Annotated in this window: 105 protein-coding genes and 1 riboswitch (1 of these 106 only partly in view); of the genes, 44 read left to right on the top strand and 61 right to left on the bottom strand. The window is 75.9% G+C overall.

Annotated elements, in window-relative coordinates; translation table 11 throughout:
* The 3 genes from LQU92_RS08430 to LQU92_RS08420 all read right to left on the bottom strand — a co-directional run.
* On the bottom strand, positions 1-441 hold the beginning of the coding sequence (locus tag LQU92_RS08430) for an amino acid transporter (protein WP_230779856.1). The gene continues 1,590 nt to the left of window position 1, outside the view; only the first 441 of its 2,031 coding nucleotides appear in the window; its start codon is at positions 439-441; its stop codon lies beyond the left edge, outside the window.
* Positions 438-1,640, bottom strand: a complete 1,203-nt coding sequence (locus LQU92_RS08425; RefSeq protein ID WP_230779853.1) for an AI-2E family transporter — start codon at positions 1,638-1,640, stop codon at positions 438-440. Before LQU92_RS08425 ends, LQU92_RS08430 begins: the two co-directional genes overlap by 4 nt.
* Positions 1,641-1,925: 285 nt before the next feature.
* Positions 1,926-2,678 (bottom strand): ZIP family metal transporter, encoded by a 753-nt coding sequence (locus tag LQU92_RS08420; protein ID WP_230779850.1) that lies wholly within the window; start codon positions 2,676-2,678, stop codon positions 1,926-1,928.
* Positions 2,679-2,762: 84 nt separating this feature from the next.
* Between LQU92_RS08420 and mgtA the strand changes: the two genes are divergently transcribed.
* Positions 2,763-5,552, top strand: coding sequence for a magnesium-translocating P-type ATPase (gene mgtA / locus LQU92_RS08415; protein WP_230779847.1), 2,790 nt, complete (start codon positions 2,763-2,765; stop codon positions 5,550-5,552).
* On the opposite strand, the gene LQU92_RS08410 is transcribed toward mgtA, so the two are convergent.
* The 4 genes from LQU92_RS08410 to LQU92_RS08395 form a co-directional block, all read right to left on the bottom strand.
* Complete coding sequence (locus LQU92_RS08410; protein ID WP_180814622.1) at positions 5,473-5,640, bottom strand: hypothetical protein; 168 nt, start codon at positions 5,638-5,640, stop codon at positions 5,473-5,475. The genes mgtA and LQU92_RS08410 overlap by 80 nt on opposite strands.
* 159 nt (positions 5,641-5,799) lie before the next feature.
* Positions 5,800-7,170, bottom strand: coding sequence for a sensor histidine kinase (locus LQU92_RS15305; RefSeq protein ID WP_230779844.1), 1,371 nt, complete (start codon positions 7,168-7,170; stop codon positions 5,800-5,802).
* Between the two features lie 14 nt (positions 7,171-7,184).
* Entirely contained in the window at positions 7,185-7,850 is a 666-nt protein-coding gene (locus tag LQU92_RS08400) for a response regulator transcription factor (RefSeq protein WP_180814621.1), read from the bottom strand.
* A 151-nt stretch (positions 7,851-8,001) separates the two neighbouring features.
* Positions 8,002-8,943: a BTAD domain-containing putative transcriptional regulator gene (locus LQU92_RS08395; protein ID WP_230779841.1), complete on the bottom strand. Its 942-nt coding sequence runs from the start codon at positions 8,941-8,943 to the stop codon at positions 8,002-8,004.
* A gap of 171 nt (positions 8,944-9,114) precedes the next feature.
* Between LQU92_RS08395 and LQU92_RS08390 the strand changes: the two genes are divergently transcribed.
* The 4 genes from LQU92_RS08390 to LQU92_RS08370 all read left to right on the top strand — a co-directional run bounded on the left by LQU92_RS08390 (position 9,115) and on the right by LQU92_RS08370 (position 13,665).
* Positions 9,115-9,639 (top strand): hypothetical protein, encoded by a 525-nt coding sequence (locus LQU92_RS08390; protein ID WP_230779838.1) that lies wholly within the window; start codon positions 9,115-9,117, stop codon positions 9,637-9,639.
* Positions 9,636-11,417, top strand: coding sequence for a multicopper oxidase family protein (locus tag LQU92_RS15140; protein WP_305067872.1), 1,782 nt, complete (start codon positions 9,636-9,638; stop codon positions 11,415-11,417). Before LQU92_RS08390 ends, LQU92_RS15140 begins: the two co-directional genes overlap by 4 nt.
* Positions 11,414-11,905, top strand: coding sequence for a signal peptidase I (gene lepB / locus LQU92_RS15135; protein ID WP_230780375.1), 492 nt, complete (start codon positions 11,414-11,416; stop codon positions 11,903-11,905). Before LQU92_RS15140 ends, lepB begins: the two co-directional genes overlap by 4 nt.
* A gap of 98 nt (positions 11,906-12,003) precedes the next feature.
* Positions 12,004-13,665, top strand: coding sequence for a heme peroxidase family protein (locus LQU92_RS08370; RefSeq protein WP_230779835.1), 1,662 nt, complete (start codon positions 12,004-12,006; stop codon positions 13,663-13,665).
* Between the two features lie 212 nt (positions 13,666-13,877).
* Here LQU92_RS08370 and LQU92_RS08365 read toward each other — a convergent pair whose 3' ends face one another.
* The 3 genes from LQU92_RS08365 to LQU92_RS08355 form a co-directional block, all read right to left on the bottom strand.
* Positions 13,878-15,848: a hypothetical protein gene (locus tag LQU92_RS08365; RefSeq protein ID WP_230779832.1), complete on the bottom strand. Its 1,971-nt coding sequence runs from the start codon at positions 15,846-15,848 to the stop codon at positions 13,878-13,880.
* 198 nt (positions 15,849-16,046) lie between these two features.
* On the bottom strand, positions 16,047-17,096 hold the full coding sequence (locus tag LQU92_RS08360) for an LLM class flavin-dependent oxidoreductase (RefSeq protein WP_230779829.1): 1,050 nt from the start codon (positions 17,094-17,096) through the stop codon (positions 16,047-16,049).
* A 65-nt stretch (positions 17,097-17,161) separates the two neighbouring features.
* Positions 17,162-17,815 (bottom strand): hypothetical protein, encoded by a 654-nt coding sequence (locus LQU92_RS08355; RefSeq protein ID WP_230779827.1) that lies wholly within the window; start codon positions 17,813-17,815, stop codon positions 17,162-17,164.
* Positions 17,816-17,955: 140 nt separating this feature from the next.
* On the opposite strand from LQU92_RS08355, the gene LQU92_RS08350 reads away from it, so the two are divergent.
* A complete protein-coding gene (locus LQU92_RS08350) occupies positions 17,956-18,633 on the top strand; it encodes a FadR/GntR family transcriptional regulator (protein WP_101851486.1) in 678 nt (225 codons plus the stop codon).
* 5 nt (positions 18,634-18,638) lie between these two features.
* On the opposite strand, the gene LQU92_RS08345 is transcribed toward LQU92_RS08350, so the two are convergent.
* From LQU92_RS08345 to LQU92_RS08330, 4 genes are read right to left on the bottom strand one after another with little or no spacing between them, the layout of a single operon-like run.
* Positions 18,639-19,043, bottom strand: coding sequence for a universal stress protein (locus LQU92_RS08345; protein ID WP_101851485.1), 405 nt, complete (start codon positions 19,041-19,043; stop codon positions 18,639-18,641).
* Positions 19,040-20,593, bottom strand: coding sequence for a tripartite tricarboxylate transporter permease (locus tag LQU92_RS08340; protein ID WP_230779825.1), 1,554 nt, complete (start codon positions 20,591-20,593; stop codon positions 19,040-19,042). Before LQU92_RS08340 ends, LQU92_RS08345 begins: the two co-directional genes overlap by 4 nt.
* A gap of 40 nt (positions 20,594-20,633) precedes the next feature.
* Complete coding sequence (locus LQU92_RS08335) at positions 20,634-21,305, bottom strand: tripartite tricarboxylate transporter TctB family protein (RefSeq protein WP_230779823.1); 672 nt, start codon at positions 21,303-21,305, stop codon at positions 20,634-20,636.
* Positions 21,306-21,310: 5 nt separating this feature from the next.
* Positions 21,311-22,306, bottom strand: coding sequence for a tripartite tricarboxylate transporter substrate binding protein (locus LQU92_RS08330; RefSeq protein ID WP_101851484.1), 996 nt, complete (start codon positions 22,304-22,306; stop codon positions 21,311-21,313).
* 150 nt (positions 22,307-22,456) lie between these two features.
* Here LQU92_RS08330 and LQU92_RS08325 point away from each other — a divergent pair, with 150 nt between their 5' ends.
* The 5 genes from LQU92_RS08325 (at position 22,457) to LQU92_RS08305 (ending at position 28,387) form a co-directional block, all read left to right on the top strand.
* Positions 22,457-23,341, top strand: a complete 885-nt coding sequence (locus tag LQU92_RS08325; RefSeq protein ID WP_101851483.1) for a LysR family transcriptional regulator — start codon at positions 22,457-22,459, stop codon at positions 23,339-23,341.
* Positions 23,342-23,481: 140 nt separating this feature from the next.
* Positions 23,482-24,408 carry a 5-dehydro-4-deoxyglucarate dehydratase gene (gene kdgD, locus LQU92_RS08320; protein ID WP_101851482.1) on the top strand — a complete coding sequence of 309 codons (927 nt, stop codon included), beginning with the start codon at positions 23,482-23,484 and terminating at the stop codon, positions 24,406-24,408.
* 61 nt (positions 24,409-24,469) lie between these two features.
* On the top strand, positions 24,470-26,089 hold the full coding sequence (locus LQU92_RS08315; protein WP_230779822.1) for an aldehyde dehydrogenase (NADP(+)): 1,620 nt from the start codon (positions 24,470-24,472) through the stop codon (positions 26,087-26,089).
* Positions 26,086-27,414 (top strand): enolase C-terminal domain-like protein, encoded by a 1,329-nt coding sequence (locus LQU92_RS08310; protein WP_230779821.1) that lies wholly within the window; start codon positions 26,086-26,088, stop codon positions 27,412-27,414. Before LQU92_RS08315 ends, LQU92_RS08310 begins: the two co-directional genes overlap by 4 nt.
* A gap of 19 nt (positions 27,415-27,433) precedes the next feature.
* Positions 27,434-28,387, top strand: coding sequence for an AEC family transporter (locus tag LQU92_RS08305; RefSeq protein WP_101851479.1), 954 nt, complete (start codon positions 27,434-27,436; stop codon positions 28,385-28,387).
* Positions 28,388-28,471: 84 nt separating this feature from the next.
* Here LQU92_RS08305 and LQU92_RS08300 read toward each other — a convergent pair whose 3' ends face one another.
* The 5 genes from LQU92_RS08300 to LQU92_RS08280 form a co-directional block, all read right to left on the bottom strand.
* Positions 28,472-29,605 carry a mandelate racemase/muconate lactonizing enzyme family protein gene (locus LQU92_RS08300; protein ID WP_101851478.1) on the bottom strand — a complete coding sequence of 378 codons (1,134 nt, stop codon included), beginning with the start codon at positions 29,603-29,605 and terminating at the stop codon, positions 28,472-28,474.
* A gap of 146 nt (positions 29,606-29,751) precedes the next feature.
* Positions 29,752-31,611: a gamma-glutamyltransferase gene (ggt, locus tag LQU92_RS08295; protein WP_230779820.1), complete on the bottom strand. Its 1,860-nt coding sequence runs from the start codon at positions 31,609-31,611 to the stop codon at positions 29,752-29,754.
* A gap of 45 nt (positions 31,612-31,656) precedes the next feature.
* On the bottom strand, positions 31,657-35,181 hold the full coding sequence (locus LQU92_RS08290) for a proline dehydrogenase family protein (RefSeq protein WP_230779818.1): 3,525 nt from the start codon (positions 35,179-35,181) through the stop codon (positions 31,657-31,659).
* A 165-nt stretch (positions 35,182-35,346) separates the two neighbouring features.
* Entirely contained in the window at positions 35,347-35,820 is a 474-nt protein-coding gene (locus LQU92_RS08285; RefSeq protein WP_230779816.1) for a DUF2867 domain-containing protein, read from the bottom strand.
* 71 nt (positions 35,821-35,891) lie between these two features.
* Positions 35,892-36,305, bottom strand: a complete 414-nt coding sequence (locus LQU92_RS08280) for an NUDIX hydrolase (protein ID WP_230779814.1) — start codon at positions 36,303-36,305, stop codon at positions 35,892-35,894.
* Positions 36,306-36,434: 129 nt separating this feature from the next.
* On the opposite strand from LQU92_RS08280, the gene LQU92_RS08275 reads away from it, so the two are divergent.
* Genes LQU92_RS08275 through LQU92_RS08260 form a run of 4 tightly spaced genes read left to right on the top strand, consistent with a single transcriptional unit; the run spans position 36,435 to position 39,943 of the window.
* The gene (locus tag LQU92_RS08275; RefSeq protein WP_230779812.1) at positions 36,435-37,598 is read left to right on the top strand and encodes an LLM class flavin-dependent oxidoreductase; all 1,164 of its coding nucleotides are present in this window, start codon (positions 36,435-36,437) and stop codon (positions 37,596-37,598) included.
* Positions 37,595-38,383: a CE1759 family FMN reductase gene (locus tag LQU92_RS08270; RefSeq protein WP_230779810.1), complete on the top strand. Its 789-nt coding sequence runs from the start codon at positions 37,595-37,597 to the stop codon at positions 38,381-38,383. Before LQU92_RS08275 ends, LQU92_RS08270 begins: the two co-directional genes overlap by 4 nt.
* Entirely contained in the window at positions 38,380-38,829 is a 450-nt protein-coding gene (locus LQU92_RS08265) for a MarR family winged helix-turn-helix transcriptional regulator (RefSeq protein ID WP_230779807.1), read from the top strand. The genes LQU92_RS08270 and LQU92_RS08265 overlap by 4 nt, the downstream gene beginning before the upstream one ends.
* A gap of 46 nt (positions 38,830-38,875) precedes the next feature.
* Positions 38,876-39,943 (top strand): low specificity L-threonine aldolase, encoded by a 1,068-nt coding sequence (locus LQU92_RS08260; protein ID WP_230779804.1) that lies wholly within the window; start codon positions 38,876-38,878, stop codon positions 39,941-39,943.
* A gap of 127 nt (positions 39,944-40,070) precedes the next feature.
* On the opposite strand, the gene LQU92_RS08255 is transcribed toward LQU92_RS08260, so the two are convergent.
* Positions 40,071-41,531, bottom strand: a complete 1,461-nt coding sequence (locus LQU92_RS08255; RefSeq protein ID WP_230779802.1) for an OFA family MFS transporter — start codon at positions 41,529-41,531, stop codon at positions 40,071-40,073.
* A gap of 267 nt (positions 41,532-41,798) precedes the next feature.
* Positions 41,799-44,114, bottom strand: a complete 2,316-nt coding sequence (locus tag LQU92_RS08250; RefSeq protein ID WP_230779799.1) for a glycosyltransferase family A protein — start codon at positions 44,112-44,114, stop codon at positions 41,799-41,801.
* A 397-nt stretch (positions 44,115-44,511) separates the two neighbouring features.
* On the opposite strand from LQU92_RS08250, the gene LQU92_RS08245 reads away from it, so the two are divergent.
* Positions 44,512-45,162 carry a response regulator transcription factor gene (locus tag LQU92_RS08245; RefSeq protein ID WP_180814620.1) on the top strand — a complete coding sequence of 217 codons (651 nt, stop codon included), beginning with the start codon at positions 44,512-44,514 and terminating at the stop codon, positions 45,160-45,162.
* Between the two features lie 177 nt (positions 45,163-45,339).
* A complete protein-coding gene (locus LQU92_RS08240) occupies positions 45,340-46,761 on the top strand; it encodes an FAD-binding oxidoreductase (RefSeq protein WP_230779797.1) in 1,422 nt (473 codons plus the stop codon).
* Between the two features lie 12 nt (positions 46,762-46,773).
* Here the strand turns inward: LQU92_RS08240 and LQU92_RS08235 are convergent, their stop codons facing one another.
* The 3 genes from LQU92_RS08235 to LQU92_RS08225 are packed head-to-tail and all read right to left on the bottom strand — an operon-like array spanning position 46,774 to position 49,876.
* The gene (locus tag LQU92_RS08235; RefSeq protein ID WP_101851469.1) at positions 46,774-47,085 is read right to left on the bottom strand and encodes an AzlD domain-containing protein; all 312 of its coding nucleotides are present in this window, start codon (positions 47,083-47,085) and stop codon (positions 46,774-46,776) included.
* A complete protein-coding gene (locus LQU92_RS08230) occupies positions 47,082-47,816 on the bottom strand; it encodes an AzlC family ABC transporter permease (RefSeq protein ID WP_230779796.1) in 735 nt (244 codons plus the stop codon). Before LQU92_RS08230 ends, LQU92_RS08235 begins: the two co-directional genes overlap by 4 nt.
* On the bottom strand, positions 47,813-49,876 hold the full coding sequence (locus tag LQU92_RS08225; RefSeq protein ID WP_230779794.1) for a glycoside hydrolase family 15 protein: 2,064 nt from the start codon (positions 49,874-49,876) through the stop codon (positions 47,813-47,815). Before LQU92_RS08225 ends, LQU92_RS08230 begins: the two co-directional genes overlap by 4 nt.
* A 90-nt stretch (positions 49,877-49,966) precedes the next feature.
* Here LQU92_RS08225 and LQU92_RS08220 point away from each other — a divergent pair, with 90 nt between their 5' ends.
* The 3 genes from LQU92_RS08220 to LQU92_RS08210 all read left to right on the top strand — a co-directional run bounded on the left by LQU92_RS08220 (position 49,967) and on the right by LQU92_RS08210 (position 52,870).
* Complete coding sequence (locus tag LQU92_RS08220; protein ID WP_230779792.1) at positions 49,967-50,281, top strand: metal-sensitive transcriptional regulator; 315 nt, start codon at positions 49,967-49,969, stop codon at positions 50,279-50,281.
* A gap of 53 nt (positions 50,282-50,334) precedes the next feature.
* Positions 50,335-50,544 (top strand): heavy-metal-associated domain-containing protein, encoded by a 210-nt coding sequence (locus LQU92_RS08215; RefSeq protein WP_230779790.1) that lies wholly within the window; start codon positions 50,335-50,337, stop codon positions 50,542-50,544.
* A 67-nt stretch (positions 50,545-50,611) separates the two neighbouring features.
* Positions 50,612-52,870, top strand: a complete 2,259-nt coding sequence (locus LQU92_RS08210; protein WP_230780372.1) for a cation-translocating P-type ATPase — start codon at positions 50,612-50,614, stop codon at positions 52,868-52,870.
* A 122-nt stretch (positions 52,871-52,992) separates the two neighbouring features.
* On the opposite strand, the gene LQU92_RS08205 is transcribed toward LQU92_RS08210, so the two are convergent.
* The 4 genes from LQU92_RS08205 to LQU92_RS08190 all read right to left on the bottom strand — a co-directional run bounded on the left by LQU92_RS08205 (position 52,993) and on the right by LQU92_RS08190 (position 56,142).
* Positions 52,993-53,184 (bottom strand): hypothetical protein, encoded by a 192-nt coding sequence (locus tag LQU92_RS08205; protein WP_058857394.1) that lies wholly within the window; start codon positions 53,182-53,184, stop codon positions 52,993-52,995.
* A 174-nt stretch (positions 53,185-53,358) separates the two neighbouring features.
* The gene (locus LQU92_RS08200; protein WP_101851465.1) at positions 53,359-53,781 is read right to left on the bottom strand and encodes a hypothetical protein; all 423 of its coding nucleotides are present in this window, start codon (positions 53,779-53,781) and stop codon (positions 53,359-53,361) included.
* Between the two features lie 100 nt (positions 53,782-53,881).
* The gene (locus LQU92_RS08195) at positions 53,882-54,472 is read right to left on the bottom strand and encodes a hypothetical protein (RefSeq protein WP_180814619.1); all 591 of its coding nucleotides are present in this window, start codon (positions 54,470-54,472) and stop codon (positions 53,882-53,884) included.
* Positions 54,473-54,627: 155 nt separating this feature from the next.
* Positions 54,628-56,142 (bottom strand): PLP-dependent aminotransferase family protein, encoded by a 1,515-nt coding sequence (locus tag LQU92_RS08190; RefSeq protein ID WP_230779788.1) that lies wholly within the window; start codon positions 56,140-56,142, stop codon positions 54,628-54,630.
* A 98-nt stretch (positions 56,143-56,240) separates the two neighbouring features.
* Here LQU92_RS08190 and pdxS point away from each other — a divergent pair, with 98 nt between their 5' ends.
* Both pdxS and pdxT read left to right on the top strand, forming a co-directional pair.
* Positions 56,241-57,161, top strand: coding sequence for a pyridoxal 5'-phosphate synthase lyase subunit PdxS (pdxS, locus tag LQU92_RS08185; protein ID WP_058857397.1), 921 nt, complete (start codon positions 56,241-56,243; stop codon positions 57,159-57,161).
* Positions 57,158-57,760: a pyridoxal 5'-phosphate synthase glutaminase subunit PdxT gene (gene pdxT, locus LQU92_RS08180; RefSeq protein ID WP_308071610.1), complete on the top strand. Its 603-nt coding sequence runs from the start codon at positions 57,158-57,160 to the stop codon at positions 57,758-57,760. Before pdxS ends, pdxT begins: the two co-directional genes overlap by 4 nt.
* 86 nt (positions 57,761-57,846) lie before the next feature.
* Here the strand turns inward: pdxT and LQU92_RS08175 are convergent, their stop codons facing one another.
* The 4 genes from LQU92_RS08175 to LQU92_RS08160 all read right to left on the bottom strand — a co-directional run bounded on the left by LQU92_RS08175 (position 57,847) and on the right by LQU92_RS08160 (position 61,674).
* Complete coding sequence (locus tag LQU92_RS08175; RefSeq protein WP_230779786.1) at positions 57,847-58,734, bottom strand: universal stress protein; 888 nt, start codon at positions 58,732-58,734, stop codon at positions 57,847-57,849.
* Positions 58,735-58,767: 33 nt separating this feature from the next.
* Positions 58,768-59,724: a universal stress protein gene (locus LQU92_RS08170; RefSeq protein WP_058857400.1), complete on the bottom strand. Its 957-nt coding sequence runs from the start codon at positions 59,722-59,724 to the stop codon at positions 58,768-58,770.
* Positions 59,725-59,787: 63 nt separating this feature from the next.
* Positions 59,788-61,140, bottom strand: coding sequence for an MATE family efflux transporter (locus tag LQU92_RS08165; protein WP_230779783.1), 1,353 nt, complete (start codon positions 61,138-61,140; stop codon positions 59,788-59,790).
* 156 nt (positions 61,141-61,296) lie between these two features.
* The gene (locus LQU92_RS08160; protein ID WP_230779781.1) at positions 61,297-61,674 is read right to left on the bottom strand and encodes an RNA-binding S4 domain-containing protein; all 378 of its coding nucleotides are present in this window, start codon (positions 61,672-61,674) and stop codon (positions 61,297-61,299) included.
* A 126-nt stretch (positions 61,675-61,800) separates the two neighbouring features.
* Between LQU92_RS08160 and LQU92_RS08155 the strand changes: the two genes are divergently transcribed.
* The gene (locus LQU92_RS08155; RefSeq protein ID WP_230779779.1) at positions 61,801-62,685 is read left to right on the top strand and encodes an ABC transporter substrate-binding protein; all 885 of its coding nucleotides are present in this window, start codon (positions 61,801-61,803) and stop codon (positions 62,683-62,685) included.
* 197 nt (positions 62,686-62,882) lie between these two features.
* On the opposite strand, the gene LQU92_RS08150 is transcribed toward LQU92_RS08155, so the two are convergent.
* From LQU92_RS08150 to LQU92_RS08140, 3 genes are read right to left on the bottom strand one after another with little or no spacing between them, the layout of a single operon-like run.
* Positions 62,883-64,415 carry an APC family permease gene (locus LQU92_RS08150; protein ID WP_230779777.1) on the bottom strand — a complete coding sequence of 511 codons (1,533 nt, stop codon included), beginning with the start codon at positions 64,413-64,415 and terminating at the stop codon, positions 62,883-62,885.
* Positions 64,412-65,302, bottom strand: a complete 891-nt coding sequence (locus LQU92_RS08145) for a universal stress protein (protein WP_230779775.1) — start codon at positions 65,300-65,302, stop codon at positions 64,412-64,414. The genes LQU92_RS08150 and LQU92_RS08145 overlap by 4 nt, the downstream gene beginning before the upstream one ends.
* On the bottom strand, positions 65,299-66,756 hold the full coding sequence (locus LQU92_RS08140; protein WP_230779773.1) for an NAD(P)/FAD-dependent oxidoreductase: 1,458 nt from the start codon (positions 66,754-66,756) through the stop codon (positions 65,299-65,301). The genes LQU92_RS08145 and LQU92_RS08140 overlap by 4 nt, the downstream gene beginning before the upstream one ends.
* Before the next feature lie 163 nt (positions 66,757-66,919).
* On the opposite strand from LQU92_RS08140, the gene LQU92_RS15300 reads away from it, so the two are divergent.
* Positions 66,920-67,585 (top strand): TetR/AcrR family transcriptional regulator, encoded by a 666-nt coding sequence (locus LQU92_RS15300; protein ID WP_230779771.1) that lies wholly within the window; start codon positions 66,920-66,922, stop codon positions 67,583-67,585.
* Positions 67,586-67,603: 18 nt separating this feature from the next.
* Here the strand turns inward: LQU92_RS15300 and LQU92_RS08130 are convergent, their stop codons facing one another.
* From LQU92_RS08130 to LQU92_RS08100, 7 genes are all read right to left on the bottom strand, one after another.
* A complete protein-coding gene (locus LQU92_RS08130; protein ID WP_230779767.1) occupies positions 67,604-69,037 on the bottom strand; it encodes an aminobutyraldehyde dehydrogenase in 1,434 nt (477 codons plus the stop codon).
* A 244-nt stretch (positions 69,038-69,281) separates the two neighbouring features.
* Entirely contained in the window at positions 69,282-69,509 is a 228-nt protein-coding gene (locus LQU92_RS08125; protein WP_058857407.1) for a sulfurtransferase TusA family protein, read from the bottom strand.
* 35 nt (positions 69,510-69,544) lie between these two features.
* The gene (locus tag LQU92_RS08120) at positions 69,545-70,600 is read right to left on the bottom strand and encodes a YeeE/YedE family protein (protein WP_230779763.1); all 1,056 of its coding nucleotides are present in this window, start codon (positions 70,598-70,600) and stop codon (positions 69,545-69,547) included.
* Positions 70,601-70,700: 100 nt separating this feature from the next.
* The gene (locus LQU92_RS08115) at positions 70,701-71,750 is read right to left on the bottom strand and encodes a hypothetical protein (protein ID WP_230779760.1); all 1,050 of its coding nucleotides are present in this window, start codon (positions 71,748-71,750) and stop codon (positions 70,701-70,703) included.
* An 80-nt stretch (positions 71,751-71,830) separates the two neighbouring features.
* On the bottom strand, positions 71,831-73,177 hold the full coding sequence (locus LQU92_RS08110; protein WP_230779758.1) for an MFS transporter: 1,347 nt from the start codon (positions 73,175-73,177) through the stop codon (positions 71,831-71,833).
* Positions 73,178-73,187: 10 nt separating this feature from the next.
* Positions 73,188-74,060, bottom strand: coding sequence for a PDR/VanB family oxidoreductase (locus LQU92_RS15130; RefSeq protein ID WP_308071609.1), 873 nt, complete (start codon positions 74,058-74,060; stop codon positions 73,188-73,190).
* A 144-nt stretch (positions 74,061-74,204) separates the two neighbouring features.
* Complete coding sequence (locus tag LQU92_RS08100; protein WP_230779755.1) at positions 74,205-75,329, bottom strand: aromatic ring-hydroxylating dioxygenase subunit alpha; 1,125 nt, start codon at positions 75,327-75,329, stop codon at positions 74,205-74,207.
* Between the two features lie 174 nt (positions 75,330-75,503).
* Between LQU92_RS08100 and LQU92_RS08095 the strand changes: the two genes are divergently transcribed.
* The 5 genes from LQU92_RS08095 (at position 75,504) to LQU92_RS08075 (ending at position 78,167) form a co-directional block, all read left to right on the top strand.
* Entirely contained in the window at positions 75,504-76,310 is an 807-nt protein-coding gene (locus LQU92_RS08095; protein WP_374229668.1) for a PadR family transcriptional regulator, read from the top strand.
* The gene (locus LQU92_RS08090) at positions 76,307-76,882 is read left to right on the top strand and encodes a hypothetical protein (RefSeq protein WP_230779752.1); all 576 of its coding nucleotides are present in this window, start codon (positions 76,307-76,309) and stop codon (positions 76,880-76,882) included. The genes LQU92_RS08095 and LQU92_RS08090 overlap by 4 nt, the downstream gene beginning before the upstream one ends.
* A 27-nt stretch (positions 76,883-76,909) precedes the next feature.
* Complete coding sequence (locus LQU92_RS08085; protein ID WP_230779751.1) at positions 76,910-77,266, top strand: hypothetical protein; 357 nt, start codon at positions 76,910-76,912, stop codon at positions 77,264-77,266.
* Between the two features lie 119 nt (positions 77,267-77,385).
* Positions 77,386-77,874, top strand: a complete 489-nt coding sequence (locus LQU92_RS08080) for a hypothetical protein (RefSeq protein ID WP_230779748.1) — start codon at positions 77,386-77,388, stop codon at positions 77,872-77,874.
* A 104-nt stretch (positions 77,875-77,978) separates the two neighbouring features.
* Entirely contained in the window at positions 77,979-78,167 is a 189-nt protein-coding gene (locus LQU92_RS08075; RefSeq protein ID WP_058857413.1) for a CsbD family protein, read from the top strand.
* A gap of 75 nt (positions 78,168-78,242) precedes the next feature.
* Here LQU92_RS08075 and LQU92_RS08070 read toward each other — a convergent pair whose 3' ends face one another.
* On the bottom strand, positions 78,243-79,256 hold the full coding sequence (locus LQU92_RS08070) for a DUF368 domain-containing protein (protein WP_230779746.1): 1,014 nt from the start codon (positions 79,254-79,256) through the stop codon (positions 78,243-78,245).
* A 98-nt stretch (positions 79,257-79,354) separates the two neighbouring features.
* Here LQU92_RS08070 and LQU92_RS08065 point away from each other — a divergent pair, with 98 nt between their 5' ends.
* Both LQU92_RS08065 and LQU92_RS08060 read left to right on the top strand, forming a co-directional pair.
* Entirely contained in the window at positions 79,355-80,302 is a 948-nt protein-coding gene (locus LQU92_RS08065) for a DMT family transporter (RefSeq protein WP_230779744.1), read from the top strand.
* Positions 80,299-81,396 (top strand): FAD-binding oxidoreductase, encoded by a 1,098-nt coding sequence (locus tag LQU92_RS08060; protein ID WP_230779742.1) that lies wholly within the window; start codon positions 80,299-80,301, stop codon positions 81,394-81,396. Before LQU92_RS08065 ends, LQU92_RS08060 begins: the two co-directional genes overlap by 4 nt.
* A gap of 6 nt (positions 81,397-81,402) precedes the next feature.
* On the opposite strand, the gene LQU92_RS08055 is transcribed toward LQU92_RS08060, so the two are convergent.
* Positions 81,403-81,585, bottom strand: a complete 183-nt coding sequence (locus LQU92_RS08055) for a PspC domain-containing protein (RefSeq protein ID WP_058857416.1) — start codon at positions 81,583-81,585, stop codon at positions 81,403-81,405.
* Between the two features lie 67 nt (positions 81,586-81,652).
* On the bottom strand, positions 81,653-83,038 hold the full coding sequence (locus LQU92_RS08050; RefSeq protein ID WP_230779739.1) for an MFS transporter: 1,386 nt from the start codon (positions 83,036-83,038) through the stop codon (positions 81,653-81,655).
* Between the two features lie 206 nt (positions 83,039-83,244).
* Here LQU92_RS08050 and LQU92_RS08045 point away from each other — a divergent pair, with 206 nt between their 5' ends.
* From LQU92_RS08045 to LQU92_RS08030, 4 genes are all read left to right on the top strand, one after another.
* Positions 83,245-84,006: an IclR family transcriptional regulator gene (locus LQU92_RS08045; protein WP_230779737.1), complete on the top strand. Its 762-nt coding sequence runs from the start codon at positions 83,245-83,247 to the stop codon at positions 84,004-84,006.
* Between the two features lie 97 nt (positions 84,007-84,103).
* Positions 84,104-84,994, top strand: a complete 891-nt coding sequence (locus tag LQU92_RS08040) for a shikimate dehydrogenase (RefSeq protein ID WP_230779736.1) — start codon at positions 84,104-84,106, stop codon at positions 84,992-84,994.
* Between the two features lie 56 nt (positions 84,995-85,050).
* Positions 85,051-86,949, top strand: coding sequence for a sugar phosphate isomerase/epimerase and 4-hydroxyphenylpyruvate domain-containing protein (locus tag LQU92_RS08035; RefSeq protein ID WP_101851445.1), 1,899 nt, complete (start codon positions 85,051-85,053; stop codon positions 86,947-86,949).
* 44 nt (positions 86,950-86,993) lie between these two features.
* Positions 86,994-87,200 (top strand): hypothetical protein, encoded by a 207-nt coding sequence (locus LQU92_RS08030; RefSeq protein WP_230779734.1) that lies wholly within the window; start codon positions 86,994-86,996, stop codon positions 87,198-87,200.
* Positions 87,201-87,276: 76 nt separating this feature from the next.
* Here LQU92_RS08030 and LQU92_RS08025 read toward each other — a convergent pair whose 3' ends face one another.
* Entirely contained in the window at positions 87,277-87,768 is a 492-nt protein-coding gene (locus tag LQU92_RS08025; protein ID WP_230779732.1) for a pyridoxamine 5'-phosphate oxidase family protein, read from the bottom strand.
* A 119-nt stretch (positions 87,769-87,887) separates the two neighbouring features.
* On the opposite strand from LQU92_RS08025, the gene LQU92_RS08020 reads away from it, so the two are divergent.
* Positions 87,888-88,979, top strand: a complete 1,092-nt coding sequence (locus LQU92_RS08020) for a hypothetical protein (protein ID WP_230779730.1) — start codon at positions 87,888-87,890, stop codon at positions 88,977-88,979.
* 216 nt (positions 88,980-89,195) lie between these two features.
* Complete coding sequence (locus LQU92_RS08015) at positions 89,196-91,676, top strand: PEP/pyruvate-binding domain-containing protein (RefSeq protein WP_230779727.1); 2,481 nt, start codon at positions 89,196-89,198, stop codon at positions 91,674-91,676.
* 41 nt (positions 91,677-91,717) lie between these two features.
* On the opposite strand, the gene LQU92_RS15295 is transcribed toward LQU92_RS08015, so the two are convergent.
* On the bottom strand, positions 91,718-92,827 hold the full coding sequence (locus LQU92_RS15295; RefSeq protein WP_230779725.1) for a helix-turn-helix domain-containing protein: 1,110 nt from the start codon (positions 92,825-92,827) through the stop codon (positions 91,718-91,720).
* Between the two features lie 159 nt (positions 92,828-92,986).
* Between LQU92_RS15295 and LQU92_RS08005 the strand changes: the two genes are divergently transcribed.
* Complete coding sequence (locus tag LQU92_RS08005) at positions 92,987-93,517, top strand: GNAT family N-acetyltransferase (protein ID WP_230779723.1); 531 nt, start codon at positions 92,987-92,989, stop codon at positions 93,515-93,517.
* A gap of 23 nt (positions 93,518-93,540) precedes the next feature.
* On the opposite strand, the gene LQU92_RS08000 is transcribed toward LQU92_RS08005, so the two are convergent.
* The 5 genes from LQU92_RS08000 to LQU92_RS07980 all read right to left on the bottom strand — a co-directional run bounded on the left by LQU92_RS08000 (position 93,541) and on the right by LQU92_RS07980 (position 98,015).
* Entirely contained in the window at positions 93,541-94,401 is an 861-nt protein-coding gene (locus LQU92_RS08000) for an ABC transporter permease (RefSeq protein WP_230779720.1), read from the bottom strand.
* A complete protein-coding gene (locus LQU92_RS07995; protein WP_230779717.1) occupies positions 94,398-95,588 on the bottom strand; it encodes an ABC transporter substrate-binding protein in 1,191 nt (396 codons plus the stop codon). The genes LQU92_RS08000 and LQU92_RS07995 overlap by 4 nt, the downstream gene beginning before the upstream one ends.
* Positions 95,585-96,337: an ABC transporter ATP-binding protein gene (locus LQU92_RS07990; protein WP_230779713.1), complete on the bottom strand. Its 753-nt coding sequence runs from the start codon at positions 96,335-96,337 to the stop codon at positions 95,585-95,587. Before LQU92_RS07990 ends, LQU92_RS07995 begins: the two co-directional genes overlap by 4 nt.
* Positions 96,313-97,386 (bottom strand): acyl-CoA dehydrogenase family protein, encoded by a 1,074-nt coding sequence (locus tag LQU92_RS07985; RefSeq protein WP_230779710.1) that lies wholly within the window; start codon positions 97,384-97,386, stop codon positions 96,313-96,315. The genes LQU92_RS07990 and LQU92_RS07985 overlap by 25 nt, the downstream gene beginning before the upstream one ends.
* Before the next feature lie 95 nt (positions 97,387-97,481).
* Complete coding sequence (locus LQU92_RS07980) at positions 97,482-98,015, bottom strand: DUF4242 domain-containing protein (protein ID WP_230779707.1); 534 nt, start codon at positions 98,013-98,015, stop codon at positions 97,482-97,484.
* 443 nt (positions 98,016-98,458) lie between these two features.
* Here LQU92_RS07980 and LQU92_RS07975 point away from each other — a divergent pair, with 443 nt between their 5' ends.
* Entirely contained in the window at positions 98,459-99,370 is a 912-nt protein-coding gene (locus tag LQU92_RS07975; RefSeq protein ID WP_230779704.1) for a VOC family protein, read from the top strand.
* Between the two features lie 120 nt (positions 99,371-99,490).
* Here the strand turns inward: LQU92_RS07975 and LQU92_RS07970 are convergent, their stop codons facing one another.
* The 3 genes from LQU92_RS07970 to LQU92_RS07960 are packed head-to-tail and all read right to left on the bottom strand — an operon-like array spanning position 99,491 to position 103,100.
* Entirely contained in the window at positions 99,491-100,447 is a 957-nt protein-coding gene (locus tag LQU92_RS07970) for an enoyl-CoA hydratase/isomerase family protein (protein ID WP_230779702.1), read from the bottom strand.
* Positions 100,444-101,664, bottom strand: coding sequence for a CaiB/BaiF CoA-transferase family protein (locus tag LQU92_RS07965; RefSeq protein ID WP_230779699.1), 1,221 nt, complete (start codon positions 101,662-101,664; stop codon positions 100,444-100,446). Before LQU92_RS07965 ends, LQU92_RS07970 begins: the two co-directional genes overlap by 4 nt.
* Positions 101,665-101,717: 53 nt before the next feature.
* Positions 101,718-103,100 carry an SLC13 family permease gene (locus LQU92_RS07960; protein ID WP_230779696.1) on the bottom strand — a complete coding sequence of 461 codons (1,383 nt, stop codon included), beginning with the start codon at positions 103,098-103,100 and terminating at the stop codon, positions 101,718-101,720.
* Positions 103,101-103,301: 201 nt separating this feature from the next.
* On the opposite strand from LQU92_RS07960, the gene LQU92_RS07955 reads away from it, so the two are divergent.
* Positions 103,302-104,000 (top strand): FadR/GntR family transcriptional regulator, encoded by a 699-nt coding sequence (locus LQU92_RS07955; protein ID WP_230779693.1) that lies wholly within the window; start codon positions 103,302-103,304, stop codon positions 103,998-104,000.
* 111 nt (positions 104,001-104,111) lie between these two features.
* Here the strand turns inward: LQU92_RS07955 and LQU92_RS07950 are convergent, their stop codons facing one another.
* From LQU92_RS07950 to thiO, 5 genes are all read right to left on the bottom strand, one after another.
* Positions 104,112-104,489 (bottom strand): TIR domain-containing protein, encoded by a 378-nt coding sequence (locus tag LQU92_RS07950; protein ID WP_230779690.1) that lies wholly within the window; start codon positions 104,487-104,489, stop codon positions 104,112-104,114.
* 284 nt (positions 104,490-104,773) lie between these two features.
* Positions 104,774-105,961, bottom strand: coding sequence for a molybdopterin-synthase adenylyltransferase MoeB (gene moeB / locus LQU92_RS07945; protein WP_230779688.1), 1,188 nt, complete (start codon positions 105,959-105,961; stop codon positions 104,774-104,776).
* Positions 105,958-106,755, bottom strand: coding sequence for a thiazole synthase (locus LQU92_RS07940; protein ID WP_230780366.1), 798 nt, complete (start codon positions 106,753-106,755; stop codon positions 105,958-105,960). The genes moeB and LQU92_RS07940 overlap by 4 nt, the downstream gene beginning before the upstream one ends.
* Positions 106,756-106,819: 64 nt before the next feature.
* Entirely contained in the window at positions 106,820-107,059 is a 240-nt protein-coding gene (gene thiS, locus LQU92_RS07935; protein ID WP_058857432.1) for a sulfur carrier protein ThiS, read from the bottom strand.
* Positions 107,056-108,330, bottom strand: a complete 1,275-nt coding sequence (gene thiO / locus LQU92_RS07930; protein WP_230779686.1) for a glycine oxidase ThiO — start codon at positions 108,328-108,330, stop codon at positions 107,056-107,058. The genes thiS and thiO overlap by 4 nt, the downstream gene beginning before the upstream one ends.
* Positions 108,324-108,426: riboswitch (TPP riboswitch) on the bottom strand. (Overlaps the previous gene by 7 nt.)
* Before the next feature lie 95 nt (positions 108,427-108,521).
* On the opposite strand from thiO, the gene thiE reads away from it, so the two are divergent.
* Complete coding sequence (thiE, locus tag LQU92_RS07925; RefSeq protein WP_230780363.1) at positions 108,522-109,187, top strand: thiamine phosphate synthase; 666 nt, start codon at positions 108,522-108,524, stop codon at positions 109,185-109,187.
* A 185-nt stretch (positions 109,188-109,372) separates the two neighbouring features.
* Here thiE and LQU92_RS07920 read toward each other — a convergent pair whose 3' ends face one another.
* On the bottom strand, positions 109,373-110,194 hold the full coding sequence (locus tag LQU92_RS07920) for a gamma-glutamyl-gamma-aminobutyrate hydrolase family protein (RefSeq protein WP_230779684.1): 822 nt from the start codon (positions 110,192-110,194) through the stop codon (positions 109,373-109,375).
* Positions 110,195-110,653: 459 nt separating this feature from the next.
* On the opposite strand from LQU92_RS07920, the gene LQU92_RS07915 reads away from it, so the two are divergent.
* The 3 genes from LQU92_RS07915 to LQU92_RS07905 all read left to right on the top strand — a co-directional run bounded on the left by LQU92_RS07915 (position 110,654) and on the right by LQU92_RS07905 (position 112,648).
* Complete coding sequence (locus LQU92_RS07915) at positions 110,654-111,430, top strand: hypothetical protein (RefSeq protein WP_230779682.1); 777 nt, start codon at positions 110,654-110,656, stop codon at positions 111,428-111,430.
* 61 nt (positions 111,431-111,491) lie between these two features.
* On the top strand, positions 111,492-111,875 hold the full coding sequence (locus LQU92_RS07910) for a PadR family transcriptional regulator (RefSeq protein ID WP_101851414.1): 384 nt from the start codon (positions 111,492-111,494) through the stop codon (positions 111,873-111,875).
* Positions 111,872-112,648: a hypothetical protein gene (locus tag LQU92_RS07905; protein ID WP_230779680.1), complete on the top strand. Its 777-nt coding sequence runs from the start codon at positions 111,872-111,874 to the stop codon at positions 112,646-112,648. Before LQU92_RS07910 ends, LQU92_RS07905 begins: the two co-directional genes overlap by 4 nt.
* Positions 112,649-112,869: the final 221 nt, after the last annotated feature.

Raw genomic sequence — 112,869 nt, 5'->3', positions numbered from 1 at the left:
GACGAGCACCTTCCCGCGCCAGAACGGCAGGAGCCGTTCGAGGATCGCCACGGACCCCTGCCCGTGCGGGCTCTCCGCCGCGATCCTCCGGTACATCGGGAGCATCCCCGCGAGGGTGAGCACCACGATGAGAGCGGTCGCCGGCGGCGAGAGCACCCCGGCGGCCACGACCGCGATGGCCGGCAGGTAGGACAGGGTGGAGAAGTAGTCGACCCCGGTCAGGCACATCACCTTCCACCAGGGCTGGACCCGCTCCTCGTGCTCCCCTGCCGCCGGGCCGACCGGGCTCACCCGGTGGGCGGCCAGCCACCGCGCGGCCGGGCTCCGGGGCGCCGGCGGGGCCGCGCGGACGACGACGGCGGGCACCGTGGCGGGCCGCGACCGGCGGCCGGCGGGCACCTGCCGCCGCGGGCCGCCGGAGCGGCGCCCGGTCGCGGTCACCGGGGGCTCCGGGGCGGCGGCACGGCCCACGGCGCGGGACGGTCCTGCCGCCGCATGCCCTGGTACTTCCAGCGGTGGCGCCGGCTGGCCCGGTCGGCGGCCCCCTCGGCGGAGGAGACGGGGTCCGGGCCCAGCAGCGGGTCGTCGCCGCCCTGGTACCGGGTGGTCCACACCTGCAGCACGGCCCACGCCACGGCGGTCAGCGGAACGGCCAGCACCGCTCCGGCGACCCCGCCGAGCACGCTGCCGGCGGACAGTGCCAGCAGCACCACGAGCCCGTGCAGGCGCAGGGTGCGGCCCATGACCACCGGCTGGAGGAAGTAGCCCTCGAGGTGGTTGACGACCACCACGACCAGCACCACGGCCAGCGCCGTGACGGGCCCCTCGGCGACCAGCGCCACGAGGGCGGCCACCGTTCCCGCGACCAGCGCCCCGATCACCGGGACGAAGGCGGTGAGGAACACGATCACCGTCAGCGGGACGACCAGCGGGACCCCGAGGGCCCACAGGCCCAGGCCGATGAAGGTCGCGTCGATGGTGGCGATCAGCACGATCCCGCGCACGTAGGAGCCGAGGATGCCCACGGCGCGGTCCCCGGACTCCGCCAGCCGCGCACGGGTCTCCCCGGTGGTCCAGCGCAGCACGAAGCTCCAGATCCGCGGCCCGTCCTTCAGGAAGAAGAACAGGACGATGGCCATCAGCACGGTGCCCGTGAGGACCTCCGAGGCCACCCCCAGCCCGCTGAGGGCACTCTGCCGCGCGCTGTCGCTGACGAGGTAGTCGCCCAGCCGGGACAGGGCGTCGTTGACGGTCCCGGCGTCCACCGGCACGGGCAGCGGGCCCGCGGCGACGAGCTCCTGGAGGTGCTGCCAGCCGGTGACGGCGGCCCGGACGAGCTCCTCGAGCTCCCCGCGGACGCCCAGCACCACGCCGGTGACGACCCCGCCCAGCACGCCGAGCAGGGACACGAAGACCGCGACGGTGGCGGCGGTGGCGCCCCACCCGCGCTCCTCCAGCCGCCGCACCAGCGGGTGGACCGCCGAGGCCAGGATCAGGGCGACCACGGTGGCCAGCACCACCATCTCGACCGCGGCCAGGACCCGGAGCACCAGCGCGGCGACGGCGGTCACGGCCAGCAGCTGGATCGCCCGGGACCCGGTCCGGCCCAGCCCGTCCGCCCACGGGGAGAGGGACGGCACGGAGCCGGCCTCCCCGGGGTGCAGCGAGCCGGCTCCCCCGGGATGCGGTGGGCCGCCCGGCGGCGCCCCCGGCCGGGGCGCTCCGGGGCCCGGAGGAGTCGGCGCGGGCGCGGGGCGGGCCCGACCGGGGCCCTGCGCGGGGACCCGGGAGGAGAAGAAGGGGAAGGTGCGCACCGCGACCACTTCCTCCGGTCAAGAGGCGCTGACGCGGCTCATGGTACGCCCGCGCAGGGGCGGGAGCGCCGCGATGTCGGGAAGAAACGGCGGCCGCCCGGTGCCCAGTCGTCAGCCGGCGGCGTGCAGGCTGAAGGCGGCCAGGAAGCCGAGGGTCGCGATCAGCCCCGAGTACAGGGCGGCCTTCTCGAACGCCTCGGGGATCATCGTGTCGGTGACCATCGCCAGGATCGCCCCGGCCGCCAGGGCGTTGACGAAGGCCAGGGTGGTCGGGGCGGCCCCGTCCAGCAGCAGGTAGCCGGCCAGCGCGGCGAGCCCGGAGGCGACCGCGATGGCACCCCAGATGCCGAACACGTATCCGGGGCCGCGCCCGGCCTTCTTCCACCCCGCGGTGCTGGAGAGCCCCTCCGGGACGTTCGAGAGGAACACGGCGGCGAACATGGGCAGGCTCAGCCCCGGACCGGTCAGGAAGCTCAGCCCCAGGACCATGGACTCCGGCACGCCGTCCAGCAGGGCGCCGACGGCGATCGCCCCGCCGCTGCCGCTGTGCTCCTGCTGGGAGGGCTGCTGCGTCCCGGAGCGCTTGCGGTGCTGGGCCCCGTGCCGGGCCAGCAGCACGTTGAGCCCCACGTAGGCCACCGCGCCGGCCAGGAACCCGCCGGCGGTGGCCGCGAGGCCACCCCGCTCCACGGCCTCCTGGACGAGCTCGAAGGCGAGCGCCGAGATGAGCACGCCGGCCCCGAAGGCCATGACCACCGCGACCACGCGCGCCGGGACGGCGACGAACCACGCCACCGCGCTGCCGACGAGCAGCGCGGCCCCCGCGAGCAGACCGGCGGCGCCGGCCAGGAGCCACTCGGGCACGGGCACCCCTCCTCCCTGCGTCCACGGGCGCAATGCGCCCACCCCGGGGTGGGCGCCGCCCGTTCGGGAGCCTACATTGACCGCATGGACCCGGTGACTCCCCGGGGCGGCTCCGCCCCGGGACGCCCCCCGTCCCTCGAGGAGGCGGCCGCCCTGCCCGCGGACCGGGTGCTCGAGGCCCTGGGCGTGACGGCCGCGGGCTGGGACGAGGAGGAGGCCGCGCGGCGGCTGGCCGCGGACGGCCCCAACGAGCTGCCCGGGCACGGGGCCGGGGTCTGGCGGGTGCTCGCCCGTCAGTTCGCCAACCCGGTGCTCGTGCTGCTGGTGCTGGCGGCCGCCCTCTCCGCCGCCACGGGGGACCGGGCCAACGCCCTGATCATCGGGGTCATCATGGTCGCGAGCACCGGCCTCGGCTTCGTCAACGAGTACCGGGCCGAGCGCACGGCCCAGGACCTGCACCGGCGGGTCAGCCACACCGTGGCGGTGGTGCGGGGCGGGCGCGACCGCGCGGTGGACGTCAAGGAGCTGGTGGTCGGCGACGTCGTGCGGGTGGGCCTGGGCTCGATCGTGCCGGCGGACCTGCGCGTGCTGGGCGCCCAGGAGCTCGAGGCGGACGAGTCGGTGCTGACCGGCGAGTCCGTGCCCGTGGCCAAGGCGGCCGCGCCGGTGCCCGCGGGAACGCCCCTCGCGGAACTGGCCTCCTGCTTGCTCATGGGAACGGTGGTGCGCCACGGGGACGCGACGGCCGTGGTCGTCGCCACCGGCACCGACGCCCGGTTCGGACGGATCGCCCAGGGGCTCGGCGAGCGCGCCCCGCGCACGGGGTTCCAGGTGGGGCTGACCCGGTTCTCGCTGCTGCTGGTGTGGATCGGGCTGGCCCTGATGGCGGGGATCCTGGTGATCAACCTGCTGCTGCAGCGGCCCTTCGTGGACGCCCTGCTGTTCTCCCTGGCGATCGCGGTGGGCATCACCCCGCAGCTGCTGCCGGCGGTGGTCAGCACGTCCCTGGCCGCCGGCTCCCGGGCGCTGGCCCGGGAGAAGGTGCTGGTCAAGCGGCTGACGAGCATCGAGGACCTCGGCAACATGGACGTGCTGGTCACCGACAAGACCGGCACGCTCACGGAGGGCGCCGTCGCGTTCCTCGAGGAGGTCCCGGCCGGGGACGGGGGCCGCCCGGCCCGGTGGGGCCTGCTGTGCTGCGAGGCCGACCCGGCGGCCGGCGGCACCGGGGCGGGCCAGAACGCCCTGGACGCCGCGCTGTGGCAGGCCGTGGGCCCCGGCGGCGAGCACCCGGCGCCGGTCGCGGGCGTCCGGCGGGTGGACCTGCGTCCCTTCGACCACCTCTCCCGCACCTCCTCGGTGCTGGTGGACGGCCCGGACGGGACGCGCACGGAGGTGCTCAAGGGCGCCCCGGAGGCCGTGGCGGCCGTGTGCGCCGAGGCGGCCCCGGGGGACGGGGCCGCCCTGCAGGAGCTGTTCCGCAGGGGGCTGCGGGTGATCGCGGTGGCGGTGCGCCCGGCAGGGCAGGAGACGGAGCTCGCGCCCCGGCCGCCGGCCGGCTTCGCGCTCGAGGGGTACCTGGCCTTCGTGGACCGGCCCAAGGCCGACGCCGAGCGGTCCCTGCGCGAGCTCGCCGGCCTGGGCGTGGCGGTGAAGGTCGCCACCGGGGACAACGCGGTCGTCGCGGTCACCGTCTGCCGCGGGCTGGGGCTCACCGGGCCCGGGGGCGAGGTGCCCGTGCTCACCGGCGAGCAGGTGGCGGACCTCGACGACGCCGCCCTGGCGGAGGCCGCCGCCACGACGCTGGTCTTCGCCCGGGTCTCCCCCGAGCAGAAGGCCCGGATCGTGCGGCTGCTGCGCGCCCGGCACTCGGTCGGCTACCTCGGGGACGGGGTCAACGACGCCCTGGCCCTGCACCAGGCCGACGTCGGGGTCTCGGTGGACACGGGCACCGACGTGGCCAAGGACGCCGCCGACGTGGTGCTGCTCGAGAAGGACCTGGGGGACGTGGCCCGGGGGGTCCGGGGCGGGCGGCGGATCTTCGCCAACACCGTGAAGTACGTGCTGATGGGCACCTCCTCCAACTTCGGCAACATGTTCTCCGCCGCGGCCGCCAGCGCCTTCCTCCCCTTCCTGCCGATGCTCCCCCAGCAGATCCTGCTCAACAACGTGCTCTACGACTGCTCGCAGCTGGCGATCCCCACCGACCGCGTCGACGAGCAGCAGCTGCGCCGTCCCGCCCACTGGGACCTGGCGCAGATCCGCCGCTTCATGGTCGTCTTCGGCCCCGTCTCCTCGATGTTCGACTTCGCCACCTTCGCCCTGCTGCTCGGGGTCCTGCACGCCGGCCCGGAGGAGTTCCGCACGGGGTGGTTCGTCGAGTCCCTGGCCACCCAGTCCCTGATCGTCCTGGCCATCCGCACCCGCCGGGTCCCGTTCCTGCGCAGCCGCCCCTCGCCGGCGCTCACGGCCGCGGTCCTGGCCGTCGTGGCCGCGGGGGTGGTGCTGCCGCTGACCGCACCGGGCCGGCTGGTGGGCTTCGTGCCGCTGCCGGGACGGTTCTACGCGGCCCTGGCCGTCATGGCGGTGCTGTACCTGGTGCTGATCGAGACGACCAAGCACTTCTTCTTCCGCGGGGAGGGCGCCGGCCCGGCGGCCACCGGCGGACCGGTCCGGCCTCCGTCCCCGCCGCACCACGCGGCGGGGGTGCACCGGCGGGCCACCGGGTTCGCCGCGCGGCGGGGCGCACCCGCCCGGGTGTCCTACCGCGCCCGCGCGGTCTCCGTCCCGGGCGTCACCGGCCGGGGAAGCGCCCCCGACGACGGCGGACCCGCAGCAGCTGCCCCGCCACCAGGACGCACAGCAGCGCGCTGATCAGGGCGAAGCCCCACTCCCCGCGCACGGCCATGGCGACCGTGACCGCGCCGAGGAGCACGAGGACGAGGACCGACAGCAGCTTCACCGTGCTCCCTCCCGCCGGACGGTTCCCCGCCATTCCACCACCTCCCGGCCCGCCGAGCACGCGTGCCTCCCGCGAGGGGCGGCGTCCGGCGGGTATGCCCCGCGCGGAGCCGCCGAACGCCGCCCCTCGGCGGGATCTGCGTGCGGAGGGGGCACGCCCTCACGGGCGGGCGGTGCCCGCCGCCGGCCGGAGGGGCAGGGCCGCCACCACGGTCGTCCCGCCCCCCGGCCGGGAGCGGACGGCGAGGCTCGCCCCGGCGGCATCGGCGATGTCCTGCATGATCCGCAGCCCGAGGTGGCCCTCCGGCGGGCCGAGGGCCGCGTCGAACCCCTCCCCGTCGTCGTCGACCGTCAGCACGGCCGCACCGTTCGCGCGGGCGAGCCGCAGGTCCACCGTCGAGGCGCGGGCGTGCTTGGCGATGTTGGTCAGGGCCTCGCGCGCCACCTTGAGGAACATCGCCTGCTGGTCCGAGGACAGCGGCACGTCCGGGTCGAGCCGCACCCGGACCTCGACCCCGCTGCGGACCAGGGGATCGGCCAGGCGCTCCACCGCCTCCGGCAGGCCGAGGTCCAGCACGTCGGGGGCGTAGAGGTCCGTCGTGATCCCGCGCAGGCTCCGCAGGCTGCCCTGCAGGACCGTGCAGGCCCGCCCGAGGGCGGCACGGTGGCCGGCGCCGGCGCCCGCCTCCTGGGCCTCCAGCGCGTAGGAGAGACCGGCGAGGTCCTGGATCACGTCGTCGTGCAGGTCCCGGGCCACCCTGGCCCGCTCCAGTTCGGCCGCGCGCACGGCGTGCTCGAGCAGCCGGGCGCGCGCGTGCCGGTGCGCCTGGATCCGCCGCGCCAGCCGCACCGCCGGGACGAGCTGCGCCAGCTGGAGGGCCGCCATGGTCAGGAGGATCGCGGGGCTCATGCTGAGGAGCACCGAGCGCTGCTCCGTGCGCACCACGGCGTCGTCGTAGTACACCTCGAAGACCATCGGTTCCCCGGCGGCGGTGGTGAAGCCCGCGTAGACCTCCACCAGCGGACCGGCGGCCTCCTCGTGCGCGTTCTCCGTCCCGCGCTGGCGCTCGAACGTCACCACGGCCTCGCCGGGGGCGGTCAGGACGGCGCCCCCCGGGGACGGGGTGAAGCGCCGTCCGATGAGCTCGTGCTCGTCGGAGTATACGACCGTCCCCTCCCGGTCCCAGATCTTGATCCGGCGGATGGACCCCTCCTCCAACCAGGGGCGCAGCCGTGCGTCCACCTCCGCCACCGCGGACACTTCGCCGTCCAGCAGGTCGCCCGTGATCAACGGGGCGACGGCGTGGTCGGCCAGCCGCTGGGTGGTGCGCAGCACGTGCTCCGTCGCGTACTCCTCGGCGACCGCGCGGAGCCACCACGTCGCGGGGACCGCGGTGACGAGCAGCACGGCGAGCCCGGTGAGCAGGAAGGCCCGGATCGCGGCCCGGACCTCCGAGCGCTCGCTCGCCGGCGAGCCCTGCGGGACCGGGTCCGGGTCGGCGGGAAGCCCTGGCGCCGGACGCTGCGCCACCTCCTGCACCCGTCTCACCGGCGCTCCGGGAGCAGGCCCAGGCGCGAGGCGGCGGCGACCGCCTCCAGCTGGGAGTGCGCGTCCAGCTTCGCGAGGATCGTCTTCACGTAGCCGCGGCAGGTGTTCGGCGTGATGCTCAGCAGCCGGGCGTTCTGCCCGACGCTGTGCCCCTCCGCCATCAGCCGGAGGATCTGCATCTCGCGTCTGGTCAGCACGGGCACGCCGGCCGGGGGCCCCGGGTCCGCCGCACGGGCGCACAGCAGCGAGGGGTGGACCACCATGGTGCCGCACCGGGCCGCGCGGACCGTCCCGAGCAGCGCGGCGAGCGAGCCGTCCTTGGGCAGGAAGGCGCACACACCGACCTCCGCGGCGGCCTGCAGGACGTGCGGCGCCGGGTCGCCCGTCAGCATGACGATCCGGGTCCGCGGCAGCTCGGCGAGAATGCGGGCCGAGGCCGCCACCCCGCTACCCCCGGCGAGGTGGTGGTCCATGACCACGACGTCGGGGCGCAGCGCCCGGCACAGGGCGACGGCCGACTCCGCGTCCCCGGCGATGCCGACGGGCCGCAGGTCCGGCTCCTGCTCCAGGGCGCCGCTGAGCAGCTCGGCGAACGTCGTGTGGTCGTCGACGACCAGGATCGTGGTGCGCGCGGCGCACCCCTCGTCTTCCCCGTCGACCATCTCGGACCAGCCCCCCGGCATCCCCCGCTTCGGACAGCCGCAGTATGCCGATCGCAAACGCGCCGGGACAAGGCGTTGCGTGTACACACTTCGGCCGGGGACCGGAACCGGCCCCGGCGGCACCACCGGCCGTCGCGTCGCACGGCTCCCCCTAGGCGGCGACGCCGCACGTGCGGCCGAGGAAGGCCCGGAGCACCGTCGCCGCCTCGTCCCGGGCCACCGGGGCGGCCGGACCGGGCAGGCGCCCCCACTCGGCGTCCTGGCCGTGGAGCACCAGCAGCGCCGACAGCAGCCGGCCCAGGTCGTCGCCGCTCTCGGCGGTCGCCCGGAGCATCCGCTCGTGGGCGGCCCGCAGCACGGCAGAGGGCGCGCAGCCCAGCTCCTGGTCCAGCAGGCGGCGGCAGCGGTCGTAGACCTGCAGGCCCTCCACGGTCCGGCCGCTGCGCTCGAGGCCGAGCACCAGGGCCGTCCAGGCGCGCTCCGCCAGCGGCTCACCGGCGAGCACCTCGCGCGCCCGCAGGACCGCCTCCCCGCACCGGCCCAGCTCCAGGGCCGTCTCGGCGGCCGAGACCCGGGCATCGAGCACCGCGGCGGCGTGCACCTCGCGCCGGCGCTCGACCCACTCGCAGGCCAGCTCGTCCTCCAGCAGGGGCGCCGACGCCAGCTCGAGCGCACGGCACCACAGCGGGTGGGCACGAGCCGCGGACGAGCGGCGGGCCTCGTCCACCAGCCGCTCGAAGCAGCGCACGTCGAGCTCCACGGAGGCCTCGTCCATGACGTAGCCGCCGTTGGCGGTGCGCAGCGGCCCGTGGCGGCTCGCCCCGGGCTGCAGGCCGCGGCGCAGCACGCTGACGTAGCTCTCGAGGTTCTGCAGCGCCGCCGCCGGCGCGTGCTCGCCCCACAGCAGCTCCACCAGGCGGTCCTTGGAGACGGGCGTGCCCAGCTCCAGCAGCAGGACCTCGAGGATCTGGCGCTGCTTCGGCCCGCCCAGCTCCCTGGCCCGCAGGACGCGGTCCTCCCGGCGCACCTCGATCGGCCCCAGCACCCGCACCGCCAGCCGCGGCCCCGGCGCCGACCCCCCTGATCCGTTCACGACTCCCCCTTCCCGAAAGTGAACACCAGTGTGGGGCTGCCGATGCGCGTGCATCAGACCCGCCCAGGGGGGCGGCCACCCCCCAATACAGGGGGGTCGGACTCGGCCGGCGCCGGGAACGCACGAGCCGCGATCAACCTTTTCGCAAGGTCGGCGCCCCATCGTGCGGGCATGACCACCACGACCGCACCGAGCACCGCCCGCCGCGCCGGCCCGGGCCCCGGCGGGCCCGGACGGAGACGCTGGATGCTGCCGGGTGCCGTCGCACTGGCCCTGGGCCTCGCCCTGGGCGGGGCGGCCGTGCTCCAGGAGGACCGGCCGAGCACACCGCTGGGCGCCGTGGCCCAGGTCCCGGGGGGTCTGGCCCGCGTCAACGGTGTCCTGCCGGAGGACGAGCAGGCTCCCGGGCAGGCGGACGACGGTGTGCACCGGGTGCGCGTGCTGCTCGAGCTCACGGCCGTCGACCCGACCGGGGTCGCCTTCCGCGCCGAGGACTGGGCGGTCGAGCGGCTCGGCGCGCGCCGGACCGCGGCCCTGCAGGCCGCCCCGCGGCAGCGGACCGTCGACCAAGGGGACGTGCTGCGGACGGAGCTCGTCTTCGAGGTTCCCGACCGGGCGGTGGAGGTGGTCCTCGTCGGCGCCGACGGCACACGCCTGTCCCTGGGCGCCGACCACCACGGAGGAGGATTCCGATGACCGTTTCGCGACGCTCCGTCCTGCTGCTGGGCGGTCTGGGCGTGCTGGGGGCGGGTTCGCTCATGGTGCCCACCCGCTCGGTGGACGCCAAGTCCGCCAGCAGGCTCGACGACTCCGAGATGCCCCAGCCGTTCCGCACCGCGTTCGCCGCGGCCCCGGTGCTCCGGCCCCGCGCCGTCACGACCGACCCGGTCGACGGCGCCGCCGTGCACCACTACGTGGTCACCGAGCGGGCCGCCCGGGCACAGATCCTGCCCCGCGCCGGGCTGACCACCCCGATCCTGGGCTACGACGGGATCTTCCCCGGGCCGACCATCAGCGTCGACCGCGGCACGAGGGCCGTGCTGCGGGTGCGCAACCAGCTCCCGCCGACCCACGCGCTCGACGGCCACGTCCTGGCCACCTCGACGCACCTGCACGGCTCCGCGTCCCTGCCGCAGTACGACGGCTATGCCAACGACGTCACCAGCCCGGGCTTCTACAAGGACTACCACTACCCCAACGCCCAGCCGGCGCGGACGCTGTGGTACCACGACCACATGGTCCACCACACGGCGCTCAACGCGTACTCCGGCCTGGCCGCGCAGTACCACCTGCACGACCCGCTCGAGCGCCGGCTGCTCCCGCAGGGCCGCTACGACGTGGCCCTGACCGTCTCCGACGCCATGTTCGCGGAGGACGGTTCGCTGGGCTACGACGACAACAGCCACTCGGGGCTGTGGGGCGACGTCATCCTCGTCAACGGGCGGCCCTGGCCGGTGCTGAAGGTGCAGAAGCGGGTCTACCGGTTCCGCCTCCTCAACGCCTGCATCTCCCGCTCGCTGCGCCCCACGCTGAGCACCGGGGACCCCATCGCGATCGTGGGCACGGACGGCGGGCTGATGCCCAGCACCCAGTTCGTCACCAGCTACCGCCACGCCGGCGCGGAGCGCTACGAGCTGCTCATCGACTTCCGGAAGTACCGCACCGGACAGCGCATCGAGCTGCGCAACCTCTCCAACGACAACAACGTGGACTACGACCACACCCACCGGATCATGGCCTTCGACGTCGTCGACGAGCCCGTGGACACCTCCGACCCGACGTGGAACCGGATCCCGGCCCAGCTCGTGCCCGACAACGAGGTGATGGCCCTGACCCCGGCCCTGTCGGCGCGGACCCGCCGCTTCGAGCTGGACCGCACCAACGGGATGTGGACGATCAACGACGCCACCTGGCAGGACGTGGTCGCCAGCGGCTACCGGAAGGTCGCCGCCCAGGTCGACCTCGACGCCGTGGAGATCTGGGAGTTCGAGAACAACTCCGGGGGTTGGTACCACCCCCTGCACATCCACCTCGTCGACTTCCAGGTCCTGAGCCGCAACGGCCGGGCGCCGTTCCCCTGCGAGCGCGGCCCCAAGGACGTGGTCTACGTGGGCGAGGGCGAGACCGTGCGGCTGCTCATGAAGTTCGGCCCCCACAAAGGCCGGTACATGATCCACTGCCACAACCTCTCCCACGAGGACCACGACATGATGGTCCAGTTCAGGATCGGGCTCACGGAGGACGACCCCGATCCCTGCGACCCCATGACGGCCGCGCCCCCGGTCTGGGACGACGGCTCCGGCGCCTACCCGGACCCGTCGCCGTCCCCGAGCCCGACGCCGTCCCCGACCGCGACACCCGCACCGTCCCCGACCCCGACGCCCACACCGTCCCCGACCCCGACGACGGCCCCCTCCCCGACGCCGACCAAGGGCAGGGGCAAGGGCGGGGGCGGAAAGCCGGTCCGCCGGTGACGGCGCGCCGCGCCGTCCGCCGGACGGCCACCGCCGGCCTGCTGGCCGCCTGCTCGGTGGTGGCGCTGCGGCTGTGGGTCCTCGAGCCGCTCGTCGTGGGCTCCGACAGCATGGAGCCCACCCTGCGGGAGGGCGCACTGGTGCTGCTCCTGAAGACGGGAGACCCCGACCGGGCCGTCCCCGGGACGCTCGTCGTCTTCGAGAGCCCCGCCGACGGACGGACCACGGTCAAGCGCGCCGTGGCGCGGGAGGGCCAGACCGTCGCCCTCGAGGACTCCGTGCTGGTCGTCGACGGGCGGCCCGCCGCGGAACCCTTCGTGGACCGCCGCAGCACCGACGGCGAATGGTTCGGGCCCGTCACGGTGCCCCCGCGCCACGTCTTCGTCCTGGGGGACAACCGGGCCCGCTCCCTGGACTCCCGCGACTACGGCAGCGTGCCCGTCTCCGCCGTCGAGGCCGTCGTCCTGCACCGGGGCACGACGGGCTGAGGGCCCCGGCAACGGTCCAAGGCTTTTCCAACCGCCGCGGGTTTTCGTGGGCACAACCGCCGGCCCGGGTGCGGCCGGCCCCGTCGGAAGGACCTCCCATGGAACCCCAGGACCGAGCGTGCACGACCGAGCCCGCGCCGCGCGCCGCGCTGCCCTCGCGCCGCCGGGTGCTCACGGGGCTGGCCGCGGGGATCGCCGCCCTGCCGGCGGCCGCCGCCCCGGCGGCCGCGGCACGGGCTCCGGCGGCGGGCCGTACCGCGGCCGGCCGGGTCCAGGCCTCGCTCGGGGGCGGGCGCGGACACGGGTCGGCCCAGCTGCGCGGGATCGACATCGCGGTGACCACGGGCCGGCGGGCCGAGGGCCGCTTCGGCCTGATGTTCCCGAAGCTGACCGCCTTCACACCCGACGACGGGCTGCTCGACGCGCTGGCGCACCGGATGATCGACCGGACCCCGCCGCTGAGCGACGTGTCCCTGAGCAACGACGGCCTCGACAACCCCGACGTGCCGGCCGGGTTCGCCTACCTGGGCCAGTTCATCGACCACGACATGACGCTCGACCTGACCCCGCTGTCGCAGCAGGAGCACGACCCGCGGGGACTGACCAACTTCGACACCCCGTTCTTCGACCTCGGGTCGGTCTACGGCCGGGGGCCGGAGGCGGACCCGCAGCTCTACGATCCGGAGGACCCGCGGCGGATGCGCCTCGGGCGCACCCCCGACGGCCTGGCGGACCTGCCGCGCGACGCCGAGGGCAGGGCGGTCATCGGGGACCACCGCAACGACGAGAACCTCATCGTCTGCCAGCTCCACCTCGCCTTCCTGCAGCTGCACAACCGGTTCGTGGACTCCGGCGCCTCCTTCGAGGAGGCCCGGCGCCTGACCCGCTGGCACTTCCAGTGGCTGATCGTCCACGACTTCCTGCCCCACGTCGTGGGCCGCTCCGTGGTCGAGGACATGCTGCGCGTCGACCGGCGGGGCGCCGTGGGCGTGGACCGGCGGTTCTACCGCCCGGGCAACCCCACGCGCCCCATGATGCCCGTCGAGTACTCCGCCGGGGCCTACCGGTTCGGCCACAGCATGGTCCGCGCCGAGTACGAGATGCACGACGAGGTCACCATCCCGTTCTTCGGCCGTCCCGGGCACGACCTGCGGGGTTCCCGTCCCATCCCGTCGGTCGCCCGGATCGACTGGAACTACTTCTTCGACGTGCCGGGGATGAGCACCCCCGACGACCGCAACATGTCCCGGCTCGTCGACACCCGCCTCGCGCTGCCGCTGGCGGAACTCCCGCCGACCGTGGTGGCCCACGCCGACGGCGCCATCCTCAACCTGGCCCGGCGCAACCTGCTGCGCGGCAAGCGGCTCGGGCTGCCGGCGGGGCAGGACGTCGCCGCGGCGATGGGCGTCGCCCCCCTGCCGAACTCCCGGCTCGGGCTCACGGAGGCCGGGTGGGGAGGCCGGGCGCCGCTGTGGTTCTACGTGCTCAAGGAGGCCGAGCTCGCCGGCGGCCGGACCCTCGGACCCGTCGGGGGCCGGATCGTGGCCGAGGTGATCCTGGGCCTGCTCGCCCTCGACCGGTCCTCGTTCCTGCACGCCCCCGGGTGGACGCCGGGATCGCCCTCCTTCGCCAGCGGGGACCTCCTGCGACTGGCCGGGGTCGTGCCGCGTCCCGGGGACACCGGTGAGGCCCCCCGGGACGACGAGGACCGGGACGGCGCGGACGACGACGGGGCGGAGGAGATCACGGCGGCACCGTGAGCCCGCACCGCACGGCGAGGCCCCGGCACGGACGCCGGGGCCTCGCCGTGCGCCGGACCGCCGCGGTCGCACGCCGAGGGTCCGGGAGCCGTGAGGGGCCCGCGACGACGACCGCGCCCGGACCGGGGTCGACGGTCCGGGCACGGGACCGGCCCGCGCCCCGGGGGGAGATCCTGGGCGCGGGCCGGCTGGGAAGGGGGTGTCTCAGCTGCTCATCCGGTGCCGACCACCCCCTCCGCCTGGCCTCCCCGGCTCGACTGGACCAGCACGGTCGACACGCGCCGGCTCGGTCCGGGCTTGACCCGGAACTCCCAGTTGCCGAGGGAGTCCACCTGGGCGGTGCCGAGCTTCACGGCGGAGCCCGAGGTGGTGTCGTAGACGTTGACGGTGGTCGCCGGGTTGAGCAGCGTCGGGGCGCCCGGCACGACCGCCGTCCCGCTGATCCGCAGCTCCTTGCCGGGCCGGTGGCGGGACGCCGCCGCGACGGTCACCTCGTCGTCGCTGGGCAGCGTGATCCGTGCCGGTTCGCCGGCGACCCCGGCGGCGTTGGTGACCACCAGCTGGAGCACCGGATCGGCGTCCGGCGCGCTGGGCGAGGCGGCCCCCACCGTGGTGAACAGGGGCACCGTCACGCGGGGCCTGGCGTCGGTCGTGCTGCTGAACGCCACCGCGGGACCGCTGACCTGGGACCACTCGTAGGAGACCGCGTTCGGCGAGGCGCTGCCGTCGAGCTCGGTCGGCACCCCCCGGACCACGGATCCCGGCAGCGCCGCGATCGAGGCGACGGCGCCCGGCGCCTCCCCGGCGTCCGGGTTGTCGGGCGTGGTGTCGCCCGGGTCGGGACCGGGATCGGGCTGGGGGTCGACCGGCGCCTCACCGACCGGGCTGGCCTCCCCGCCGGTCACCAGGACCGGCACGGTGGTCCGGCTCGTCTCCGAGGTGGCGACCGTGACCTCCACGGGCGGGGCGACGGTCGGGAAGGCACCCCGGTAGGTGTTCGGCCGGTCCGGGACCGGATCCAGCGCACCGAAGCCCGCCACCTCCGGCACCGCGCCCGAGGACGAGACCGCCTCGACGCTCAGCGCCGTGCCGTCGTAGGTCGCCGCGGTCGCCACCGAGACGTCGGTGACCGGCACCTCGCTGCGGCTGACCGGGTCGTCGCCCAGGTTCGTGACCGTGACGCTCGCCGGCGCCGTGCCCGTGTACGCGATGCGGGCGTAGGCGCGCTCGGAGTCGCCCTCCTCCTTCTCCATGGGGGTCGTGGCGAGGACGCCGTCCTGGCCCTCGACCTGCAGCTGGTCGCCGCGGCTGGTCGCGAACACGTCGACGTACCCGTCGCCGAGCACGGCCCGGTCCGCCTGCACCCCGGTGTTGGTGGAGATCTTGCCCATCACGGTGAACAGGTCGGTGCGGAGGTCCAGGCCCCCTCCGGTGACGGAGAAGTGGTTCTGGCCCAGCGGGCTGCCCGTGATCGTGTGCTCCACGTCGGGGTTGCCGAGGTAGCCCTCCGGCGCCCCGCTGTCCCACCGCAGGAAAGGCCCGATGTCGCCCTTCAGCGGGGTCTGGAAGTTGCCGATCGCGGGCGAGACGTCCTCGACGATCTTGCCCTCGCCCTCCTCGTCGGTGTCGACGGTGACCGTGCCGTAGGGGTGGGTGAACGTGAGCGTGGTGTCGGGCGGGGCGCCCCGGACGGTGACCCGCTGCCGGGCGAAGACCACCTGATCCCCCGGCACCGGGTTCTCGTTGGCGAAGGCGGCCTCCAGGGCGAGCACGAGCACCGCCCTCCCTCCGCCGGGCAGCTCGAGCTCCGACCCGGCGAGCATGTAGAAGGCCTCGGACGGGAAGTTGCCCGGGAAGGAGATCGGCTGCGTCGGGTCCGGCACGTCGCCCGGCAGGAACCCGCACAGCGGGTTGCCGGCGTCCAGGCACAGCTCCGTGCGGACCTGGGCGCTGTCCTCGTACCAGGCCGGGTAGCCGTGCTCGGTGTTCACGGGCCCGACGGCGACGAGGCCGCCGGGATTGCGCTGGGTGACCTCGGTCGCGGCCGTGGCGCTCCCGAGACCGCTCACGCCCAGCGCGAGGGCGAGGGAGGCCGTGAGGGCACGCCGCGCCTGCGCGGGCCGCGCCCGTGGGGTCGGTGGTGGGTCCCGCAGCAGCTCGCGGGGACCGGTCCAGGTGTTCATGCTGACTCCTCCGGAGAAGGTGCTGACACCCGGCAGTGTGCGAGCCGCCGCTTGGGAAAAACCTGTCTCCGGCTCCCGGTGCGCAGCCCTCCGCCCCCGCCCGCAGCCGCGCGAGGGGCGGCGTCCGGCGGGTATGCCCCTCGCGGAGCCGCCGAACGCCGCCCCTCGCGGCAGGTGGGGAGGTGGGGAGGTGGGGGGTCAGGCCGTGGCCGCGCCCTCCGGGAGGTCGGCGAGCATGTCCTCCACGTAGCGGCGGACCTCCGTGCCGTAGAGCTCGATGCTGCGGGTCATCCGCGCGTGCTCCAGCGTGCCGGCGGCGTACTTGAGGTCGAAGCGGGAGGCGCCCAGCGCCGTCGTCGAGGCCACGATCTTGCGGGCCACCGTCTCGGGGGAGCCCACGAAGTAGGCGCCCTCGGGCCCGCACATGGCGTCGAACTCCGCGCGGGTCAGCGGACCCCAGCCGCGCTCGCGGCCGATCCGCCCGTGCGTGTAAGCCTGGGCGGGGAAGAACTCCTCGCGGGCCTGCTCGTCGGTCTCGGCGACGTGGCCCGGGGAGTGGAAGGCCACCGGCTGCGGGCCCTTCCCGAAGTGCTCCAGGGCCCGGCGGTAGTAGTCGGCGAACGGCCGGAACGCCGCGGGCCGCCCGCCGATGATCGCGAAGATCACCGGCAGCCCGTAGCGGGCGGCCCGGACCACGGACTCCGGCGAGCCGCCCACCGCGATCCACGCCGGCAGCGAGCCCGACTCCGTCCTGGGGTGGACCCGCAGGCCCTGGATCGGGGCCCGCAGCCGGCCCTCCCAGTGGACGGGGCCCTCGGCGCGCAGCACGTCGAACAGCGCGAGCTTCTCCTCGAACAGCTCCTCATACTGGGACAGCGGCAGGCCGAACAGCGGGAAGGACTCGGTGAAGGAGCCGCGGCCGAGGATCACCTCGGCCCGGCCCGAGGAGAGGGCGTCGACCGTGGCGAAGCGCTGGTAGACGCGCACGGGGTCGTCGGAGCTGAGCACCGTCACGGCCGAGCCCAGGCGGATCCGCTCGGTGCGGGTGGCGATGCCCGCCAGGACGGTCTCGGGGCTGGAGACCGCGAAGTCCTCGCGGTGGTGCTCGCCGATGCCGAAGAAGTCCAGGCCCACCCGGTCGGCCAGCTCGGCCTCGGCCACGACATTGCGGATCACCTGGGCGGCACTGAGCATCCGGCCGTCGGGGCCGGGGTAGATGTCGCCGAACGTGTTGAGCCCGAGCTCCATGGGTCCTCCTCCAGATTTTGTTGAACTGTCCACAGAACCGGGAGGGGGTGCCGCGTATTCCGGGCTCAGCGGTTCACCCACTCCCACGCGAGGTGCTTCTCGGGGGCGGGGACCCCGCTGACGATCCAGGCGATCTCGTCGGTGGACAGCGGGAAGGCCGGGCGGTCCGGGTCGGCCTCGACCTCGCCCGGGCGGCCGAGGCTCCACAGCTGCGCGAACACCGTCGTGGCCCCCCAGCGCTCCACGAGCGCCCCGAGGACCTCGTCCGAGCGCTCCGCCAGGTGGTCCTGGAGGAAGCCGCCGACCAGCCGGGCGAAGCCCTCGGGGTCCTCCTCGGCCTCGGCGGGGTCCAGCTCCCAGTGCTCGCCGAGGACGGCGAGCAGCTCGGCGTCCTCCAGCGGCGCGCCGTCCTCGCGCGGGTCGGGCAGCTCGACGGTGTCGGGGTCCTCCGTGCCGACGTCGAGGAAGCGCTGCTGCACGGCGAGCAGGGCCGCCACGAGCAGCACGTCCGCGGTCCGCCCGGACCCGTCCCCCGGCTCGAGCAGGGCCTCCCAGCCGTGGCGCACCCACGCCCAGGTGCGCTGCTCGTCCCGGTCGGCCGAGCGCGAGCGCCACCCGGTCGTGGCGGCCCGCCACCGGGCGTCCAGGGCGGGCTCGCCCGCGGCGGTGTCGGCCGGGCCGGGGACCGGTTCCGGGTCGGGGACGTGGCTGAAGAGCACGGGCTTCCTCCTGGGCGGTGGCGCGGCGGGTGTCCTGCCCAGGGTAGGCCGCTCAGCGGGACCGGTCGGGGTCCACCACCGGCGGGGAGCGCGTCCGGCCGCTCCCCGCCGGGCCGGTCCGGTCGTGGGAGCATGGGCCCATGCGAGGCAATCTCACCACCGCGCTGGTGGAGGACCTGCGGGCGCGGATCGTCGACGGCCGGATCGCGCCCGGGGAGCGGCTGCCGAGCGAGAGCACGCTCATCGCCGAGCACGGGGTCAGCCGCACGGTCGTGCGCGAGGCGATCGCCCGGCTGCAGGCCGAGGGGCTCGTGCACACCCGCCGCGGCAGCGGCAGCTTCGCCCTGACCCCGCCGTCGGCCGCCCCGGGCACGGGACGGCCCGTGCGCACCCTCCAGGAGCGGCGGGAGCTGATGGCCTTCCGGATCGCGGTGGAGTCGGAGGCCGCGGCCCTGGCCGCGAGCGCCCGCACGGACCAGCACCTGGCGGCGATGGCCGCAGCCCTCGACCGGTTCGGGGCCGAGGAGCGCCCATCGGCGGCACTGGCCGAGGACTTCGCCTTCCACCGCACCGTGGCCGAGGCCAGCGGCAATCCGTACTTCGTGGACGCTCTGCGGGAGCTGGGGCCGGCCATGATCGCGATGCCGCCCCAGCGCCTGGACGCCGGCGGGGCCGGCGACCGGACGGCCCGGGTGGAGGCCGAGCACCGGGCCGTCCTCGCGGCGGTCCGGGCCGGGGACCCCCTGGCCGCGGCCGCCGCGATGCGCCTGCACCTAACCGAGTCCCGGTGGCGGCTGGAGGAGCAGGCGGGAGCCTGAGGGCGTCAGAACCCGCCGTCGTCCGTCTTCACGGCCAGGACGGGGCGGTCGGCCTGCAGCAGGATCCGCTGGGCGTGGGAGCCCATGATGAACTTGCCCACCTGCGAGCGCCGGCGCAGGCCGATGACGATCCGGGAGACCTCGTGCTCGCGGGCCAGGTCCAGGATCTCCTCCGCGAGGTCGTCGCGGTGGGAGGGCTGCAGCACGGTCCAGCGCACGCCGGCGGCCTCTGCTTCGGCGGTGATCCGGTCCAGGTCCTCCGCGGAGGCCACCGAGCGGTCGGCGAGGGCGCCCTCCCGCACGGAGTTGACGATCAGGAGGGGCTCCCGGCGCAGGCCGGCCTCCTCGATGGCGGCCCGGGCGGCGGCCTCGCCGACGGGGGTGGGGACGTATCCGACGAGGATGCTCATGCGTTCTCCTTGACGAGGGGGTGGTCGGCGTCGTCGTCGGAGCTCCCCGCGGAGGGGGGAGCGGACGGAGTGCGGCGCCGGAGGGCGGACTGGACGAGGGGCAGGACGGCGACCAGCACGAACAGCAGCAGCAGGGTCGCGGAGAGGGGACGGGTGAAGAACCCGGCGACGTCGCCCTCGAACACGAGCAGGGACCGGCGCAGGTTGGACTCCAGCAGGGAGCCGAGCACGAAGGCCAGCACGAGGGGGCCGGGCTCGAACCCGTACTTCTTCATGAGGTAGCCCACGGCGCCGAAGACCACGACGAGCGTGACGTCGAACATCGAGTTGTTGATCGTGTAGGCGCCGAGGACCGTGATGAGCACGGTCACCGGGGCGAGGATCGCCGCCCGGACCCGCAGGATGCGCACGAACAGCCCGACGAGCGGGATCGACATGATCAGCAGCAGGATGTTGCCGACGTACATCGAGTTCACCACGCCCCAGAACAGCTCGGGGTCCTGCTCGACGAGCTGGGGCCCGGGGGTGACGCCCTGGATGAGCAGCGCGCCGAACATCAGGGCCATGGTGGCGTTGGCGGGGATCCCGAGGGTCAGCAGCGGGATGAAGGAGCTCGTGGCGGCGGCGTTGTTGGCGGTCTCCGGGCCGGCGACGCCCTCGACGGCGCCCCGGCCGAAGCGCTCGGGCCGCTCGGCCCGCTTCTTCTCCATCGCGTAGGAGGCCATGGAGGAGATGGTGGCGCCGCCGCCGGGCAGGATGCCGAGGAAGAACCCGAGCACGGAGCCGCGCCCGATCGCCCCGGAGGACTGGCGCAGGTCGGCGCGGGAGGGCCAGACGTTGGCCACGCGGTCGGGGGCCTTGACGGCCCGGTGGCGCTGCTCGAGGTTGTGCAGGATCTCGCCGAGCCCGAACAGGCCCATGGCCACGGGCACGAAGTCGATGCCGTCGGCGAGGCTGAGGTTCCCGAAGGTGAAGCGCTCGGCGCCGGTGAAGACGTCCCGCCCGACGGTGGCCAGCAGCAGCCCGAAGCATGCGGCGACGAGCGCCTTGGTCTTGTTGCCGTTGCTGATGGTGGCCACGAGCAGGATGCCCAGCAGCGCCAGGGCCGCGTACTCCGGCGGGCCGAAGTCGAGGGCGAAGCCGGCCACGAGCGGGGCGAGGAAGGTCAGCCCGACGATGGCGACGGTGCCGCCCACGAAGGAGCCGATGGCCGCGATGCCCAGGGCGGTGCCCGCCCGGCCCTGCTTGGCCAGGACGTAGCCGTCGAAGACGGTCACGACCGAGCTGGCCTCGCCGGGCAGGCGCAGGAGCACCGAGGTGATGGTCCCGCCGTACTGGGCGCCGTAGAAGATGCCGGCCAGCATGATGATGGCGGTCACGGGCTCGATGCCGTAGGTCAGCGGCAGCAGGATGGCGATGGTCGCGGCGGGGCCCAGGCCCGGGAGCACGCCGATGAGCATGCCGATGACCACGCCCAGCAGGCAGTACAGGAGGTTGGTCGGGGCCAGGACGACGCCGAAGCCGTCGAGGACCGGTTGCAGGAAGTCCATGCGGAAGCCTTTGGTCGGTGGCCGTCGGTGCGGACGGCCGTCAGAACAGGTGCGGGATCGAGGTGCCGAGCGCGGAGATGAACACGAGGTAGAAGACGACGACGACGAGCAGCGAGAAGAGCACCGCCGAGCGCCAGGTCTCGCCGCCGAGGAACCTCATCCACACGAGCGAGAGCAGCAGGGCGGGCAGCTCGAAGCCGACGACCGGCATGAGCGCGACCAGTCCGACGAGGGTGAGCAGCCCCCACAGGCTCAGCAGCGAGTGGCGGGAGAACTGCTCGCCCTCCCCGCCCCGGCGGCCCAGGACCAGCTGCGCGAGCCCCAGCACCAGGGCGACCAGGGCGACGGCGAAGGGCCACATCCCCGGCTCGGGCTGCCGGGGCGTGCCCAGGCCCATGCGCAGGGAGAGCAGCACCGCCCCGGCGGCGAGGGCCGTGACGACCAGGCCGGCGCCCAGGTTCGCCCACGGCCCGGCCGGCGGCGCCCCCTCGGCCTCCCACCGGGCCGCGAGCTGCTCGGGGGTGAGGTCGTCGTCGGGCAGGGCGTCGGCCGCCGGGGTCTTGGCCGGGTCGCCCCCGGCGTCCGTGACGGCGTCCGCGGCGGGGTGGGCCGCGGGTGCGGGGCGGGGTGCGGGTGCGCTTCCGGTGCGGTCGGTCATGTCCCTGGTCCTCCCGGGGGTCGGGGCGTCGTCGCCGAGGGCCGTGGTCGTCACGGGGTTCACTCCTCGGCGAGGGAGATGTCGTGCTCCTCGACGAGCTCGCGGTAGCGCTCGGCGAGCTCGGTCCACTCCTGCTCGACCTCCTCGCCCGAGATCTCGTGCGGGGTCAGCAGGTTCTGCTCGTTGAACTGCTGGTACTCCTCACTGGCCACGGCGGCGTCGAAGGCCTCGACGAGGCGGTCCTTGACCTCCTGCGGCAGCCCCTCGGGCGCGGCCACCGCCCGGTACTGGGAGACCGGGACGTCGTAGCCGGACTCGACGGCTGTCGGGACGTCGGGCAGGAAGCGGTTGCGCTCCTCGGAGAACACGACGATGGGGGTGACCTCCCCGGCGTCGATCTGCGGCTTGGCCTCGCCGAGCTGGACGGTGGAGACCTGCACCTGGTCTCCGAGGACGGCGGTCAGGGCGGGGGAGCCGGAGTCGAAGGGCACCTCGGTGCCCTCGATGCCCGCCTGCTCGAACAGCACGGTCTGGGCGAGCTGGGAGCCGGTGCCCACGCCGGTCGTGCCGTAGCTGAACTGCCCGGAGGCGGCCTCGACGTCCTGGAGGTCCTCGAAGCCGGAGGCCTTGCTGGCCACCATGACGTAGTCGTCCTGCGAGAGGCCCTTGAGCACCTCGAGGTCGTCGAGGGAGACCGCCTCCTCCTCGCCGACCGCGAGCGGGGTGATGGTGATCAGGGAGGCGTTGAGCAGCACGAGCTCGTGGCCGTCGGCGGGCTGGCCGGCGACCTCCTGGGTGGCCAGCGCGCCGTTGGCGCCGGGCTTGTTCACGACGGGCACGGCGACGCCCAGGTCCTCGGCGGCGGCGTCGGCGACGGCGCGGGCGATGAGGTCGGTGGACCCGCCGGCCGCCTGGCCCACGGTCAGGGTGATCGGCTCCGCGGGGAAGTCCTCGGCGGAGCCGCCGGAGGCGCCGACGTTGCCGCCGCACGCGGTGAGGGCGAGCACGGAGCCCGCGGCGGTGAGGCCGAGCAGGACGGGACGGGCGAGGTTCATGGATCTCTCCTTCGGTGAGCGGGACGGGGCCGGAGGGGCCTCCACCTGACCTGTGAACGGCGTCACAGCCGGTCTGGGGCTTGAGCCTAGGGAGCCCGTATGATGCCTGTCCAAACCTTTGTATGCATGGAGTGATACCCGGGAGGCATCATGTTCACGCTCGACCAGGCCCGCGGATTCGTCGCCGTGGCCGAGGAGCTGCACTTCGGCCGGGCGGCCGATCGGCTGCGCATGACCCAGCCGCCGCTGAGCCGGCAGATCCAGAAGCTCGAGCGCTCCCTGGGCGTCGAACTGCTCGAGCGGGACAACCGCCGGGTGGCCCTCACCGCGGCCGGGCGCGCCTTCCTCGTCGAGGCCCGCAAGCTGCTGGCCACCGCCGATCGTGCCCCCACGCTGGCCCGGCGGATCGCCGCCGGGCGGGCCGGGGTGCTGCGCATCGGCTTCACCGCCGCCTCGGGCTTCAGCCTGCTGGGCCCCCTGCTGGGCGAGATCGCCGAGGCGCTGCCGGAGGTCGACGTCGAGCTGCAGGAGCTGGTGACCGGCGAGCAGCTGGAGGCGCTGCGCACCGGCGACCTCGACCTCGGCCTGGCCCGCCCGCCGTTCGACACGGAGGTCTTCGAGTCCCAGCTGCTGCTCGCGGAGGACCTCTACGTCGCGGTCCCCACGGGCCACCCGCTGGAGCGGCTGCGCGGGCCGATCACCTCGACGGACCTGCGCGACGTCCCGCTGATCATGCACTCCCCGACCCGGGCGCGGTACTTCTACGACCACGTGGTGCGCCTGGTCGACGTCGAGCACGGCAACGTGGTGCACACCGTCAGCCAGGTGCTCACGATGGTCGCCCTCGTGGCCGCGGGGCGCGGGGTGGCCTTCGTCCCGGAGTCGGCCCGGCTGCTCGGCATCACCGGGGTCTCCTACCTGCCGCTGGCCGGCAGCCCGCACGAGGCGGTGGAGCTGCACGCCCTGTGGGACCGCGACTCGCGCAACCCGGCCCTGCACCGGCTGCTCGAGCTCGTCGACCTGGGCCGGCCCTGAGCGTGCGCCTCGCGCCCTCGTCGATACCTGGAGGGCATCACCCCATACGCAGAATGGCTTGGACAGGCATCGAGAATGCTTCCTACGGTGAGACGGACATCACCGATGGGCCGCACCGGCCCGGAACAAAGGACGACCCCGTGGCCCAGCGCACGCCCTCCGAACTCGCGGAGCACCTCAAGGACGGACTGCTCTCCTTCCCCGTCACCGCCTTCGACGACGACCTGCTCTTCGACGAGACCGCCTACCGGGAGCACCTGGCCTGGCAGGCCTCCCACCCCGTGGCCGGGCTCTTCGCCGCCGGCGGCACCGGCGAGGGCTTCTCCCTCACCCCCGAGGAGATCGCCACGGTCGTGCGCACCGCCGTGGACGAGGTCGGGGAGAGCGTCCCGGTGCTGGCCCCGGCGGCCGGCGCCACGGCGCAGGCCGTGCGCAACGCCCGCGACGCCGAGGCCGCCGGGGCCGAGGGCCTGCTGCTGCTGCCCCCGTACCTCACCGAGTGCGACCAGGACGGGCTGCTCGCCCACGCCTCGGCCGTCTGCTCCGCGACCCGGCTCGGGGTCATCGTGTACAACCGCGCCAACGCCGTCTACTCCGCCGAGACGGTCGCCCGCCTGGCCGAGCGCCACGAGAACTTCATCGGCTTCAAGGACGGCATCGGCGACATCGAGCACCTCACGAAGGTGTACGCCCGCAACGGCGACCGGCTGTTCTACCTCGGCGGGCTGCCCACCGCCGAGACCTTCGCCCTGCCGCTGCTGCAGCTGGGGATGAGCACCTACTCCTCGGCCATGTTCAACTTCGTCCCCGAGTTCGCCCTGGCCTTCTACCGCGACGTGCGCGCCCAGGACCGGGCGGCCGTGACCGAGAAGCTCAACCGGTTCGTCCTGCCCTACCTGGAGATCCGCGACCGCGCCAAGGGCTACGGCGTCTCGATCATCAAGGGCGGGCTCCGGGCCGTGGGCCGCGACGCCGGCGGCGTGCGCCCGCCGCTGCAGGACCTCACCCCCCGGGACCTGGCCGACCTCAAGGCCCTCATCGACGCCAACGTCCTGCTGACCGCCTGAGCCGCCGCACCGGAGCCGACCGGCAGACCAGCACCGCAGACCAGCAGAGGAGTCCGCACCCATGACCACCACGACCACCACCCTGACCGGCCACTCGATCCTCGCCGGGCGGGAGGTCCCCGGCGCCGGCGGCACGACCCGCGCCGTCGACCCGGCCACCGGCGAGCACCTCGGGCCCGCCTACACGCTGCTCGACGAGGCGCAGCTGGCCGAGGCCACCGCGGCCGCCGAGGAGGCCTCCGCGTCCTTCGGCGACCTCGACCCGCAGGCCCACGCCGGCTTTCTCGAGCGGATCGCCGCCAACATCGAGGCCGTGGCCGGGGAGCTCGTCGAGCGCGCCGGCGCCGAGACGGGGCTGCCCGCGGCGCGCCTGAACGGGGAGCTGGCCCGCACGACCGGCCAGCTGCGACTGTTCGCGTCCGTCGTGCGCCAGGGCGACCACCGCGGCGTGCGCGTCGAGCACGCGCTGCCCGACCGCACCCCGCTCCCCCGCCCGGACCTGCGCCAGCGCAAGGTCCCCCTCGGCCCGGTGGCCGTCTTCGGCGCGAGCAACTTCCCCTTCGCGTTCTCCACCGCCGGCGGGGACACCGCCTCGGCCCTGGCCGCCGGCTGCCCGGTGGTCTTCAAGGCGCACAACGCCCACCCGGGCACCGGCGAGCTCGTCGGCCGGGCCGTCACGGACGCCGTGGCCGCGTGCGGGCTGCACCCCGGGGTGTTCTCCCTCGTCTACGGCCCCGGCGCGAGCATCGGCCAGGCCCTGGTGCGGGACCCCCGCATCACGGCGGTGGGCTTCACCGGCTCCCGCGCGGGCGGGACCGCCCTCATGGCCACGGCCGCCGCCCGCCCGGTGCCGATCCCCGTCTACGCCGAGATGAGCTCGATCAACCCCGTCGTCGTCCTCGAGGGCGCCCTGCGCGGCGACGTCGAGGCGCTCGCCCGCGGCTACGTCGCCTCCCTCACCGGCTCCTCCGGCCAGCTGTGCACCGCCCCGGGGCTGCTGTTCGTCCCGGCCGGGGAGACGGGCGAGGCCTTCCTCGCCGCCGTCGAGCGGGCCCTGGCGGACGCGGCCGGCCAGACGATGCTCACCCCCGGGATCGCCGGGTCCTGGCGGGAGGGCGTCGACGCGCTCGGCGCCCAGGAGGGCGTGGGGGTCGTGGCCCGCGGCGCGGAGGGCAGCACGCAGCACGCCCCCGCCCCGGTGGTCTTCGAGTCCGACGTCCCGACCTTCCGCGCCAACCCGGTGCTGCAGGAGGAGATCTTCGGCGCCGCCTCCCTGGTGATCCGCTACCGCTCCCCCGAGGAGCTGCTCGGGGCGGTCCGCCGCATGGAGGGCCAGCTGACCGCGACGCTGCACCTGGCCGAGGAGGACCACCCGGTCGCCGCGGCCCTGCTGCCGGTGCTCGAGCGCAAGGTCGGGCGCATCCTCGCCAACGGCTGGCCCACCGGGGTGGACGTCGGCGAGGCCATGGTCCACGGCGGCCCGTTCCCGGCGACCTCCGACGCCCGGACCACGTCCGTGGGCACGCTGGCGATCGAGCGCTTCCTGCGCCCGGTGGCGTACCAGAACCTCCCCGGCGACCTGCTGCCGCCCCCGGTGCAGGAGGCCAACCCCTGGCACCTCACCCGCCGGGTCGACGGCCGCCTCCAGCCGGCCGAGCACACCGAGGGGGACCGCGCATGAGCACCCGGCCCACGATCGTCCGCACCGAGGTCGTCCCGGTGGCCGGGCACGACTCCATGCTGCTGAACCTCTCCGGCGCCCACGGTCCGTTCTTCACCCGCAACGTCGTCGTCCTCACCGACTCCGAGGGCCGGACGGGTCTGGGCGAGGTCCCCGGCGGGGAGCGGATCCGCGCCACCATCGAGGAGGCCGGCAGCCTGCTCGTGGACGAGCCCGTGGCCCTGTACCGCACCCTGCTGCGCCGGGTCGCCGCCGCCTTCGCCGACCGCGACGCCGGCGGGCGCGGGCTGCAGACCTTCGACCTGCGCACCACGGTCCACGCCGTGACCGGGCTCGAGTCAGCCCTGCTGGACCTGCACGGGCAGTTCCTCGGCGTGCCGGTGGCGGAGCTGCTCGGCGACGGCCAGCAGCGCGCGGCCGTGCCGATGCTCGGCTACCTCTTCTTCGTGGGCGACCCGGACGGCACCGACCTGCCCTACCTGCGCGAGCCCTCCGGCGCGGACGCCTGGGAGCGGGTGCGCCGGGAGGAGGCCATGACCCCGGAGGCGGTGGTCCGCCTCGCCGAGGCCGCCCGGGAGCGCTACGGGTTCACGGACTTCAAGCTCAAGGGCGGGGTGCAGGCCGGGGACGTCGAGGTCGACGCCGTCACCGCCCTCAAGGACCGCTTCCCCGGGGCCCGGATCACCCTGGACCCCAACGGGGGCTGGCTGCTCGAGGAGGCGGTCCGGCTCGGGCGGCGCATGCAGGGCGTCGTCGCCTACGCCGAGGACCCGTGCGGGGCGGAGGGCCGGTTCTCCGGTCGCGAGGTGATGGCGGAGTTCCGCCGGGCCACGGGGCTGCGCACGGCCACGAACATGATCGCGACCGACTGGCGGGAGATGTCCCACGCCGTGCGCTCGAACGCGGTGGACATCCCCCTGGCGGACCCGCACTTCTGGACGATGGCCGGCTCCGTGCGCGTGGCCCAGCTCTGCCACGAGTTCGGGCTGACCTGGGGGTCGCACTCCAACAACCACTTCGACATCTCCCTGGCGATGTTCACCCACGTGGGCGCGGCCGCCCCGGGGGAGATCACCGCCCTGGACACGCACTGGATCTGGCAGGACGGGCAGGGCCTGACCCGCGAGCCCCTGCGCATCCGCGACGGGGAGGTCCGCGTGCCCGCGGCACCGGGCCTCGGCGTGGAGCTGGACCGGGAGCGGCTGGCCGCGGCCCACGAGCTCTACCTCGAGCACGGCCTGGGCGCGCGGGACGACGCCGTGGCGATGCAGTACCTGATCGAGGGCTGGGCCTTCGACCCCAAGCGCCCCTGCCTGGTCCGCTGACCGGGAGGGGGACGGGCGGATGACGGGGGTGCTCCTGGGCTTCGGCGTGGTGGCCGTGATCGCGGCCACCGGCTTCGCCACCGCCGTGCTGCTGCCCGGCGAGACCGGGAACATCCGCCGGGGCCTGACCCCCGTCGTCTACCACCTCACGAACCCGGCGCTGATGCTGGTGCTCGTCGCCGGCACCGACCTCGGCGCCGTGCTGGGGGTCTACACCCCGATCGCCCTCGTCACCGCCGCGGTGGCGGGGGCGGTCTTCGCCCTGGTCAGCGCTCTGCTGCTGCGCCGCAGCGGCGCCCGCACCGCCGTGGGCGCGATGGCCTCCTCCTACGTCAACGCCGGCAACATCGGCCTGCCCATCGCGCTCTACGCCGTGGGCAGCGCCGCCCCGGTCGTCTCGGTGCTGCTGGCCCAGCTCCTCGTGATCGCACCGGTCTACCTGGTCCTGTTCTCCTGGCTCACCCGGCCCCGGGGCGGGCCCGGGGCGGCGGAGGCCGGTCCGGGTGCCACCGCGCGCACGGTCGCCCGCTCGGTGGCCAATCCCGTGACGGTCGGCACGGCCCTGGGCGTGCTCGTCGCGGCGACGGGCGTGGAGCTGCCCGCGATCCTGTGGACCCCGCTGGAGATGCTCGGGCACTCCTCCGTGCCCCTGCTGCTCCTGCTGTTCGGGATGAGCCTGCACGGCCGCCGCCCGTTCCGCCACCGGGCACTGGTGCCCGACGTCGTGACCGGGACCCTCGTCAAGCTCGCGGTGATGCCGGCGGTGGCGTGGCTGGTGGCCCGCTTCGGCTTCGGGCTGGCGGGCACGGAACTGCTGGGCGTCGTCGTCATGGCGGCCCTGCCCACCGCCCAGAACGTCTTCCTGTTCTCCTCCCGGTTCCGCATGCCGGCCGACGCGGCCCGGGACATCATCCTCGTCAGCTCGCTGCTGTCCTTCCCCGCCGTCCTGCTGGCCACCCTGCTGCTGCGCTGAGCTCCTGCGGGCGCCGCGGGCACGGTGCGGCGGCCCCGCCCCGGATCCCGGGGCGGGGCCGCCGCACCGTGCCCGGACGGTCCCTCAGGCCCGCCCGAAGCCGGCGGTCTCGGTGGTCCAGGCGCGGGCCTGCCCGCTGAGGCTCACCCCGAGCCCCGGGCGGTCGGGCACCAGCATGCGCCCGCCCTCGGTCTCGAGGCGCTCGTCGAACAGCGGGTCCAGCCAGTCGAAGTGCTCGACCCACGGCTCCCGGGCGTAGGTAGCGGCGAGGTGGAGGTGGATCTCCATCGCGAAGTGCGGGGCCAGGTCCAGGCCGTGGTGGTCGGCGAGGGTGAGCAGGCGCAGGAAGGGGGTGATCCCGCCGACGCGCGGGCAGTCCGGCTGGATGATGTCGCAGGCCCGGGCCTCGATCAGGCGCACGTGCTCGGCCACGGAGGCGAGCATCTCACCGGTGGCCACGGGGGTGTCGAGGGCCGCCGCGAGTGCGGCGTGGCCCTCGGCGTCGTAGGCGTCCAGGGGCTCCTCGATCCAGGTGAGGTCGAACTCCTCGAGCCGGCGGCCCATGCGCAGGGCCGTGGCGCGGTCCCACTGCTGGTTGGCGTCGACCATCAGGGGCACGTCCGGGCCGATGTGCTCCCGGACCCCGGAGACCCGGCGCAGGTCCTCGCGGGAGTCGGGCAGGCCGACTTTGATCTTGATCCCCCCGATGCCCTCCTCGAGGGAGCGGGTCGCCCGCTCCGTGACCTCCTCGAGGGAGGCGTTGAGGAAGCCGCCGGAGGTGTTGTAGGTGCGCACCGAGTCGCGGCGGGCGCCCAGCAGCTTGGCCAGGGGCAGCCCGGCGCGCTTGGCCTTGAGGTCCCACAGGGCGATGTCGATCGCGGCCAGGGCCTGGGTGGCCACCCCGGAGCGCCCGACCGAGGCGCCGGCCCACAGGAGCTTGTCGTAGATCCGCGCGATGTCGTTGGGGTCCTCGCCGACCAGACCCTCGGCGACCTCCTTGGCGTGGGCGTACTGGGCCGGGCCGCCGGCCCGCTTGGAGTAGCTGAAGCCCAGCCCGGTGTGCCCCTGCGCGGTGGTGATCTCAGCGAAGAGGAACACGACCTCGGTCATCGGCCGCTGCCGGCCGGTGAAGACCTTGGCGTCGGAGATGGGGGTGGCCAGGGGCAGGGTGGCGGTGGAGAGCTGGACGTGGCGGACGGCGTCCGGGGTGCAGGTCACGGGAGGGCTCCTCGTCGACGGGTGGTGCGGAACACTCCAATAGTACAAGTGGACAACTTGTATGACTAGATAGCCGAGAGGTCGCACGGCCGCGGGGCCCGCACCGGCGCTGCGGTGCGGGCCCCGCGGGAGGGCTGGGGAACGGGTCAGCGGTCGGGGCGCACCACCATGGCGGAGCCGCCGTGGCCGCGCTCCGTCTCGGCTGCGGCCTCGAAGCGGCCGTCGCCGAGGATGCGGATCGCCGAGGCGTTGCCGATCCAGCGCACGTCCTCGAGCTCGTGGCCGAGCCCGCCCAGCTGCGCGCCGAGGGACGAGCCGGCGAGGCCGAGGTCGGCGCCGGCGGTCTCCCCGTTGCGGGAGCTCAGCCGCGGGGCGGCGATGGCGTCGACGAGCGGCAGCCCGCGGTCGACGTGGCCCGTGACGATCTGGGCGACCGTGGTGATGATCGTGGCCCCGCCCGGGGTGCCCACGGCCAGCCACGGCTCGCCGTCGCGCAGCACGACGGTGGGGCTCATCGACGAGCGCGGCCGCTTGCCGGGGCCCGGCAGGTTCGGGTGGGGCACGCCCTCGGTGATCGGGGCGAACTCGAAGTCGGTGAGCTCGTTGTTGAGCAGGAACCCGTGGCCCGGCACCGTGATCCCCGACCCGCCGGTCTGCTCGATGGTCAGGGTGTAGGCGACCACGTTGCCCCAGCGGTCGGCGACGTTCAGGTGCGTGGTCGACACCCCGCCGGCCACGGCCTCCTGGGCGGGCGCGGCGGCCCCGCACGCGGCGTAGTCGCCGTCGGGCTGCCCGAACGGGACCGGGCGCGGCCGGGCGGCCGCGGGGTCGAAGCCGCAGGCGCGCTCGTCGGCGAAGGCCTGGCCGGTGAGCTCGGCGACGGGCACGTCCGCGACGTCGCCGACCCACCGGTTGCGGTCGGCGAAGGCGGTGGCCGTGGCCTCGGCGAAGCGGTGCAGGTACTGCTCCTCGGGGACCTCGGACAGGGTCTCCCCGGTGCGCTCGTCGTAGGCCTCGAGCAGGTTCAGGGTCTCGGCCACGGTGGTGCCGCCGGAGCTGGGCAGGCCCATGCCGTAGACCTCCAGGCCCCGGTACTCGCTGCGGGTGGGCTCGCCGAACAGCGCCTCGTAGGAGGCGACGTCCTCGAGGGTGAGCTCGCCCTGCAGCACCTCCACGCCCTCGGCGGTGGTCGGGGTGCGGGCCTCGGCCACGATGGCCTCCGCGATGCCGCCCTCGTAGAAGGCCTCGGTGCCCTGCTGACGGATGGTCCGGTAGGTGCGGGCGAGGTCGGGGTTGCGGAAGACGGTGCCGACCTCGGGGGCCTGCCCGTCGACGAGGAAGGTCTCGGCGGTCTCGGGGAACTGCGCGAAGCGCTCGGCGTTGGCCGCGGTCTGCTCGGCGAAGTTCGCGTCGACAGCGAACCCGCGCTGGGCGATCCGCTCGGCGGGGTGCAGCAGCCGGCCCAGCTCCATCGTGCCGAACTCCTCGGCCGCGGCCTCCCAGGTGGCCAGGGTGCCGGGCACGCCCACGGACTTGCCGGAGTTCACCACGGTGTCGAAGTCGAGGGGCTCGCCGTCCGCGCCGAGGAACTCGTCCTCGTCGTAGGTCGCCGGGGCGGTCTCGCGGCCGTCGATCGTGCGGACCTCCCCGGTGCGGGCGTCGTAGTGGACGAAGAAGCCGCCGCCGCCGATGCCCGCGGAGTAGGGCTCGGTCACCCCGAGGGTCGCGGCCATCGCCACGGCGGCGTCCGCGGCGTTGCCGCCGCGCTCGAGGACGTCGATGCCGACCCGGCTGGCCACGGGGTCCACGGAGGAGACCGCCCCGCCGCGCCCGCTCATCTGCGGGACCTTGGGCGGCTCGGCCGTGGGCGGGCCGCCGCCCCGGGCGTGCCCGGGGCGCTCGTGCGGCGGGCGCTCGTGGGCGGCCGCGGGGCCGGCGAGGACGGTGCCGGGCAGGGCGAGCGCCCCGGCCAGTCCGAGGGCAAAGGTTCTCGAGGAGGCGCGCATGGGCTCATGCTGGCACCGGGGCGGGGCGCTGACCAGGACGAACGGCTAGAAGTCCGACCGTTGCGCGTCCGCGTCGGCCGGGGCGGCGCCCCCGAGCAGGCGGCGCACGACCGTCTGCGCGTCCCGCGAGGGGTTGCCGAAGCGGTGGGTCGTGACGGAGACGGACTGCTCGGCGAGCAGGTGCAGCAGCTCGACCCGGGAGGCGCCGACGACGGGCCCGGCGAGCACAGCCGTCTCCGGGCTCCCGGCGAGGGCCGCGGCGAGCCCGGGGGCCGTGCCGACCACGCGGATCCGCCCGGCGGTGCCGGACTCGGCCCAGTCGGCGGCGACGCGGGCGAAGGCCTCGTCGGCGCAGGGGTCGAGCACCGCGCGGAAGAGCTCGCGCACCGGGGCGGGGACCTCCGCGGCGGGGGCGAGCACCACCCGGGAGCCCGAGCGCACCGCGGCCAGCCCGACCCGGGCCACGTCCGTGAGCGGGGCGTCCTCGGCGGCGCGCACGACGACGTCGCGCGGGCGGTAGCGCAGCACGTTGGCCTCGCACGCGAGCCCGCTGGGGTCGTGGGCCCGGCCGAACTCGAGCTCCCACCAGCTCTGGTCGTGCTCGGCGCAGGCGCGCAGCCACGCGGCGTCGGGCTCGGGCAGCGGCGGGGCGAGGGCCTCGAGGTGGGCGGCGAGCTCGGGGTCGAGCCGGGCGCCGGTGCCGCCGGTCGCGAAGGGCGCCTTCTCCCAGGTGCCGAGGCCGGCGAGGTAGTGGGGTCCGCCCGCCTTGGTGCCCGGGCCCACGGCGGAGCGCTTCCAGCCGCCGAAGGGCTGGCGGCGCACGATCGCCCCGGTGGTGCCCCGGTTGACGTAGAGGTTGCCGGCCTGCACGAGCTCGGCCCAGGTGCTGATCTCGTCGGGGTCCAGGGAGTGCAGCCCGGCGGTGAGCCCGTAGTCCACGGCGTTCTGCAGCTCGAGGGCCTCGGGCAGGTCCTCGGCGCTCATCAGCCCGAGCACGGGCCCGAAGCACTCGGTGCGGTGGAAGAAGGAGCCGGGGGCGACCCCGGTGCGGATCCCGGGCCGCCACAGCCGCCCGGTGTCGTCGAGCGGGCGCGGCTCCAGCAGCCACTCCTCCCCCGGCTCGAGCCGCGTCAGGGCCCGGTGCAGCTTCTCCCCCGGCTCGCCCACGACCGGCCCGACGGTGGCCTGCAGGTTCTCGGGCCGGTCGACGACCAGGGACGAGGCGGCGTCGAGCAGCTGGCGGCGGAAGCGCTCGGAGCGGGCCACGCTGCCCACGAGGATGCCCAGGGACGCCGCCGAGCACTTCTGCCCGGCGTGGCCGAAGGCACTGGCGACGAGGTCCTCCACGGCCCGGTCCCGGTCGGCGCTGGGGGTGATCACCAGGGCGTTCTTCCCGGAGGTCTCCGCCGTGAGGCCGCGCCCGTGCCGCCAGCCGCTGAACAGCCGGGCGGTCTCGTAGGCACCGGTCAGCACGACCCGGTCCACGCCCTCGTGGGAGACCAGCGCCCGGCCGGTCTCCCCCTCGACGGAGTCGACGAGCTGGAGCACGTCCCGCGGCACCCCGGCCGCCCACAGGGCCTCGACCACGGCGGTCGAGCAGCGCCGGGCCTCCGGGGCGGGCTTGTGCAGCACGGCGGCGCCCGCGGCCAGGGCCGCCACGGTGGAGCCGGTGGGGATGGCCAGCGGGAAGTTCCACGGCGGGGTGACGAGCACCAGCGTGTCGGGGACGAACCGGGCGCCGTCGACGTCCTCGAGCTCGAGGGCGCGGCGGGCGTACCAGCGGCAGAAGTCGACCGCCTCGGAGACCTCGGGGTCGGACTGGTCGAGGGTCTTGCCGGCTTCGGCCCCGGCGACGGCGAGCAGGTGCGCGCGGCGGGCGGCCAGCACGTCGGCCGCCCGGTTGAGGATCTCCGCCCGCTCCCGCGCCCCGCGGGCGCGCCAGCCCTCGGCGGCGGCCCGGCCGGTGGCGACGACCCGGTCGACGTCGCCGGGGCCGAACGGCTCGGGGACGGGCAGCGCCCCGTACCAGGCGCGGTCGGCGATGCGGGCCCCGATCTCCTGGGCCCAGGCCTGGTTCGCGGGCAGGGAGACGTCGGTGTCGGGCTCGTTGCGGAACGGCTCCGTCAGCGGCACGTGGGCCGAGCCGGCGCCGTGCGCGCCGCGGTCCTGGGTGCGGGCGGGGCCCGGGACGGCGCCGTCGTCGTCGGCGAGGGCCTCGAGGGCGGCGCGGAAGCGGGTCTCCTCGCGGCGGAAGACCTCGTTGTCCGGGGCGAGGGCGAAGATCCCGGACATGAAGTTCTCGGGCGAGGCGTTCTCCTCGAGCCGGCGCACGAGGTAGGAGACGGCGACGTCGAACTCCTCCGGGCGCACGGCCGGGACGTAGAGCAGCAGCTGCCCCACGTCGGCGCTGACGGCCCGGGCCTGCTCCACGGCCATGCCCTGGAGCATCTCGAACTCGATCCGCTCCGTGACGCCGCGGCGCCGGGCCAGCAGGTGGGCGAAGGCGATGTCGAACAGGTTGTGCCCTGCGACCCCCAGGCGCAGCCCGCGCATCCGCCCGGGCTCGAAGAGCCAGGCCAGCACGCGCTTGTAGTTGGTGTCGGTCTCCTGCTTGGACCCCCACACGGCCAGGGGCCAGCCGTGCAGCTCGGCGTCCACGCGCTCCATGGGCAGGTTCGCGCCCTTGACCAGCCGCACCTTGATCCCGGCCCCGCCGTCGGCGACCCGCCGTGCCGACCACGCGGAGAGCCGCTGGAGGACCGCGAGCGCGTCCGGCAGGTAGGCCTGGACCACGATCCCGGCCTCCAGCCCGCGCAGCTCGGGGTGCTCCAGCAGCCGGGTGAAGACCTCGGTGGTCAGGTGCAGGTCGGAGTAGACCTCCATGTCGAGGTTGAGGAACGTCGTGCCGGCGGGGGCGGCGGCCGCGGCGCGGTAGAGGGGCAGCAGCCGGTCGACGACCTGCGCCACGGTCCGCTCGAAGCCCCAGTGGGAGAGCTGCGGGACCACCGAGGAGACCTTGATCGAGACGTAGTCGACGTCCTCGCGCTCGAGCAGCGCCGCGGCGTCGGCGAGGTGCTTGTCCGCCTCCTGGGCCCCGAGCACCTCCTCGCCGAGCAGGTTGATGTTGAGCCGGTGGCCCTGGGCCCGCAGCTGCCGCACGGCCCGGCCGAAGGGCCCGGGCCGGGCGTCGACGATCATGTGCCCCACGAGCCGGCGCAGGCGCGCCCGGGCGGCGGGCACGACCACCTGCGGGGCGGTCGGGGCCAGGGCCGCGCCGGCGCGCAGCTGGGCGCGGTCAGCGCGCGGCATCGTCCGGGGCACGATCGGGGCCAGCGCGTGCAGCGCCGCGGCGGCGGCCCGCTCGTCCTCGGTGCGCACCACGCGGTCGACGAAGCCCACGGTGAACTCCAGGCCGTGGGGGTCCTGCAGGACGGTCGCGAGCCGGTCGGCGGCGGCACTGCGGTGGCGGCGCCCGCGGCGGGCCCGCTCGAGCCAGGTGCGCACGAGGGCCACGGCGTCGTCGGCGAGCACGCCGAGGTCGTCGGTCGGGTCCGGGGCATCGGCAGGCATGGCACGCTCCTGGGCTCCGCCCGGCCTCGGTCGCCGGGGCACTCCCCCGGCTCCCGGCCGGTTGCCGCCGGGCGCGTCGGCCGGTGCCACCACGCTACGGCGGGGCGGGCCGCTGCGGAAGGGACCGGCCCGGCCGGATCCCGTCCGCCGGGGCGGGCGGGGCGCTCAGCCGGCGGCGGCGCGCAGGACGTCGTCGGCCAGGCGCCCGAGCACGGCCCGGTGCGGGACGAGCATCGCGTACCAGTAGAGGTGCCCGGCGGGCCCGGCGGGCCGGAAGACGGTGGTCTGGCGGTAGCGGACGGTGCCGCCGGGGCCCGGGAGCAGGGCGATGTCCAGCCAGGCCTCCCCGGGCATCCGGACCAGGGACCGCAGCCGCAGGTGCCGGCCCCGCTCGAGGGCCTCGACCGTCCACCAGTCCAGGCGCCGGCCCTCGGCGAGGCGGTCCGGGTCCTCGCGGTGGCGCAGCCGGGAGGGCGGCAGGGACGCCCGGTTGGGCAGGGCCCGCAGGAACCACAGGCGGTCGGTGCCGTGCCAGCCGCGCTCGCCGCCGAGGCCCTCGACGGCTCCCCACAGCGCGTCCGGTCCGGCCGTGCTCGTGCGCTCGACGGTGTCGACGTAGAAGCCCCGTTCGCGTGCCATGGGTCCATGGAAGCACGGCCGGGACGACGACGGGGCGCACCGGGCGCGCAGCCGGCCCGGGGATGCCCGCCTCAGCCGCCGGCGGGGTCCCGGGGCAGCACGCCGAAGCGCACGAGGTGGCCGATCAGCCCGTCGGTGGTGGCCAGCCCGGCCAGCTCGCCGGGGGCGGCCCAGCGCACCGCGGCGGCGTCGTCGCCGGCCCGCAGGGTCCCGCCGCAGGCCACGGCCTCGACGTCGTGCACCTCGTAGACGAGGTCCTCCCCGGCAGGCACCCGCACCGTGCCGAGCTCCCGGCGGACCCGCACCCGCAGCCCGGTCTCCTCGAGGACCTCGCGCACGGCGGCGCCCGCCACGGTCTCCCCGGGCTCCAGCGCGCCGCCGGGCAGGGTCCACCGGCCGCGCTGGGGCGCCCGGCCCCGCTGCACGAGCAGCAGCCGGCCCCGCTCGTCGAGGACGACGGCCGCGGCGGCCCGCACGGTGCGCATGGGGCGCACCCTACCGGGGCGGGGACGGGCCGGGAACAAACCGGCGGGGGTCCGCGTTGCCCAGATAGTTCAAATTTTAAAGACCCGGGCGGCGCCCGCCCGGGTCCCGCGACCGGCCAGGAGGACGGCATGCAGTTCGGCATCTTCACCATCGGGGACGTCACCCCGGACCCCACCACGGGGCGCACCCCCACCGAGCACGAGCGGATCATGGCCACCGTCGAGATCGCGAAGAAGGCCGAGGAGGTCGGCCTCGACGTCTTCGCCACGGGCCAGCACCACAACCCGCCGTTCGTGGCCCCGGCGAACCCGCCGATCCTGCTGGCGAGCATCGCGGCGCAGACCGAGCGGATCCGGCTGTCCACGGCGACCACGCTGATCACCACGACCGACCCGGTGCGCATCGCCGAGGACTACGCCTACCTCCAGCACCTGGCCGGCGGGCGGGTGGACCTCACCCTGGGCCGCGGCAACACCGGCCCCGTCTACCCGTGGTTCGGCCAGGACATCCGCCAGGGCATCCCGCTGGCGGTCGAGCACTACCACCTGCTGCACCGGCTGTGGCGGGAGGACGTGGTCGACTGGCAGGGCCGGTTCCGCACCGCGCTCCAGGGCTTCACCTCCACCCCGCGCCCGCTGGACGGCGTGGCGCCGTTCGTGTGGCACGGCTCGATCCGCTCCCCGGAGATCCCCGAGCAGGCCGCCTACTACGGCGACGGGTTCTTCCACAACAACATCTTCTGGCCCGCCGAGCACACGCAGCGGATGGTGGAGTTCTACCGCACCCGCTACGAGCACTACGGCCACGGCTCGGCCGACCAGGCGATCGTGGGCCTGGGCGGGCAGGTGTTCATGCGCCGGCGCTCCCAGGACGCCGTGCGGGAGTTCCGCCCCTACTTCGACAACGCCCCGGTCTACGGCCACGGGCCCTCCCTGGAGGACTTCACCGCCCAGACCCCGCTGACCGTGGGCACCCCCGAGCAGGTGGTCGAGAAGACCCTCGGCTTCCGCGACTACGCCGGCGACTACCAGCGCCAGCTCTTCCTCATCGACCACGCCGGGCTGCCGCTGAAGACCGTGCTGGAGCAGATCGACCTGCTGGGCGAGGAGGTCGTGCCGGTGCTGCGCAAGGAGTTCGCCGCGCTCAAGCCCGCGCACGTGCCCGAGGCCCCGACCCACGACTCGCTGGTGGCCCGTCACCGCGCCGGCCAGGACCCGGTGCCCGGCGGCACCGGCGACTCCCCCGCCGGGCGCGCCCGCGCCGCGCAGTCCCCGGAGGAGGCCCGCCGGTGAGCACCCCGACGACGACGGGCGCACCCCGCCCGCTCACCCTGGCGGTCGTCTCCGCGGGGATGTCCGACGCGTCCTCGACCTCGCTGCTGGCCGACCGGCTGACCGGGGCGGTCCGCGAGGCCCTGTCCCCCGTGCCGGTGCGGGTCGAGCGCATCGAGCTGCGCCCGCTGGCGCACGCGATCGCCGACCACCTGCTCACCGGGTTCCCCGGCCCGCAGCTCGCGCAGGCCCTGGCGGTGCTGGACCGCGCGGACGCCGTGGTCGCGGCCACGCCCACGTACCAGGCCTCCTACTCGGGGCTGTTCAAGTCCTTCGCCGACCTGGTCGGCGCGGACGTGCTCGAGGACGTGCCCGTGCTCGTGGCCGCGACCGGCGGCAGCGCCCGGCACTCCCTGGTGCTCGACACCGCCCTGCGCCCGCTGTTCACCCACCTGCGGGCGCTCGTGCTGCCCGTGGGGGTGTACGCGGCCACCGAGGACTGGGCCGGCCCGGAGCTCGAGACCCGCATCCGGCGCGCGGGGGCCCAGCTGGCCCGCCACCTCGCCCCCGCCGCGCAGGGCGCCCCCGGCTCCTCCGGCACGGGCGGGGCGGCGGGCGGACCCGGCCGTGCCGGCACGGATGCCGCCGGCGGGTCCGGGGCCGCCGGGGCGGACGGTGCCCCCGGCGCGGACCGCGGGCCCGCGCCGGCCGGCCCCGCCCCTCGCGCGAGCGCACCCTCCGGGCCCGTGTACGACGGGACCGCGGTGCCCGCCTTCGCCGACCTGCTGGCCGGGACGGCCCGGTGAGCGCCCCGGCGGACGGCGGGCACCCCTGGGAGGTCTGGCGGCTGTTCTTCGAGACCTCCGCCCGGCTGACCACCGAGATCGAGACCCGGCTCAAGGAGCACGGCTGCTCGCTGATGGACTACCAGGTGCTCCTGCTGCTGCGCGAGGCCCCCGGCCACCGGCTGCGGATGGGCGAGCTGGCCCAGCGCCTGGTCTTCTCCCCCAGCCGGCTCAGCTACCAGATCGGCGTGCTCGAGAAGCGCGGCTGGGTCCGCCGCCGGCGCTGCACCGAGGACGGGCGCGGCCTCGAGGCCGAGCTCACCGACGAGGGCCTGCGCGCCTTCCGGCGCCTGCGCCCGGCCCACGCCCGCGACGTCGAGGAGCTGTTCCTCTCCACCCTCCACGACGACGACGCCGAGCGGCTGCGGGCGGTCATGGAGCGGCTGGCGCACCGGCTCGGGCAGTAGAGTGCGCACGCGGCACCCGGCCGCCCCGCCACCGGAAAGGGACCCCGTGACCTCCAGCCCCCTGACCCGCCACGACCCCGCGCGCCGCGGCTTCGGCAGCGACAACCACGCCGGGGTCCACCCGGCCGTGCTCGAGGCCCTCGCCGCCGCCAACGGCGGGCACGTGGGCGCCTACGGCGCCGACCCGTACACCGAGGCGCTCCGGGACGTGGCCCGCCGCCACTTCGGCGCGCAGGCCGAGTGCCACCCGGTGTTCAACGGGACGGGGGCCAACGTCGTCGCCCTCGCGGCCATGACCGACCGCTGGGACGCGGTGGTGTGCACGGAGTCCGCCCACGTCCACGTGGACGAGTGCGGGGCCCCCGAGAAGCTCGCCGGGGTGAAGCTGCTGCCGGTGCCCAGCCCCGACGGGAAGCTGACCCCCGAGCTCGTGGACCGCCGGGCCCACGGCTTCGGCGTCGAGCACCACGCCCAGCCGCGGGCGATCACGGTCTCGCAGTCGACGGAGCTCGGCACCGTCTACACCCCCGACCAGCTGCGGGCGCTGTGCGAGCACGCCCACGGGCTCGGGCTGAGCGTCCACCTCGACGGGGCCCGGCTGGCCAACGCCGCCGCGGCCCTGGGGGTGCCGCTGCGGGCGCTGACCACCGACGCCGGCGTCGACGTCGTCTCCTGGGGCGGGACGAAGAACGGCGCCCTGGGCGCGGAGGCGGTCGTGGTGCTCGACCCCGCGGCCGTGCGGCAGCCGCGGTTCGTGCGCAAGCTCTCGGCCCAGCTGGCCTCGAAGATGCGCTTCGTCTCCGCCCAGCTGCTCGCCCTGCACGAGGGCGAGCTGTGGCGGGAGTCCGCGGCGCACGCCAACGCCGCCGCCCGCCGGCTCGCCGACGGCCTCGCCGCCGTGCCCGGCGTCCGGATCACCCAGGCGGTCGAGGCCAACGCCGTGTTCGCGGTGCTGCCCGCCGGGTCGGCCGAGCGGCTGCAGCGGCGGTGGCCGTTCCACGTGTGGGACGGGACCACCGGGGAGGTCCGGCTGATGTGCTCGTGGGACACGGCCGCCGAGGACGTCGACGCGTTCGTGGCGGCCCTGCGGGAGGACATCGCCACCGCCCCCTGACCCGCCGCCTCCCGGCGACGGCGGGGCCGTCAGCCGAACAGGGCGGCGACCTTCATGAGGGTCTGCACGATGCCGTAGCCCAGCGGGACCCCGACGAGCACCCAGCCCAGGGCGAGACGTGCTGTGGTCATGACCGGTCCTCCTTCGCGGCGGCGGCCGGCGCCGGGGCGTCCGGGCCGTCAGCGGGTTGTACGTCGTCGTCGTCGGTCCCGGCCCGTCCGTGGGCGGGGCTGTCCGAGGGCTCGTGCCAGCGGGCGTCGACCGGGGTGACCAGGAGGTTGGCGACGAAGCCGACGACGAGCAGCGCGACCATCGTCAGCAGGGCCGGCCGGTACGCCGCGGCGGTGAGCTCGCCGGGGGTGCCCTGGGCGTCCAGGAACGCGTTGACGATCAGCGGCCCGGCCACGCCCGCCGCCGACCACGCCGTGAGCAGCCGGCCGTGGATCGCCCCGACCTGGTAGGTGCCGAAGAGGTCCCGCAGGTAGGCCGGCACGGTGGCGAAGCCGCCGCCGTAGAAGGAGATGATCACGAAGGCCAGCAGCACGAACAGCAGCGTCGAGGAGGACCCGAACAGGGCCAGGACCGTGTAGAGCGCCGCGCCGACGCCGAGGTAGATCAGGTAGATCCGCTTGCGGCCCACGACGTCCGAGGTGGTCGACCACACGAAGCGCCCGCCCATGTTGCCGATCGACAGCAGGCCCACGAACCCGCCCGCGACGGCCGCCGTCACGAGGGAGGAGCCGTCGGCCTGGCGGAAGAAGTCCCGGATCATGGGCGCCGCCTGCTCGAGGATGCCGATGCCGGCGGTGACGTTGCAGAAGAGCACGAGCCACACGAGCCAGAACTGCCGGGTGCGCACGGCGTTGCGCGCGGAGACGTGGTTCCTGGTGACGAGCTCCTGCTTCTTGACCGTGGTGGGGTCGAAGCCCGCCGGCCGCCAGTCGGGCGGGGGCACCTTGATGGTGAACGCGCCGAACATCATGTAGGCGAAGTAGACGACGGCGAGGGTGAGGAACAGCTTGCCGACGGCGTCCCCGCTGGGCACCCACCCCTCGGTGCCGGAGGCCGGGTCGTAGAAGCTCAGCAGCGCGGAGGAGACCGGGCTCGCGATGAGCGCGCCGCCGCCGAAGCCCATGATCGCCATGCCGGTGGCCAGCCCGGGACGGTCGGGGAACCACTTGATCAGCGTCGAGACCGGGGAGATGTAGCCGATGCCCAGGCCGATGCCGCCGATCACCCCGTAGCCCACGTAGACGAGCCACAGCTGCCGGGTGAAGATCCCCAGCGCGCCGACCAGGAAGCCGCCGGTCCACAGCAGTGCCGCGGTGAACATCGCCTTGCGGGGGCCGTGGGTGTCCACCCAGGTGCCGAAGACCGCGGCCGACAGGCCCAGCATCACGATGGCGATCGAGAAGATGATGCCGATCTGCGTCAGGGACGCGCCGAAGTGCTCGACCAGGGCGGTCTTGTACACGCTCGTGGCGTAGGCCTGGCCGATGCACAGGTGCACCGCCAGTGCCGCCGGGGGGATCAGCCAGCGGTTGAAGCCCGGGGGCGCCACCGTGTGCTGTCGATCGAGCCAACCCATCGCTGCACTCCTCGCTCGTCGTGGGGAGCCCCTCGTGTCGCCGGGGCGCTCCGGGGTGAAGCATGTCACATCCACATCTCGGACGGGAAGCAACCTGCCCGTTCCCGGCAGGAAATCCGGCACCCCCCTTCTCCGCGAGTTCCCATGCCCGTCGCCAGGTCCCACGCAGCAGGCGCGTGCTGCGTGGGACCTCGCGCGCACCGTGGGATCTCGCGGGGAAATGAGGCGGGGAAGAGAGACCGGGGGGACGACGACGGCCGGTGGCGCTCAGCCGGCCCGGAACCACCGGCCCAGCCGCCGCAGCAGGCCCCGGAGACCCCGGTCCCGAGCGGCGGCCTCGAGGCGCTCGATCCGCACCGACTGCTCCCGGGCGAGCTCGAGCAGCTCCCGCAGCAGCTGCTCCGACCCGTCGAGGCGGCGGTGGAGGCCGCCGGCGTGCTCGGCCGCCTCCCGGGCCAGGTGCAGCGGCAGGCCGATGCCGTGCTCCGCGGTCCACTGCTTCAGGTGCCGCTCGCGCACGAGCAGCTCCTCCCGCTCGGCCCCGCCGGAAGCGGCCGGGGCGGGGCCGGCCGGCAGCCGCCCGCGGACCGCCTCGACCGGGCCGTCGAGCACGCCCACGGTGAAGGTCTCCAGGAACCGGAGCCGGAACTCCCACTCCCCCGCCGTGCCGAGCTGCTCGTCGTAGTCGCCCAGCACGTCGTGGACGGCCCGGCGGTGGACGAGCACGCCGGGGGCCTCCCCGCCGCCCCGCACCAGCTCGGAGAGCGTCAGCTCGCCCCGGGCGGGCGGCTCCGGGCCCAGGCCGGTCTCGTGCACCGCGCCGTCGGCCAGGTCCAGCGCGGCGGCGCGGGCGCGCACGAGCACCCCGTCGTCGGTCACCAGCGGGTCCTCGAGGCGGGCGACCGCGCGCTGCAGCAGTGCGGGGTGCCAGCGGTCGGCCTCGTCGTGGAGGACGACGAGCTCCGAGTCCGCCGCCCGCAGCCCGCGGTTCGCGGCGGCCCAGGGCCCGGCGTCCCGCCGGCGGTGGAGCACCTCGGCCCGGCCCGCCAGCGCCTCGGCCCGCTCCGCCAGGACCGCCTCGACCGCGGCACGGTCGGCGCCGTCGGCCACGACCAGCAGCCGCCAGTCGGTGAAGGTCTGGGCGAGGACGTCGTCGACGGCCCGGGCCAGCAGGGCCGCCTCCTCGCCGCGGGTGCGCAGCAGCACGGCCACGGTCGGGCGCACCGGCGGGACCGCCGGCCGGGCGTGGCGGCGGCGCAGCTCGGTGACCACGGGGGCCGCGACGCCGCGCGGCGGCGGGGCCTCGTCCGGCCGCGCGTCCGGCACCGTCCCGCCGAGCGCCGTGACGGCGTCGTCCCACCAGGCCTCCGCCGCCGCCCGGACCGTCGGGGCGCCCGAGGCGAGCGCCGAGCAGAAGGCCTCGTGCCGGGCGAGGGCCTCGGTGGCCCAGCGCTGGGCCGCGTCCCGGGTGTCCCAGGCGGCCGGTCCCGGGGTGAGCAGCGCCGCGAAGGGCACGGTGTGCCCGCCGAGCCCCCACGAGGTCAGCGCACCTTCTATGCGGTCATCGGCATATGCACTGGTCGCGACGGGGAGAACCGCCGTTCCGGCGGCGAGGGCGACGCGCACGAGGTCCGGGTGCGAGGTGATGACCCAGTCGGCCTCCGCCAGGTGGGCGGCCAGCGACTCCGGACCCGCCGGCGGGGTGGGACGGGCCGGTCCGGCCAGCCGTGCGGCGACGCGGTCGGACAGCGGGACCCCCGCCGCCCCGTCCGGGGCGGCGGGCCGGTCCGGGCTTCGGGTCGGCTCCGGGACGGGCGGAGCCCCGGCGGCGGGGGCGGGTGCTCCGCCGGCCGCCGCGGCGGTCTCGCCCCCGGCCGTCGCGGCGGGCGCACCCCCGAGGACGGTGACCGCACCACCCGTGCGATGGGCGAGGGCGTCGAGCACGGCCGCCAGGCCCGGGGCCACCTCGCCCGGGGAGAAGGGGCCGTCGTGGGGCTCGAAGCACGCGAGCAGGTGCGGCCGTTCCACCCCGGCACCGTCGGCGGCACGCCCCGCGGCGGGCGCTTCGAGGCCGCGGTGGGCCTGCGGGGCGGCGAGCACGGAGGCGTCCCCGGCGACCCGCAGGGCGGGGTGCTCCGGGCACAGCCGCCGGGCCACGGCCAGGGACGTCCGATCGGCCAGACCCACCAGGTCGGCCGCGCCGAGCAGCTCGCGCACGAGCCGGGCCTGGGCTCCCGCGCACCCGGCCTCGAGGCCCAGGCCCACGACGACCACCGGCCGGGCGGCGCGCTGGGCCGCCCGGGCCGCCCGCCCCCAGGCGGTGAGCTCGGGTACGCTCGCCGGAGCGCACCCGGTCCCGCCGAGGACCAGAAGGGCCTCCGGGCCCGCCGCGTCCGCTCCGGCCGCTCCCGGCCCGGTGCCGACCCCCGGGCCGGACGGCCCCGGACCGGGAGCGGTCTCCGGGAAGGGCTCCGCGGACCGGAGCACCTCCACCCCGCGGGCGGCCAGGGCGGCGAGCACGGCACGGTGCCCGAGGGCGGCGGCGGGGTCGGCGGTCGGAGCGGTCAGGAGCGCGACGCGCATGGCGGGATCCTCTCGGATGCGGTCTCCGGGGTGTCCGGACGCCCCCATTGTCCTCCGCACGGCGCCCGCCCCGCGCTCCCGCGTCCCGCACGGGGGCGCGGGACGCGCAGCGTCATGTGTACGAACTTGAAGGTCCGCACGCCCTCGTGTTGGCGGCCGTCCCCCGGGTCGGGGATCCTGGAGGTTCACAGCGCACTTTCTCCGCCGGCGCGACCCGCCGGACGCTCCGACTGCGCACGGGCACCCCCCGCTCACCCCAGCATGCCGACTGCGGCATATGCCGGCGTGCGGCCGGGCGGGTCCGTCGTCGTCGCCGTCCGGGCGCCGGAGCGGTCCGGCCTCCCCCGGTCCCCGGAGACCCGCCCCGCCGGGCGGGACGATCCCAGGAGCCCGCCCCATGCTGCACGCCGCCGTCATCAGTCCCCAGCCCATGACCCGCATCGCCATGCAGCGGGAGTCCCAGGACCACCCCGAGCACGGGGTGCGCATCGGGGCGGCGGCCGGGACCGTGGCGGAGCTGCTCGAGCAGGGCCCGCTCGAGGCGCCCGTGGTGCTGCTGAGCATGGACACCCTCGACGGGCGCAGCACGGCCCAGAACATCGCCGACCTCACCGCCCACGACCACGCCGTGGTCGTGCTGGCCTCCCACACGGACGTCGCCCGCGTGCGCTCCGCGCTGGCCTTCGGGGCGGCCGGGGCCGTGGGCAAGTGGGAGCCGATCCGCTCGGTGTTCCGCACGATGCGCCTGGCCTGCCAGCTCGGGGACTTCGTCAGCGACCAGCTCCAGTCGGCCCTGGCCTCCCTGCCCGACCGCTCGCCCGCCAAGCTCTCGGCGCGGGAGCGGGAGGTGCTCACCCACTACGTGGAGGGCCTCCAGGAGCAGGAGGTCGCCGCGACGCTGGGCATCGCCGAGTCCACGGTCGAGGAGCACCTGAAGCGGATCCGCCGCAAGTACGCGCTCGTCGAGCGCCCGGCCCGCACGAAGCTCGAGCTCTACAAGCGCGCCATCGAGGACGGCGTCGTCCCGCCCGTGCTGCCCCTCGCCTGAGCGGGCCCCGGGGCCGGGCGCACGGATCCCGGCCGTGACCTGGGCCGACCCGTTGGCGGGCCCCCGCCCCGGACCTAGAATGAGGGGCACCACCCCACGGGTCGCTCCGGCGACCGCGCCGGCACCGATCCGCTCACCAGGTCGGGGGAGCACCCCCGTGCACAGGAAGCCGCTCCGATGAACGCCGCGCAGCAGCCCAGGCCCGGGAGCACGCCCCGGCCACCCCTCGACGAGCTCCGGGACCACCTCACGGGCACCGTGACCGTGCCCGGCGACCCCGGCTACGACGACGCCCGCCGGGTGTGGAACGGCATGATCGACCTCCGCCCCGCCGCCGTGGTGCGGGCCGGCTCGGTCGCCGACGTCGACCCCGTCCTCGGCGCCGTCCAGCACACCGGGCTGCCGCTGGCGGTGCGCGGCGGCGGCCACGGCGTCGCGGGCCACGGCACGGTCGAGGACGGGATCGTGCTCGACCTCGGCGGCCTGCGCGCGGTGGCGGTGGACCCGGACAGCCGCGAGGTCGTCGTGGCGCCCGGGGCGACCCTGGCCGACGTCGACGCCGCGACCGCCCCGCACGGGCTGGCCGTGCCCCTGGGGGTGGTGAGCGCGACGGGCGTGGCGGGCCTGACCCTCGGCGGCGGCGTCGGGTGGCTGACCCGCACCTGGGGCCTGGCCCTGGACAGCCTCCTGGCCGCCGACGTCGTGACGGGCACCCGCGAGCACCTGCACGCGAGCTCGGTGCACAACCCGGACCTGTTCTGGGGCCTGCGCGGCGGCGGCGGGAACCTCGGGGTGGTCACCTCGTTCGTCTTCCGGGCCCGGCCCCTGCCGGCCCCGGTGCTCACCGGCACCCTCGTGTGGGCGCGGGAGCACTGGCGCAGCGCCCTGCGCGCCTTCGGCCGCTGGTCGCAGGAGCTGCCCGACGCGATGAACCCGATCGTCTCCTTCCTGCGGATGCCCCCCGAGTTCGGCGTCGGGGAGGACACCGTGATGCTCGTGGCCTTCGCGTGGGCGGACCCCGACCACGCCGCGGGCCTGGCCCTCGTGGACCGGCTGCGGACGGCCGCGCCGCCCGACGGGGAGGAGATCGCCGCGCTGCCCTGGCCGCAGTGGCAGTCCGCGATGGACGGGCTGTTCCCCACCGGGTCCCGGGGGTACTGGAAGAACCTCTCGTTCGCCGGCCCGGACGAGCGGATGCTGGACGTCCTCGTGGCGGTCGCCGGCGAGGTCGGCTGGGCGGGCACGGGCATCGACCTGCACCTGATGGGCGGGTTCTTCGGCCGGGTGCCGGAGGGCACGACCGCGTTCCCGAACCGGTCGGCGCAGCTGTGGCTCAACGTCTACGGGTTCTGGCAGGACCCGGCCGAGGACGAGCGGCTCACCGCCTTCGCCCGGTCCGCCCACGCCCGGCTGCTGCCCTTCGCCGACCGCGGGGAGTACGTGAACTTCCTCGGCGCCGAGGGCGCTCCTCCGGGTGCCGAGGCCGCCCGGCGGTCGTGGGGACCGGAGAAGCACCGCCTGCTGGCCGAGCTGAAGCTGCGCTACGACCCGCAGAACCTGCTGCGGCGCAACCACAACGTCCTCCCCGCGGCCGCCTGAGCCGGGACGGGCTCAGGGGAGCCCGAGCAGGCGCAGCACCGCCGCGGCGGCCGCGCCGAGGACCACGACGACCAGGAACGGGGCACGCAGCAGCAGCGCCGCCGCGGCCACGGCCAGGGCGCCCACCCGGGCGTCGAGCACGATCGCCTGCCCGGAGCCCACGGCGTTCATCACCACGAGCGCCGCGAGCAGCCCGACCGTGACCGTCCCGGCCATCCGGCCCACCCGGGGGTCGTCGAGCACCCGGTCGGGCACGAGGTAGCCCACGAACTTCAGGGCGAAGGCCAGCCCGGCGGCGGCGAGGACCCAGAACCAGGTGCTCATGCCCCGGCCTCCCGGCAGCCGACCCGGGGCGCGGGGGCGCCGTCGCCGCCCCCGCCGCGGCGGGCCCAGCCGATCGCCCCGGCGACGACCGCGGCCACGAGGATCGGCACCCCGGGCGGGAGCACGGGGATCGTCAGCGCCGTGACGAGCGCGCAGACGGCGGCCACCGCCACGGGCTCGCGCGCGCTCAGCCGCGGCCACAGCAGGCCCAGGAACGCGGCGACGGCGGCGCCGTCGAGACCCCACCGGGCGGGGTCGCCCAGGGCGTTGCCCAGCAGCGCCCCCAGCACGGTGAACAGGTTCCACAGCACCCACACGCCCAGCCCGGCGACCCAGAACCCGCGCCGCTCCTCGACCGGGTCGGTCTGGGAGGACGCGGCCGCGTTGGACTCGTCGATGGTCACGTGCGCCGCGAGCACCCTCTTCCAGCCGCGGGGGCGCACGAGGGCGTTCATGCTCATCCCGTAGACGGCGTTGCGCACCCCCAGCAGCGTGGCCGCCCCGAGCGCGGAGGCCCCGGCGCCGCCGCCGGAGAGCACCCCGATGAACGCGAACTGCGACCCGCCGGTGAACATCAGCGCGGACAGCGCCACCGTCTGCCAGAACGTCAGCCCCGCCGCGACGGACAGGGCGCCGAAGGAGATCCCGTACAGTCCCGTGGCCACGGACAGGGACAGCCCGATCCGCACCGCCGGCGAGGACCGCCACGGCACGGCGGCCGCGGAGCTCACGCCGGCTCCCCGCCGGCCGCCCCGGCCGGCGGGGCCGCGTACGACGGGACGGCGGACGGGGCCTCCCCGGCGGCGGAGGAGCCCTCCGGCGCCGCAGAGGGCTCCGCGGGCGCGTCGAGGGCGTCCAGGGCGTCGAGGGCCTGCACGAGCGCGAGGTGGGTGAGGGTCTGCGGGAAGTTGCCGGTGAGCCGGTGCAGCTCGGGCGAGTACTCGGTGGCCAGCAGGCCGAGGTCGTTGGCCGTGGCGAGCACCCGGTCCACGAGCCGCTCGGCGTCCTCCCGCCGGCCGGTGCGGGCGTACTGGGCGGCCAGCCACAGGGACGCCCCGAGGTGCGGAGGGTCCTGGCCGGGGAAGCCGTCGACGCCGATGACGCCCGCGTAGGCGTCGGGGTCGGCGGGGTCCACCGGGCCGAGGACGTTGCGGTAGCGGTGGATCAGCCCGCACGGGTGGCGCAGCTGCTCCTCGATCCGCCGCACGGTCCCGAGCATCCGCTCGTCGTCGTGGGCCACGAAGCCGACCTGCGGCAGCTGCAGCAGGGAGGCGTCCACGCTCGTGGTCCCGTAGTACTGGACGAACGAGCCGATCTCGGGGTCGTAGCCGGAGGTCCAGATCTCCTCGGCGAGCGCGTCCCGCAGCTGCTCCCACAGCGCGGCGTCGCCGGGCAGCCCGTGCACGCGCACGGCGTCCACCCCGGCCTGGAGGGCGGCCCACATGAGCACCCGGGAGTGCGTGTAGTACTGGCGCTCGCCGCGCATCTCCCACAGGCCCTGGTCCTGGACCTCGTAGTTCTCCACGACGGAGCGCAGCATCGCCTGCTGCAGCGGCCACGAGAGGTGGTCCTCGGCGGCCCCGCGCCGGCGCAGCCGCTCGAACACGACCATCACGTGGCCCACGGCGTCGGACTGGTGGTGCACGGCGGTGCCGTTGCCCTCGCGCACGGGCCGGGAGCGCTCGTAGCCGGGCAGGTCGAGCTGGTGCTCGCGCCCGCGCCGCTCCCCGGCCACGCCGTAGAGGTTCTGCAGGTCGTGGGGGTCCCCGGCCACCGAGCGCAGCAGCCAGTTGCGCAGCTGGGAGGCCTCCCGGTCGTGGCCGTGGTCGAGCATGACCTCGAGGGCGGTGGCGGCGTCGCGCAGCCAGGCGAAGCGGTGGTCCCAGTTGCGCTCGCCGCCTATCACCTCGGGCAGGGACGTGGTGGGGGCGGCCACGAGCCCGCCGGTCTCCTGGTGCATCAGGGCGCGGACCACGAGCAGGGACCGGCGCACGGCCCCGGTGCGCTCGGCCGGGGCGGGCTCGTGCCCGGCCGCGGGCCCGTCGGGCTCCTCGGCCCCCGCCTCGGCGGGCCCGTAGAGCCCGGACCACTCCTGCCACAGCTCCACAGTGCGGTTGAGCTGCTCGTTGACGTCGATGGGCGCCGGGGGCGAGCGGTGGGAGGCGAAGTGGGTGAGCACGAAGTCGCGGGCCTGCCCGGCCGAGACCGTGAACGTCCCGCGGTGGCGGCGCTCGTCGTCGTCGCTCGCGGCCTCGGGCAGGGGCTCCCCGCGCAGCACGACGGCGTCGGGCCCGGCCATGGCCACGAGCATCGGGGGCGCGGCCTCCTCGCCGTCGGGGCCGAGCTCCCCCTCGAAGCGGCTGACCCAGGGCACCACGGCGCCGTAGCCGAAGCGGATCCGCAGCTCCTGGTACATCTCGACCTCGCCGGTGAGGCCCTCGACGCGGCGCACGACGTCGGTGCGGGAGGTCAGCGGCAGGAAGTCGGTCACGCGCACGGAGCCGGTGTCGGTGACCCAGACGGTCTGCAGGACGAAGGTGTTCTCCACGTAGAACCGCTCGGCGACCTGGGCGTCGGCGTCGTCGTCCTCGAGCAGGTCCCCGGCCTCGTCCACGGCCCCGGCGGGGGCGAGCAGCCAGCGCCCGTGCTCGGGCTCCCCGAGCAGGGCCCCGAAGACCGAGGGCGCGTCGAACCGCGGGGCGCACAGCCAGTCCAGCGACCCGCTGCGGGAGACGAGCGGGCCGGTGCGCATGTTCGAGAGCAGGGCGTAGTCCTCGATCGGTGAAGCCATGCCCCAAGATTCGCACATCGCACGGGCACCGGGGGTTGCACCATACCCCTAGGGGGTATAACCTCGGGGCAGGACGACCGAGGAGGGACCGTGACCGAGAACCTGCCGCCGCACGGCTACACCCAGGAGAAAGACGCCTGGCTCAAGCGCCTGCGCCGCATCGAGGGCCAGGTCCGCGGCATCCACCGCATGGTCGAGGAGGACCAGTACTGCATCGACGTCCTCACCCAGATCTCCGCGATCCAGTCGGCGCTGCGCTCCGTGAGCCTGGGCCTGCTCGACGAGCACCTGAACCACTGCGTGGCCGGTGCCGTGCAGGCGGCCCAGGAGACCGGCGGCACCGCGGACGTCGACGAGAAGCTGCGCGAAGCCTCCGCCGCCATCGCACGCCTGGTCAAGAGCTGACCACGGCCCACCGGAACCACCCCATCAGCACCACGACCCACGAGGAGCACACCGTGCAGACCGTCATCAACGTGTCCGGGATGACCTGCGGCCACTGCGTCGCCGCCGTCACCGAGGAGCTCACCGCCCTGGAGGGCGTCCAGGCCGTCGACGTCGACCTCGTCGCCGGCGGGGTCTCCCCCGTGACCGTCACCGCCGGGCGCGAGCTGAGCCCGGCCGAGGTCCAGGAGGCCGTCGAGGAAGCGGGGTACAGCATTGCCTGAGACCCGCACCCCCGCCCCGGCCGAGGTCGCGGGGCCGCTGCGCACCCTCGAGCTCGGCATCACCGGGATGACCTGCTCCTCGTGCGTGGCCCGGGTCGAGAAGAAGCTCGGGAAGCTCGAGGGCGTCGACGCCTCCGTGAACCTGGCCCTGGAGACCGCGACCGTCCACGCCCCCGAGGGCGTGAGCGACGAGGAGATCCTGCGCACCGTGGAGAACGCCGGGTACGGGGCCGTCCTGCAGGACGGGTCCGCCCCGGGCGGCTCCGCCGGGCCCTCCGGCGCGGCCGGGGACGACGACGGCGGGGCGCGGCCCGGCCCCGACGCCATGACCCGGGTGGCCGGGCGCGAGGCGTCCTCGCTGCGCTCCCCCGAGTCGCTGCGCCGCCGGCTCGTGGTCGCCGCCGCGCTGTCCGTGCCGGTGTTCGCGATCTCCATGGTCCCGGGGCTGCAGTTCCCGCACTGGGGCTGGGTGGTCGCGGTCCTGAGCCTGCCGGTCGTCACGTGGGCGGCCTGGCCCTTCCACCGCTCGGCGGCCGTCAACGCCCGGCACCTGACCTCCACCATGGACACCCTCGTCTCCCTGGGCGTGTCCGCCGCCTACCTGTTCTCGCTGTGGAACCTGCTGCGCGACCCGGACATGACGGCCGGGGCGATGCTCGGCCACGCCATGGACATGAGCGGCCACCAGCTCTACTTCGAGACCGGCGCGCTCGTCACCGCGTTCCTGCTGCTCGGGCGCTGGCTCGAGGCCCGGGCCAAGGCCCGCTCCGGCGAGGCGCTGCGCGCCCTGCTGGAGCTCGGCGCGAAGGACGCGGTCGTGCTGCGCGACGGGCAGCAGGTGCGGGTGCCCGCGGAGGCCCTGCGCCCGGGCGACCGGATCCTGGTGCGCCCCGGGGAGAAGATCCCCACCGACGGCACGGTCCTCGAGGGCCGCTCCGCCGTGGACACCTCCCTGCTCACCGGCGAGTCCCTGCCGGTCGAGGTCGCCGAGGGGGACACGGTCACGGGCGCGACCGTCAACACCACCGGCCGGCTCGTGGTCGAGGCCACCCGCGTGGGCGCCGACACGACCCTGGCCCAGATGGGCCGGATGGTCTCCCGGGCCCAGGCCACCAAGGCCCCCGTGGCCCGGCTGGCCGACCGCATCTCCGGGGTCTTCGTCCCGGTCGTGCTCGTGCTCGCCCTGGCCACGCTCACCGGCTGGCTGCTGCTGACCGGGGACGTGCACGCCTCCTTCGTGGCCGCCGTCTCCGTGCTCGTCATCGCCTGCCCGTGCGCGCTGGGCCTGGCGACCCCCACGGCCCTGCTCACGGGCACCGGCCGCGGGGCCCAGCTGGGGATCCTCATCAAGAGCGCCGAGGTGCTCGAGGACACCCGCACCGTCGACACCGTGGTCCTCGACAAGACCGGCACCGTCACCAGCGGCCGGCTCGCCGTGGCCGCCGTGACCCCGCTCTCCGCGTGGTCGAAGGACCAGGTCCTGGACCTCGCGGCCTCCGTGGAGGACTCCTCCGAGCACCCGATCGCCCGCGCGATCGCGGCCGCCACCCCGCACCGCTTCCCCGTCTCCCGCTTCGTCTCCGCCCCCGGCGGCGGCGTGCGCGCCCACGTGGCCGACGGCATGCACTCGCGCTCCGTCGTCGTCGGGCGCACCACCTGGCTCGCGCAGAACGGGATCCGGCTCGACGACACCCAGCAGGAGGCCCTGCGCCGGGCGCAGGGCGGCGGGTTCACCACCGTCCTCGTGGCCGTCGACGGGGCGCTGGCCGGGTTCGTGGACCTCGCCGACACCGTCAAGGACGGCGCCCGCGAGGCCGTGGACCGGCTCCGGGAGCTCGGGCTGCGCCCGATGCTGCTGACCGGCGACAACGGGCCCGTGGCCCGGGCCGTGGCGGCCGAGGTCGGCATCGCCGCCGGGGACGTCGTCGCGGACGTCTCCCCGGAGGGCAAGGTCGCGGTCGTTCGGGACCTGCAGGACGAGGGCCGGGTGGTGGCCATGGTCGGCGACGGCGTCAACGACGCCGCCGCGCTCGCCCAGGCCGACCTCGGCGTGGCGATGGGCTCCGGCACGGACGCGGCCATCGAGGCCGCGGACCTCACGATCGTGCGCGACGACGTGCGGGCGGTGCCGACGGCGATCGCGCTCTCCCGCCGGACCCTGGCCGTGATCAAGTCCAACCTGTTCTGGGCGTTCGCCTACAACGTGGTGGCCATCCCGGTGGCCGCCGCCGGGCTGCTCAACCCCGTGGTCGCCGGCGCGGCCATGGCCTTCAGCTCCGTGTTCGTGGTGCTGAACTCGCTGCGGCTGCGCGGCTTCGGCCGCTGAGCCCGCTCCCCGCCGCGGCGGTCAGCGGCGGAGGGCCCGTCGCGACAGGAGGTCTCCTGTCGCGGCGGGCCCTCCGCCGTGGGCGGCCCGGCCCGCCGGGCACGGCACGACGGGCCGGGGCCTCAGGCCGTGCCCGGGTTGACGGGGCTGTCCTCCTCGGTGTCCAGCTCGGGCAGGGACGCCTTGTGGTCCTCCTGGGCGACGTCGCCGGCGTCGTCGTCCGCGGAGCGCTCGGGGTGCTCCGCGAGCCGGTGCTCGACCTGCTCCTCGAACTCGCCCTCGCCCTGGGCCGGCTGTGTCGGCTGATCGCTCATGCGTGGCTCCCGTCTCGTGGCTGTGCGGCGCACGCCCGCGGCGGGCGCCTCCGTGCCGGCCGATCCTACCGGTGGGACGCGCGCACCGGCCAGAAACGGGACCGGTGGGATCCGGGTCGGGAGCGGCGGGCGCCGGACCACCGCGCCCGGCGCGGAGGGTGCGGGCCCGCCGGATCAGGAGCGGGGGGCCGCGGGACCGTCGTCGGGGGTGCCGGGGCCGCGGCCGAGGAGGTCCTCGCCCTCGGTGTCGGGGCGCACCCGGCGGCCGAACTCGGCCTCGCCGTCGCGGCGGGCGGCCGCCTCGCGCTGGCGCCGGGCCCTGGCCTCGGCGTAGAGACGCGCGGAGGAGCGGTTCACGCCGGTGCCCTGGCCCAGGCTCGGGTCGTTGGGCCGCTCGACGATCATCAGGGTCGCGCTGACCACGACGGTTGCGATGAACGCGATGCCGGCGGCGATGAGGGCCAGGTCCAGGCGCAGCGCGTTGTCGGTGCCGCCGGTCGCGAAGATCGCCACGGCGGCGAAGGCGACCACGGCCATCACGGTGGAGAGGATGAGCGGTCCCTTGACGTCGGCCCGGGAGCCCTTGCGCTGTGCCACTCGTCCTCCTTCGGGAAGGTGCTGCTGGGGTGGTGCCGCCGGGGTCCGGCCCGCGCGGCGCGGCCGGCCCCGACCGGGGTCCGGCCCGCGGTGGTCCAGTCTACGCCGTCCCGGTGGGGGCCCGTCCCCGGCGGTCCTCGTGGCGCAGGGTCAGCGCGGCGAGCAGGTGGGTCACGCCGATCACGATCGCGGAGCCGCCGACCACGCCGAACAGGGCCTTGGGGCCGAGGTCGACGACGAGCACGAGCCCGGTCGCGGCGAGGACCGTGGCGAGCCCGGCGATGGTCCAGTCCCGGCCCAGGGGGAAGTCCGTGCGGTGCTTCAGGCCCAGGGCGAGCTCGGTGAGCCCCGCCAGGCCCATGATCGACCCGGCATAGAGGACCAGGCTCGCGGGGTCCTCCGCGCCGAGGACCGTGAGGACGCCGCCGACGAGGTAGAGCACCCCGTAGGACTGGGGGACCTGGCGGCCGGGCCCAAGGTCGACGGCGTCGTTGCCGTTGAGCCGCAGCTGCAGCAGGACGCTCGCCGCCCCGGTTGCTGCGAGGTACAGGCCGGTGCCCCACGCCACGGCGCTCATCCCCGGCTCCTGCCAGAAGATCGTCACGGCCCCGAGCACGAGGGCCGCGAGCGCGCGCACCAGCGTGGGCGCGAACAGGTCGCGGTGGATGCCGGTGCTCGGGTCGGGCTGCACGGATCGGGCCTTTCGGAAGGGTGCGGGGAGGGGGCGGAGCGCCCCGGCCAGTCTAGCCACCGGGGCGGGGCCCGCCCGCCCCGGGTCCGCCGGGGGCCCGGTCCCTCCGGCACCTCCCGCGCGCGTCCCCGGCCCGCGCCCGGGAGGGGCCGCGCTCAGGCGGTGCCGGAGGGGCGGGCCAGGACGCCGGCGAGGACCTCGAGGGCGTCCGGCAGGGCGTCGTCCCCGGCGGCGTCCCCGCTCGCCCCGAAGCCGACGACCACGCCGCGGCGTGAGCCCCGGGACCCTTCGGCCCAGTAGGTGCCCAGCGCCGCGACCCGCACCCCTGCGGCGGCGGCGCGGTCGACCACGTCCTGCTCCTCGAGCGGGACCTCGCCGGTGAACTCCAGGACGGCGTGCAGCCCGCCGTCCATGGGCACGGCCCGGACCCCTGCCGTCCCGGCCAGCGCGGCGGCGAGCAGGTCCCGGCGGCGCCGGTACTCCCGGCGCATCCGGGCGGTGTGCCGGCGCAGCCCGCCCGCGGCCAGGAACCGGGCCAGGGCGTCCTGGGCCACGGCCGAGGCGGGGTTGCCGAGGTCGGTGCGCAGCCGCAGCAGCTCCTCCCGCAGCGCGGGCGGGGGCAGCAGGTGGCCGACGCCCAGACCGGGCGCGAGGACCTTGGTGAAGGAGCCGAGGGTCGCCACGTGCCCGCCGTCGTCGGCCCCCGGGGCGCGGTCGAGGGCCGCGAGCGCCGGGAGGGGCTCGCCCACGTAGCGCAGCTCCGAGTCGTAGTCGTCCTCGACCACCAGGGCCCCGTGGGCGCGGGCCCAGCCGAGCAGCTCGAGCCGGCGGGCCGCGGGCATGGACGCGCCCAGGGGGTACTGGTGGCTGGGGGTGACGACCACCGCGTCCGGGGCCCGCTCGACCTCCCAGTCCCCGGCCGCCCCCCAGGCGCCGGCCGGCAGCCGGGCGGGGTCGAGGCCGTGGGCGTCGAGGGGCACGGGCAGCACCTCGTGACCCAGCCGCTGCGGGACCCGGCGCAGGGACGGGTAGCCGGGGTCCTCGACGGCCACGCGCAGCGGGCGCCCGGCGCGCCCGTGCAGCACGGCCAGCAGCAGCTGGAGGCCGTCGCGGGCACCGGTGGTCACGAGCAGGTCCTCCGGGTCGCGGACCACCCCGCGCATCAGCCGCAGGTGCTCGGCGATCTGCTCCCGCAGCGCGGCGGAGCCCTGCGGCGGGGGCGGGGCGGCGCCGGCGGCCGCCGCGGCGGCGTCGCGCCACGCGGCCCGCCACGCGGGGGTCGCCAGGCGGGCGGTGTCGGGGCGCCCGGGGGTGAGGTCGATCATCGGCCGCTCCCGCCGCGGCCGGGCCGCCCGCACCGGCCGGGCGTCGGCCGTCCCGGCCGGGGGTGCCGGTGCCGCCGGGCGGGCGAGGTCGGGGTGGACCACGGTCGCCCCGGTGGTCGCGTGCAGGTAGCCCTCGCCGTGCAGCTGGTCGTAGGCGGTGACCACCGTGCCGCGGGAGACGCCCAGCCGGGCGGCCAGCCCGCGGGTCGGGGGCAGGGGCTCCCCGGGGCGCAGGGCCCCGGAGACCACGAGCTCGCGCAGCTGCCGGACCAGCTGGGCCGGCAGCGGGGCCGGGTCGGAGCGGTCGAGCCGCAGCGGCAGCTCGGCGCCGTGGGGGTGCCGCACGTGCGCCTCCTGCCCTCGTCGTCCGCCCTCTTGGTCCACCGGATTCTACGCCCGGTGGACCTGTCGGTGGACCAGTGGGAAGCCCGACGATGGGGTCCATGACCGATCTGCAGACCTCCCCCGCCCAGCCCCTCACGGGCTCCCCCCTCGTCAAGCGCGGCCTGGCCGACATGCTCAAGGGCGGCGTCATCATGGACGTCGTCACCGCCGAGCAGGCGCGCATCGCCGAGGACTCCGGGGCCGTGGCCGTCATGGCCCTCGAGCGGGTGCCCGCCGACATCCGCGCCCAGGGCGGCGTGGCCCGCATGTCCGACCCGGACCTCATCGAGGCGATCGTGGACACCGTCTCGATCCCGGTGATGGCCAAGGCCCGCATCGGCCACTTCGTCGAGGCCCAGGTGCTCGAGCACCTCGGCGTGGACTACATCGACGAGTCCGAGGTGCTCTCCCCCGCCGACTACGTCCACCACATCGACAAGCAGCGCTTCACCGTGCCGTTCGTGTGCGGGGCGACCAACCTCGGCGAGGCCCTGCGCCGGCTGGCCGAGGGCGCGGCCATGATCCGCTCCAAGGGCGAGGCCGGCACCGGCGACGTCTCGGAGGCCACCAAGCACATCCGCACCATCCGCGGCCAGATCGCCGAGCTGCAGGGCCTGTACCGGGCCGCGCCGGACGCGCTCTACGTCAAGGCGAAGGAGCTCGCCGCGCCCTACGACATCGTCCTCGAGGTGGCCCGGACCGGGAAGCTGCCCGTGGTGCTGTTCACCGCCGGCGGCGTGGCCACCCCGGCGGACGCGGCCATGATGATGCAGCTCGGCGCCGACGGCGTGTTCGTGGGCTCCGGGATCTTCAAGTCCGGCAACCCCGCCGCCCGCGCCCAGGCCATCGTCAAGGCCACCGCCTTCTACGACGACCCCGAGAAGATCGCCGAGGCCTCCCGCGGGCTCGGCGAGGCCATGGTCGGGATCAACGTGGCCGACCTCCCGGCCCCGCACCGGCTCGCGGAGCGCGGCTGGTGAGCTGCGCGCCCCGGGTCGGGGTGCTCGCCCTGCAGGGCGGGGTCGCCGAGCACGCCGCGATGCTGCGGGGCCTCGGCGCCGAGCCCGTGCTCGTGCGCACCCCGGAGCACCTCGCCGGGCTGGACGCCCTCGTGCTGCCCGGCGGGGAGTCCTCCACGATGGACCGGCTGCTGCGGCTGTTCGGGCTGCGCGAGCCGCTGCGGGCGGCCGTGCTGGGCGGGCTGCCGACCCTGGGCACGTGCGCGGGGCTGATCCTGCTCGCCGCCGCGATCGAGGACCCGGCCCCCGGCCAGCGCAGCCTCGAGGTCCTGGACGTCACGGTCGCCCGCAACGCCTTCGGCCCGCAGACCGCCTCCGAGGAGACCGTCCTGGCCTGGGGCGAGGAGCGGGCCCCGGTGCGGGCGGCGTTCATCCGGGCGCCGGTCGTCACCCGCACCGGTCCCGGCGTGGCGGTCCTGGCCCGTCACCGCGGGCAGGTCGTCGCGGTCGCGAGCGGCAGCGTGCTCGGGATCTCCTTCCACCCGGAGCTCACCGGGGAGACCGCGGTCCACGAGCGGCTGCTGGCCCTGGCGGCGGGACGGCGGGCCGCCGCGGCCTGAGCACGGGCCGCGCACCGCACGCACGGGGCGGCCCCGGGAGTCCTGTCCGGACCCCGGGGCCGCCCCGTGCGTGCCGGTCCGGGCGCTCAGTCCTTCCGGCGGGAGGGCACGACCATCACGGGCCCGCGCCCGTCGTTGAGCACGGCCTGGGAGACCGAGCCCATGAGCAGCCCCCGGAAGCCGCCGTAGCCGCGGGAGCCGACGACGAGCAGCGCCGCCGGGCGGCCGGCGTCGACGAGCCGGTCGGTGGGCGCGCCCGAGAGCACCGCCGTGGTCACCTCCAGCCCGGGCCGGTCCGCGCGCACCGCGGCGGCGACCTGGTCGACCATCGCCTGGGCCGGGCCCACGAGCTGCTCGCGCACGGCCCGGTCCAGGTCGGCGGAGGCCGTGGGCATGCTCAGGGCCTCCGGGATCACCGTGAGCAGGACGAGGCCGAGCCCGTGGTCCTCGGCCCAGCGGGCGGCGGCCTGCACGGCGGGGTTGTCCCGGCCCAGCCGGTCCACGCCCACCACCACGCGCCCGTCGAAAGCCGTGCCCGGCCGCGGCGCCGCCCCGGGGTCCCAGCCCTCCGGCAGCACCACGACGGGGCAGGCGGCGTGCGCGGCGACCGCCGCGGAGACGGAGCCGAGCCGGCCGCGCACGCCGTGGCGGCCGCGACGGCCGACGGCGAGCACCGCCGCGCCCCGGGACTCCTCGACGAGCACCCCGGCGGCATCCCCGCGCTCCACGACCGCGACCGCCTCGACGCCCTGCTCCCGGGCCCGGCCCACCGCCGTGGCGGCGACCTTGTCCGCCTCCTCCTCGATCGCCTCGAGGAAGGGCCCGTACAGGCTCGGGTCCACGGCGACCGGCCGGCCCATGGACACGACCACCCGCAGCGGCGCCGCCGTGGCGGCGGCCTCGCGGACGGCCCAGTCGAGGGCGCGGTCGCTGTTCTCGGAGCCGTCGTAGCCGACGACGATCTGCGCTGCCATGGCCGGGGGACCTCCTGAGGGTCGAGGAGCGGATCAGGCCGGGTGCGAGGGGACGACCATCACGGAGCCCGTCGCGTTCTCGAGCACCGCCTGGGAGACCGAGCCCAGCAGCAGCCCGCGGAACCCGCCGATGCCCCGGGAGCCGACCACGACCAGCTCGGCGGAGTCGGTCGCGCGCATGAGGATCCGCGCCGGGCGGCCCACGAAGATGTGGTGCTCGACCTCGAGCTCGGGGTGCTCCGCGGCGATCTCGCGGGAGATCTCGGCGAGCTTCTGCTCGGCCTCGTGGAAGTAGCGGGCCTGGTTGAACTCGTCCTGGAACCAGGAGGGCGTGCCGGACAGGGCGCCGTTGACCGAGACGAGCGCGAGCTTGCTGCCGTGGCCCCGGGCGTACTCGACCGCCTGCCACAGGGCCGGGTTGCGGGCGCCGAGGGCGTCGAGGCCCACGACCACGCGCCCGGAGAAGTCGATCTCGTCGACCTTGACGGGACCGTTGGGCTCGAGGGCCATGTCCCCGCCGCCGCCGTGCCGGGCGGGGCGGTCCTCGGAGGCCTCGGGGACGATGATGACGGGGCACTTGGCGTGGGCGGCCACGGCCGCCGAGACCGAGCCGAGCCGGCCGCGCAGGGCGCCGCCGCGGCCGCGCTTGCCCATGACCACGAGGGCGGCGCCCTCCGACTGCTCGACGATCGCCTTGGCGGCGTCACCGCCGGCCTCGACGGTCTCGGCCTGCACCCCGGCCTGCTGGGCGAGCTCGCGGGCCTCCGCGAGGTGCTCGGCGTTCTCCTTCGTCACCGCCTCGGTGAAGCGCTGCTCCAGGCCGGGGTCGCCCACGCCGATGACCGGGTAGGCGCCGACGAGCCGGACGGGCAGCTCGAGCGCACGGGCCTCCTCGAGCGCCCGCTGGAGCGCGTGGCGGGCCTGGTCGGAGCCGTCGATGCCCACGATCACGGCGGAGGTCTGGTTGTTGTCGCGAGGCGCAGTAGTCATGGTCGCATCGTAGGTGATCCGCGCCACGTTCCCGGTCCGGATGTGCCGTTGTTACCGGTCCGGTCAGCGGGCGGCGGCGGTCAACCACGCATCGGACCGGGCGCGCAGGCCGAGGGTGAGCGCCCGGGCCCCCATGTAGCCGCCGGCGTAGGCCGTCCACAGCCACACGAGGCCCGCGGTCCCGTCCCCGCCGCGGGCGGCGACGAGGGCCAGCAGCGGCAGGTAGAGCACGAGGTTGAGCACCCCGGCGAGGGCGAGGTAGCGGGCGTCGCCGGCGCCGATGAGCACGCCGTCGAGGACGAAGACGTAGGAGGCCAGCGGCTGGCCGACGGCGACGGCGACGAGGGCCGCCGCGAACAGCGACTGCACCGCGGGGTCGGGGCTGAGCAGGAAGCCCAGGCGGGTGCCGACCAGCGCCACGAGCACGCCCGTGACCACGCCGAAGCCCAGTCCCCACAGCACGAGCCGGTCCATCAGCTCGCGCACCGCGCGCCGTCCCGCCGGGTCGCGCAGGTCCCGGGCCCCGGTCTCGCGGCCCAGCAGCGCCTGCGCGGCGATCGCCAGGGCGTCCAGGGCGAAGGCGAGGAAGTTGAAGACGGTGAGCACGAGCTGGTGCGCGGCGAGGTTCTCGGCCCCCTGGCCGGTGACCACGAGCAGGGTGGTCACGATCGCCACGCGCAGGGAGACGGTGCGCAGCATCAGCCACGACCCCACGGTGAGGTGGGCGCGGACCCGGGCCGGGCTCGTGGCGGCCCCGACCCCCTCCGCCCGGGCCAGCCGCACGACGATGCGCAGGTAGGCCAGGGCCATGGCCCACTGCACCGCCGAGGTGCCCAGGGCGGCGCCCGCCACCCCGAGGCCCGCCCCGTGGACGAGCACGAGGTTCAGCCCGGCGTTGGCCGCGGCCCCCACCCCGGCGATGACCAGCGGGGTGCGGGTGTCCTGCAGGCCTCGCAGCACCCCCGTGGCGGCGAGCACGAGCAGCATCGCGGGCAGGCCCGGCAGGGACCAGAGCAGGTAGGTGACGGCGTGGTCGAGCACGGCCCCGCTCGCGCCCGTGGCCGCCAGCAGCGGCCGGCCCAGCACCGCGCCGGCCCCGGCGAGGAGCACGCCCAGCCCCGCGGCGACCCACATCCCGTCCCGGCCCACGGCGAGCGCCTCGCCGAGCCGGCCGGCGCCGAGGTGGCGGGCCACCGCCGGCGTCGTGGAGTAGGCCAGGAAGACCATCAGCCCCACGACCGTCTGCACCACGGTCGCCGCGACACCGACGCCGGCGAGCTGCGGGGTGCCGAGGTGGCCGACGATCGCCGAGTCGGCGAGCAGGAACAGCGGCTCGGCCACGAGCGCGCCGAAGGCGGGCACGGCCAGGGCCAGGATCTGCCGGTTGAGACCGCGGGGGCGGGAGGTGGTGGTCACCGGACCAGGCTAGCGACCCGCCCCGACCCCGCCTCTCCCCCGCCCCGCGCGCTCCTCCCGCGGGATCCCCCGCCGGTCGCGGGCCCCACGCCCGCGGCGGGGCCGACGTGAGGCCGCGCGGCGACCCCGGGATCCCGCGGGAGGGGCGGGCGGGGGTCACAGGCCGCGGAGGCGGTCCGTCTCCCGGCGGTCCTTCTTCGTCGGCCGGCCCGCGCCCCGCTCGCGGCGGGGCACCGCCGCGTGCAGGGCCGGCGTGCGGGGCGGGCTGTGGTCCACGTAGGCCTGCGCGGCCACGGGCGCCCCCACCCGCTTGGTCAGCAGCCGCACGACCTCGAGCACCTGCTCGTGGCCGGGCCGGCGCACGCTCACCCGCTGGCCCGGCCGCACCGGCTGGGCGGCCTTGACCGAGGTCCCGTCGATCTTCACGTGCCCGGCCCGGCACGCCGCGGTGGCGGCGGAGCGGGTCCTGAACACGCGCACCGCCCACAGCCACACGTCCACGCGCACGGTGGCCGGCGCCTCCGTCGTCGTCATCTCGCCTCCGTCCCCGAAAGTGGTGCACGCCACAGCGGGCACCGGATTGCCCATACACTGAAGCACATTCACCGGCCGGCCGCGGCCCCCGCCCGGTCCGCCACCGCCCGACGGAAGGACAGTTCCATGACCAGACCCGCACAGCGCCGGACCCGCGGGACCCTGTCCCTGCTCGCCGTCTCCGCGCTCGCGCTCAGCGCCTGCGCCGGCGGCGGGGAGGAGGAAGGCGGCGGCGAGGCCGGCGGCGGGGAGGTGCAGCTGATCAATGAGGGCACCCTCACGGTCTGCTCGGACATCCCCTACCGCCCGTTCGAGTACACGGAGGACGGCGAGACGGTCGGCTTCGACGTCGACCTGGTCAACGCGATCGCCGAGGACATGGGCGTGGAGACCGAGTTCATCCGCACCTCGTTCGAGGGCATCCAGTCCGGCGTGGCCCTGGACTCCGACCAGTGCGACCTCGCGGCCTCGGGGATGACCATCAACGAGGAGCGGGAGTCCGTCATGGACTTCTCCGAGCCCTACCTCGACGACAACCTGGCCCTGCTCGTGACCCCGGACTCCGGCATCCAGGGGGTCGGCGACGTCGCCGGCAAGCGCATCGGCGTGCAGCAGGCCACCACCGGCGAGGCCCAGGCGCAGGAGAACGGCGCCGAGGTCGTCCAGTACGAGGACTCGGCGCTGATGATCCAGGGGCTCAACACCGGCGACGTCGAGGGCGTGATCGGCAACATCTCCGTGATGGGCCCGGCCATCACCGACAACCCGGACCTGCGCCTGGTCGAGGAGATCGAGACGGGCGAGCAGCTGGGCCTGGCCGTGAAGACCGGCAACACCGCGCTGCTGGAGCAGGTCGACCGGTCCCTGGCCACCATGAAGGAGGACGGCAGCCTCGCCGAGCTCGAGGCGAAGTGGCTGGGCACCGGCGAGGCCGCCGGCGGCAGCACCGGGGAGCCCACCGGTGCGAGCACCGCCGACCCGGGGGCCACGGCGGAGCCCACCGCCGGCTGAGCCGCCCGGCCCGGGCCGCCCGGGCGTGAGCACCGCCACGGACGCCGTGGCCCGCGCCGCGCGGGCCACGGCCTCCCGCTCCCGCCGCACCGGGACCGTGCACGCCCCGCTGCACCGCGTCCACCGACCACGTCGCGGTCCTGCCCGCGCTCGCCGGCCCGCCGGGCCCGCGCGGCACGGAGCCGGCCGTGCCGGGATCAGTCGAGGACCGGCAGCTCCGTGGTCTCGAAGCGCTCGCGGAAGAACGCCGGGTTGCGGCGGTGCTGGAGGACCATGACGACGACGCCGAGCAGCAGGATCCCCACGCCGAGGACGAAGACCAGGCCCACCCCGCCGATCGCCGACCCGGAGCCGTAGTCCGGGTCCATGGAGTCCCAGGAGGTCTGCACGAAGAAGACCAGCAGCAGGATCCCGCCCAGCAGCGGGGCGAGGAACTGGGCCAGGAAGGCCTTCGCGCTGCGGCGGGACTGCCGGCGGAAGTACCACACGCAGGCCAGGGCCGTGACGCCGTAGTAGAAGCAGACCATCATGCCCAGGGCGGTGATGGTGTCCCACAGGACGTTCTCGGAGACCACGCGCATCACCGTGTAGAACACGGCGGTGACCACGGCGGCGGCCACGGTCGCGTAGCCCGGGGACTGGAAGCGCGGGGCGATGCGGGCGTAGCGGGAGGGCAGCGCCCCGTAGTGGCCCATGGCGAGCATGGTGCGGGCCGGGGAGACGAAGGTGGACTGCAGCGAGGCCGCCGAGGAGGAGAGCACCGCGAGGGACATCAGGATCGCGAAGGGGCCCATGACCGGCCCGGCGAGCGCGGCGAAGATGTTCTCCTGGATCTCCTCGTTGCCCAGGCCCAGCCCCTCCTCGGCCACCCCGGAGTAGCTGAGCACGGCCAGGGCGATGGTGAGGTAGAGGGTGACGATCACGAGGATCGTGGCGATCGCGGCCCGCCCCGGGGTGGTCGCGGCGCCGCGGGTCTCCTCGTTGATGGTCAGCACCACGTCCCAGCCCCAGTAGATGAACACGGACAGGGAGACCCCGGCCGCCAGCGCGGAGAAGGAGTCGATGCCGAGGGGGTTGAACCACTCGGCCCGGATCGTGAGGCCCTCGAAGGCGGTGCCGCCGGCCACGTGGCCGAAGGCGGCCGCCGAGAACCAGAGCAGCACGACGATCTGGAAGGCCACGAGCACGTACTGGACGGCCTTGGTGGTCTCCATGCCGCGGTAGGAGATCCAGGCGGCGAGGGCCACGAACGCCAGGCAGGTGGCGATGTTGACGGGGACGCTGCGGGTCAGCTCGGCGAGCGCGTCGTTGCCCGTGAGCTGGGCGAGGGCGAGGTAGAAGAAGTCCACCGCGATCCCGGCGAGGTTGGAGAGCACGAGGATCGTGGCGGCGAGCAGCCCCCACCCGCCGAGCCAGCCGACCCAGGGGCCGAAGGCCTTGGAGGCCCACGTGAAGGTGGTGCCGGAGTCGGGCATGGCCCGGTTGAGCTGGCGGTAGCCCACGGCCACGAGCAGCATCGGCAGGAAGCCGATGAGGAAGATGGCGGGCAGGGAGGTGCCCACCACGGAGGCGGTGGGGCCCAGGGCCCCGGAGAGGGTGTAGGCGGGGGCGATGCAGGAGACCCCGATGACGACGGAGCCGAGCAGCCCCACGGATCCGGTCCGCAGACCCTTGCGGTGGTCGGTGCCGTGCTCCCCGGCGGGGGCGGCCGCGCTGGTGCCGGTGCTCATGACGCGGCCTCCTTCTCGGTGCGGGTGGTGGTGTCCCGGACGGTCTCCGGGTCCGGCCGGGGCACGACGACCATCGGCACGGGCAGGTGGGCGAGGACGCGGGCGGCGGTGCCGCCCAGGAAGATCTGCCGGCCGCGGGCGAGCCGGGAGGAGCCGATGAGCAGGATCCCGCCGGGGGCCCAGTCCACGGCGCGCACGGCCTTCTTCAGGGAGGGGCCGGCGGCGACCTCGACCGTGACGGGGTTGGTGCGGCGCACCGCGGCCGCGGCCTCCTCGAGGTGGTGCTGGACCGCCCGGCGGGCGGCGTCGTCGTCCTCGCGGGGCAGGAAGGAGAGCAGCACGAGCTCGAGGTCGCTGCGCCCCACCGCCCGCGCGGCCTCGTCGAGGACCTGGTGGGCGCCGGGGCGGGTGCCCACGGCGGCGTAGAGGCGGGTCAGCGGGGTCTCGCCGCGGTAGCGGCGCGGGGCGAGCGCGACGGGCACCGGGGAGCTGTGCAGCAGGGCGTCGACGGCCGGGCCCAGGGACAGGCGCCCCGTCCCGGAGTTCGACCCGACCACGATCAGCCGGGCGCCGAGCTCCTCGGCGGCCTCGACGAGCCCGCCGGCCACGGAGTCGGCCTCGCGCAGGTGGGTGCGCACGACGACGTCGCCGGGCACGAGCGCCGCCGCCTCCTCCAGCCACCGCCGGCCCTGGGTGCGCAGCACCGGGGAGATGTCCCCGACGGGCGGGTAGACCTGCTGGAAGGGGTCGTCGCGGCGCAGCACGAGCACGAGGTCGAGCTCGGCGCCGAAGGCGCGGGCCATCGCGGCGCCCAGGCGCACGGCGTCGCGGCTGCGCTTGTCCCCGGCGCAGCCGACGACGTAGCGCACGGGCCCGGGGGCGCTCATCGCGCCGCCCCCGTCAGCGCGGTCCCGGCCGCGCCCGCGGGGACCTGCCCGAGCACCTCGGCGGCGGCCAGCCGGCCCTGGCGCAGGGCGCCGTCGACGTGCTGGTAGCCCTCGGCGGCGAGGTCGGAGCACGCCCAGCGGATCGGGCCGACCGGGGTGCGCTGGTGGGCGCCGTAGCGGTGCAGGCCGCCGAGGTCGTAGCTCGCGGCGTAGGCGCCGCGGGTCCACTCCTCGGAGCCGAAGTCGGACTCGTAGTAGACCACCGGGTGCAGGGCCTCCTCCCCGAGGTAGTGGGAGATCGACTCGAGGATCAGCCGCCGGCGCTCCCCGGCGGGCAGGCCGAAGAGCTCGTCGGCCTTCTCGTCGGAGACGAAGCCGACCAGGGTGCCGCGGGGGTCGTCGTGGTTGGTGTTGTCGTAGACCTCCTGGGCGAGCTCGTGGGCGCCGAAGCCGGTGCCGGACAGGCCCTTGTCCCGCCAGAAGGGCGTCTCGTAGACGGCGTGGACCTTGATCACGAGGCCCAGGGACTGGTGCTGGTGCATCTGGTGCTGCAGCCGCGGCAGGGGCGGCTCGAAGGAGATCCGGGAGTAGAGGTTCGGGGGCACGGCCACGACCACGTCCTTCGCGACCACGGTGAGCCGGTCGGACCAGACCGTGACCGGGGTGCCGGGCACGTGCTCGGCGTAGGTGTCCTCCGGCCCGCCCCACCGGACGGCGCGCACGGGGGTGTTCAGGAAGACGACGTCCTCGCCGAGCTCGGCCGCCATCGCCTCGGAGACGGACTGCATCCCGCCGATCACCCGGCGGTCGAGGATGAAGTCCTCGTCCACGAGGTTCGAGAAGGACCCGGCGGAGGCGGCCATGAGCACGGCCTGCAGGGCGGAGAACGCGTGGGCGGGCTTGGTGAGCATCCCGCCGGCCACGAAGATGCCGATGTTCTCGCAGGCCTGCTCGTCACCGGAGTGGGCCCGCAGCCAGGCGTGGAAGGAGACGGTGTCCAGCTCGCGGGCCCGCGGGTGGGCCCACGGCTCGGCGGCGCCGATCTCGGCGGCGAGCTCGTCGAGGATCCCGATGAGCCTGCCCATCTCGGCGACCGTGGCCTCCCCGGCCGGGAACATCGAGCCGGTGTAGGTGTGCCGGCTCCCGTCCGGGGCGAGGTAGACGGAGGCGCCCTCGCGGTAGCGGGGGAAGGTCTCCAGTCCCAGCTCGTCGACGAGGGCCAGCAGCTCGGTCTGGTCCGGGGAGACCCACTGCCCGCCGATCTCCAGGAACGCCCCGTCGACGGTGCGCGACCAGGTGCGCCCGCCCACGCGGTCGCGGGCCTCGAGCACGGCCACCGACCGCCCGGCCGCGGCGAGGGTGCGCGCGGCCATCAGGCCCGCGGGCCCGGCGCCGACGACGACGACGTCCCGCTCGATCGCCCGCTCGCTGCCGAGGGTGCGCTGATCCGACATGGTGATCTCCTCCACTCCAAAATGAATTAGGTTCATTAAGAGGCACCGGCGGCCTCCCGTCAAGACCCCTCCCGCGGCGGGGGCCTACACTCGACGGGAACCCCGCCGGACCCGCCCCGCGAGCTCCCGCCCACGACGCCCGACCCCAGGAGGTGACCCGACCGTGGCCCCTGCCGCACCCCCCGCCCGCGGGCGCGGGCGCCCCAGCCGCCCCGTGCTCTCGACGGAGCGGATCACGGACGCGGCGATCCGCATCGTGAGCACCCGCGGCTACCGGCACCTGACCATGACCGAGCTCGCCCGGGAGCTGGAGGTCTCGACCTCGGCGCTGTACAACCACACCCCGTCCAAGCGCGACGTGCTCATCCGCGTGCAGGACCGGATCAACGACGGCATCGACTGCTCCGGCTTCGGGACCCTGCCCTGGGACCGAGCCCTCGAGCTGTGGGCCCGGTCCTACCGCGACTGCTACGCGAAGCACACGGCCATGATCCCGGTCATGGCCGTGCTGCCCGTCGCCGACTCCCCGCACACCCTGCGGATGTACGAGACGGTCGCGCGCGGGCTGGCCGAGGCCGGCTTCGCGGGCGGGACGGTCGTGGACGTCGTCGTGGCGGTGGAGTCGTTCGTCTTCGGCTCGGCCTACGACGCCACCGCGCCCGCCGAGATCTTCGAGCCCGGCGACCGGGCCGAGCTCGCCCCGGTGTTCACCCGCTCCGCCCGGGCGCGCCCGGCCGACCCCCGGGCCGCCGCGGACCGGGCCTTCGACGTGGGCCTGGGCGCGATGCTCGAGGGCTTCCGGGCGCGCCTGGCGGCCGGCCGGGACTGAGGCCCGGCCGGGCGCCCCTCAGACGTCGAGGGCGTGCATCACGTGCTTGACCTGGGTGTACTCCTCGAGGGAGTACAGGGAGAGGTCCTTGCCGTAGCCGGAGCTCTTCGACCCGCCGTGGGGCATCTCGGCGACGAGCAGGACGTGGGTGTTGACCCACACGCAGCCGAACTCGAGCTCGCGCGAGACGCGCATCGCGGTGCCGTGGTCGGTGGTCCACACGGACGAGGCCAGGGCGTAGTCGACCCCGTTGGCCAGCTCCAGGGCCTCCTCCTCCGTGGCGAAGGACTGGACCGTGAGCACCGGGCCGAAGGTCTCCTCCTGGACCAGGACGTCGTCCTGGCGCACGCCGGTGACCACGGTGGGCTCGAAGAAGTACCCGGCGGCGCCCTCGACGGGGCGCCCGCCCGTGACCACGGTGGCGTGCGCGGGCAGCTCGGCGAGCTTGCGGCAGACCGTCTCGAAGTGGGCGGCGTTGTTGAGCGGGCCGTAGAAGTTCTCGGCGTCGTCGGCCCGGCCCGTGACGATCCCGCGGGCCGCCTCGGCGAGCAGGCGCACGAACTCGTCGTGGACGCCGTCCTGGACGAGCACGCGCGTGACCGCGGTGCAGTCCTGGCCGGCGTTGAAGGTGCCGAACTCGACGAGCGCCTGCGCGGCGGCGGGCAGGTCGGCGTCCGCGAAGACGACGGCGGGGGCCTTGCCGCCCAGCTCGAGGTGGGCGCGGGTGAGGTTGCCCGCCGCGGCCGTGGCCACGGCGCGCCCGGCCCGCACGGAGCCCGTGATCGCGACCATCGCCGGGGTGCGGTGCGCGGCCATGAGCGCGCCCGTGGAGGCGTCGCCGAGCACCACGTTGACGACCCCGGCCGGCAGGATCCCGTCGATCAGCCGGGCCAGCACGAGCGTGGACTCCGGGGTGGTGTCGGAGGGCTTGAGCACCACGGTGTTGCCCGCGGCCAGGGCCGGGCCCAGCTTCCACAGCGCCATGAGCAGCGGGTAGTTCCACGGGGTGACCTGGGCGACGACGCCGAGGGGCTCGCGCCGCACGTAGGAGGTGTGCTCGCCCAGGTACTCGGTGGCGGCCCTGCCCTCGAGGGTGCGGGCGGCGCCGGCGAAGAAGCGCAGGCTGTCGGCGCCGGCGGCGACCTCCTCGTCGGCGATCATCTGCCGGGGCTGGCCGGTGTTGCGGTGCTGGGCCTCGACGAGCTCGGCGCTGTGCTCCTCGAGGGCGTCGGCCAGGCGCAGCAGCAGCCGCTGGCGCTCCCCCGGCGTGGTCCGCTTCCAGGTCCGGAAGGCCCGCTTGGCCGCGGCGAAGGCGGCGTCGACGTCCTGGGCGCCGGAGACCGGCGAGACGGCGACCGCGGTGCCGGTGGCGGGGTCGACGACGTCGATCCGGCCGGTGCCGTGGGCGTCGGTGAAGGCGCCGTCGACGTAGTTCTGGAGCACGTCGCTCATGGTGGGGTCCTCTCTGCGGGGCGGGCGCGGGGCTGCCGCCCACTGTAAATGAGTGACATTCATTTTAGTACCCCGGGATGTGTCCCGCCACACATTCTGCCCGCCCCGCTCCCCTCACCCTCTGCTCCGTCCCGTTCCGTTCCGTCCCGTCCCCGGGCGCGGGACCCCACGGCAGCGGCGAACCCCCACGCCGCTGCGGCGTGGGGGTTCGGGGGCGCGACGGGATCCCGCGGGAGGGGCGGGGTCAGGCCTTCTGGACCGTGATCGACCACTCCGCGGCGCCGCGCTTGGTGAACTCGGTGACCGGGTAGCCGTTCTCGGCGGCCCAGCGCGGGATCGCCTCGGTGCCCTGGGTGCAGTCGAAGTGGATGACGAGCTCGTCGCCGGCGGGCATCTCGGCCATCGCGGCCTTGGCCTCGACGACGGGGAAGGGGCAGACGAGACCGTCGGTCTCGAGGACGTGCTGTGCCATGAGGGGTTCCTCCTGGGGTGGGGACGGGACGGGGGTCAGACGCCGGCGGGCACGCGCCCGGGGGCGGCGGTCTTCCTGCGCGGGGCGATGAACAGCTTGGCGGCCGCCCCGGTGCCGAGGATCATGACGGCGAAGCTCACCCAGCCCTGCCACTCGAAGGCTGCGGTGGCGACCAGGGCGTTGCCGATGGTGCAGCCGCCGGCCCAGGCCGCGCCGACGCCCATGAGGGCGCCGCCGCCGATGGAGCGCACGATCGTCTGCGCGTCGGGGACGCGCAGCTTGAACTCGCCCGAGCCCTTGGCGGCGACGAACGAGCCGATCAGGATGCCGAGGACCAGGAACACGCCCCAGTCGACGAGCTCGACGTCGCCGGTGACCAGGTAGTTCGTGATGTTGGCCGAGGGGGTGGTGATGCCGAGGCCGGACTCGCGGCCGGTGGCCCAGCTGGCGGGCCAGGCGATGATCGCGATGGCGCCGAGGACGAGCGCGGTCGCGAAGGGGTTCCACGACTTCTCGAACAGCAGGTGGTTGAGGCCGGTCCTCTCCGGGGGAAGGGTCGCGAACTTGGCCCGCGGCTTGGTGAGGTGGTGGCGGGCCCACACGCCGGCGACCGCCACGAGGACGAGCACGAGCAGCCACGGGGAGATCCCGAGGGTCTCGTGGATCGAGCCCTGGGTGCCGACGGTGACCCCGCGCATGGCCTCGGTGGTCCCGGCCAGGGGCCCGTACTTGGACACGGCCGCGAACAGCGCGTAGAAGATCAGCGCGAACCAGGACCCGACGAGCCCCTCGGAGGCGCGGTAGTAGGTGCCGGTGGCGCAGCCGCCGGCGAGGACGATGCCGAAGCCGAAGATGAAGCCGCCGACGATCGTGGCCAGCCAGGGGAAGGCGGAGGCCTCGAGGGTGATGACGCCGAGGGCGTCGAGCACCCAGATGCCCACCGCCTGGACGGCGATGGCCACGAAGAAGGCGGACAGCCACCACGTGTTCTTCGCGATCCAGACGTCGCGGAACGCGCCGGTGACGCAGAAACGGCCGCGCTGGAGGACGAACCCGAGGGCGGCACCGATGATCAGACCTGAGATGAGCACCCGGCGACGATAGGCCCGCGCGCCCGGAGGGCTCCACCTCCGCGTCACGCGGCGTAGCACAGTGAGCCGGGTCGCCGCGGAATGTGACGTCGTCGACCGCTCAGCCGCGGCCCCCTCCGGCCTGGGGGACGATCGCCCACGGACCGTCGGCCTCGACGGCCACCCACACGTCCGCGTCCGGCAGGGTCGTGGCCCGCTCCACGGCGCCGATCTCGTTGACGAGCAGGTCGCCGTGGTGCTCGTCGTCCGGGCGCACCGGGCGGGTGGTCACCACGAAGTTGCTCTCCCCCGAGGAGGAGGCCAGCACGTGGGCCTGACCCGCGCGCCAGCGGAACACGCGCGCCCCGGTGCCGGTGACGGCCCGGACCTCGTCGACCGCGGGGAGGTCCTCGAGGTCGTGGACCCGGAACTCCCAGGCCTCCCCGTCCTCGGCCTGCGCCTCCATCCGCTCGGTGCGCGCGGAGTCCCAGGAGTCGTCGACGAGGAACACCGCCTCCTGCCCCGGCTCCGGCACGGGGGTGACCTCGCTGAGCTCGCCGTCCTCGTCGTGGCCCTCGAACCACACGTAGCCGGAGCCGGCCCGCAGGGTGCTCGCGAGCACGGGCCGGTCGGTGCCGTCGGGGCGGGGCAGGTCGAAGCGCTCCCCGCCCTCGCCGCGGAGGATCTCCACGGGCGGGGGCGCCCCGATCTCGATCGCGTTCCCGGGGACCTCCGGCGCCGCCGGGGCCCGCCCGGCGGGGTCGGCGGGGGCGGCCCACCCCGAGCCGGCCGCGACCTCGTCGCGGTCCCCGGCCAGCGCCCCGACCACGGCGGCCCCGCCGGCGCCGAGCACGAGCAGGCCCGCCGCGCCGAGCACGAGCGGCAGCCGGCCCGGGCGGCGGCCCCGCGCACCGGGGCCGCCGCCCGGGCCGGGACCGGCCGCACCGGGGCCCGCGGGGCCGGACCCGGGCGCCGCGGGCACGCCGTGGACGCCGGCCGCCGGGGCGGACCAGGATCCGGCGCCGTGCGGGACGGGCGCGCCGTCGTCGGTCCAGAACTGCCAGCCGGGCGGGGCGGGCCCCCAGGAGGGGTCCGGCTCCCAGCCCGGCGGCGGGGTCCAGCCGCGGGGCGGGCGCGGCCACGCGGGCGGCGGGTTGAACGAGCGCGCCATGGGGTGCGGCCTTCCGGGGAACGGGACGGAATCTGTTCCCCATGGTAAATGCCCCGGACGGCGACGGCGCGCCCGCCGGCTCAGCCCACCGCGCCGCTGGGCGCCCGCTCCGCGGGGGCCTCCCCGGGCTCCTCGTGGGGCCGCAGCCGCACGAGCGCCCCGGCGGCGAGGACCACGACGGCGGCCACCCCGAGGTAGAGGGCGGTGGGCGTCCAGCCCGCGTCGAGCAGCGCGCCCACGGCGATGGGGGCGAGGATGGCCCCGGCCCGCCCCACGCCGATCCCCCAGCCCACGCCGGTGGTGCGCACCCCGGGCTCGTAGACCTGCGGCGCGACCGTGTACAGCCCGGCGATGCAGCCGTTGATGAGCATCCCCACGAGCACGCCGCTGGAGAAGGCGAGCAGCGGGACCCCGGTGGTGGTGATGAACAGGACGAGGGTCAGCGCCGAGAGGACCGTGAAGGCCATCAGCGTGGCCCGGGCCTCCCACCGGGTGGTGAGCGCACCGTAGAGCAGGGAGCCGAAGGTCCCGCCCATGGTGAGCATCAGCCCGCCGACGATGCCCTGCTGCTCCGACATCCCCGACTCGACGAGCAGGCGCGGCGTCCAGGAGTTCGCGAAGTAGAAGCCGAACATGATGACGAAGAAGGACGCCCACAGCAGCAGGCTCGCGGTGCGGTAGCGGGGGCCCAGCAGGGTGGCCACGGCGCCCCGCGGCGCGCCGGCACCGGTGGCGGGGGCCGGGCCCAGGCCGACCTCCCCGCGCAGGCCGAGCCGGCCGGCGATGCGGGCCACGCGCTCCTGGGCGCCGGCGGGGCGGCGGGTGCGCAGCCAGTCCACGGACTCGGGCAGCAGCGCGGCGGTCAGGGCGAGGGCCACGACCGTGAGCAGCCCGCCGACCAGGAACACGGAGCGCCACCCGAGGGCGGGGATGAGCTGGGTCGCGCCCATGCCCCCGAGCGTGGCGCCCACGCCGTACCCGGCGGTGAAGATGCTCACGGCCATGCCGCGGCGGCGGGCGCTGGCGTACTCGCTGGTCAGCACGGTGGCCGAGGCGAGGATCCCGCCGACGCCGAGGCCGGTGACGACCCGCCACAGGCCCAGCTCGAGCACGGAGCCCGCGGTGGAGGAGAGGAACAGGCCCAGCGCATTGACCACGAGCGCCAGGAGCAGGATCCGCCGGCGGCCGTGGCGGTCGGCGAAGGGGCCGAGGGCCAGCGACCCGACGGCCATGCCGATCAGGCCCGCGCTGAGCAGCCAGCCCAGCTGGGAGCCGGAGAGCCCGAACTCCTCCGTGACGGCGGTGGCGGTGAACGCCATCGCGAGCACGTCGTAGCCGTCGAGGGCGTTGAGGAAGGTCGCCACGGCGACGATGACCCACTGGCGGGCCGACATCCTCGAGGTGTCGATGGTGGTGCGGATGTCCATGGGGTGCCTCTCAGGGGACGTCGATGGTGACGACGGCGCCGGGGCGCACGCCGGGGTCGGTGCCGGAGCCGTCGGCGACGGCCCGGGAGACGCAGCAGCACATCCGGGAGTCCGGGGCCTTCTGCCGGTCGGAGTAGAAGACGTCGCGGTGGTCCATCCGCCCGTGCAGGTCGAGGATGCGCACCTGGCACAGCCCGCACTCGCCGCGGCGGCAGTCGGACATCATCTCGACCCCCCGGCGCTCGAGGGCCTCCAGGACGGACTCGTCGGCCCCTACCCGCGCCTCGACGCCCAGGCGCGGGATGCGCACGGTGAACGGCTCGGCGTCGAACCAGCCGCTGCTGCCGAAGGTCTCGTAGCGCAGGTTCGTGGGGTCCAGGCCCCGCTCCGCCCAGGCCCGCCGCACGGCGTCCATGAGCCGGATGGGCCCGCACATGTAGAGCTCGGCCCCGTCCGGGACCCCGGCGACCAGGGCGCCGACGTCGAGCGCGGTGCCCTCGGCGTCGAGGTGGGTCTCGAGCCGGTCCCCGTGCAGGGCGGCGAGCTCGCCGGCGTAGGCCATCGCCGCGCGCGAGCGGGCGGCGTAGACGAGCCGGTAGTCCGCGCCGAGCCGGCGCAGCAGCGCGGCCATGGCGGCGACGGCCGTGATGCCGATGCCGCCGGCGAGCAGGACGTAGGACGGTGCGCCGACCCGCAGCGGGAAGTCCTGCAGCGGCTGGGTGAGCTCGAGGACGTCCCCCGGGCGCAGCGCGTGCATCGCGATCGACCCGCCCCGGGAGGCGGGGGTGCGGAAGACGCTCAGCGCCAGCTCGGTGCCCTCGGGGGAGGCGTCGACCACGGAGTAGGAGCGCTCGAGGACGCCGCCGTCGACCGGCACGCGCACGTCGACGTGCTCCCCCGGGCGGACCGGGTGCGGGCGCTCGGGGTGCAGGACGATGCGGCGGATGTTCTCGGCGACGTCCTCGACGGCGTGGACGCGGGCGCGCTACCAGGTGCGGGTGTGGGACTCGGCCATGGTGCTGCCCCCTCAGGCCCCGGCGGGCACGGACCGGGCGGAATCCGCCGCGGCGGCCGGCCGGCCCTCCGCCTCGAGGGCCCGCTCGAGCAGGCGGCGGACCCACATGCCGCCGGCGTCGATGTTGAGGTTGTAGAACTCGTGGTCCGGGTTGGCGTCGATCGCGGCCTGCTGGGCCTGGAGCATCGCCTCGTCCTCGCCGAAGACCCCGTGCACGCCGTCGCGCAGCTGCGTGGTGATCAGCTGGCTCTCGAGCCGGTAGTTGCGCATGAACGCCCAGAAGTAGTGGCTGGAGCGCTCGGTCTCCGGGGTGATCGTGTTCATGACGTACCCGTTGACGCCCTGGCTGCGGTCGCCCTCCGGGGCGCCGGTGCCGGCCGCGGCCACGCCCACGTCGATGCAGATCGTGGACGGGAAGGTGTAGTGGATGATCTGCCAGCGGTCCACCTTCCCCTCGAAGCCGGGGAACCTGTCCCGCATGTTCTTCAGCCAGAACGGCGGGGCGTCGATGTTGCGCATCCACCGGGTGACGGTCACGGTCGACCCGTCGTGGGTGGTCTCGAACTCGGACTCGGAGAGCTCCTCCTGGCCGATCGAGGAGGAGTGCACGAACTCCTCGTGGGTGAGGTCCATCAGGTTGTCGAGGACCAGCTGGTAGTTGCAGGGCGCGTGGATGGTCTCCCCGTCCCCGGCCCACTCGGGGCTGTCCATCTGGTGCATGTCCGGCACCAGGGCCGGGTCGGCGAGCGTCGGGTCGCCGAGCCAGACCCACACGTAGCGGTGGCGCTCCACCACGGGGTAGGACGCCACCGTGGCCGAGGGGTTCAGCGTCTCCTGGGCCGGCATCGACATGCAGCGCCCGGCCGAGTTGTAGACGAGCCCGTGGTAGGGGCACTGGATCCCGTCCCGGCCGACGAGCTTGCCCTGCGACAGCGGCGCCAGCCGGTGCCAGCAGGCGTCGGCCAGGGCGGTGGCCCGCCCGTCCTCCGTGCGGTACAGGGCCAGGGGGCGCCCGGCCACGGTGCGGGCCAGGATGCCCCTGGCGGTGATCTCGTGGTCCCACCCGGCCGCGTACCAGGCGTTGAGCGGGTGGGACAGGAGCTTGGCGGTGGTGGTCCTCGTCGCGGCGACGGTCATGGCGTGTTCCTCTGCTGAGCGGTCCGGGGAGCGCCGAACTACCTATCTGCATAGATAGTGCGTGGCACGGATCACAGACTACCTATGCTCATAGTGACTGCCAACCCCCCGGGCCGGATCCCGCCCGGATAGGCTCGTCCCACCACCGCCCCCGCACGGAAGGGACCGTTCCCCGTGAGCCTCCGCTCCGCCCTGCTGGCGCTGCTGTCCTCGGGCCCGATGACCGGCTACGACCTCGCCCGGCAGTTCAGCGCCTCCGTGGGTCACGTCTGGCACGCCCCCGACTCGCAGATCTACCCGGAGCTGCGCAAGATGCTCGCCGAGGGGCTGCTCTCGAGCCGGCCGGTGCCGTGGGGCACCCGGGGGGCGACGAAGACGGAGTACGCCATCACGGCCGCGGGCGAGGAAGCGCTGCGCGCGTGGCAGGACCGCCCGCTCGGCTACGTGCGCGAGCGCGATCCCGCGCACCTGAAGGCCGCCTACTTCGAGTGGGCGGGCCCCGGTGCGGCCGCGGCGCAGCTGCGCGCGCACATCGACCACTACGACCAGCAGCGCCGCCAGGCCCTCGCCCAGATCGCGGAGCTCGAGCAGCGCACGAGCCCGACCCTGGCCCGCCGCCTGGCCGTCTCCCGCCCCGAGGACGAGGAGCGGATCGTGCGCTTCAAGGTCTTCGCCTACGAGGGGCAGGCAGCCCGCGCCGAGCAGGAGATCGCGTGGGCGCGACGGGGGCTGCGCCTGCTCGCGGAGCTCGGCGGCCCGGACGCGCCCGGCGGCGACCCCGCCGAGGACCCGGCCGGCACGGGCACGCCCGGCGACGGCACGGAGCGCCCCGACGCCACCGCCCCGGGAGGCCCGGGGGGCGGCGGGCGGGCGCTGACCCCGGCGCGCCGGGCCCCACCACCCCCGCCGGGGCGCGGGCCCCTGCGTACGCTGGGAACAGCCCCTCCCGTCTCCCCCAGGACCCCAGGACAGCCGACATGACGCGCGCAGCCACCTCTCCCCTGCTCACCGTGGTCCTGACCGCGGCGCTGGCCCTCACCGGCTGCGCCGCGGGCGGCGGCGACCCGTCCGCGACGGGGGCGGACGGCGCCGCGCCGCCGTCGTCGGCCCCGCCGTCCGCGACGCCCACCCCCGAGGAGGCCGCCGAGCTGGTGGGCGGGGGCACCGAGGTCTTCCCCGGCCGGCGCATGGTGGCCCTCTACGGCCGGCCTGGCAACCCCGCACTGGGGGTGCTGGGCGAGCAGGACGCCGAGGCCTCCGTGGTCCGCGCGAAGGAGCTCGCCGCGCAGTACGAGCCCTTCAGCGAGGAACCGGTCGTGCCCGCGTTCGAGATCATCGCCTCGACCGCCTCGGCCGCCCCCGGCCCGGACGGCGACTACTCCGAGGAGACCCCGGTCGAGGAGCTGCGCCCGTTCGTGGAGACCGCCGCGGCGAACGGCGTCTACGTGGTGCTCGACCTCCAGCCCGGCCGCCAGGACTTCCTCGGCCAGGCCCGCCAGTACGAGGAGCTGCTGCGGATGCCCAACGTGGGCCTGGCCCTGGACCCCGAGTGACGCCTGGCCCCGGACCAGGTGCACCTCGTGCAGATCGGCTCGGTGGACGCCGCCGAGATCAACGCGACCACCGAGTGGCTGGCGGGGCTGACCCGGGAGCACGGGCTGCCGCAGAAGGTCGTGGTGCTGCACCAGTTCGCGGAGTCGATGATCACGAACCGTCCCCTGGTCGACACCTCGCACCCCGAGCTGGCGCTGCTGCTGCACGCCGACGGCCACGGCACCCCGCAGCTGAAGACCGGCACGTGGGAGCGGCTGAAGGCGGGCCTGCCGGAGGGGATGCGGCTGGCGTGGAAGAACTTCTACGACGAGGACACCCCGACCTTCACGCCCGAGCAGACGATGGCGCTCGAGCCGGCCCCCTGGTTCGTCTCCTACCAGTGACCCCTCACCTGCCGCGGGATCCCGTGGCGCCGGGGCCCCACGGCGGCGGCGCGGACGGCACGGGAACTCGGCGCCGCGACGGGATCCAGCGGCAGGAGGTGGGCGCTAGGGTGGGCGCCGTGGACGGAGAGCGGCGCCGCGGCGGGCGCAGGAGCATCGACCGGCTCGCCCGGTGGCTGGTGCGCGGGACCGGGGCGGAGCCCGGGTGGGACGCGCTCGTGCTGGAGGTGCTCAGCGTGGGCCGCGACGTCCGCGCCCAGGTCCGCGAGGTGCGCGGGACCGGCACGCGCGTGCACCCGGTGGAGCCCGACCGGCGCCTGCGGCGGACCGTGCGCCGGCTGCAGGCGGCGCAGGCCGATCTCGTCGACGGCACGTGGTTGTCGGCGACCCTGCTCGTCAGCGTCGCGGGGAGCCGGTGGGAGCGACCGGTCGTGGAGCTGGTCCTGCACCACGACGACGACCCGCGCCCGCCCGCCCACGCCCCGCACCCGGTGACCGCCGAGGACCTGCGCCGCCACCTGGCCGCCCACCGGCGGATGGGCCGGAAGATCCCGGACTGGGCCCGCGAGCGCCTCGCGGCGGCGGGTCTCGAGGTGCCCGAGCGCTGAGCCCGACAGCTGTTCGCCCTGGGGCGAACCCGTCCGGGACTGTTCCCTCAGCATGCTGAGGGGTCTACTCTTGAGGGACCTGTTCACCGACGGAGGGAGTGCTCATGGGTATCGGAGACAAGATGGAGAACGCCGCGCAGAAGGCCTCCGGCGCCGCCAAGGAGAAGGTCGGCGACGCCACCGACAACCGTGACCTGCAGGCGGAGGGCCAGGCCGACAAGGTCTCGGCCGATGCGAAGCAGACCGGTGAGAAGGTCAAGGACGCGGCCAGGAACTTCACCGACGGCCGCTGAGACTCCGCCGCCGTCCAGGACCCCGGAACCTCTCGGTTCCGGGGTCCTGCCGTGCGCAAGGGCCGGGGCGCGGTCTCAGCGGGAGGGGTCCGGGTCCTCCACCCCGGCGAGCTCCTCCGGAGAGCCGTGCCCGGTGCGCGCCCGCGTGCGGGCGTCCACGGCGAGCAGGAGGACGACGACGGCGGCGCCGGCCGCGGCCGCGAGCAGCTGCACCCACCAGTCCGCCGCGGGGGCGAGCAGGGTGCGGTCCTCGAGCTGCCACGGCCACAGCGTCCGCAGCGCGCCGAGCATCAGCCCGGTCAGGGCGAGCATCGTGACCCGGTGGTGGCGGTGGAGCAGCCACTGCAGGCCCTTGACGACCACGACCGTCCCCAGCGCCGCGCCCAGGAAGAACAGGGCGAGGTAGCCGAGGTCCAGCTCGTCCACGGCGCGCAGGGTGGGCTGGTAGAGGCCGATGGTCAGCAGCAGGAAGGACCCCGAGAGCCCGGGCAGCAGCAGCGCGGAGACCGCGACCATGGCCGCGAGCACCACGAGCAGCGGGGCGGGGGCGACCGTGGTCGGCGGGATCGAGACGAGCACGAACGCGAGGACGGCGGCGGCCGCCACGACCAGCAGGGCGCGGGGGCCGAGCCCTCCCCCGGCCAGCCGCAGCGGCACGCCGATCGAGGCGAGGACCATGCCGAAGAACAGCGCGCGCATCAGCACGGGCTGGGTCTCGACGAGGTGGCTGACGGGCCCGGCCACGGTCAGCAGCGCCGCGGCCATCCCGAGCACCACCGGGACCACGATCCGCCAGTGCACCCGGGCGAGGTGCTCGCGCAGCCCCGCGGCGCGGTCGGGGCCCGTGAGCAGGCGCCGGCCGGCGGAGACGACGTGGCCGGCGGAGTTGATCAGCTCGTCGTAGATCCCCACGACGAGGGCGACGGTGCCGCCGCTGACCCCGGGCACGGTCTCGACGACGCCGATGAGGGCCCCGCGCACGAGGTTTCCGGGCAGGCTGCGGCGCACGGGGGCGGGGGCGGTGCCCGCCGCGGCGGTGCCGGGCGGTCGGGACGGGCCGGGGGTCGGGCTCACGGGGGTCGGGCTCACGGGGGGCTCCTCGGGGAAGGGGGTCGGGGCGGGTGCCAGGGTACCGGGGCGCGCCGCGCGGGAGCTGGCGGGGGCCCGACGGCCCCTACCCTGGACGGGTGACCGCTCCCGCCCGCAGCACCCGGCTGCGCCCGACCCTCTACGTGCTCGCCGCCGTCGTCTCCGTGCAGTTCGGCGGGGCCCTGGCCGCGGTGCTCGTCCCGCTCATCGGCGCCTCCGCCACCGTGACCGTGCGGCTGCTGGTGAGCGCGGCGATCATGCTGGCCGTGATCCGGCCCCGCCTGCGCGGGCGCGGGAAGGAGGCCTGGCGGGCGGGCCTGTTCTTCGGGGCTGCACTGGCCGGGATGAACTTCGCGTTCTACCAGTCGCTGGCGACCCTGCCGCTGGGGGTGGCCGTGACCGTGGAGTTCCTGGGCCCGCTGGCGCTCTCGGCGGTGCTCTCCCGGCGGCTGCGCGACGGGACGGCGGTGCTCGCGGCCCTGGCCGGGATCGTGCTCATCTCGCAGGCGCTCACGGTCCCGTGGGCCGAGCTCGACCTCGGCGGCCTCGCGTGGGCGGCGGCGGCCGGGGCCGGCTGGGCCGCCTACATCCTGGGCAGCCGCGCGGCGGGCCGGCACTTCGACCAGCTCGACGGGCTCGCCGTCGCCCTCGTGGTCGCCGCCGCGCTGGTGGCCCCCGCGGGCCTGGCCACCGTCGAGCTGCCGGCGCTCACCCTCCCGGTGCTGACCGCCGGCGCCGGCATCGCCCTGCTGTCCTCGGTGGTGCCGTACTCCCTCGAGCTGCTCGCGCTGCGCAGCATTCCCCCGGCGGTGTTCGGGATCCTGCTCAGCCTCGAGCCGGCGGTGGCCGCACTGGCCGGGCTGCTCGTGCTGGGCCAGGGCCTGACCGGTCTCCAGCTGGCGGGGATGGGCCTGGTCGTGGCGGCCAGCGCCGTCGTCATGGTGGGCGGGACCCCGGAGGCCCCCGCCGACGCCCCCGCCGGGGGCCCGGCTCCCGCCGGGGCGGCCGACCCCGCCGCGGGGCGGGCCGCTAGGCTCGACCCATGACTCGGGTCGCAGTGGTCGGTGCAGGCATCGTGGGGCTCGCGGCGGCGCACGCCGTGCGCGCCCTCGGGGCGGATGTCTCGGTCTACGAGGCGGGCAGCCCCGGCGGGGGCCAGTCGGCCGGGCAGTCGCGGATCTTCCGCCACGCCCACGAGGACCCCCGGCTGGTCGCGCTCGTGGTCCGCTCCCGGGCGCTGTGGGCGCGATGGGAGGAGGAGTTCGGCACCGAACTCGTCTCCCCCGCCGGGGCCGTGGCCCTCGGACCGGGCGTCGAGGACAAGCTGGCCGTGCTCGAGCCCTTCGCGCAGGTGCCCGTCCGGCGGCTCGGCCCGGAGGAGCTGCGCGAGCGGCTGCCGCTGCTGGGCCCGTGGGACGGGACGGCGATGCTCGACGAGCGCGGCGGGGCGATCCGCACCCTGGCCGCGGTGGGCGCGCTCGCCGGCCGGCTGGAGGGTGCCCTGGTGCCCGACCACGTCCTGTCGGTGCGCCCGGTGCGCGGGGGCGTGGAGGTGCGCACCGGCACCGGGGTCGACCACCACGACCACGTGCTGCTGTGCGCCGGCCGCGGCACCGCGCCGCTGGCCCGCGGCGCCGGCCTGGAATTGCCCGTCGAGCTCGGCGCGCACGTGCGCGTGAGCTTCGCCGTCCGCCCGGGAGTCGCGGCGGCGGCCGGGCTGCCGACGCTGCAGGACGGCAGCGGGGCCTTCGGGGAGACGGGCGTCTACGCGGCGCCCTACCCCGGCGACCGGTTCTGGTCGGTGGGTCTCAGCGACACCACGGGCGCGACCGCCGACGGCGGGGTCGCCGACCCGGCCGCACTGGCCGGGCTCGTGGAGCGCACGGTCAGCTGGGTGGAGCGGGCCCTGCCGGGGGTGGTCCCGGAGCCGCTGGACCACGTGCACTGCTGGGTGACACGCCTGCCGTGGGGCGACGACGGCGTGGGCGTGTGGTCGGCCGACGGGGTCACGGCCGTGGCCGGGCACAACCTGTTCAAGCAGGCGCCGGCGCTGGGCGAGGCCCTTGCCCGCACGGCGGTCGAGGGCCGGGTGCCGGACGAGCTGGTCCCGGAGGCGCGGCTGGGCCGCGCGGCGGGCTGAGCCGGCTCACTGCTCCTTCGGGATGATGATCCACAGGGCGATGTAGACCAGCTCCCCCACGCCCACGAGCCCGAAGACGACGAACCCGAGGCGGACGAGGAACTTCGGCAGCCCGAAGCGTGCCGCCAGGGCGGCGCACACGCCGCCGAGCAGCTTGCCGGAGCGGGGACGCACGAGTTGGCTTCTCATGGCCGGAGTCTACGACGGCTCCCCGGGCGGTCCCCGGGGAGCCGCCGCAGATGACGGGCGGCGGCGCTCAGGAGACGCCGGCGCCCTGCCGGTCGAGGGCGGCCAGGTCCGCGGCCTCGGTGCGGGTGGTGTGCAGCTCGTCGATCTGCGCGAGCCCCAGGTCCTTGGTCTCCTTCGCGGTCAGCGCCGCGAGGGCCGAGACCGCGCACGCCCCGGAGACGAAGGCCGCCACGGCCAGCCAGTTCGTGCCGTCGGCGCCGGCCAGCGCGGAGGCGACGACCGGGGTGAGCCCGCCGGAGACGGCGAAGCCGATCTGGGTGCCCATGGCCAGGCCGGTGACCCGCACGCGCGTCGGGAACATCTCCGCGTAGAACGAGGGCCAGATGCCGTTGGCCATCGAGTAGAAGCACCCGGAGAGGACCGCGCCGAACAGGAAGATCAGCACCCAGTTCCCGGCCGCGACGGCGGCGAGGTAGGGGTACATCATCACGGCCGGGCCGAGCACGCCGGCGAGGAAGACCGGCTTGCGCCCGATCCGGTCGGCGACGCCGGCGGCGAGCGGGATCACGGCCAGGGCCACGGCGTTGGCGAGCACGGAGACCCACAGCATGGTCGAGCGCTCCAGCCCCACCACGGAGGTGGCGAAGGACAGCGACCAGACGAGGAAGACCACGTTGACGGTGTTGATCATGGCCGCCGCGGCGATGCGCACCACCGCGGTCTTGTGGTGCTTGAGCATCAGCGCGAGCGGGGTGGCCGGCTTCTCGCCGGGGACCGCGGCGCGGGACTGCTCGAAGGCCGGCGGCTCCTCGAGGCGGCGGCGGATCACCCAGGCCACGACCACGACCACGGCCGAGAGCCAGAACGGCACGCGCCAGCCCCAGCTGAACAGCTGCTCCTCGGTGAGCACGAGGGTGAAGGGGATGAACACCGCGGTGGCCAGCAGCGTGCCGAACTGGGTGCCCTGGAGGGTCCAGCTGGTCGTGAACGCCCGGCGGTGCTCGTCGGAGTGCTCGAGGGAGACGGAGATCGCGCTGGCCTGCTCGCCGGAGGCGGAGAGCCCCTGCACCACGCGGCACAGCACGAGCAGCGCCGGGGCCAGCATCCCGGCCTGGTCGTAGGTGGGCAGGCAGCCCACGGCGAAGGTCGCCCCGCCGATCAGGAACAGCGTCAGCATCAGCACGAACTTCCGGCCGTACCGGTCGCCCAGCGGCCCCAGGATCAGGGCCCCGAGCGGGCGGACCACGTAGGCCACGCCCACGGTCCCCATGGACAGCAGGATCGCCACGCCGGGGGCGGCGTCCTCGGGGAAGAACAGGTGGTTGAGCACCAGGGCGGCCGCGGTGCCGTAGACCGCGAAGTCGTAGTACTCCAGGGCCGAGCCGATCCAGCTGGCGAGAGCCGCCTTCTTCGGCGTCCTGGCGTGGGAGCCCGGGGGCGCGGTGGGGTTCATGTCGGGAGGTCCTCCGGTCGGGGCCTGGGGCGCACGGGACGGGCTCGGGGCCCGCGGGCCAGGGACGCCGGCGCCGCCGGGACCGTCCGCCGCTCCCGTCGCGGTCCGGGAAGCTCCTGGGCCGCGTTGCCGCATATTGGCAATGGTTGCTGTATAGTGAATACTAGAATGACGCAGGTCACAGCACGACGTCAAGGAGGCAGCAGATGGCAGCGGAACGCTCCGGCACGGTCGGCAAGGCGCTGCGCGTGCTCACCCTCCTCGGCGAGCACCCCGACGGGGCCACCGCCGGGCAGGTCGCGGAGGACGCCGGCTACCCGTTCAGCACGGCCTACCGGCTGCTGCACACCCTGGTCGAGGAGGAGTTCGCGACCTACGACCCCGGGGAGAAGCGCTACCGGCTGGGGCTGCGCGTCTACCAGCTCGGCCGGCGGGTCGCCCACCAGCGCGGCTTCGAGGGGACCGCCGCCCCGATCCTGCAGCGGCTCACCGAGCGCACCGGGGAGAGCTCGATCCTGGCGGTGCTCGACGGGGACCGGTTCCTGACCGTGCACAAGGTCGACGGCCCGCAGTTCCGCACGACCACCGACCCCGGCGACCGCGGCCCGCTGCACACCAGCGCGGTGGGCAAGGTCCTGCTGGCCTTCAGCGACGCCCCGGTGCGCGAGGAGCTGCTGGGGCGCATCGACCTGAGCCCGCGCACCGGGCACTCGATCACCGACCGCGCCGAGCTGCGCCGGCAGGTCGAGCGGATCCGCGCCCAGGGCTGGGCGGGGCAGCAGGAGGAGAACGACACCGGCATGGCCGCCCTCGGCGTGCCCGTGCTCGGCCCCGGCGGGCGGCTCGTGGCGGCCGTGGCCCTGGCCGCCCCGCTGTTCCGCAGCACCCTCGAGGGGCTGCAGGAGCGGCTGCCGGAGCTGCGGCAGACCGCCGAGGACCTGGCGCTGGAGCTGCCCTCCCGCCCCTGAGGCCACCCCGGGACACCCGCGCGACCGCCCGCCGCGCCCGCGGGCGCCCCGCACGACGACCCACCGCACCGACCCCGCACCATCCCGAGGAGCTTCCATGAGCACCGTGTCCGAGTCCTACCTGGTGGGCCTGATCGGCGAGGGCATCACCGCCAGCCTGACCCCGCCCATGCACGAGGCCGAGGCCGCCCACCAGGGCCTGCACTACCTCTACCGCCCCGTGGACCTGGAGGTCGCCGGCCGCCCGGGCACCGACGTGGGCGCGCTGCTGGCCGCGGGCCGCGACCTGGGCTTCAACGCCTTCAACATCACCCACCCGTGCAAGCAGCTGGTGCTGGCGCACCTGGACGAGGTCGCCCCGGAGGCCGCGGCCCTGGGCGCGGTGAACACGGTCCTGGTCCGGGACGGCCGGTTCGTCGGCCACAACACGGACCGCTCCGGTTTCGCCGCGGGCTTCCGCGCCGAGCTTCCGGGCGTCGCCACGGACACCGTCGTGCAGGTCGGCACGGGCGGGGCGGGGGCCGCCGTGGCCGCCGCGCTGCTGTCCGAGGGGGTCGCCACCCTGCACCTGGTCGACCTCGACCCGGAGCGCGCCGCCGAGCGCGCCGCGGCCCTGCGCACGATGTTCCCGGACCGGCAGGTGCTGGCCGCCGCCCCGGCCGAGCTGGCCGAGCTGGTCCCGGCAGCCGACGGCGTGGTCAACACGACCCCCGTGGGCATGCACCACCACCCCGGCACCCCCTTCGACCCGGCCCTGCTGGACGGCACCCAGTGGGTCGCCGACGTGGTCTACCTGCCCGTGGCGACCGAGCTGGTCACCGCCGCCCGCGCCGCCGGCTGCCGGGTGCTCGACGGCGGGCACATGGCCGTGGGCCAGGCCGCCGACGCCTTCGCCCTGATCACCGGGCGCCGGCCCGACCGGGCCCGGATGCGCGCGCACTTCCTGTCCCTGCTCGGCGAGCGCCGCCCCGCCCCCGCCGCCCGCTGAGCCGCGCCGCGGCGCACCCCGCCCGCGTCCCGCGACCCCCACGAGAAGGACCCCGCATGAGAACCTCCATCGCCACCGTCTGCCTCTCGGGCACCCTCGAGGAGAAGCTGCACGCCGCCGCGGCGGCCGGCTTCGACGGCATCGAGATCTTCGAGCAGGACCTCGTGGTCTCCCCCTCCTCCCCCGAGCGGATCCGGGACCTGGCCGCGGAGCTGGGGCTGGGCCTGGACCTCTACCAGCCCTTCCGCGACGCCGAGGGGGTCGGCCCGGAGCTGTTCCCGGCCGTCCTGCGCCGGGCCGCGGCGAAGTTCCGGCTGATGAACCGGCTGGGCACGGACACCGTGCTCGTGTGCTCCAACGTGGCCACCGCGACCGTGGACGACGACGCCGTCGCGGCCCGGCAGCTGCGGGCGCTCGGGGACCTCGCCGGGGAGCACGGCGTGCGCCTGGCCTACGAGGCCCTCGCGTGGGGCCGCTACGTCGACGACTTCGAGCACGCCCAGCGGATCGTGGAGCTCGCCGACCACCCGAGCGTGGGCACGTGCCTGGACAGCTTCCACATCCTCTCCCGCGGCTGGGACCCGGCCCCGATCGAGCGGATCCCGGCGGAGAAGATCTTCTTCGTGCAGCTGGCCGACGCCCCGCTGCTGAGCATGGACGTGCTCTCCTGGTCCCGCCACCACCGCGTCTTCCCGGGCGAGGGCGACTTCGACATGGTCGGCTTCATGACCCGGCTGGTGCGCTCGGGCTACGACGGGCCGGTCTCCCTGGAGATCTTCAACGACGCCTTCCGCCAGGCCGACGCCCGGCGCACCGCGGTGGACGGGCTGCGCTCGCTGCGCTGGCTCGAGGACCGGACCCGCCGGGCGCTGGCCGGGCAGCCGGTGCGGGACCGCCTGGAGCTGCAGGCCCTGCCCGCCGTGGCGGAGCCCGCCGGCTACGACTTCGTGGAGATCCGCACGGCCCGGCTCGGGGAGACCACGCGGCTGCTGCACCAGCTGGGCTTCGCCCTGGGCGGGCACCACCAGTCGAAGGAGCACGTCCAGGTGTGGGTGCAGGGGCCGGTGCGCGTCGTCGTCGTCGACGCCGTGCGGGAGGCCGCCCCCGGGGCCTCCCCCACGGAGATCGCGGCCCTCGGGTTCACGGTCGAGGACCCGGAGACGGCCGCGGACCGGGCCGCCCGTCTGCGGGCCCGCCCCGTCGAGCGCACCCAGGGCCCGGGCGAGCAGGTGCTGCGCGGGGTGCACGCCCCGGACGGCACGGAGATCTTCTTCTGCCGGGCGAGCCCGGACGGGGTGCCGCCGTGGCTGGGCGAGTTCGGCGCCGACGACGCCCTCGACCCCGCCGCCCTGGTCACGGGCGTGGACCACGTCAACATGGCCCAGCCCTGGCAGCACTACGACGAGGCGGTGCTGTTCTACACCTCGGTGCTGGCCCTGGAGGCCCAGCCGGCGCAGGACGTCCCGGGCCCGTCCGGGCTCGTGCGCAGCCAGGTGATGCGCTCGGCCGACGGCGCGGTGCGGATGCCGCTGAACGTGGCCCCGGCCGCCGCGGAGCAGGGCTCGTTCGTGGGCGCCGCCTACCCCGAGCACGTGGCCCTGGCCTGCTCGGACGTGGTCGCCGCCGCCCGCCGGGCCCGCCGCCGGGGCCTGGCCCCGCTGCCCGTGCCGCAGAACTACTACGAGGACCTGGTCGCCCGCTTCGACCTCGACGAGGCGTTCGTGGCCTCGCTGCAGGAGCTCGACCTGCTCTACGACCGGGACGCCGGGGGCGAGTTCCTGCACTTCTACACCGGGACCCTGGGCACCGTGTTCTTCGAGGTGGTCGAGCGCCGCGGCGGCTACGCCGGCTTCGGGGCGCCCAACGCGCCCGTGCGGCTGGCCGCGCAGTACCGCCGCTCGCACGAGCCCGTCGCCCGTCAGCGCCCTCCCCGTGGGGTCACGACCCCGGGATGATCAGCCCTCTGTCGAATCCGGCGGATCTGTGGTTGGCTCTCCCCATGGACGCCAACGAGATCATGGACCGCATCCGCCAGGCCCGCGACCACGCCCTGGAGCAGGAGAAGGAGGAACGGCAGCGCATCGCCGACGCCGACACCGCCGACAAGCAGAGTGCGGCGAGCGTGCGCCTGGCGACCCGCCAGGCCGTGCGCGAGGCCTTCGACGACATCCTCGGCGAGAGCTCCGACCCCGGCCAGGACGCCTGAGCCGCAGGCCCGCCCGAACGCGCGGCGGCCCCCGGAGCCCACGGGCTCCGGGGGCCGCCGCGTGCGCCGGGGCGGCTCAGAGATCGACGACCGCGCTGTCCCCCTGGACCCGCTTGCCGGTGGCCACCGACTTCACGAGGTTCGCGACCTGGGTGACCTTGCTGCCGCCCGGGGCGTCCCAGTACTCCGCCGTCTCGGCGTCGACCTCGACGATCACGTTGTCCGGGTTCTCGGGCCCGCCCTCGAGCCAGGCGGCGTTGAAGGTGTTCCACAGCTCCTCGATCTTGGCGACGTCGTCGACCACGCGGGCCGTGCCGGCCAGGGAGACCCAGGCGCCGTCCCCGGAGTAGGCGACGTTGACGGCGGGGCGCCGCAGCAGGCCCTGCACCTGGTCGGAGTGCCGCTCGGCGAGGAAGCGGACGGTGCCGTTGAAGTCCACCTCCTGGGTGGTCATCGGCTTGGCGACGATGCGCCCGTGGTCGTCGACGTGGCTGAGCAGCGCGATGCGGGTGCTCCTGATGATCTCGCGGACCTTCTCGACGTGCTCGGCGTGGTCGTGCTCGGTCATGGTGGATCCCTCTCCTCGGTCGGACCGTGTGCGGGATCGTCAGTCTACGGAGCATTCCGCCCCGCACAAGCCCGCACCGGTCTGCGACCATGGAACGGACGACGACGGAAGGTGGCCCCATGGACTTCGAGCTCGACCCGCAGGTGCGCGACGCGGTGGAGCACCCGGAGCGGACCGTGCGCGGACCCGAGGAGCTCCAGCTGAAGGTGCGCCTGGCCGGCGAGCCCGCCCGCCGCGCCCTGGCCGCCCACTGGGCGGGCCCCGGCCCCGCAGCGGAGGACGCCCCGCCGGAGACCCCCGGACAGGCCGCGCCGGGGACGGCGCAGGACCCCGCGCGGAACCCCGACCGGCTCGCGGCGGCCGTGCTCCTGGCCACCCTGTTCGACGACACCGCCCTGCTCGAGCGCGCCGCCCGCGCGCCGGGCGACTTCCCGGGCGCCCCCTCGGCCCCGCCGGAGGCGCTGCTGGGCTTCACCGGCGTGCCGGGCGCCCGCGCGGCCCTCGCCCCCGTCCTGGAGCGGCCCCTGCTGACGGGACTGCTGGAGTGGGCCACGCACCCCGTCCCCGACCGGCCCCCGATCGCGCTCGCCGAGGCGGCCCGCGACCTCGGGATCGACGACGACGACCGCGTCTACCGCGAGGTCCGCCGCCGCGTCCGGCGGATGCTGGCGCGCGAGCACGACGGCTCGGAGCCGCTGGAGCGATTCTCCGCCGTGCTCGAGGAGGCCGAGCGCCGCCCCCGGGAGCCCGGCCCGGCGCTGTCCGGCGAGGTGCTCCCCGGCACGGGCCCGGCCGGCGCCCCGCCGGCCGCCGGCGCGGGTCCTGGCGCCCCGCCGCAGCAGTGGGGGCCGGGCCCCGCCGGCCCCGGAGCGGCAGGCGTTCCCGGTCCGGCGGGCGGCCCCGGCGCACCGGGAGCCCCCGGCCCGTCCGGCCTCCCGGGCCACCCCGGCGCGCCCGGTGCCGCGGGCTCCCCCGGTGCGCCCGGCAGCCCGGGCTTCCCCCGCGGACCGGGCGGACCGGCGGGCGCCGGGATGCCCGGTCCGGGACAGCCCCCGGGCGACCCCTCGGACCGGAGCGGGCCGGGCCGGCCCGGCTGGCCCCCGCCGCACCCGGCGTGGGCGGAGGACGACGACCCCGCGGGCCTGAAGAACTGGGGCATCCTCGGGCTCGTGATCGTGGGCATCATCCTGCTGCTCGTGCTCCTGCTCTGAGCCGGCCGCGCACCGGGGTGCCCGGCGGCCGCGCCGTCCCGTCCGTGCCACCCCTCCGGCGCCGCCGTGCCGCGTGCCCCGCGCCGCCCCGCCGGGACACCGCCGGCACGGGGTTGACCCGCCGGTGACCGGGGCCGATCATCGGGTCTCAACGGGGCGCCGGACGCCCCGCGGCGCCGCCCGGTGCCGTTCCCCGGGCCGGCAGGGAGGCCTCCCGTGGACACCATCGACCTCGCGGACATCGCCCCCGGGACGACCCCGCTCGTGGGGGGCAAGGCCGCCGGCCTCGGCGCCCTCCTGCGCGCGGGCGAGCGCGTGCCGGAGGGCTTCTGCCTGACCACCGAGGCCTACCGCTCGGGCAGGGTGCCCGAGCGGGCGCTCCTGGCGGCCTACGAGCGCCTCGGCGGCGGCCCGGTCGCCGTCCGCTCCAGCGCCACGGCCGAGGACCTGCCCGGCGCCAGCTTCGCCGGCCAGCAGGACACCGTCCTCGGCGTGGTGGGCGGGGACGCGCTGCTCGCGGCGGTCCGGCGGTGCTGGGCGTCCCTGTCCGGCGAGCGGGCCGTGGCCTACCGGGCCGCGCAGGGCCTGGCGGACGAGGACCCGGCGATGGCCGTCGTCGTGCAGCGCATGGTCGAGCCGGTGGCCGCGGGGGTGATGTTCACGGCGAACCCGCTGACCGGCAACCGCACGCAGACCGTGGTCGACGCGGTCCCGGGGCTGGGCACCGGCGTCGTGGACGGCGCCGCGGAGACCGACCACTACGTGCTGCCGTGGGAGGGCCCGGACCCCGGGCAGCCGGGGCACGGGTGCCTGTCCGCGGACCGGCTGCGGGAGCTCCAGCAGGCGGGGCGGCGGGTGCAGCAGGCCCTCGGCGGCCCGCAGGACGTCGAGTTCGCCTGGGACGCGGAGGGCACGCTGTGGCTGCTGCAGTCCCGGCCCGTCACCACCCTCTTCCCGCTCCCGCCGGGGACCGACCCGGTGCACGGCGAGCCGCGCCTCTACCTGGAGGTCGGCCACATGCAGGGCCTGCGGCGCCCGGTCACCCCCATGGGCGTGTCCGTGCTGCGGGAGACGACCCGCCGCTGGCTGGGGGTCGTCGGCGTCGACGCCACGGCGGCCGGCCCCTTCCTCGTCGAGATCGGGGGCCGGCTGTTCACGGACCTCACCGGTTTCGTCCGCAGCCCGCGGCTGCGCTCCCGCGTCCCGGAGGCGGTGCGGGTCTACGGCCCGGCGGTGGCCCGGGGCGTGCGGCGCGTCCTGGACGACCCCCGCTTCGCGCCCCGTCCCGCGCCGCCCGGCGGGCGCGCGCTCTCCCCCGCCGCGACGGCGCGGCTGCTCCTGGCCGTGCTGCCCGCCTCGCTGCTCGGCGCGCTGCGGGCCCTGGCCCGGCCCGCAGCGGCCCGCGAGCGGGCGTTCCGCGAGCTCGAGCGGGTCCGCCGGCAGCCCCGGAGCGAGCCGGGGGACCCGGCGGAGCGGATCCGCCGCGCCGCCGGGCTGCAGGACGCGACGCTGACCGGGCCGATGATGCGCTCCCTGCCGCCGCTGTGGGCGGCGCTCCTCGCCCAGGGGGCGGCCGGCGGGCTGCTGCGCGGGATCCTGCGCCCGGGTGAGCTGAACGCGACCCTGCGGGGCATGCCCCACAACGTCACCACGCGGATGGACCTCGAGCTGTGGGACGTCGCCGTGGCCGCCCGGCCCCACCGCGAGCTGCTGCTGGGCACCGGTCCGGACGAGCTCGCCGCACGGTTCGCCCGCGGCGAGCTGCCCGAGTTCGGGCTGACGGCCTTCCTGGCGCGGTACGGGATCCGCGGCAGCGCCGAGATCGACGTGGGCTCCCCCCGGTGGGCCGACGACCCCACCCCGGTGTTCGCCGCGCTGGCCGGGTACCTGCGCGTGGGCGACCCGGAGCAGGCCCCGCCGGTCCGCTTCGCCCGCGCCGAGGCCGAGGCCGAGGCCGCCCTGGCGGGCCTCGTGGAGCGCGCGGCGCGCACCCGGCCGCTGCGGGCCCGGCTCGCCGGCGCCCTGCTGCGCCGCGGCCGGGAGCTGGCCGGGCTGCGCGAGCTGCCCAAGTTCCTCTGGCTGAGCCCGCTGGCGGAGGTGCGCCGCCAGCTGCTCGCCGCGGGGACCGCGCTGGCCGGGCGCGGCCTGCTGGAACGCCCGGAGGACATCATGTTCCTCACCCTGGACGAGGCCCTCGGGGCCGCCCGGGGCGCGGACCTGCGCGCGGCGGTGGCCGGCCGGCGCCGGGAGCACGACCGCGAGGCCCGGCGGCGGCAGGTCCCCGGGCTGCTGCTGTCCGACGGCACGGACCCGATGGCCCTGCCCGACGACGGCGCCCCGGGGCACGGCCCGGACGTGCTGGTCGGGCAGCCCGCCGCCACCGGGGTCGCGACCGGTCCGGTGCGGATCGTCCACCACCCCTCCGAGGCGCGGCTGGAGCCCGGCGACATCCTCGTCGCCCCGACCACCGACCCGGGCTGGACCCCGTTGTTCCTGACCCTCGGCGGGCTCGTCACGGAGACCGGCTCCCCGATCGCCCACGGCCCGACCGTGGCCCGCGAGTACGGCATCCCGGCCGTCATCTGCGTGCCCGGGGCCACCACCCGCCTGACCGAGGGCCAGGTGGTGACCGTCGACGGCGCCGCGGGGCTGGTCCGGCTCCACGGCGCGGAGGTCCCCGCCGGCCGGGACCCGTGACGCCCGCGCCCCGGGCGCCCCCGCCGGCGGCCGGGGCCGGCTCAGTCGCGCAGGGTCTCGGCGGGAGCGACCCCGTAGCGCTGCCGGTAGGCGGCGGCGAAGCGGCCGGTGTGCCCGAACCCCCAGCGGGCGGCGATGCCGGTGACGGTCTGCCCGTCCGCGGGATCGGCGGCGCGCAGGTCGGCGTGGGCGGCCTCCAGCCGCAGGGCCCGCAGGTGCGCCAGGGGCGTGGTGCCGAGCTCGCGGCGGAAGGCCACCTGCAGCCCGCGCGGGCTCAGCCGTGCCGCCTCGGCGATCTCGGGCAGCCCGATCGGCTCGGCCAGGTGGGCCTCCATGAAGGCCACGGCCCGGCGCACCCCGGCCGGTGCGGGGCGGGACGCGGTGGCCGGGGCCGGCTCGTCCTCGAGGAACGTGGAGGGGAAGGCGTGCAGCAGCGTCGTGGCCAGCGACCGGAAGGCCTGGTCGCGCAGCAGGGGGGCGGCCATCGCCTCGTCGTGCTCGAGCTGGACCTGGCGGAAGTGGGCGACGGCGGCGTTCCAGTAGCGGGCCATCCCGGCGCTGACCGGGGCGGAGCCGGTGAACCGCAGCCGGAAGCGCTCGGTGCCCCGCAGGCCGGCGGCCAGGGCCTGCAGGCGCTCGAGGTCCAGGGTCACGGTGCGCAGGTCCAGGTCGTCCCAGCGGCACGTGTAGGGGCGCACGGGCAGCAGGAAGGGCGCGGGCGTGGGCCGGGTGGGGGTCCCGTCGGTGAAGACGAGCCGCCCGCCCAGCAGCTGGGCCACACGCACCGTGCCGGTGGCGTCGATGCGGGCGGTGGCCATGACCCCGCCCAGCCGGGCGCGCTCGAGGCTGACGTCCGCCGCGGAGCGGACCTCCTGCTGGAGACGGAACGGCACGTCCTCGGAGACCTGCATCTGGCCGGCCGTGTAGACCCGCTCGAGCACGGCCAGTCCCTCGGCCGGGTCCTCCGTGCGCACGCGCAGCCGCTCCACCGGGGGCCGCGCGCCGGCGGAGCCCTGCGGGCCGCGCGCGGCGGCGCCCTGCGGGCCGGTGGTGCCCCCGGCGCAGGCGGTGGCCCGGGCCGCGGCGCGCGCATGGGCGCGGTCTCCGGGGTGCGGCGGGTGCGGGACGGACGGCGGCGGGGTGACGGTCACGGGAGTCCTCCGGGCATGACAGAAGCAGGGGCCGCCTGCTTGACCGATGACCAGCACTCTAGGCCCGGTCGGGCCGGGCAACGAAACGCGGCGCCTCCGCGGTGCGCCCCGGGGGTGCGCTTCCCGGCCGAGTGTGCGTAATGTGGCTTCACAGACTGGATGAAGGTCAGGACCGTGGTGCCGGCAGCGGCGCCGGCCGAGGACGAGGAGGGCGTCGTGGCGATCGAGGTGCCGATGGACCGGCCGGAGACCGGCGCGCTCGTCCTGCGCCCGGCCCGGCTGTCCGACATGTTCCTGCTGATGGACCTCGCCGACCAGGTCGGCTACCGGATCGACCCGGAGTGGATCCGCGCCCGGCTCGACGCCGACGCCGCGTGGGAGGCCCACGCGGTGGCCACGGTGGCCGACGTCCCGGTCGCCGCCGCGCACCTGTACCTGCTGCCGCCGGACCACCCGCGCAAGCCGGCGTGGGCGCGGCTGACCGCGCTCGTGGTGGACGAGGACCACCGCGGCGCCGGCTGCGGGAGCGCCCTGCTGGGGCACTGCGAGCAGCTGGCCCTCGACCGCGGGGCCACCGTGCTGGAGATCGCCGTCCCGCCCCTGCGCCACCCGATGGACGCGTTCTGGCGCGACCACGGCTTCGGCGTCCTCCCGCCCGCGCAGCACGCCAAGCAGCTGCACCCCGCCTGAGCGGGGCACCGGGCGGGCCGGGCTCAGGCGCGCGGGGTGCGCTCCCGCAGCAGCCACTGGGCGAGCGCGTCCAGGGCGATGCCCAGCAGGCCGATGACGAGGATGACCACGAGCATCTCGTCGTAGGCCAGCCGGTCGCGGGCGTTGAGGATCTCGTAGCCCAGGCCGCTGCTGACCCCGAGCATCTCGGCCGGGACGATGACCACCCACGCGATGCCCAGCGCCAGGCGCACCCCCGTCATGACGAACGGGCGCACGCCGGGCAGCACCACCGTGCGCAGCTGCTCCCACGGGGTGGCCCCCAGCGTCCGGGCGACCCGCAGGTGCAGCGGGTCCATGGCCCGCACCCCGGCGGCGGTGTTCATGGCGATCGGCCACACCGCGGCGGCGGCCACGAGGAAGACCACCGGGGCGTTGCCCACCCCGAACAGGGCCACGGCCACCGGCGCCCAGGACAGGGGCGAGACCATGCGCAGGAACTGCACCACCGGCGCGGAGGTCCAGCGGAAGCGGCGGTAGGCGCCCAGCAGCAGCCCCAGCGGCACCCCGAGCGCGGTGGCCAGCCCGAGCCCGCACAGCAGGCGCCAGAGGCTGGTCGCCCCGTCCTGGAGCACCACGCCGCGCTCGAGCAGGGACGCGGCCGCGCCGGGGATCCGCTCGGGCTGGAACGCGGCGATCATCGTGGAGGCCCCCGCGGCGGCGTGGGTGAACGCCCACCACACGGCCACGGTCACGGCCAGCCCGAACAGCCCCCAGACGAGGCCGGCGCCGCGGGCGCCGGCGCGGCGGGGGCGCGGCGGGGCCGCCCCGGGCCGGGTGCGGCCGGGGGCGGCCGGGCGGGAGGCGTCGAGGTCGGCGGGCCCGGCGGGTCGCGGTGTGCTCATGGGCGGATCTCCTCGGTGCGGGTCGTGCCGGTCAGCCCGAACACGCCCAGGCCGCCGGCGCGGGCGATGCTGCGGGTGACGAGCGTGTCGTCGACGAGCTCCCGGTGGGCCCGGGCCGGGTCGAGCCCGGCGAGGAACCCGGCCGGGGCGTCGACGACCGTCTCCTGCATGGAGCGCACGAGCTCCTCGGTGAAGCTCGCGTACGGGAAGGGGCGGAAGTCCAGGCGCTCCCCGTGCCAGGCGGGGTGCTCCAGCGCACCGGCGTGGGCGGCGGCGTCGTAGGTGAGCGCCTGCAGGATCACGGGCTTGGGCTGGGGCAGGTAGTCCCGGGCCAGGGCCGCGGCGGTCTCGGGGCGGTTGCCCCGCGCCCAGGCCTGGGCGCGCACGAGGGCGTCCATGAACCCGCCGGCGGCCCCGGGGCGGTCGCGGATCAGCTCCCCGCGCAGCATGGTCACGCAGCAGGCGTGGTCGCGCCACACGTCGCCGAGGAAGCGGTGGATGTGCCCCACCTCCCGCGCCTCGGCGGCGGCGTTGAACGGGTCGGCGACCACGTAGCCGCCGATCACCCCGTTGTTGAGCGCCGGGAGCATGTCGGCCGGGGCCATGGGCAGCAGCGCCACGGTGCGGTCCCGGGCCGAGGGGGCCTCGCGCATCACGGGGGTGAGCCCGGCCGCGCGCAGCATCTTCTGCACGACCACGTTGTGGATCGACCACCAGGCGGGGATCGCCACGGACTCCCCCGCGAGCTCGCCCAGCTCGGCCACGTCCGGGCGCACGGTCAGGGACGAGCCGTTGGTGTGGTTCCACGCGGTGATCCGCACGTCGGCGCCGAGGCCGTAGCGCATGTACAGGGCCATGGGCATGAGCATGTGGATGGCGTCGACCTTGCCGGCCACGAACGCCTCGGACAGCGAGGCCCAGCTGCGGAACAGGACGGGCTCGGCGACCGGCACGGCGGCGTCGTCGTAGTAGCCGTTGGCGTGGGCCACGAGCAGCGGGGCGGCGTCGGTGATGGGCAGGTAGCCGATCCGCACGGGGCGGTCCCCGCCGGAGCGGTCCTCGCGGGCCGTGGCGGCGTAGAGGCTGCCCGCGCCCCAGCCCAGCCCGGTCAGCGCGGCGGCGCCGACGCCGGCGCGCAGCACGGTGCGCCGGTCGGGCAGCCGGTCGGCGCGGCCGGGGGCGCTCATATCTCCCAGGCCCCGCCGGCGGCGTCGGTGCCGCGGTAGTGGGCGAGGATCTGCTCGGCGGTCGCGCCGTCGCGGGCGGGGACCCACTGGCGGGTGAACCCGGCGGGCCCGCCGAAGAAGCCGATCCGGTCGCCGAGGACCAGGGCCTCCTCGACGTCGTGGGTGACGAGGAAGACCGTCAGGGACAGCTCCCGGACGAGCCCGCGCAGCCACTGCTGCAGGTCCTGGCGGGTCGCGGGGTCCAGGGCGCTGAACGGCTCGTCGAGCAGCAGCACGTCCGGGCGCACGGCGAGCGCCCGCCCCACGGACACGCGCTGGGCCTGCCCGCCGGAGAGCTCCTGGACGGGGGTGCGCGCGAGCTCGGCCAGCCCGAGGATCCCGAGCAGCTCGTCCACGTGCGCCTCGTCGAAGCGGTCCCGGTTGCGCCGGTAGCGGCCGCCGAGGGCGATGTTGGCGCGCACCGAGAGCCAGGGGAACAGGCCGGGGTCCTGGAAGACCACGGCCAGGCGCTCGTCGGGGTCGCCGAACTCGACCGTGCCGCGGTCGAGGGGCTCGAGCCCGGCGATGGCCCGCAGCAGCGTGGACTTGCCGGAGCCGCTGGGCCCGAGCACGGCGAGGGTCTCCCCCGGGTGGAGGGTCAGGTCCACGCCGTCGAGGGCCGGGGCGGCGGCGCCGGGGTAGGTCTTGTGCACCCCGCGCACGCGCAGCGCGGGGCGGTCGGGGCTCAGCCGAGCCGGCGCAGTTCCCACCGCAGGTGTCCTTCCGTGGGCGACTGGACGGGCAGGAACGCGGCCTCGCGGGCGCGCCGGGCGGTGGGCGAGGTCATCGCGTAGCCGCGCCCGCCGACGACCTTGCCCTCGAGGCGGGTGGCGCGCCCGGTCAGCAGGGCGGCCTCGAGGCGCAGGCCCAGCAGGTCCCGGGGGTCCTGCTCCCGGGGCCGGCCGGCCATGCGCACGAGGTCGGCGCGCAGCCGGCGGTGCTCCGCGACGGCGTCGTCGAGCTCGTCGCGGAAGACCTCGGCCACGCCCTGCAGCGCGGCGGCGGCGGCCTCGAGGGCGGCGGCCGAGAGGCCGAGGCAGAAGGCGCTCTGCAGGAGCAGGAAGGGCCCGCGCACCGCGGCGAGGAACGCGGGGACGTCCTCGGTGAGCACGTCCGCTGCGGGGTCCACGGGCACGCTCTCGAGCACGAGCACGCCCGAGGCGGTGGCGTCGAGGGCCATGAGGCCTTCGAGCGGGCGCACCCGCACGCCGGGGGCGGAGGTGCGCGTGCGCACGATCACGTGCCGGCCGTCCTCGCGCACGGCGGGCAGGACGACGACGGCGTCCGGGTAGAGGTTGGACGCCCACGGGACGGTGCCCTCGAGCACGTGGGCCCCGTCGCGGCGGCCCAGCGTCACGGGGATCTCCCCGATCCCAGCGGCGTGCTTGAAGGCCGGGGCCATCGCGGAGCACCCGGGCAGCTCGCCGGTGCGCACGGCCTGCGGGACCGGGGTGCCCGTGGCGTGCAGGTACTCGAGGGCGACCCGGTGGGCCCACAGGGAGAAGGCGGTCGCGGTGCACTCGAGGGCGAGGTCGTGCACGACCGCGGCCTGGGTCAGGAGGGAGCCCTCGAGGCCGAGGTCGAGCAGGCCGGCGGCGCCCAGCTCGCGCAGAGTCTCGAAGGGGGAGGTCCCGGCGGTGTCGACCGCCCGCGCCCGGGCGGCGGCGAGCTCGCGCACGAGCCCGTGCTGCGGGTAGCCGGTCAGCGGCGCGGTGATCTCCTCCGGGGCGGGCGCGGCCGCGGGGGCGGGCTGGGACATGGTGCTCCGTTCGGGGCGGGAGGGCGTGCGGGAACGACGACGGCGGCCCTCCGGACGCGGTGGGCCGCCGTCGGCGGGCAGGTGCTGCCGGGGAGTCAGACGGAGAGCTTGAACATCCGGTCGAACGGGGTGCCGACGGCGGCGCGGGCGCGCTCGACGGCGTCCTCGTCGGGGGCGTTGTAGAAGCACAGGCACTTGGCGGTGTCCTCGCGCACGTAGGTGCGCAGGAAGGAGACCTCGGGGACCTCGGCGTACTTCGGGGAGTTGGCCTTCTTGCGGGCCAGGTACTGCTCCATGGTGATCTCGGCGGGGATGTCCCACTCGACGAGGAAGTCGGTCTGGCCCTTCAGCTGCTTGAGGTCCTCGAGCTCGGCGCCGACGAGGCGGACCTCGTCCGGGCCGGTGACCTCGGTGACGGACCCGCCCAGGGCCTCGCGGACCGTCTCGGCGAGCCCCTCGGGGCTGCCGGCCTCGACGATCACGAACACGCGGCCGAGGTCGGCGGTGACCTGGGACTCGATGAGCTCGGCGCCGGTCCCGGCCACGGCGGTGGACACGGCGTCCAGCAGCGGGCGGACGGCATCTTTCTCGGCGGCGGCGGGGGCGAGCTCGATGAGGTACAGCGACATGGGGGCTTCCTTCCGGGTGGCGGGCTTCCGGGCGGCGGGGCCCTCTGGGATCGGCCCCGACCGGCCCGGACGGGCTCTGACTCCCAGGCTAGGGAGGAAAGCCGCCCCGGCCACGGGTTTCGTCACGCTTCGTCACACAGCGGGCGCGCCCGGCCCGTCCCTTGACGGACGGGCATCGCGCAGTGCCGGGAGGTCCGTCGTGCCGCCGGCGGACGGGTCACCGGCGGGCGGGTCGCCGGCGGGCGGGTCGCCGGCGGGCGGGTCGCCGGCGGGCGGGTCGCCGGCGGGCGGGTCGCCGGCGGGCGGGTCGCCGGCGGGCGGGTCGCCGCTCACCGACGCTTAATGCTTGCTTGGGAAAGTATTTTTCGGCTATCCTCAGGGACACATCAACAAGCGGCGCGGCCCCGTCGTCGCCCCCGGACCAACCAGGACGGACGCCTCCCATGCCGATCTTCCCCCAGCACCCCAGCCCCGAGTCCCTGCGGGCCCGCCCCGCGGAGGACCTCCTCTCCCCCGCCACCCGGATGGGCGCGGTGGAACTGCTGGTCGCCGACCTGGACGCGACGCTCGACTACTACACCCGCGGCGTGACCCTCGAGGTGCTCGAGCACGCCGGGGACACCGCCGTCCTCGGCCGCGACGGGCGCACGATCGTGCGGCTGCGCCAGGTCACGGAGCTGCCCCCGGCCCGGCGCGGGCAGGCCGGGCTGTTCCACACCGCGGTGCTGTTCGAGGACGAGGCGGCCCTCGCCGCCGCCGTCGCCTCGGTCGCCACGGCCTTCCCCGGCTCCTTCACCGGCAGCGCCGACCACCTCTACAGCCAGGCCTTCTACTTCGACGACCCGGAGGGCAACGGCGTGGAGCTCTACGCCGACCGCCCTCGCGAGACCTGGCGGCGCGAGGCCAGCGGGCTGCTGACCCTGGCCACCAACCCGCTGGACCCCAACGCCTTCCTCGGCGAGCACCTGCCCGGGGCGGCCCCGGCGACCCGCACCGCACCGCCGGCCACCCTGGGCCACGTGCACCTGCAGGTCGGGGACATCGCCCTGGGCCGGCAGTTCTACGTCGACGTGCTCGGCTTCGAGGTCATGAGCGACATCGGCTCGGCCCTGTTCGTCGCCGCCGGCGGCTACCACCACCACCTCGCGCTCAACACCTGGAACAGCGCCGGGGCCGGGCCCCGCGCCGCCTCCCTGGGCCTGGGCCGGGTGAACATCGACCTGCCGGGCGCCGAGGACGTCGCCGCCCTGCAGGAGCGGCTGGCCCACCACGGGGTGGCGACCCGCCACGACGGCGCGGTGCTGCGCTTCGAGGACCCGTGGCGGACGCTGGTGGAGGTGGCCGCGGCGGCCTGACCCGCCCCGCACCTCACCCCCCTCTCCTCCCTCCCCCACCGCGAGGGGCGGCGTTCGGCGGCTTCCGGGAGCGGAAACCGGCCGAACGCCGCCCCTCGGGGTGGGGGCCGGCGCTCCGCCTCACTCGTGCCGGGACGCCTGGGCGCGCAGCACCGCGGCGACCTGCCGCTGCCACCGGGCCCGCAGCTCGGCGGCCCGGCCGCCCCCGGTCCGGGACCGCCCCGGCCCGTGGACGGCCCAGAAGCCCTCGCCGGTCCACGTGAAGCGGGGCCGGCGCTTGGCGAGGAAGGCCTGCTGACCGATCCGGGCGTCGGGCCCGTCGCGGACCTCGCGGAACAGCGCCTCGGAGACCGGGTCCCGGCCGAAGGCGTCGGCCTCGTCGTCCGCGTCCTCGGCGAGGGCGAGCCGGACGAGGTGCTTGTGGGCCTGCACGCTCAGCTGGGAGCGCTGGGCCAGCCCGGTGACGACCTCCTCCAGCGCGGCCTCGAACTGCTCGTCGGCCACGACGCGGGTGAGCATCCCCCACGCCTCGGCCCGGTCGGCGGGCACGGTGTCCCCGGTCAGCAGCAGGGCGGAGGCCACGGCGGGGCCGACCAGGCGCACGAGGCTGCGCACCCCGGAGGCAGGGAAGACGATGCCGATGCGGGCGGGGGTGAGCCCGATGCGCAGCGACGCGGCGGCGATGCGCAGGTCGCAGGCCCCGGCGAGCATCCACGCCCCGCCCATGCAGAACCCCTCCAGCGCGGCCACGGTCGGCTTGTGCACCTGCGCGAGGGCCGCCTCGGCCTCGGTGAGCAGCCCGCCGCGGGGCAGGCCCGAGCCGGCTTCGCCCAGGCAGTCGAAGACCTCGCCGATGTCGGCCCCGGCGGAGAACACCCCGCCGGCCCCGCGCAGGCCGATGACCTTCACGGCCGGGTCTGCGTCGAGCTCGTGGAGCAGGCCGGGCAGGGCCGCCCACATGGCCGGGGACAGGGCGTTGCGCCGTTCGGGTCGGTCCAGGACGATCCACGCGGTGGGGCCGTCGTGGCGGACCGTCAGGGTGCCGGGGGCCACCTCGGGCAGGGACTGGGCGGTCACCGGATGGCCTCCGTCGCCGGGGCGGCGGCGCCGAGCCAGCGGCGCACGGTGTCGCCGTGCTCGTTCAGCACGGGCGGGGCGGTGTGCTCGCGGCGGGTCGTCTCGGCCGCGTCGCCCGGGGCGAAGAACCGCACGGGCGAGCCGGGCAGCTCGACCCTGCCGAGCACGGCGTGGTCCACGCCCACGAGCAGCCCCTGGGAGCGGACCTGCTCCCAGGCGTAGACCTCGTCGAGGGTCCGCACCTTCCCGGCGGGGATGCCGAGCTCCGCGAGCCGCGCGAGCAGCTCCCCGGGTCCGTGGGCGGCGAAGGCCTCCTCGACCGCGGCGATCACCGCGGCGCGGTGCCGGACCCGGTCGGCGTTGGTCGCGAACTCCGGGCGCTGCGCGTCGATCCCGAAGGCGGTGGCGAAGGTGCGCCACAGCTTCTCGCTGCCCACGCTGATCTGCACCCTGCCGCCGCGGCAGGCGAACAGGCCGTAGGGGGCGATCGAGGGGTGGTGGTTGCCCTGCGCCGCGGGCACCTCGCCGGCGACCGTGGCCCGGGTGCCCTGGAAGGCGTGCACACCGACCACGGAGGAGAGCAGGGAGGTGCGCACGACCTTCCCCTCCCCGGTGCGGGTGCGCTCGTGGAGGGCGGCGAGCACCCCGTAGGCGCCGTTCATCCCGGCCAGCAGGTCGGCGATGGGCACCCCGACCCGCTGCGGGTCCTCGGGGCCGGAGCCGGTGAGCGACATCAGCCCGGCCTCGCCCTGGACGATCTGGTCGTAGCCGCTGCGGGCGGCCTCCGGGCCGTCGTGGCCGAAGCCGGTGATCGACAGGACGACCAGCCGCGGGTTGAGCCGGTGCAGGGTCTCGACGGAGAAGCCCAGGCGGTCGAGGACGCCGGGGCGGAAGTTCTCCACGAGGACGTCGGCGCGCTCGATGAGGCTGCGCAGGGTCCAGGCGCCGTCCTCGGACTTCAGGTCGAGGACGATCGACTCCTTGTTGCGGTTGCAGGACAGGAAGTAGGTGGCCTGCGGGTCGTCCTCGGGCCCGACGAACGGGGGACCCCAGCCGCGGGTGTCGTCGCCCGTCCCCGGGGTCTCGATCTTCAGGACGCGGGCCCCGAGGTCGCCGAGCATCATGGCGGCGTGCGGGCCGGCCAGTGCCCGGGAGAGGTCGACGACGGTCGTGCCGGTGAGGGGTCCCTGGTAGGTGGTGGTCGCGGTGGAGGTCATGGTGCGGTCTCGGCTTTCGTCGGAGGACGGTGGAAGCGGGGGGCGGCGGGCGGTCACAGCCAGCCGGGGGCGACCATCACGCCCCAGGCCAGCAGCGGCCCGACCACCACGACGCCGGTCGCGTAGACGAGGATCTTCCTGTAGAAGACGTCGCGGTCGACGTCGGCCGGGGCGTTGGCCAGGACCAGGGCACCGTTGGTGGAGAACGGGGAGACGTCGACGATCGTGGAGGCCACCGCCAGCGCGCAGATCAGGCCGGTGGCCCCGACGTCCCCGGCCAGCAGGAACGGGACGGCCAGCGGGATGAGGGCGGCGAGGATCGCGGTGGAGGAGGCGAAGGCGGAGACGACGGCGCCGATGTAGCAGATCAGCAGGGCCGCCAACAGGGGCATGCCCATTCCCGCCACGCCGTCGGAGACGTACTCGATGGTGCCGGCCTCCTGGAGGACGCCGACGAAGGTGAGCATTCCGCCGAGCAGCAGGACGGTGGACCAGTCGATCTTGTTGACCGCGCCCTTCTGGGCCTTCGGGGAGAGCAGGGCGAGGACCACGGCCACGGTGATGGCGACGAATCCGACGTCGACGCCGAAGCCCAGGGCGACCACGGCCAGCACGGCCAGGCCCAGGATCGTGGCGATCTGGGGGAACTGGACCGGGCCGGTCCCGGCCGGGGCGGGCGGGGCGGAGGAGCCGGCGGGGTCGCGGGGGCCGTACATGCCGGAGCCGAAGCCCTTGAAGTCGACGTCCTTGCCCCCGGCGTGGGCCACGGCGACCTTGCTGCGGGACATCCGCGCCTCGGCGGCGCGCTCGACGAAGTCCTCGGCGCGGGAGGAGGCGAGGCCCTTGCCGCCGAGTGCCACGAAGAGCACGACGGCGATGAGCAGGTTGAAGACCAGGCTGGAGAGGAACACGGCGGTGGGGCTCACGTCCAGGCCGGCCTCGGCGACGATGCCGTTGACGGTCACGCCGTAGACGGCGATGGGCGAGAACCCGCCGCCCTGAGCGCCGTGGATGACCATCATGCCCATCATCAGCGCATTGATCCGGTACTTGGCGGCGAAGCTCAGTGCGATGGGCGCGATGATCGCCACCGCGGCGGGGGACAGCGCGCCCACGGCGGTGATGACCGCGGTGATGAAGAACATGATCCACGGGATGAGGGCCACCCGGCTGCCCACGAGCCTGACGGCACCCTGGACCAGCAGGTCCACCGTGCCGTTCTTCTGCGCGATGGCGAACAGGTAGGTGACGCCCACGATGGTGAGGAACAGCCCACCCGGGAACGCCTCGAGGATCTGGTCGGTGTCCATGCCGAGGACGAACACGCCGAGCACGAACGCGCCGACGAAGGCGAGGGCGCCCATGTTGACCGGCAGGACGGTGGCGACGACGAACATCGCCGCCAGGACGACGATGGAGAGCACTTCAGGGCCCATGGGGGTTCCTTCGGACGGAGGGATGTCCCGGGCCGAGCGGCTCAGGACGGTGAGTGGCGTGGGTCACACGCCGAATTTTGGACTAGCCAATAGGACACTGGGACACCTTGTCAATAGGAGAGCTAGGATGGGCCGGAAGGGGGCGGCCGGCCTCCTCGGCGGAGGGCCGGACCCTCCGCCCCGGGAGGCGAAGGAGGACCGATGGCCGTGGCGGGCAGGCTCGACCGGATGGAACGGCCGCGGCTGTACGAGCAGGTCGTCGAGCGGCTGCTCGACCACGTGATCGACCAGCAGCTCGAGCCCGGGGACCGCATGCCCCCCGAGCGCGACCTCGCCGAGAGCCTGGGGGTCTCCCGGGCGACCGTGGCCCAGGCGCTCGTGGCCCTCGAGGTGCTCGGGGTCATCGACGTGCAGCACGGCAGCGGGGCGGTGCTGCGCTACCGCCCGTCCAACGCCGCGGTGCTGCGCGGACTGCGGGAGCACACGAACCGCCTGCCGGACATCGTGGACGCGCGCAGCGCCGTCGAGACGAAGATCGCCGCCCTGGCCGCCGCGCGCCGCACCGAGGAGGACCTCGAGCGCATCGAAGCGGCGCTGCACCTCATGGCCGAGGACATCGACGCGGGCGGCCGCGGCCTGAAGGGGGACGAGCAGTTCCACGCGGCGGTGACCGCCGCCGCGCACTCCTCGGTGCTGGCGCGGATGATGACGCAGATCTCCGACCTGGTGCGGGAGACCCGCCTCGAGTCGCTGAGCCAGGAGGGCCGCCCGGAGCGCTCCCTGGAGTCGCACCGGGCCATCGTCGAGGCCGTGCGCGAGCGCGATCCCGCCCGGGCCGCCCGGGCCATGGAGGAGCACATCGAGCTCGTCTCCGACGTGGCGGTGCTGCGCCCCGAGTAGCACCGCCCGGCACGGCTCCGCCGGACCGCGAGGGGCGGCGTTCGGCGGCTTCCGGGAGCGGAAACCGGCCGAACGCCGCCCCTCGGGGTGGGGAGCCGGGGCGGGTGCGGCTCAGATGGCCTCGAGGAACTCCCCGATGTTCTCCCACGTCCAGCCCTTGCAGCGGGCCGAGCCCATCACGGTGGGCTTCACACGGTGCTGGGTCTCCATCCACAGCCCCAGCAGGGGCTTCCTCTCGGCGACGGCGCAGCGGATCGGCCACAGCGCCTCGTCCGAGGTCTCGGTGTAGCCGCCGATCAGGGCGATCACGCCGTCGGACTGCCGCACGCGGTCGCGGACCTCGCGCTGCCAGTCCTCGTCCGGTGCGTCCTCCTCCGGCGGGCCGAGAAAGCGGGCCGTGGCCCCCGCACGGGACCACTGCGTGGTGAACAGTCCCCGGTACAGCTCGTCCTCCGCGGCGCACGCCAGGTACACGGTCTTGGGCTCCATTGCCGCCGACCCTCCTTGCATGGTCAAGCATCTACAGTGACGCGCCTCACGGTATCCGGCGCACGCCCCTGTCCGGCAGTCGGCTACGCTCCGTGACCTCCCGGGCCGCGCGCAGCGGCTCCACGTTGCGCCCGGTGACATGGAGCCACTCCCCGCCCACCCCACCGCGCTCCGCCCGCACGCCGGCCGCGAGGAGCGGCGTTCGGCGGCTTCCGGGAGGGGAGAACCGCCGAACGCCGCCCCTCGCGAGCAGGAGAGGAGTCGCGAGGGAGGGAACCGGGACGTCACCCGCGCGGGAGCTCCTGTCCGGTGTGCTCGAGCCAGGCGAGCACCCCGCCCTCGAGGTGGCGCACGGTCTCCTCCCGGCCCGCGAAGGCGGGGCGCAGCGCCGCGAGCGCCCGGGCCGATCGGGTCCCGGCCTGGCAGTGGAGCACGAGGTCGGTCCCGCGCGCCGCGGGCGGGAGGGCAGCGGGGCCGTGGTCGAGCAGCTCGGCCAGGGGGACGTGCACGGCACCGGGGACGGCGGCCAGCTCGCGCTCCCACCCCTCGCGCACGTCGACGAGCGCGAAGGCGGTCCGGCCCTGCTCCCGGCGCGCCAGCAGCCCGGCCAGCTCGGCGGCGGAGAGGCTCTCGGCGGTGGCCGGCCCGGCATCGGCCGCGGGCACGCCGCAGGAGGCCTCGGCGGCGGCGACCGCCGTGACGGGGGCGGCGGCGGGGTCGGCCGCGAGGCGCAGCTCGCGCCAGGTCATGGCCAGGGCGTCGTGCAGCAGCACCCGCCCGAGCAGGGGCTCCCCGGCGCCGGTGACGAGCTTGACCGCCTCGGTGGCCATGACCGCGCCGATCGTGCCCGGCAGGGCGCCGATCACCCCGCCCTCGGCGCAGCTGGGCACCTCCCCGGGGGCCGGGGGCTCGGGGTAGAGGTCGCGGTAGGTGGGCCCGCGCCCGGCCCAGAAGACGCTGACCTGCCCCTCGAAGCGCAGGATCGAGCCCCACACGCACGGGATCCCGGCCAGTGCGGCGGCGTCGCTGACCACGTAGCGGGTCGCGAAGTTGTCGGCGCCGTCGACCACGAGGTCGTAGCCGGAGAACAGCGCGACCGCGTTGTCCGCGTCCAGCCGCACGGGGTGGGTGCGCACGTGCACGCCCGGGTCGAGCCGGGCGACGGCCTCGGCGGCGGAGTCGGCCTTGGGCCGGCCGACGTCCGCCGTGCCGTGGAGCACCTGGCGCTGGAGGTTGCTGAGCGCCACGACGTCGTCGTCGACGATCCCGAGCACCCCCGTCCCGGCGGCGGCGAGGTACTGCAGGACCGGGGCGCCCAGTCCCCCGGCGCCGACCACGAGCACGCGGGCGCGGCGCAGCCGCCGCTGCCCGAGGGGCCCGACCTGGGGCAGGGCGAGGTGGCGGGCGTAGCGCTCGAGCTCGGCGCGGGTCAGCTCGGGGCCCGGGTCCACGAGCGGGGGCAGCGGGCTCACCGGGGCTCCCCCACCGGGGACCGGTCCCCGGCCGGGACCCCCGCGGGATCGGCCGGACCGGGGTCGAACGGATCCGCGCCGATCCGCCCGGCCTGCGGGGAGGAGGCGACGGCGGCGTGGCGGCGGGCGGGGATCCGCCCGGCGGCCGCCGCGAGCCGGCCCGCGGTCACGGCGTGGCGCATCGCCGTGGCCATGGCCACCGGGTCCTGGGCCCGGGTGACGGCGCTGGCCAGCAGCACGGCGTCGCAGCCGAGCTCCATCGCCAGGGCGGCCTCGGAGGCGGTGCCGATCCCGGCGTCGAGGACCACGGGCACGGACGCGCGGGCGGCGATGAGCTCGATGTTGTGCGGGTTGAGGATGCCCAGGCCGGTGCCGATGGGGGCGCCCAGGGGCATCACGGCGGCCGCGCCCACGTCCTCGAGCCGGCGGGCGAGCGCCGGGTCGTCGGAGGTGTAGGCGAGGACCCGGAAGCCGCGCGCCACGAGCTGCTCGGTGGCGTCCAGCAGCTCGACGACGTCGGGCAGCAGCGTCTGCTCGTCGGCGATCACCTCGAGCTTGACCCAGTCCGTCCCGAGGGCCTCGCGGCCGAGCTCGGCGGTGAGCACGGCGTCGCGGGCGGTGGCGCAGCCGGCGGTGTTGGGCAGGATCCGGATGCCGAGGCGCTCGAGCAGCCCGAACAGCGAGTCGCCGCGGCCGGGGGCGTAGCGGCGCAGGGCCACGGTGGTCAGCTCGGTGCCGGAGGCCACGAGGGCCTGCTCGAGGGTGTGCAGGGAGCTCAGCCCGCCGGTGCCCATGATCAGCCGGGAGGACAGGCGCACGCCGTCGAGGACGAGCGGGTCGGAGGCGGGGTGCACGGGCTCAGCCTCCCTGCACGGCGGTGACGATCTCGACGGACCGGCCCTCGCCCACCGTGGTGGTCGCCCACCGGCTGCGGGGCACGACCGCGGCGTCGAGGGCCACGGCGACCCCGAGGCGCCCGCCGTCCAGCGGGGCGCCGTCGGGCCCGAGGGGGCGGCCGACGGCCTCGGCGACGAGGTCGGCGACGGTCGGCTCGCCCTCGGTCTCGTGCGGGCGGCCGTTGAGGCGGAGGACGGTCATCGGGGGCTCCTGGGAGTCGGGGACGGGGTGGCGAAGCGCTGCGGGTCGGTGGTGGCCAGCAGCTGCGCGTCGGCGGCGGGGTCGGGGCCGGGCTCGCCGGCGAGCAGCTGGGCGGCGAGGCGGGCGGCCAGCGGGGCGAGCAGCACGCCGTGGCGGAAGTAGCCGGTGGAGAGCACGAGCCCGGGCACGGGGGTCCCGTCCGGGTCGCGGACCGGACCGAGGCAGGGGACGTCGTCGGGGGTCCCGGGGCGGGCGCGGGCGAGGACCTCGGTGAGCTCGAGGTCGGCAGTGCCGGGCACCAGCGCCTGGGCGTCGCGCAGCAGCCGGAACACCCCGCCGGCGCTGGCCCCGGCGAGGTCGTCCTCGCGGGAGGTCGCCCCGATCACGAGCGTGCGGTCGGCCCGGGGCACGAGGTAGACGGGCACCCCGTGGACGAGCCCGCGCACGGTGCGCCCGAGCAGCTCGGGGGCCCCGTCGGGCAGGCGGGCGCGCAGGATGTCCCCGTGCACCGGGCGCAGGGGCGGGCGGGCCCCGGCGGGCAGCCCGTCGATCGCGGCGAGGGCGGCGCCCGGGGCCAGGAGCGTCCCGCCGGCGGAGACCATCCCGCCCCGGGACAGGCGCACGCCGGTCACGGCGCCGGAGGGCCCGCGGCGCAGGGCCGTGACCCGGTCGTGGACGATGCGGACGGGCCCGGCCGGGGCGCCCTCGGGCGGGTCCTGGGCGGTGAGGGCGGCGAGCAGGGCCGCGACGAGCCGGCGCGGGTCGACCTGGTGGTCCCCGGGGATCCGGAAGGCGCCGGCGAGCCGGGGGCTCAGCGCGGGCTCGAGGGCGCGGGCCGCGCGCACCGGCAGGGCCTCCACCTCCATGCCGTGGCGCAGCTGCAGCTCCCGCAGGTCGGCCAGGGCCTGCCGGTCGGCGGGATCGGCGGCGCAGACGAGGGTCTCGGTGGCGCGGTGGCCCACGGACGCGCCCGCGGCGGCCTCGAGCCCGGCCACGAACCCCGGGTACGCGGCGGCCGAGGCGCGCATGAGGGGGACGAGCGCGTCCTGCTGGTGCCGGACCTCGCTGACGGGGGCGAGCATCCCGGCGGCGGCGCGGCTGGCGCCCGCCCCGGGGTCGGGGTCGACGACGACGACGGAGCACCCCCGGCGCCGCAGCTCCCAGGCGGTGGCCAGGCCGATGACGCCGGCGCCGACCACGGCGACGTCCGCGCGCAGGTGCTCGGCCCCGGCCGGGTGCGGGAAGGTGGTCGGAGGGTGCACGGTGTCCACCGGCTGTCCTTTCCTACGGCGGCATGACCCGCATCAGGTGTGGCGGTCGGCGCTCAAGCCCTCTCAGCCCCGTCCGGGGCTCCCGCAGAACGCGCTGGAACTCGTCCTCACGGACTACTGTTCAGCGTGTGACCCAGCATACCGAGACCCCCCGATCCGTCACGACCCCCGGTGCGCCCGGCGGCGCGCCGGTGAGCGCGCTGCGCCGCGAGCGGACCGCCCGGCTGGCCGCGGCCCGCCTGTACGTGTGCACCGGCGCGCGCACGGAGCGGGGCGACCTCGAGGAGTTCCTGCACGCGGTCTGCGCCGGCGGGGCGGACGTCGTGCAGCTGCGCGACAAGTCCCTCGAGGTGGACGCCGAGCTCGAGGCCCTGGCGGTGCTGGCGCGGGTCGCGGCCGAGCACGGGACGCTGGTCGCCGTCAACGACCGCGCCGACGTCGCCGCGCTCGTGGGCGCCGACGTCTTCCACGGCGGCCAGCACGACCTCTCCCCCACACAGGCCCGCGCGCTGCTCGGCCCGGACGTGCTGATCGGGCGCTCGACCCACAGCACCGCCCAGGCCCGCGCCGCGCTCGAGGACCCCGAGGTCGACTACTTCTGCACCGGCCCGCTGTGGGAGACCCCCACCAAGCCCGGGCGGGCGGCCACCGGCCTCGGGCTCGTCGAGGAGACCGCCGCGCTGACCGCCGGCCGGACGGGGACCGTGCCGTGGTTCGCGATCGGCGGCATCGACGCCGATCGCCTGCCGGCGGTGCTGGCGGCCGGGGCGCGGCGCGCCGTCGTCGTGCGGGCCGTCACGGAGGCCGCCGACCCGGAGGCGGCCGCCCGCCGGCTGCGGGAGCTGCTGCCGGCCTGACCCCGGCACGCACCCCGGGACGCACCCCGGGACGCACCGCGAAGACGCACTGCGAGGGGCGGCGTCCGGCGGCTCTGCGGGAAGCAGAACCGCCGGACGCCGCCCCTCGCGGGCTGGGTGTCCCTCGGGGGCTGGGTGTCCCTCGCGGGTTGGGTGATCCTCGTGCGGGAGCGGTGCCCGCCGGATCACGCGGCCAGCAGCTGCTCCCCCGCGGCCGGGCGGCGGCCGGCCGCCAGCTGCGCCCCGAAGGCGCCGAACAGCGCCCGCCGGTGCGCGCACGGACCGTGGGCGTCCTCGGGATGCCACTGCAGCCCGAGGACCCAGGTGCGGTGGCGGTGCTCGACGGCCTCGACGGTGCCGTCCCCGGCCACGGCGGCGACCTGCAGCGCGGGGCCCACGACGGCGAGGCCCTGGTGGTGGTCGGAGCGGACGGTGGCCCGCCCGGCACCGAGGAGACCGGCCAGGCGGCTGCCGGGCGCGAGCACGACCTCCTCCTCCCGGGCCTCGGCCCGCTCGGGGTGCCCCTGGTGCCCGGGGCCGAGGCCGGGGACGAGGGTCCCGCCGCACGCGATGTTCAGCAGCTGGGCGCCGCGGCCGACGGCGAGCAGCGGGGCGTCGCGGTCGAGGCACGCGGTGAGCAGCTCCAGGGTGTAGCGGTCGGCGCGCGGGTCGACGCCGTACTGGCCGGGCACGGGCCCCTCGGCCCCGTGGAGGGCGGGGTCGACGTCGCCGCCGCCCAGCACCAGCAGCCCGTCGGCGGCCGCGGCGACGGCCGGGTCGGGCAGCGCGGCGGCGCTGGAGTCGACGAGGATCGGCCGGGCGCCCGCGTCGACGAGGGCCTGCAGCGCGGTGCGCGTGTAGCGGCGCACCAGGTCGCGGTGCCGGGGCGTGAGCCCCGGGAAGTTCAGCGAGACCACGACGGCCACGGTGGGGGCCCCGGCGCGCAGGGCCCACAGGCCCACGGGCGTCACCTCGTGCTCGTGAAGACGGACGGCTGGTCGGTTCATGGGTCATCTCCTCCCCGGTGAAGGGGTGTTCGTCTCGGGCGGCCCGCCGGGCGGGCCCGCGCCCCGCTCCGCCGGGCGGGCGGGGCGGGACGCTGTGCGGGATCGGCGGCCGGCGAGGCGCGCCGGCGGTGCCGCACAGCTCCGGCCGGTCGTGGTGGAGCCGGCCGGAGCTGCGGTGGGGATCCCAGGTCGAGGGGTGCCGTCCGGATCTCGATCCCCCGGGAACTGCCGTTCCCGTTCGTGGTGCACCTCACTGTGCCCCAGTGCCGGCCCTGCGCATCCCCGTCCAGGAGCAGAACATCGCCGGTTCTTCACCCTCCGCGAAGAACCCGCCGTTGCACACGGTCCACCGCCCCGGCGGGCCGGGCGAGGGACCCGGGACCACGGATCGTCCCCCGGCGCCGCGCCGCTCCCCGCCGGGACCCAGCCTGGCCTGCTAGAACGGGAGCTCCGGACCGCATGCCGAGGAGGTGCGCCATCGCCACCACGACCGGGGACCGGCGCCGCTCCGGGCGCCCGCTCGCGGGACTGCTGCTGCTCGCGGCGCTCGCGGGAGCGCTCGCCCTCCTCGGCCCCGGCCTGCTCGAGGCCCTGCGCACGGGCGCGGGGCCGGGCTGGGGCAGCGAGTGCACGGTCGAGACCGCCGAGGGGCGGATCGGGCTCGACCGGGAGCAGGCGCAGCGGGCCACCACCGCGGTCGCGCTCGCGGCCCGCGGGCAGGCTCCCCCGGACACCTCCGATCTCGACGACGCCGTGCTGCAGCGGCTGGCCGAGGGCCCGCCCGGGGACGCCGGCCCGAGCCTGAGCTGCCGGGCGACGGCCGCCGAGGACCTGCCGGCGCAGGAGCTGACCCCCTCCGGCCTGACCCCGCGCGCCCAGCGGCTGCTCGAGGCGATGACCGGGGTCTTCGGGGAGCAGAGCCTCGGCGGCTTCGCCCCCGGTGGCGTGGGCACCGGGCACGGGGCGGAGTCGACGCACTACGACGGCCGCGCCGTCGACGTCTTCTTCCGCCCGGTGACCGAGGAGAACCGGCGGCAGGGGTGGGTCCTGGCGCACTGGCTCGTCGCCCACGCCGAGGAGCTGGAGGTGCAGTACGTGATCTTCGACGACCGGGTCTGGAGCGTGCACGGCCTGCGCGGGCAGTGGCAGGACTACGACGCCCCCGACCCGGACAACGAGATCCTGCGCCACCTCGACCACGTGCACGTGGACGTGCTGCGCGGGGGAACCCGCTGAGCGCCGGCCGGAGGGAGCACAGACAGTAGACAGCCTGACTAGATAGCGGCACTATGTAGGCATGAGCACCGTCACCCAGCACAGCGAGTGGCTGCGCGGCGTCCTGGGCCTGTGCGTCCTGCGCACGCTCGCCGGAGGGCCCAGCTACGGCTACGCGATCGCGACCGCCCTGGCCGAGGCCGGTCTGGGCGAGGTCAAGGGCGGGACGCTCTACCCGCTGCTGGCCCGGCTGGAGAAGAACGCCCTGGTCACCGTCGAGTGGCGGGCCGGCGAGGGCGGGCCGGGCCGGAAGTACTTCGCCCTCACGGAGGCCGGCCGCGCCGAGCTCGAACAGGGCACCGCCCGGTGGCGGACGTTCGCGGCCACGGTCACCGGCCACCTCTCCCCCGCCGACGGCGCCCCGCCGCCCCCGCGCACCCCCCACACCCCGAGGAGCACACCGTGAACGCCGACGCCCGCACCCGTCCCCTCTCCGCCGAGGTCTGGCAGCGCCCGTTCGTGCGGGCCCACCACGCGTGGTGCGAGGACTTCGTGCTCGAGCTGCGCCTGCGCGACGTCCCGGGCCCGGTGATCGGGGACCGCCTCGGCGAGGTCGAGAGCCACTGCACGGCTGCCGGTGAGACCCCGGAGGAGGCCTTCGGGGACCCCGCCGCCTACGCCGCCGGCATCGCCGAGGAGTCCCCGACGCGGCCGGCGTCCGGGTTCCGGCGGATCACGGCCCTGTCCGCAGCCCAGGTCGCGGCCCTGCTGGTGGGCACCGCCGCGGCGGGACCCTGGGCCCGCGGCGAGGACCTGGCCTACAACGCGGTGCAGGCGGGCCTGCTCGGGGTCTTCGTGCTGCTCCTGCTGGCCCTGCCCCGGGTCCTGGGCCCGCTCGTGCGCCGGCCCTGGACGGTCGGGCTCCCGTTCGTCGTCGTCGTCCAGCTCACGGGGCTGGGCGCGGCGCTCGCCGGGCGCCTCGACCTGCCGGCGGTGGTTTCCCTGCCCGCCGCACCGGTCGCGGTGGGGCTGTTCCCGGTGGTCCTGGTCCTGGCGTGGGCCGTGCATCGGGAGCTGGTGCGCGGCCCCGGTGACGACGCGGTCCTCTCGCCGCTGCCCCCGCAGCCGGGCACCGCGCCCCGCGGCGCGGGCGGGCGCCGGTGGATCGCCGCCCTGACCGCGGCGATGCTGCCCGCGGCCTACCTCGTCCTCGCGGCCTTCGGCCGGTTCACCGCCTGAGGACAGGCTCCGGGCCCGAAGCGATCGGGCCTCACACGGGCCGGGGGTCCTCCTCTCCCGGCAATGCCGAGGGGCGGCGTTCGGTGGTTCTCCCGCGTGGGGAGCCACCGGACGCCGCCCCTCGGCCTGCGTGTGCGCGCTGGGCGTGCGCGGGGTGGGCTCAGGCGATGACCTCGGAGCGGTCCCCGGACCACAGGGTGTGGTAGGCCCCGGCACTCTCA

This window comes from Kocuria sp. LUK, assembly GCF_021012935.1.
In the GTDB taxonomy this organism is placed as follows: Bacteria; Actinomycetota; Actinomycetes; order Actinomycetales; family Micrococcaceae; genus Kocuria; species Kocuria flava.
The sequence above is the reverse complement of the archived record's forward strand: the minus strand, read 5'-3'. Positions and strand labels throughout refer to the sequence as shown.

Coding starts and splice junctions, on each gene's coding strand:
- mgtA (WP_230779847.1), top strand. CDS start 2,763: ATGGACCCGGTGACTCCCCGGGGCGGCTCCGCCCCGGGACGCCCCCCG.
- LQU92_RS08400 (WP_180814621.1), bottom strand. CDS start 7,850: ATGGTCGACGGGGAAGACGAGGGGTGCGCCGCGCGCACCACGATCCTG.
- LQU92_RS08390 (WP_230779838.1), top strand. CDS start 9,115: ATGACCACCACGACCGCACCGAGCACCGCCCGCCGCGCCGGCCCGGGC.
- LQU92_RS15140 (WP_305067872.1), top strand. CDS start 9,636: ATGACCGTTTCGCGACGCTCCGTCCTGCTGCTGGGCGGTCTGGGCGTG.
- LQU92_RS08370 (WP_230779835.1), top strand. CDS start 12,004: ATGGAACCCCAGGACCGAGCGTGCACGACCGAGCCCGCGCCGCGCGCC.
- LQU92_RS08365 (WP_230779832.1), bottom strand. CDS start 15,848: ATGAACACCTGGACCGGTCCCCGCGAGCTGCTGCGGGACCCACCACCG.
- LQU92_RS08360 (WP_230779829.1), bottom strand. CDS start 17,096: ATGGAGCTCGGGCTCAACACGTTCGGCGACATCTACCCCGGCCCCGAC.
- LQU92_RS08350 (WP_101851486.1), top strand. CDS start 17,956: ATGCGAGGCAATCTCACCACCGCGCTGGTGGAGGACCTGCGGGCGCGG.
- LQU92_RS08345 (WP_101851485.1), bottom strand. CDS start 19,043: ATGAGCATCCTCGTCGGATACGTCCCCACCCCCGTCGGCGAGGCCGCC.
- LQU92_RS08340 (WP_230779825.1), bottom strand. CDS start 20,593: ATGGACTTCCTGCAACCGGTCCTCGACGGCTTCGGCGTCGTCCTGGCC.
- LQU92_RS08330 (WP_101851484.1), bottom strand. CDS start 22,306: ATGAACCTCGCCCGTCCCGTCCTGCTCGGCCTCACCGCCGCGGGCTCC.
- LQU92_RS08325 (WP_101851483.1), top strand. CDS start 22,457: ATGTTCACGCTCGACCAGGCCCGCGGATTCGTCGCCGTGGCCGAGGAG.
- LQU92_RS08315 (WP_230779822.1), top strand. CDS start 24,470: ATGACCACCACGACCACCACCCTGACCGGCCACTCGATCCTCGCCGGG.
- LQU92_RS08310 (WP_230779821.1), top strand. CDS start 26,086: ATGAGCACCCGGCCCACGATCGTCCGCACCGAGGTCGTCCCGGTGGCC.
- LQU92_RS08305 (WP_101851479.1), top strand. CDS start 27,434: ATGACGGGGGTGCTCCTGGGCTTCGGCGTGGTGGCCGTGATCGCGGCC.
- ggt (WP_230779820.1), bottom strand. CDS start 31,611: ATGCGCGCCTCCTCGAGAACCTTTGCCCTCGGACTGGCCGGGGCGCTC.
- LQU92_RS08290 (WP_230779818.1), bottom strand. CDS start 35,181: ATGCCTGCCGATGCCCCGGACCCGACCGACGACCTCGGCGTGCTCGCC.
- LQU92_RS08285 (WP_230779816.1), bottom strand. CDS start 35,820: ATGGCACGCGAACGGGGCTTCTACGTCGACACCGTCGAGCGCACGAGC.
- LQU92_RS08280 (WP_230779814.1), bottom strand. CDS start 36,305: ATGCGCACCGTGCGGGCCGCCGCGGCCGTCGTCCTCGACGAGCGGGGC.
- LQU92_RS08275 (WP_230779812.1), top strand. CDS start 36,435: ATGCAGTTCGGCATCTTCACCATCGGGGACGTCACCCCGGACCCCACC.
- LQU92_RS08255 (WP_230779802.1), bottom strand. CDS start 41,531: ATGGGTTGGCTCGATCGACAGCACACGGTGGCGCCCCCGGGCTTCAAC.
- LQU92_RS08250 (WP_230779799.1), bottom strand. CDS start 44,114: ATGCGCGTCGCGCTCCTGACCGCTCCGACCGCCGACCCCGCCGCCGCC.
- LQU92_RS08245 (WP_180814620.1), top strand. CDS start 44,512: ATGCTGCACGCCGCCGTCATCAGTCCCCAGCCCATGACCCGCATCGCC.
- LQU92_RS08240 (WP_230779797.1), top strand. CDS start 45,340: ATGAACGCCGCGCAGCAGCCCAGGCCCGGGAGCACGCCCCGGCCACCC.
- LQU92_RS08235 (WP_101851469.1), bottom strand. CDS start 47,085: ATGAGCACCTGGTTCTGGGTCCTCGCCGCCGCCGGGCTGGCCTTCGCC.
- LQU92_RS08225 (WP_230779794.1), bottom strand. CDS start 49,876: ATGGCTTCACCGATCGAGGACTACGCCCTGCTCTCGAACATGCGCACC.
- LQU92_RS08210 (WP_230780372.1), top strand. CDS start 50,612: ATGACCTGCTCCTCGTGCGTGGCCCGGGTCGAGAAGAAGCTCGGGAAG.
- LQU92_RS08205 (WP_058857394.1), bottom strand. CDS start 53,184: ATGAGCGATCAGCCGACACAGCCGGCCCAGGGCGAGGGCGAGTTCGAG.
- pdxS (WP_058857397.1), top strand. CDS start 56,241: ATGACCGATCTGCAGACCTCCCCCGCCCAGCCCCTCACGGGCTCCCCC.
- LQU92_RS08175 (WP_230779786.1), bottom strand. CDS start 58,734: ATGGCAGCGCAGATCGTCGTCGGCTACGACGGCTCCGAGAACAGCGAC.
- LQU92_RS08170 (WP_058857400.1), bottom strand. CDS start 59,724: ATGACTACTGCGCCTCGCGACAACAACCAGACCTCCGCCGTGATCGTG.
- LQU92_RS08160 (WP_230779781.1), bottom strand. CDS start 61,674: ATGACGACGACGGAGGCGCCGGCCACCGTGCGCGTGGACGTGTGGCTG.
- LQU92_RS08155 (WP_230779779.1), top strand. CDS start 61,801: ATGACCAGACCCGCACAGCGCCGGACCCGCGGGACCCTGTCCCTGCTC.
- LQU92_RS08150 (WP_230779777.1), bottom strand. CDS start 64,415: ATGAGCACCGGCACCAGCGCGGCCGCCCCCGCCGGGGAGCACGGCACC.
- LQU92_RS08145 (WP_230779775.1), bottom strand. CDS start 65,302: ATGAGCGCCCCCGGGCCCGTGCGCTACGTCGTCGGCTGCGCCGGGGAC.
- LQU92_RS08140 (WP_230779773.1), bottom strand. CDS start 66,756: ATGTCGGATCAGCGCACCCTCGGCAGCGAGCGGGCGATCGAGCGGGAC.
- LQU92_RS08130 (WP_230779767.1), bottom strand. CDS start 69,037: ATGAGCGACGTGCTCCAGAACTACGTCGACGGCGCCTTCACCGACGCC.
- LQU92_RS08125 (WP_058857407.1), bottom strand. CDS start 69,509: ATGGCACAGCACGTCCTCGAGACCGACGGTCTCGTCTGCCCCTTCCCC.
- LQU92_RS08115 (WP_230779760.1), bottom strand. CDS start 71,750: ATGGCGCGCTCGTTCAACCCGCCGCCCGCGTGGCCGCGCCCGCCCCGC.
- LQU92_RS08110 (WP_230779758.1), bottom strand. CDS start 73,177: ATGGACATCCGCACCACCATCGACACCTCGAGGATGTCGGCCCGCCAG.
- LQU92_RS08100 (WP_230779755.1), bottom strand. CDS start 75,329: ATGACCGTCGCCGCGACGAGGACCACCACCGCCAAGCTCCTGTCCCAC.
- LQU92_RS08090 (WP_230779752.1), top strand. CDS start 76,307: ATGACGCGCGCAGCCACCTCTCCCCTGCTCACCGTGGTCCTGACCGCG.
- LQU92_RS08075 (WP_058857413.1), top strand. CDS start 77,979: ATGGGTATCGGAGACAAGATGGAGAACGCCGCGCAGAAGGCCTCCGGC.
- LQU92_RS08060 (WP_230779742.1), top strand. CDS start 80,299: ATGACTCGGGTCGCAGTGGTCGGTGCAGGCATCGTGGGGCTCGCGGCG.
- LQU92_RS08055 (WP_058857416.1), bottom strand. CDS start 81,585: ATGAGAAGCCAACTCGTGCGTCCCCGCTCCGGCAAGCTGCTCGGCGGC.
- LQU92_RS08050 (WP_230779739.1), bottom strand. CDS start 83,038: ATGAACCCCACCGCGCCCCCGGGCTCCCACGCCAGGACGCCGAAGAAG.
- LQU92_RS08045 (WP_230779737.1), top strand. CDS start 83,245: ATGGCAGCGGAACGCTCCGGCACGGTCGGCAAGGCGCTGCGCGTGCTC.
- LQU92_RS08040 (WP_230779736.1), top strand. CDS start 84,104: ATGAGCACCGTGTCCGAGTCCTACCTGGTGGGCCTGATCGGCGAGGGC.
- LQU92_RS08035 (WP_101851445.1), top strand. CDS start 85,051: ATGAGAACCTCCATCGCCACCGTCTGCCTCTCGGGCACCCTCGAGGAG.
- LQU92_RS08030 (WP_230779734.1), top strand. CDS start 86,994: ATGGACGCCAACGAGATCATGGACCGCATCCGCCAGGCCCGCGACCAC.
- LQU92_RS08025 (WP_230779732.1), bottom strand. CDS start 87,768: ATGACCGAGCACGACCACGCCGAGCACGTCGAGAAGGTCCGCGAGATC.
- LQU92_RS08020 (WP_230779730.1), top strand. CDS start 87,888: ATGGACTTCGAGCTCGACCCGCAGGTGCGCGACGCGGTGGAGCACCCG.
- LQU92_RS08005 (WP_230779723.1), top strand. CDS start 92,987: ATGAAGGTCAGGACCGTGGTGCCGGCAGCGGCGCCGGCCGAGGACGAG.
- LQU92_RS08000 (WP_230779720.1), bottom strand. CDS start 94,401: ATGAGCACACCGCGACCCGCCGGGCCCGCCGACCTCGACGCCTCCCGC.
- LQU92_RS07995 (WP_230779717.1), bottom strand. CDS start 95,588: ATGAGCGCCCCCGGCCGCGCCGACCGGCTGCCCGACCGGCGCACCGTG.
- LQU92_RS07985 (WP_230779710.1), bottom strand. CDS start 97,386: ATGTCCCAGCCCGCCCCCGCGGCCGCGCCCGCCCCGGAGGAGATCACC.
- LQU92_RS07980 (WP_230779707.1), bottom strand. CDS start 98,015: ATGTCGCTGTACCTCATCGAGCTCGCCCCCGCCGCCGCCGAGAAAGAT.
- LQU92_RS07975 (WP_230779704.1), top strand. CDS start 98,459: ATGCCGATCTTCCCCCAGCACCCCAGCCCCGAGTCCCTGCGGGCCCGC.
- LQU92_RS07965 (WP_230779699.1), bottom strand. CDS start 101,664: ATGACCTCCACCGCGACCACCACCTACCAGGGACCCCTCACCGGCACG.
- LQU92_RS07960 (WP_230779696.1), bottom strand. CDS start 103,100: ATGGGCCCTGAAGTGCTCTCCATCGTCGTCCTGGCGGCGATGTTCGTC.
- LQU92_RS07955 (WP_230779693.1), top strand. CDS start 103,302: ATGGCCGTGGCGGGCAGGCTCGACCGGATGGAACGGCCGCGGCTGTAC.
- LQU92_RS07950 (WP_230779690.1), bottom strand. CDS start 104,489: ATGGAGCCCAAGACCGTGTACCTGGCGTGCGCCGCGGAGGACGAGCTG.
- LQU92_RS07940 (WP_230780366.1), bottom strand. CDS start 106,755: ATGGGCACCGGCGGGCTGAGCTCCCTGCACACCCTCGAGCAGGCCCTC.
- thiS (WP_058857432.1), bottom strand. CDS start 107,059: ATGACCGTCCTCCGCCTCAACGGCCGCCCGCACGAGACCGAGGGCGAG.
- LQU92_RS07920 (WP_230779684.1), bottom strand. CDS start 110,194: ATGAACCGACCAGCCGTCCGTCTTCACGAGCACGAGGTGACGCCCGTG.
- LQU92_RS07915 (WP_230779682.1), top strand. CDS start 110,654: ATGCCGAGGAGGTGCGCCATCGCCACCACGACCGGGGACCGGCGCCGC.
- LQU92_RS07910 (WP_101851414.1), top strand. CDS start 111,492: ATGAGCACCGTCACCCAGCACAGCGAGTGGCTGCGCGGCGTCCTGGGC.